The 112,717-nt window shown below is 56.7% G+C and carries 121 protein-coding genes and 1 tRNA gene (2 of these 122 cut by a window edge); 68 read left to right on the top strand and 54 right to left on the bottom strand.

The window, feature by feature from the left end; translation table 11 throughout:
* On the bottom strand, positions 1-700 hold the 5' portion of the coding sequence (locus KO486_RS01485) for an IclR family transcriptional regulator (RefSeq protein ID WP_216035456.1). The gene continues 68 nt to the left of window position 1, outside the view; only the first 700 of its 768 coding nucleotides appear in the window; the start codon lies at positions 698-700; its stop codon lies off the left edge, out of view.
* A 143-nt stretch (positions 701-843) separates the two neighbouring features.
* Here KO486_RS01485 and KO486_RS01480 point away from each other — a divergent pair, with 143 nt between their 5' ends.
* Together KO486_RS01480 and KO486_RS01475 are read left to right on the top strand one after the other, a co-directional pair.
* On the top strand, positions 844-1,839 hold the full coding sequence (locus tag KO486_RS01480) for a dihydroxyacetone kinase subunit DhaK (RefSeq protein ID WP_216035455.1): 996 nt from the start codon (positions 844-846) through the stop codon (positions 1,837-1,839).
* A gap of 3 nt (positions 1,840-1,842) precedes the next feature.
* Positions 1,843-2,442, top strand: a complete 600-nt coding sequence (locus KO486_RS01475; protein ID WP_216035454.1) for a dihydroxyacetone kinase subunit L — start codon at positions 1,843-1,845, stop codon at positions 2,440-2,442.
* Positions 2,443-2,512: 70 nt separating this feature from the next.
* Here the strand turns inward: KO486_RS01475 and KO486_RS01470 are convergent, their stop codons facing one another.
* Both KO486_RS01470 and KO486_RS01465 read right to left on the bottom strand, forming a co-directional pair.
* Complete coding sequence (locus KO486_RS01470) at positions 2,513-3,664, bottom strand: amidohydrolase (RefSeq protein ID WP_216035636.1); 1,152 nt, start codon at positions 3,662-3,664, stop codon at positions 2,513-2,515.
* An 849-nt stretch (positions 3,665-4,513) separates the two neighbouring features.
* A complete protein-coding gene (locus KO486_RS01465) occupies positions 4,514-6,775 on the bottom strand; it encodes an adenosylcobalamin-dependent ribonucleoside-diphosphate reductase (RefSeq protein WP_216035453.1) in 2,262 nt (753 codons plus the stop codon).
* Positions 6,776-6,843: 68 nt separating this feature from the next.
* On the opposite strand from KO486_RS01465, the gene KO486_RS01460 reads away from it, so the two are divergent.
* Positions 6,844-7,275, top strand: coding sequence for a DUF1489 domain-containing protein (locus KO486_RS01460; protein WP_216035452.1), 432 nt, complete (start codon positions 6,844-6,846; stop codon positions 7,273-7,275).
* A 25-nt stretch (positions 7,276-7,300) separates the two neighbouring features.
* Here KO486_RS01460 and hisG read toward each other — a convergent pair whose 3' ends face one another.
* From hisG to hisS, 3 genes are read right to left on the bottom strand one after another with little or no spacing between them, the layout of a single operon-like run.
* Positions 7,301-7,993 carry an ATP phosphoribosyltransferase gene (gene hisG, locus KO486_RS01455; RefSeq protein WP_216035451.1) on the bottom strand — a complete coding sequence of 231 codons (693 nt, stop codon included), beginning with the start codon at positions 7,991-7,993 and terminating at the stop codon, positions 7,301-7,303.
* Positions 7,990-9,078, bottom strand: a complete 1,089-nt coding sequence (locus KO486_RS01450; RefSeq protein ID WP_216035450.1) for an ATP phosphoribosyltransferase regulatory subunit — start codon at positions 9,076-9,078, stop codon at positions 7,990-7,992. Before KO486_RS01450 ends, hisG begins: the two co-directional genes overlap by 4 nt.
* On the bottom strand, positions 9,075-10,562 hold the full coding sequence (gene hisS / locus KO486_RS01445) for a histidine--tRNA ligase (protein ID WP_216035449.1): 1,488 nt from the start codon (positions 10,560-10,562) through the stop codon (positions 9,075-9,077). The genes KO486_RS01450 and hisS overlap by 4 nt, the downstream gene beginning before the upstream one ends.
* A gap of 117 nt (positions 10,563-10,679) precedes the next feature.
* Here hisS and KO486_RS01440 point away from each other — a divergent pair, with 117 nt between their 5' ends.
* Positions 10,680-10,883, top strand: a complete 204-nt coding sequence (locus KO486_RS01440) for a SlyX family protein (protein WP_216035448.1) — start codon at positions 10,680-10,682, stop codon at positions 10,881-10,883.
* Positions 10,884-10,889: 6 nt separating this feature from the next.
* Here the strand turns inward: KO486_RS01440 and KO486_RS01435 are convergent, their stop codons facing one another.
* Complete coding sequence (locus tag KO486_RS01435) at positions 10,890-11,771, bottom strand: hypothetical protein (RefSeq protein WP_216035447.1); 882 nt, start codon at positions 11,769-11,771, stop codon at positions 10,890-10,892.
* A 199-nt stretch (positions 11,772-11,970) separates the two neighbouring features.
* Between KO486_RS01435 and KO486_RS01430 the strand changes: the two genes are divergently transcribed.
* Complete coding sequence (locus tag KO486_RS01430) at positions 11,971-12,471, top strand: twin-arginine translocation pathway signal (protein ID WP_216035446.1); 501 nt, start codon at positions 11,971-11,973, stop codon at positions 12,469-12,471.
* A complete protein-coding gene (locus tag KO486_RS01425) occupies positions 12,468-13,061 on the top strand; it encodes a ferric reductase-like transmembrane domain-containing protein (RefSeq protein WP_216035445.1) in 594 nt (197 codons plus the stop codon). Before KO486_RS01430 ends, KO486_RS01425 begins: the two co-directional genes overlap by 4 nt.
* A 4-nt stretch (positions 13,062-13,065) precedes the next feature.
* Here KO486_RS01425 and dnaE read toward each other — a convergent pair whose 3' ends face one another.
* Positions 13,066-16,572, bottom strand: a complete 3,507-nt coding sequence (gene dnaE / locus KO486_RS01420) for a DNA polymerase III subunit alpha (protein WP_216035444.1) — start codon at positions 16,570-16,572, stop codon at positions 13,066-13,068.
* Between the two features lie 171 nt (positions 16,573-16,743).
* Between dnaE and KO486_RS01415 the strand changes: the two genes are divergently transcribed.
* The 10 genes from KO486_RS01415 (at position 16,744) to KO486_RS01370 (ending at position 27,240) form a co-directional block, all read left to right on the top strand.
* Positions 16,744-17,073, top strand: coding sequence for a metalloregulator ArsR/SmtB family transcription factor (locus tag KO486_RS01415; protein ID WP_216035443.1), 330 nt, complete (start codon positions 16,744-16,746; stop codon positions 17,071-17,073).
* Positions 17,070-17,528 carry an SRPBCC domain-containing protein gene (locus tag KO486_RS01410; protein WP_216035442.1) on the top strand — a complete coding sequence of 153 codons (459 nt, stop codon included), beginning with the start codon at positions 17,070-17,072 and terminating at the stop codon, positions 17,526-17,528. The genes KO486_RS01415 and KO486_RS01410 overlap by 4 nt, the downstream gene beginning before the upstream one ends.
* Before the next feature lie 123 nt (positions 17,529-17,651).
* Complete coding sequence (xdhA, locus tag KO486_RS01405) at positions 17,652-19,025, top strand: xanthine dehydrogenase small subunit (protein ID WP_216035441.1); 1,374 nt, start codon at positions 17,652-17,654, stop codon at positions 19,023-19,025.
* The gene (xdhB, locus tag KO486_RS01400; RefSeq protein ID WP_216035440.1) at positions 19,022-21,376 is read left to right on the top strand and encodes a xanthine dehydrogenase molybdopterin binding subunit; all 2,355 of its coding nucleotides are present in this window, start codon (positions 19,022-19,024) and stop codon (positions 21,374-21,376) included. The genes xdhA and xdhB overlap by 4 nt, the downstream gene beginning before the upstream one ends.
* Positions 21,373-22,125: a xanthine dehydrogenase accessory protein XdhC gene (xdhC, locus tag KO486_RS01395; protein WP_216035439.1), complete on the top strand. Its 753-nt coding sequence runs from the start codon at positions 21,373-21,375 to the stop codon at positions 22,123-22,125. The genes xdhB and xdhC overlap by 4 nt, the downstream gene beginning before the upstream one ends.
* Positions 22,122-23,645 carry an ABC transporter ATP-binding protein gene (locus KO486_RS01390; protein ID WP_216035438.1) on the top strand — a complete coding sequence of 508 codons (1,524 nt, stop codon included), beginning with the start codon at positions 22,122-22,124 and terminating at the stop codon, positions 23,643-23,645. Before xdhC ends, KO486_RS01390 begins: the two co-directional genes overlap by 4 nt.
* A complete protein-coding gene (locus tag KO486_RS01385; RefSeq protein WP_216035437.1) occupies positions 23,632-24,714 on the top strand; it encodes an ABC transporter permease in 1,083 nt (360 codons plus the stop codon). The genes KO486_RS01390 and KO486_RS01385 overlap by 14 nt, the downstream gene beginning before the upstream one ends.
* Positions 24,711-25,028, top strand: a complete 318-nt coding sequence (locus tag KO486_RS01380) for a hypothetical protein (RefSeq protein WP_216035436.1) — start codon at positions 24,711-24,713, stop codon at positions 25,026-25,028. The genes KO486_RS01385 and KO486_RS01380 overlap by 4 nt, the downstream gene beginning before the upstream one ends.
* Positions 25,028-26,104, top strand: a complete 1,077-nt coding sequence (locus tag KO486_RS01375; protein ID WP_216035435.1) for an ABC transporter permease — start codon at positions 25,028-25,030, stop codon at positions 26,102-26,104. Before KO486_RS01380 ends, KO486_RS01375 begins: the two co-directional genes overlap by 1 nt.
* A 44-nt stretch (positions 26,105-26,148) precedes the next feature.
* Positions 26,149-27,240: a BMP family ABC transporter substrate-binding protein gene (locus KO486_RS01370; RefSeq protein ID WP_216035434.1), complete on the top strand. Its 1,092-nt coding sequence runs from the start codon at positions 26,149-26,151 to the stop codon at positions 27,238-27,240.
* Positions 27,241-27,329: 89 nt separating this feature from the next.
* On the opposite strand, the gene KO486_RS01365 is transcribed toward KO486_RS01370, so the two are convergent.
* Positions 27,330-28,445 (bottom strand): YHYH protein, encoded by a 1,116-nt coding sequence (locus KO486_RS01365; RefSeq protein WP_216035433.1) that lies wholly within the window; start codon positions 28,443-28,445, stop codon positions 27,330-27,332.
* Positions 28,446-28,640: 195 nt separating this feature from the next.
* Here KO486_RS01365 and KO486_RS01360 point away from each other — a divergent pair, with 195 nt between their 5' ends.
* The 3 genes from KO486_RS01360 to KO486_RS01350 are packed head-to-tail and all read left to right on the top strand — an operon-like array spanning position 28,641 to position 30,432.
* Positions 28,641-28,973: a hypothetical protein gene (locus tag KO486_RS01360; RefSeq protein WP_252734448.1), complete on the top strand. Its 333-nt coding sequence runs from the start codon at positions 28,641-28,643 to the stop codon at positions 28,971-28,973.
* Between the two features lie 2 nt (positions 28,974-28,975).
* Positions 28,976-30,052 carry an FAD-dependent oxidoreductase gene (locus KO486_RS01355; RefSeq protein WP_216035431.1) on the top strand — a complete coding sequence of 359 codons (1,077 nt, stop codon included), beginning with the start codon at positions 28,976-28,978 and terminating at the stop codon, positions 30,050-30,052.
* Between the two features lie 2 nt (positions 30,053-30,054).
* Positions 30,055-30,432, top strand: a complete 378-nt coding sequence (locus tag KO486_RS01350; RefSeq protein WP_216035430.1) for a hypothetical protein — start codon at positions 30,055-30,057, stop codon at positions 30,430-30,432.
* 9 nt (positions 30,433-30,441) lie between these two features.
* Here the strand turns inward: KO486_RS01350 and KO486_RS01345 are convergent, their stop codons facing one another.
* Positions 30,442-30,984: a Hint domain-containing protein gene (locus KO486_RS01345; protein ID WP_216035429.1), complete on the bottom strand. Its 543-nt coding sequence runs from the start codon at positions 30,982-30,984 to the stop codon at positions 30,442-30,444.
* A 187-nt stretch (positions 30,985-31,171) separates the two neighbouring features.
* On the opposite strand from KO486_RS01345, the gene KO486_RS01340 reads away from it, so the two are divergent.
* Together KO486_RS01340 and KO486_RS01335 are read left to right on the top strand one after the other, a co-directional pair.
* Positions 31,172-32,140 (top strand): phosphotransferase, encoded by a 969-nt coding sequence (locus KO486_RS01340; protein ID WP_216035428.1) that lies wholly within the window; start codon positions 31,172-31,174, stop codon positions 32,138-32,140.
* A gap of 88 nt (positions 32,141-32,228) precedes the next feature.
* On the top strand, positions 32,229-32,666 hold the full coding sequence (locus KO486_RS01335; protein ID WP_216035427.1) for an EF-hand domain-containing protein: 438 nt from the start codon (positions 32,229-32,231) through the stop codon (positions 32,664-32,666).
* Positions 32,667-32,707: 41 nt separating this feature from the next.
* Here KO486_RS01335 and KO486_RS01330 read toward each other — a convergent pair whose 3' ends face one another.
* Both KO486_RS01330 and KO486_RS01325 read right to left on the bottom strand, forming a co-directional pair.
* On the bottom strand, positions 32,708-33,169 hold the full coding sequence (locus tag KO486_RS01330) for a DUF6636 domain-containing protein (protein WP_216035426.1): 462 nt from the start codon (positions 33,167-33,169) through the stop codon (positions 32,708-32,710).
* A complete protein-coding gene (locus tag KO486_RS01325; RefSeq protein ID WP_216035425.1) occupies positions 33,123-35,633 on the bottom strand; it encodes an FAD-dependent oxidoreductase in 2,511 nt (836 codons plus the stop codon). The genes KO486_RS01330 and KO486_RS01325 overlap by 47 nt, the downstream gene beginning before the upstream one ends.
* Before the next feature lie 359 nt (positions 35,634-35,992).
* Between KO486_RS01325 and KO486_RS01320 the strand changes: the two genes are divergently transcribed.
* Complete coding sequence (locus tag KO486_RS01320; protein ID WP_216035424.1) at positions 35,993-36,193, top strand: hypothetical protein; 201 nt, start codon at positions 35,993-35,995, stop codon at positions 36,191-36,193.
* Positions 36,194-36,357: 164 nt separating this feature from the next.
* Entirely contained in the window at positions 36,358-36,993 is a 636-nt protein-coding gene (locus KO486_RS01315) for a hypothetical protein (protein WP_216035423.1), read from the top strand.
* A gap of 20 nt (positions 36,994-37,013) precedes the next feature.
* On the opposite strand, the gene KO486_RS01310 is transcribed toward KO486_RS01315, so the two are convergent.
* Complete coding sequence (locus KO486_RS01310) at positions 37,014-38,000, bottom strand: D-glycerate dehydrogenase (RefSeq protein ID WP_216035422.1); 987 nt, start codon at positions 37,998-38,000, stop codon at positions 37,014-37,016.
* 108 nt (positions 38,001-38,108) lie between these two features.
* On the opposite strand from KO486_RS01310, the gene KO486_RS01305 reads away from it, so the two are divergent.
* On the top strand, positions 38,109-38,648 hold the full coding sequence (locus KO486_RS01305; RefSeq protein WP_216035421.1) for an SH3 domain-containing protein: 540 nt from the start codon (positions 38,109-38,111) through the stop codon (positions 38,646-38,648).
* On the opposite strand, the gene KO486_RS01300 is transcribed toward KO486_RS01305, so the two are convergent.
* The 5 genes from KO486_RS01300 to coaBC form a co-directional block, all read right to left on the bottom strand.
* Entirely contained in the window at positions 38,645-40,657 is a 2,013-nt protein-coding gene (locus KO486_RS01300; RefSeq protein WP_216035420.1) for a M3 family metallopeptidase, read from the bottom strand. The genes KO486_RS01305 and KO486_RS01300 overlap by 4 nt on opposite strands.
* 87 nt (positions 40,658-40,744) lie before the next feature.
* Positions 40,745-41,506 (bottom strand): hypothetical protein, encoded by a 762-nt coding sequence (locus KO486_RS01295; protein ID WP_303435612.1) that lies wholly within the window; start codon positions 41,504-41,506, stop codon positions 40,745-40,747.
* Positions 41,485-42,531, bottom strand: a complete 1,047-nt coding sequence (gene moeB, locus KO486_RS01290) for a molybdopterin-synthase adenylyltransferase MoeB (protein ID WP_216035418.1) — start codon at positions 42,529-42,531, stop codon at positions 41,485-41,487. Before moeB ends, KO486_RS01295 begins: the two co-directional genes overlap by 22 nt.
* Before the next feature lie 4 nt (positions 42,532-42,535).
* Positions 42,536-42,988, bottom strand: a complete 453-nt coding sequence (gene dut / locus KO486_RS01285) for a dUTP diphosphatase (protein ID WP_216035417.1) — start codon at positions 42,986-42,988, stop codon at positions 42,536-42,538.
* Entirely contained in the window at positions 42,988-44,184 is a 1,197-nt protein-coding gene (gene coaBC, locus KO486_RS01280; RefSeq protein WP_216035416.1) for a bifunctional phosphopantothenoylcysteine decarboxylase/phosphopantothenate--cysteine ligase CoaBC, read from the bottom strand. Before coaBC ends, dut begins: the two co-directional genes overlap by 1 nt.
* A gap of 158 nt (positions 44,185-44,342) precedes the next feature.
* On the opposite strand from coaBC, the gene cobU reads away from it, so the two are divergent.
* The 4 genes from cobU to KO486_RS01260 all read left to right on the top strand — a co-directional run bounded on the left by cobU (position 44,343) and on the right by KO486_RS01260 (position 47,772).
* Positions 44,343-44,882 (top strand): bifunctional adenosylcobinamide kinase/adenosylcobinamide-phosphate guanylyltransferase, encoded by a 540-nt coding sequence (gene cobU, locus KO486_RS01275; RefSeq protein WP_216035415.1) that lies wholly within the window; start codon positions 44,343-44,345, stop codon positions 44,880-44,882.
* Positions 44,879-45,454: a histidine phosphatase family protein gene (locus KO486_RS01270; protein WP_216035414.1), complete on the top strand. Its 576-nt coding sequence runs from the start codon at positions 44,879-44,881 to the stop codon at positions 45,452-45,454. The genes cobU and KO486_RS01270 overlap by 4 nt, the downstream gene beginning before the upstream one ends.
* Positions 45,455-45,512: 58 nt before the next feature.
* Positions 45,513-46,190 carry a glutathione S-transferase gene (locus KO486_RS01265; protein ID WP_216035413.1) on the top strand — a complete coding sequence of 226 codons (678 nt, stop codon included), beginning with the start codon at positions 45,513-45,515 and terminating at the stop codon, positions 46,188-46,190.
* Positions 46,191-46,260: 70 nt separating this feature from the next.
* Positions 46,261-47,772, top strand: coding sequence for a YifB family Mg chelatase-like AAA ATPase (locus KO486_RS01260; RefSeq protein WP_216035412.1), 1,512 nt, complete (start codon positions 46,261-46,263; stop codon positions 47,770-47,772).
* Here KO486_RS01260 and KO486_RS01255 read toward each other — a convergent pair.
* From KO486_RS01255 to rsmI, 4 genes are all read right to left on the bottom strand, one after another.
* Complete coding sequence (locus KO486_RS01255; RefSeq protein WP_216035411.1) at positions 47,742-48,590, bottom strand: alpha/beta hydrolase; 849 nt, start codon at positions 48,588-48,590, stop codon at positions 47,742-47,744. The two genes, KO486_RS01260 and KO486_RS01255, sit on opposite strands and share 31 nt — an antisense overlap.
* Positions 48,591-48,625: 35 nt before the next feature.
* Positions 48,626-49,570 carry a glutathione synthase gene (gene gshB, locus KO486_RS01250; protein WP_216035410.1) on the bottom strand — a complete coding sequence of 315 codons (945 nt, stop codon included), beginning with the start codon at positions 49,568-49,570 and terminating at the stop codon, positions 48,626-48,628.
* Positions 49,571-49,631: 61 nt separating this feature from the next.
* The gene (locus KO486_RS01245; protein WP_216035635.1) at positions 49,632-50,003 is read right to left on the bottom strand and encodes a YraN family protein; all 372 of its coding nucleotides are present in this window, start codon (positions 50,001-50,003) and stop codon (positions 49,632-49,634) included.
* Positions 50,003-50,866, bottom strand: a complete 864-nt coding sequence (gene rsmI / locus KO486_RS01240) for a 16S rRNA (cytidine(1402)-2'-O)-methyltransferase (protein WP_216035409.1) — start codon at positions 50,864-50,866, stop codon at positions 50,003-50,005. The genes KO486_RS01245 and rsmI overlap by 1 nt, the downstream gene beginning before the upstream one ends.
* Positions 50,867-50,993: 127 nt before the next feature.
* Between rsmI and KO486_RS01235 the strand changes: the two genes are divergently transcribed.
* From KO486_RS01235 to murJ, 3 genes are all read left to right on the top strand, one after another.
* Positions 50,994-52,163, top strand: a complete 1,170-nt coding sequence (locus KO486_RS01235) for a penicillin-binding protein activator (RefSeq protein ID WP_252734446.1) — start codon at positions 50,994-50,996, stop codon at positions 52,161-52,163.
* A complete protein-coding gene (locus KO486_RS01230; RefSeq protein ID WP_303435611.1) occupies positions 52,150-54,960 on the top strand; it encodes a [protein-PII] uridylyltransferase in 2,811 nt (936 codons plus the stop codon). The genes KO486_RS01235 and KO486_RS01230 overlap by 14 nt, the downstream gene beginning before the upstream one ends.
* A 78-nt stretch (positions 54,961-55,038) precedes the next feature.
* On the top strand, positions 55,039-56,604 hold the full coding sequence (murJ, locus tag KO486_RS01225; protein WP_216035406.1) for a murein biosynthesis integral membrane protein MurJ: 1,566 nt from the start codon (positions 55,039-55,041) through the stop codon (positions 56,602-56,604).
* Here murJ and KO486_RS01220 read toward each other — a convergent pair.
* Together KO486_RS01220 and KO486_RS01215 are read right to left on the bottom strand one after the other, a co-directional pair.
* Positions 56,601-56,999, bottom strand: a complete 399-nt coding sequence (locus tag KO486_RS01220; RefSeq protein ID WP_216035405.1) for a VOC family protein — start codon at positions 56,997-56,999, stop codon at positions 56,601-56,603. The genes murJ and KO486_RS01220 overlap by 4 nt on opposite strands.
* A 5-nt stretch (positions 57,000-57,004) precedes the next feature.
* Positions 57,005-57,712 (bottom strand): rhomboid family intramembrane serine protease, encoded by a 708-nt coding sequence (locus KO486_RS01215; RefSeq protein WP_216035404.1) that lies wholly within the window; start codon positions 57,710-57,712, stop codon positions 57,005-57,007.
* An 81-nt stretch (positions 57,713-57,793) separates the two neighbouring features.
* Between KO486_RS01215 and trpS the strand changes: the two genes are divergently transcribed.
* The 19 genes from trpS to KO486_RS01120 all read left to right on the top strand — a co-directional run bounded on the left by trpS (position 57,794) and on the right by KO486_RS01120 (position 73,016).
* A complete protein-coding gene (gene trpS / locus KO486_RS01210) occupies positions 57,794-58,810 on the top strand; it encodes a tryptophan--tRNA ligase (protein WP_216035403.1) in 1,017 nt (338 codons plus the stop codon).
* Between the two features lie 122 nt (positions 58,811-58,932).
* Positions 58,933-59,439 (top strand): VOC family protein, encoded by a 507-nt coding sequence (locus KO486_RS01205; RefSeq protein ID WP_216035402.1) that lies wholly within the window; start codon positions 58,933-58,935, stop codon positions 59,437-59,439.
* Between the two features lie 281 nt (positions 59,440-59,720).
* Complete coding sequence (locus tag KO486_RS01200; protein ID WP_216035401.1) at positions 59,721-60,803, top strand: hypothetical protein; 1,083 nt, start codon at positions 59,721-59,723, stop codon at positions 60,801-60,803.
* Positions 60,804-60,867: 64 nt separating this feature from the next.
* Positions 60,868-61,323 carry a universal stress protein gene (locus KO486_RS01195; RefSeq protein WP_216035400.1) on the top strand — a complete coding sequence of 152 codons (456 nt, stop codon included), beginning with the start codon at positions 60,868-60,870 and terminating at the stop codon, positions 61,321-61,323.
* 454 nt (positions 61,324-61,777) lie between these two features.
* Positions 61,778-62,116, top strand: coding sequence for a hypothetical protein (locus KO486_RS01190; RefSeq protein ID WP_216035399.1), 339 nt, complete (start codon positions 61,778-61,780; stop codon positions 62,114-62,116).
* Between the two features lie 56 nt (positions 62,117-62,172).
* Complete coding sequence (locus KO486_RS01185; protein ID WP_216035398.1) at positions 62,173-62,511, top strand: hypothetical protein; 339 nt, start codon at positions 62,173-62,175, stop codon at positions 62,509-62,511.
* A 142-nt stretch (positions 62,512-62,653) separates the two neighbouring features.
* Positions 62,654-63,214 carry a NifU family protein gene (locus KO486_RS01180; protein ID WP_216035397.1) on the top strand — a complete coding sequence of 187 codons (561 nt, stop codon included), beginning with the start codon at positions 62,654-62,656 and terminating at the stop codon, positions 63,212-63,214.
* A gap of 73 nt (positions 63,215-63,287) precedes the next feature.
* The gene (locus KO486_RS01175; protein ID WP_289847953.1) at positions 63,288-63,647 is read left to right on the top strand and encodes a GFA family protein; all 360 of its coding nucleotides are present in this window, start codon (positions 63,288-63,290) and stop codon (positions 63,645-63,647) included.
* Positions 63,640-64,317, top strand: coding sequence for a tRNA (adenosine(37)-N6)-threonylcarbamoyltransferase complex dimerization subunit type 1 TsaB (gene tsaB / locus KO486_RS01170; protein ID WP_354667479.1), 678 nt, complete (start codon positions 63,640-63,642; stop codon positions 64,315-64,317). The genes KO486_RS01175 and tsaB overlap by 8 nt, the downstream gene beginning before the upstream one ends.
* Complete coding sequence (locus KO486_RS01165) at positions 64,314-64,727, top strand: GNAT family N-acetyltransferase (RefSeq protein WP_216035395.1); 414 nt, start codon at positions 64,314-64,316, stop codon at positions 64,725-64,727. Before tsaB ends, KO486_RS01165 begins: the two co-directional genes overlap by 4 nt.
* A gap of 173 nt (positions 64,728-64,900) precedes the next feature.
* Entirely contained in the window at positions 64,901-65,899 is a 999-nt protein-coding gene (locus tag KO486_RS01160) for a BMP family ABC transporter substrate-binding protein (protein WP_216035394.1), read from the top strand.
* 81 nt (positions 65,900-65,980) lie between these two features.
* Positions 65,981-66,349, top strand: a complete 369-nt coding sequence (locus KO486_RS01155; protein WP_216035393.1) for a nuclear transport factor 2 family protein — start codon at positions 65,981-65,983, stop codon at positions 66,347-66,349.
* A complete protein-coding gene (locus KO486_RS01150; protein ID WP_216035392.1) occupies positions 66,346-66,654 on the top strand; it encodes a hypothetical protein in 309 nt (102 codons plus the stop codon). The genes KO486_RS01155 and KO486_RS01150 overlap by 4 nt, the downstream gene beginning before the upstream one ends.
* 1 nt (position 66,655) lies before the next feature.
* Positions 66,656-68,197, top strand: a complete 1,542-nt coding sequence (locus KO486_RS01145; protein WP_216035391.1) for an ABC transporter ATP-binding protein — start codon at positions 66,656-66,658, stop codon at positions 68,195-68,197.
* Positions 68,197-69,303, top strand: coding sequence for an ABC transporter permease (locus tag KO486_RS01140; protein WP_216035390.1), 1,107 nt, complete (start codon positions 68,197-68,199; stop codon positions 69,301-69,303). The genes KO486_RS01145 and KO486_RS01140 overlap by 1 nt, the downstream gene beginning before the upstream one ends.
* 3 nt (positions 69,304-69,306) lie before the next feature.
* Complete coding sequence (locus KO486_RS01135; protein ID WP_216035389.1) at positions 69,307-70,467, top strand: ABC transporter permease; 1,161 nt, start codon at positions 69,307-69,309, stop codon at positions 70,465-70,467.
* Positions 70,451-71,254, top strand: a complete 804-nt coding sequence (locus tag KO486_RS01130) for a purine-nucleoside phosphorylase (RefSeq protein WP_216035388.1) — start codon at positions 70,451-70,453, stop codon at positions 71,252-71,254. Before KO486_RS01135 ends, KO486_RS01130 begins: the two co-directional genes overlap by 17 nt.
* A 74-nt stretch (positions 71,255-71,328) precedes the next feature.
* Positions 71,329-72,249: a sulfite exporter TauE/SafE family protein gene (locus tag KO486_RS01125; protein ID WP_216035387.1), complete on the top strand. Its 921-nt coding sequence runs from the start codon at positions 71,329-71,331 to the stop codon at positions 72,247-72,249.
* Positions 72,249-73,016 carry a TIGR02186 family protein gene (locus tag KO486_RS01120; protein WP_216035386.1) on the top strand — a complete coding sequence of 256 codons (768 nt, stop codon included), beginning with the start codon at positions 72,249-72,251 and terminating at the stop codon, positions 73,014-73,016. Before KO486_RS01125 ends, KO486_RS01120 begins: the two co-directional genes overlap by 1 nt.
* Here KO486_RS01120 and KO486_RS01115 read toward each other — a convergent pair whose 3' ends face one another.
* The 7 genes from KO486_RS01115 to KO486_RS01085 all read right to left on the bottom strand — a co-directional run bounded on the left by KO486_RS01115 (position 73,017) and on the right by KO486_RS01085 (position 79,966).
* Positions 73,017-73,745, bottom strand: coding sequence for an SDR family oxidoreductase (locus KO486_RS01115; RefSeq protein WP_216035385.1), 729 nt, complete (start codon positions 73,743-73,745; stop codon positions 73,017-73,019). It abuts the gene before it with no gap.
* Complete coding sequence (locus tag KO486_RS01110) at positions 73,742-75,286, bottom strand: AAA family ATPase (RefSeq protein ID WP_216035384.1); 1,545 nt, start codon at positions 75,284-75,286, stop codon at positions 73,742-73,744. Before KO486_RS01110 ends, KO486_RS01115 begins: the two co-directional genes overlap by 4 nt.
* Before the next feature lie 39 nt (positions 75,287-75,325).
* Positions 75,326-75,964, bottom strand: a complete 639-nt coding sequence (locus KO486_RS01105; protein ID WP_216035383.1) for an acyl-homoserine-lactone synthase — start codon at positions 75,962-75,964, stop codon at positions 75,326-75,328.
* 91 nt (positions 75,965-76,055) lie between these two features.
* Entirely contained in the window at positions 76,056-76,829 is a 774-nt protein-coding gene (locus KO486_RS01100) for a LuxR family transcriptional regulator (protein ID WP_216035382.1), read from the bottom strand.
* Positions 76,774-76,989, bottom strand: a complete 216-nt coding sequence (locus KO486_RS01095) for a hypothetical protein (protein WP_216035381.1) — start codon at positions 76,987-76,989, stop codon at positions 76,774-76,776. Before KO486_RS01095 ends, KO486_RS01100 begins: the two co-directional genes overlap by 56 nt.
* A gap of 194 nt (positions 76,990-77,183) precedes the next feature.
* Positions 77,184-78,467: a crotonyl-CoA carboxylase/reductase gene (ccrA, locus tag KO486_RS01090; RefSeq protein ID WP_216035380.1), complete on the bottom strand. Its 1,284-nt coding sequence runs from the start codon at positions 78,465-78,467 to the stop codon at positions 77,184-77,186.
* A gap of 140 nt (positions 78,468-78,607) precedes the next feature.
* Entirely contained in the window at positions 78,608-79,966 is a 1,359-nt protein-coding gene (locus KO486_RS01085) for a 1-acyl-sn-glycerol-3-phosphate acyltransferase (protein ID WP_216035379.1), read from the bottom strand.
* Between the two features lie 136 nt (positions 79,967-80,102).
* Here KO486_RS01085 and KO486_RS01080 point away from each other — a divergent pair, with 136 nt between their 5' ends.
* Together KO486_RS01080 and KO486_RS01075 are read left to right on the top strand one after the other, a co-directional pair.
* Positions 80,103-82,082, top strand: coding sequence for a protein meaA (locus KO486_RS01080; protein ID WP_216035378.1), 1,980 nt, complete (start codon positions 80,103-80,105; stop codon positions 82,080-82,082).
* A gap of 164 nt (positions 82,083-82,246) precedes the next feature.
* Positions 82,247-82,570 (top strand): H-NS histone family protein, encoded by a 324-nt coding sequence (locus KO486_RS01075; protein ID WP_216035377.1) that lies wholly within the window; start codon positions 82,247-82,249, stop codon positions 82,568-82,570.
* A 47-nt stretch (positions 82,571-82,617) separates the two neighbouring features.
* Here the strand turns inward: KO486_RS01075 and KO486_RS01070 are convergent, their stop codons facing one another.
* On the bottom strand, positions 82,618-82,974 hold the full coding sequence (locus KO486_RS01070) for a hypothetical protein (RefSeq protein ID WP_216035376.1): 357 nt from the start codon (positions 82,972-82,974) through the stop codon (positions 82,618-82,620).
* 145 nt (positions 82,975-83,119) lie between these two features.
* Here KO486_RS01070 and deoD point away from each other — a divergent pair, with 145 nt between their 5' ends.
* The gene (gene deoD, locus KO486_RS01065; RefSeq protein ID WP_216035375.1) at positions 83,120-83,824 is read left to right on the top strand and encodes a purine-nucleoside phosphorylase; all 705 of its coding nucleotides are present in this window, start codon (positions 83,120-83,122) and stop codon (positions 83,822-83,824) included.
* On the opposite strand, the gene KO486_RS01060 is transcribed toward deoD, so the two are convergent.
* The 13 genes from KO486_RS01060 to KO486_RS01000 form a co-directional block, all read right to left on the bottom strand.
* Positions 83,821-84,105, bottom strand: coding sequence for a hypothetical protein (locus tag KO486_RS01060; RefSeq protein ID WP_216035374.1), 285 nt, complete (start codon positions 84,103-84,105; stop codon positions 83,821-83,823). The genes deoD and KO486_RS01060 overlap by 4 nt on opposite strands.
* 72 nt (positions 84,106-84,177) lie before the next feature.
* On the bottom strand, positions 84,178-84,315 hold the full coding sequence (locus KO486_RS01055) for a hypothetical protein (RefSeq protein ID WP_216035373.1): 138 nt from the start codon (positions 84,313-84,315) through the stop codon (positions 84,178-84,180).
* A 194-nt stretch (positions 84,316-84,509) separates the two neighbouring features.
* Complete coding sequence (locus tag KO486_RS01050; RefSeq protein ID WP_216035372.1) at positions 84,510-85,289, bottom strand: succinate dehydrogenase iron-sulfur subunit; 780 nt, start codon at positions 85,287-85,289, stop codon at positions 84,510-84,512.
* A gap of 33 nt (positions 85,290-85,322) precedes the next feature.
* The gene (locus tag KO486_RS01045; RefSeq protein ID WP_216035371.1) at positions 85,323-85,619 is read right to left on the bottom strand and encodes a succinate dehydrogenase; all 297 of its coding nucleotides are present in this window, start codon (positions 85,617-85,619) and stop codon (positions 85,323-85,325) included.
* Between the two features lie 19 nt (positions 85,620-85,638).
* The gene (locus tag KO486_RS01040) at positions 85,639-85,929 is read right to left on the bottom strand and encodes a hypothetical protein (protein ID WP_216035370.1); all 291 of its coding nucleotides are present in this window, start codon (positions 85,927-85,929) and stop codon (positions 85,639-85,641) included.
* The gene (locus KO486_RS01035; protein WP_216035369.1) at positions 85,926-86,207 is read right to left on the bottom strand and encodes a hypothetical protein; all 282 of its coding nucleotides are present in this window, start codon (positions 86,205-86,207) and stop codon (positions 85,926-85,928) included. The genes KO486_RS01040 and KO486_RS01035 overlap by 4 nt, the downstream gene beginning before the upstream one ends.
* Positions 86,207-88,012, bottom strand: a complete 1,806-nt coding sequence (gene sdhA / locus KO486_RS01030; protein WP_216035368.1) for a succinate dehydrogenase flavoprotein subunit — start codon at positions 88,010-88,012, stop codon at positions 86,207-86,209. The genes KO486_RS01035 and sdhA overlap by 1 nt, the downstream gene beginning before the upstream one ends.
* A gap of 29 nt (positions 88,013-88,041) precedes the next feature.
* Positions 88,042-88,413 carry a succinate dehydrogenase, hydrophobic membrane anchor protein gene (gene sdhD / locus KO486_RS01025; RefSeq protein ID WP_216035367.1) on the bottom strand — a complete coding sequence of 124 codons (372 nt, stop codon included), beginning with the start codon at positions 88,411-88,413 and terminating at the stop codon, positions 88,042-88,044.
* 12 nt (positions 88,414-88,425) lie between these two features.
* Positions 88,426-88,809, bottom strand: a complete 384-nt coding sequence (gene sdhC, locus KO486_RS01020; RefSeq protein WP_216035366.1) for a succinate dehydrogenase, cytochrome b556 subunit — start codon at positions 88,807-88,809, stop codon at positions 88,426-88,428.
* A 244-nt stretch (positions 88,810-89,053) separates the two neighbouring features.
* Positions 89,054-90,085, bottom strand: a complete 1,032-nt coding sequence (locus KO486_RS01015) for a MaoC family dehydratase (protein WP_216035365.1) — start codon at positions 90,083-90,085, stop codon at positions 89,054-89,056.
* Positions 90,082-90,288 (bottom strand): DUF1737 domain-containing protein, encoded by a 207-nt coding sequence (locus KO486_RS01010; RefSeq protein WP_216035364.1) that lies wholly within the window; start codon positions 90,286-90,288, stop codon positions 90,082-90,084. The genes KO486_RS01015 and KO486_RS01010 overlap by 4 nt, the downstream gene beginning before the upstream one ends.
* A 3-nt stretch (positions 90,289-90,291) precedes the next feature.
* On the bottom strand, positions 90,292-90,837 hold the full coding sequence (locus tag KO486_RS01005) for an NnrU family protein (protein ID WP_216035363.1): 546 nt from the start codon (positions 90,835-90,837) through the stop codon (positions 90,292-90,294).
* Entirely contained in the window at positions 90,834-91,679 is an 846-nt protein-coding gene (locus tag KO486_RS01000) for a CoA ester lyase (RefSeq protein ID WP_216035362.1), read from the bottom strand. The genes KO486_RS01005 and KO486_RS01000 overlap by 4 nt, the downstream gene beginning before the upstream one ends.
* Positions 91,680-91,910: 231 nt before the next feature.
* Between KO486_RS01000 and KO486_RS00995 the strand changes: the two genes are divergently transcribed.
* Positions 91,911-92,213, top strand: a complete 303-nt coding sequence (locus tag KO486_RS00995) for a hypothetical protein (RefSeq protein WP_216035361.1) — start codon at positions 91,911-91,913, stop codon at positions 92,211-92,213.
* On the opposite strand, the gene KO486_RS00990 is transcribed toward KO486_RS00995, so the two are convergent.
* Positions 92,210-92,953: a sulfite exporter TauE/SafE family protein gene (locus KO486_RS00990; protein WP_216035360.1), complete on the bottom strand. Its 744-nt coding sequence runs from the start codon at positions 92,951-92,953 to the stop codon at positions 92,210-92,212. The two genes, KO486_RS00995 and KO486_RS00990, sit on opposite strands and share 4 nt — an antisense overlap.
* Positions 92,954-93,189: 236 nt before the next feature.
* On the opposite strand from KO486_RS00990, the gene mdh reads away from it, so the two are divergent.
* From mdh to KO486_RS00935, 11 genes are all read left to right on the top strand, one after another.
* Positions 93,190-94,152 carry a malate dehydrogenase gene (gene mdh, locus KO486_RS00985; protein ID WP_216035359.1) on the top strand — a complete coding sequence of 321 codons (963 nt, stop codon included), beginning with the start codon at positions 93,190-93,192 and terminating at the stop codon, positions 94,150-94,152.
* A 273-nt stretch (positions 94,153-94,425) separates the two neighbouring features.
* A complete protein-coding gene (gene sucC / locus KO486_RS00980) occupies positions 94,426-95,619 on the top strand; it encodes an ADP-forming succinate--CoA ligase subunit beta (protein ID WP_216035358.1) in 1,194 nt (397 codons plus the stop codon).
* A gap of 48 nt (positions 95,620-95,667) precedes the next feature.
* Entirely contained in the window at positions 95,668-96,549 is an 882-nt protein-coding gene (gene sucD / locus KO486_RS00975; RefSeq protein WP_216035357.1) for a succinate--CoA ligase subunit alpha, read from the top strand.
* Positions 96,550-96,605: 56 nt separating this feature from the next.
* Positions 96,606-97,187: a DUF805 domain-containing protein gene (locus KO486_RS00970; protein ID WP_216035356.1), complete on the top strand. Its 582-nt coding sequence runs from the start codon at positions 96,606-96,608 to the stop codon at positions 97,185-97,187.
* Positions 97,184-100,141 carry a 2-oxoglutarate dehydrogenase E1 component gene (locus tag KO486_RS00965; RefSeq protein WP_216035355.1) on the top strand — a complete coding sequence of 986 codons (2,958 nt, stop codon included), beginning with the start codon at positions 97,184-97,186 and terminating at the stop codon, positions 100,139-100,141. The genes KO486_RS00970 and KO486_RS00965 overlap by 4 nt, the downstream gene beginning before the upstream one ends.
* Positions 100,138-101,622 (top strand): 2-oxoglutarate dehydrogenase complex dihydrolipoyllysine-residue succinyltransferase, encoded by a 1,485-nt coding sequence (odhB, locus tag KO486_RS00960; protein ID WP_216035633.1) that lies wholly within the window; start codon positions 100,138-100,140, stop codon positions 101,620-101,622. Before KO486_RS00965 ends, odhB begins: the two co-directional genes overlap by 4 nt.
* Positions 101,623-102,143: 521 nt before the next feature.
* A complete protein-coding gene (locus KO486_RS00955) occupies positions 102,144-102,971 on the top strand; it encodes a hypothetical protein (RefSeq protein WP_216035354.1) in 828 nt (275 codons plus the stop codon).
* Complete coding sequence (locus KO486_RS00950; RefSeq protein WP_216035353.1) at positions 102,968-103,363, top strand: MAPEG family protein; 396 nt, start codon at positions 102,968-102,970, stop codon at positions 103,361-103,363. The genes KO486_RS00955 and KO486_RS00950 overlap by 4 nt, the downstream gene beginning before the upstream one ends.
* Positions 103,360-103,710: a hypothetical protein gene (locus KO486_RS00945; RefSeq protein WP_216035352.1), complete on the top strand. Its 351-nt coding sequence runs from the start codon at positions 103,360-103,362 to the stop codon at positions 103,708-103,710. Before KO486_RS00950 ends, KO486_RS00945 begins: the two co-directional genes overlap by 4 nt.
* Positions 103,711-103,773: 63 nt before the next feature.
* Positions 103,774-105,162: a dihydrolipoyl dehydrogenase gene (gene lpdA / locus KO486_RS00940; protein ID WP_216035351.1), complete on the top strand. Its 1,389-nt coding sequence runs from the start codon at positions 103,774-103,776 to the stop codon at positions 105,160-105,162.
* Between the two features lie 130 nt (positions 105,163-105,292).
* Complete coding sequence (locus KO486_RS00935; RefSeq protein WP_216035350.1) at positions 105,293-105,868, top strand: TerB family tellurite resistance protein; 576 nt, start codon at positions 105,293-105,295, stop codon at positions 105,866-105,868.
* A gap of 6 nt (positions 105,869-105,874) precedes the next feature.
* Here KO486_RS00935 and KO486_RS00930 read toward each other — a convergent pair whose 3' ends face one another.
* Positions 105,875-106,525, bottom strand: a complete 651-nt coding sequence (locus KO486_RS00930; protein ID WP_216035349.1) for a GntR family transcriptional regulator — start codon at positions 106,523-106,525, stop codon at positions 105,875-105,877.
* Between the two features lie 31 nt (positions 106,526-106,556).
* A complete protein-coding gene (locus tag KO486_RS00925) occupies positions 106,557-107,246 on the bottom strand; it encodes a SprT family zinc-dependent metalloprotease (protein WP_216035348.1) in 690 nt (229 codons plus the stop codon).
* Between the two features lie 115 nt (positions 107,247-107,361).
* Here KO486_RS00925 and KO486_RS00920 point away from each other — a divergent pair, with 115 nt between their 5' ends.
* Both KO486_RS00920 and KO486_RS00915 read left to right on the top strand, forming a co-directional pair.
* On the top strand, positions 107,362-107,688 hold the full coding sequence (locus KO486_RS00920) for a TIGR02300 family protein (protein ID WP_216035347.1): 327 nt from the start codon (positions 107,362-107,364) through the stop codon (positions 107,686-107,688).
* A gap of 171 nt (positions 107,689-107,859) precedes the next feature.
* Positions 107,860-107,935 (top strand) — tRNA-Ala (locus KO486_RS00915).
* A gap of 133 nt (positions 107,936-108,068) precedes the next feature.
* On the opposite strand, the gene KO486_RS00910 is transcribed toward KO486_RS00915, so the two are convergent.
* The 3 genes from KO486_RS00910 to KO486_RS00900 are packed head-to-tail and all read right to left on the bottom strand — an operon-like array spanning position 108,069 to position 110,160.
* Entirely contained in the window at positions 108,069-108,857 is a 789-nt protein-coding gene (locus KO486_RS00910; protein ID WP_216035346.1) for a metal ABC transporter permease, read from the bottom strand.
* Entirely contained in the window at positions 108,857-109,648 is a 792-nt protein-coding gene (locus tag KO486_RS00905) for a metal ABC transporter ATP-binding protein (protein ID WP_216035345.1), read from the bottom strand. The genes KO486_RS00910 and KO486_RS00905 overlap by 1 nt, the downstream gene beginning before the upstream one ends.
* Complete coding sequence (locus tag KO486_RS00900; protein WP_216035344.1) at positions 109,645-110,160, bottom strand: transcriptional repressor; 516 nt, start codon at positions 110,158-110,160, stop codon at positions 109,645-109,647. Before KO486_RS00900 ends, KO486_RS00905 begins: the two co-directional genes overlap by 4 nt.
* Before the next feature lie 56 nt (positions 110,161-110,216).
* Here KO486_RS00900 and KO486_RS00895 point away from each other — a divergent pair, with 56 nt between their 5' ends.
* On the top strand, positions 110,217-111,167 hold the full coding sequence (locus KO486_RS00895) for a zinc ABC transporter substrate-binding protein (protein ID WP_216035343.1): 951 nt from the start codon (positions 110,217-110,219) through the stop codon (positions 111,165-111,167).
* A 70-nt stretch (positions 111,168-111,237) separates the two neighbouring features.
* On the opposite strand, the gene yghU is transcribed toward KO486_RS00895, so the two are convergent.
* From yghU to KO486_RS00880, 3 genes are all read right to left on the bottom strand, one after another.
* Positions 111,238-112,074, bottom strand: coding sequence for a glutathione-dependent disulfide-bond oxidoreductase (gene yghU, locus KO486_RS00890; protein ID WP_216035342.1), 837 nt, complete (start codon positions 112,072-112,074; stop codon positions 111,238-111,240).
* Positions 112,075-112,197: 123 nt separating this feature from the next.
* Positions 112,198-112,575: a Na+/H+ antiporter subunit G gene (locus KO486_RS00885; protein WP_216035341.1), complete on the bottom strand. Its 378-nt coding sequence runs from the start codon at positions 112,573-112,575 to the stop codon at positions 112,198-112,200.
* Positions 112,572-112,717, bottom strand: partial view of a K+/H+ antiporter subunit F gene (locus KO486_RS00880; protein WP_216035340.1) — the 3' portion only. It continues 142 nt past the right edge of the window; 146 of the gene's 288 nt are visible here — the last part of the coding sequence; its start codon lies off the right edge, out of view; its stop codon occupies positions 112,572-112,574. Before KO486_RS00880 ends, KO486_RS00885 begins: the two co-directional genes overlap by 4 nt.

Raw genomic sequence — 112,717 nt, 5'->3', positions numbered from 1 at the left:
CTGCCCAACCAACCATTTCAGACATCGGGTGCTGGGCCTCTACGCACCAGATGTTGAGTACGGCAATCGGTTCTCCGAGATAGTTGAAAATCGGGGCCGAAATGCCCGCAAAGTAATCATACTCCTCGCGGTCATTCTGCGCGTAGCCTGCTTTGCGCACGTCTTGAAGTGCCTCTTTGAACGCGCCCGCATTTGTAAGTGTGCGTTCCGTGAAGCGCTTGAATTCATGCCCAGCCAATTTCGCATCCACCAATTTTTCCGGCAGGTAGGCAAAGATTGCCTTACCGGACGCTGAACAGTGGAACGGTTCGCGCATTCCAGGTTGCTGCACTGACCGCGTTGATGATCGTGCTTCAAGAACCCGCAGATAAACAATCTCCAAACCGCTCGGCACGCCGATCGTCACGTTGCCATCAAACAGGTCTTGCAGACGCAGCATTTCGTCCAAAGCAATCACTTGAATGTCGTAGCCGCTATAGGCATTTCGCACGAGGTCGAACATCTTGGAACCTAACAGGTAAGCTTTGCGCTGTTTATCAAACTGTACCATCTGTTCCTGTATGCAGATCCCCAAAAGACGGTGGATCGTGCTCTTGTTCATCTCGCTCGCGGCAACGATTTCCGAAAACGTCAGCGGTTTTGGTGCTTCACTGATGAGCGTTAGAAGTTTCAGGATTTTGGCGACAATTGAGCTTTGCATGCTCTGGTTCGTATTTTGTTTCGTCATTCGGAACAAGTGATTGCGAAAGAAACTTGGCCGCTGATGCAAAGGTGGGTTGCTCACAACTGAAATTCTGAATTAAGATACTTTTGTTTTATATTCCAGAACTGAAGGGCGCCCCCATGAAGAAGCTGATGAACGAAGCTGTTAACTACGTTGATGAAGTGCTGGATGGGTTGCAGTTGGCGCACCCAGACGTGTTCAAAGTGGACGGAGAGACCGGCCGCATGTTGCGCAAGACGACGCCCAGCACAGGGCGCGTCGCTGTGGTGTCGGGGGGTGGTTTCGGCCACCTGCCGATTTTTGCGGGCTACGTAGGCGATGGGCTATTGGATGCCTGCGCTGTTGGTGATGTCTTTGCCTCACCGGATATGAACCCGATGCTTGAAGCGATCACGCACGCCGATGATGGCAACGGCGTTGTTTGCGTTGTGGGCAACTACGGCGGCGACAAGATGAACTTTGCTATGGCCTGCGAAATGGCGGAAATGGAAGATATCACCGCGCAGCAGGTCATTGTGTCCGATGACGTCGCGAGTGCGTCAGCAGACAAAGCTGAAAAACGACGCGGAGTCGCGGGGCTGGTTTATGTGGTCAAGATCGCCGGGGCCGCCGCAGCCGAAGGCCGCGATCTTGCCGCTGTGGTGGCGGCGACGCAAAAGGCCGCTGACAGCTGTCGTTCTATCGGTGTTGCGCTTGGGTCCTGTGTTGTACCGCAAGCGGGCAAGCCGACGTTTGAAATCGCCGACGACGAGATGGAAATCGGTATGGGGATTCACGGAGAACCGGGTGTGTCGCGCACCAAATTGATGCCTGCGGATGCCCTTGTGGCGGAATTGATGGATCATGTCTTGCCCGAGCTTGAACTCAAAACGGGGGACAAGGTTTCGATGCTGGTCAATGGCCTTGGGGCCACGCCGAACGAGGAACTGTATATCTTGTTTCGCGCGGCCCAGTCGATCCTGAAGGGAAAAGGCATTGATCTGGTCCAGCCCTTGGTCGGCAACTACGCCACGTCCATGGAAATGGCTGGCGCGTCGATCACGGTGATGAAGCTGGATGATGACCTGCAAAAACTACTTGCCGCGCCTGCAACCAATCCGTTCTGGAAAGGGTAAATCATGGGTCTGACAAGCAACCACCTGCGCCACGCGATCCGCGCCATCCAAAAAGACGTGGACGCTATGGGCGACTTACTGAACGAACTGGACGCCAAACTTGGCGACGGTGACCTCGGCGTCACAATGGTCAACGGTTTTAACAACATGGCCGCAATCGCAGATGACCTTCCGGATGATTTTGGTCGCGCTTGTATGGAAGCCGCTAAAGCCATGACAAAGGTGTCAGGGTCCTCGTTCGGCACGTTGATGGGCATTTCCCTCATGGCTGTTGCGAAACAAACCAAGGGTGAAGACACCATCCCGTGGTCTCGGCTTAGTGATCTTATAGGCACTGCAATCGATGCAATGATGGAAAGAGGCGGGGCAAGTCTGGGTGACAAAACGATACTCGATTCCCTTGAGGCCATCCGTCGGGCCTGTACCGAACTGGACAGGCCCGACACTGTTCTCAGTGCATCCGTGGAGGCCGCAACAGATGCGTTGTACTCGTTCCGGGACAAGCCCAACAGAATCGGCCGCGCGCGCATTTTTGGGGATAAAACTATCGGCATGGATGACCCTGGAATGGTCGCAATCCAGAAAATGCTTCAGGCGCTTTGAACCAATGTTGATCATCGACGTGAGGGGGTAGTCCCGTAGGGCTTATGGGTCAGCTTAACTTGAAACAGGGCTAAGCTGTTCCCAGCAAATCCCGCGCGATACGTTCAAAGATGGCGCTTCCGATGGGGATCAAATCATCGGGGAAATCGTAGTCCGGATTGTGCAGCGCAGCATAATCTTCGCCTGGTCCCAAGCATAGCATTGCGGCCTTGGCGTTCCATCCAAACACGCCAAAGTCTTCTGAGGCGCGCATGGGAACACCCGCGTCACCATAAGCGATATCGATTGCATCCATGGCCTTTGTCGCCACGGCGTAAGCCTCTGGATCATTGATTGAAGCTGCGAAATTATCGCACACCTCAAAATCCACAATCAGTCCGAATTTTTCTGCAACCGAAATAGCAAGAGTGCGCGCCATCGTTTCGAGACGGTCCATGCCGTCGTCGCCCGCTGTGCGCAACGTGGCGAAAACCTCTGCTTCACCCGGTGCAACGCCAAATGATGGTTCGCCTATTTTCACGTGGGCAATCGTCACCAGTTTAAATTTTTCATCCAACGATCCGCCTTGCCCCATAGCATCCAGCGCAGGGATCAACTCGGCAACAGCCTGTGCCGGAGAAACGCCATCTTCGGGGTCGGCTGCATGGGCGGTTTTGCCGCTAAGCTTGATCTTAAGACCCAATGAAGCGCAGTTAATCAGTCCAGCACAGGTCGAGACGTATCCAAACGGCCGTCCGGGCTCGATGTGAATGGCAATCGCCCAGTCTGCCTGAATGTCTTGATAGGCCGGATCGGCGACAACAGCTTTTGCGCCGCTGCCGTCCTCTTCTGCGAGCTGGAACATGAGAACGACACGCCCATGCGCAACGGGTCGGCGCGAAATCATGCGCCCCAAGGCGAGCAGCATCGTCATGTGGCCGTCATGGCCGCAAACGTGGCTCTTTCCACTTATCTGCGACGACCATTGGATGTTGTTACATTCCTGAATTGGTAACGCGTCAAGCTCAGCCCGAAAAAGGACCGTTGGCCCATCTTTGCCGCTGTCAAAAACCGCGGCCACACCGTGCCCACCTAAACCAGTTAGGACGCGCGTTGGTGACATTGGTATCAACGCATCTGCGATTTTACGGGCGGTTTCTACTTCTTCCCCAGACAATTCCGGATAGCGGTGAAGCTCTCGGCGAAATTCAGTGAGTTCCATCAAATCAAGATTTGTTAGCATGTGGTGCGCCCAATGGCTTTTGCCGATCCCAGGGGAACCGACCAAAACGAGCGGAGAAAAACGAAACCCCGGCAGCCCCTCGCGCGCCGATGCACGAAGCCCGTGCCACACCGCTTCAGTTGCGGGTGACATCCACGGCATCTCGGCGTGCAACGCCGCCGCGATCTCGTCGGCTTCGTGCTCTGTGGCGACGCGGGCGACCGGCAACCCGCCTCTGAGGGATGTAAGCCTGACACGGTTCTCATCGCTAAGGTGATGCATGCCAGTTGAAAGCTGCTTGCGTTCGAGGAACCACACTGCACGACGCTTGATGCGCCCCATGTCCACATCATCGACCAAGCCATACGGATACACCCGGTCTTCCTCCGCCAAACGACCCGCCTCAATCTCAATCCGCTGCGCCCTTTTGCGTGTCGTCTCGAGGAACGTCTTTAACCGAGCCTCCACATCAAGCATTTTGGGCAGGTCGTCGTAGAAGGTCAGATTATGAAACGGGATTTTGGATTGAGATTGGGTCATGTCGGTTGCCTTTCATAACGCGGGGAATACCCAGCGTTGCCGCCCGACGATCAATGACTGTCGGGCTGTGTGATATGAAAGGTTCCGGAATCTGTGAGAACATTTAGGGAACAAAGCGGCGCGTATGACAAGCCCAAGATCATTCAGGCTATTTGGGATATCGAACCCCAACAACCAAACACCCAATATCTTATAAGCCGTTGAAATTAATGACAAACCACCAACCTTGCAAAGGTCAGTGGTCATTTGGTCTGTGCGGAGTGGTCAAAAAACACCCCATAATGGCCAAGTTATGGGGTGTCCCACATTCAACATTTCTAAACGTCTAGCCTAGCCACACTTTGAATGGCCGCAGTCCGAGCACGTCATACAGCCCTCGACCATGCGTAGTGTGTATTGACCGCAGCTCGGGCAAGCGTTGCCTTTTGGTGTCATTGGAACGACGTCCGCATGTGGGTCTGACTTCAGCCCCATCCCTTCGCCCGCCAAAAAGCCCGTCGAAACCATGTGCTTTTCAATGACCCCGCCGATCGCCGCGAGAATGGACGGCACATATTTACCCTGCATCCATGCGCCACCACGCGGATCGAACACGGCCTTCAATTCTTCAACAACAAAGCTCACGTCGCCACCGCGGCGGAACACGGCAGAAATCATCCGCGTCAATGCGACAGTCCAAGCAAAGTGTTCCATGTTCTTGGAATTGATGAACACCTCAAACGGGCGACTTTGGCCCTGATGCTGGATGTCGTTTACTGTGATGTAAATCGCGTGTTCGCTGTCTGGCCATTTGAGCTTATAGGTCTGCCCCGTCAGCTCACCTGGACGATCAAGCGGCTCTGTCATGTAGATTACATCGCCCGCATTTTGATCAGCGATCACTTCCGGTTTTGGGTCCTCAGCGACCGACAGAACCGACCCTGTCACATCATTCGGACGGTAGGTTGTGCAGCCCTTACAGCCGCTGTCCCATGCTTCCATGTAGACGTCTTTGAAAGACTGGAAATCAATGTCTTCGGGCACGTTGATGGTCTTGGAGATCGAGCTATCGACCCACTTCTGGGCCGCCGCCTGCATGCGGACATGCTCTAGTGCCGGCAAAGTCTGCGCGTTGACGAAATAGTCGGGCAATTCAACATCGCCGTGCAGGTCGCGCCACATCTTAACGGCGTAATCCACGACTTCTTCTTCGGTGCGACTACCATCCTTTTGCAAGACCTTGCGCGTGTAGGCATAGGCAAACACAGGCTCGATCCCGCTGGACACATTCCCCGCATAGAGCGAAATCGTCCCTGTCGGCGCAACAGAGGTCAGCAAGGCATTGCGAATGCCATGTTCGCGAATGGCGTCGCGCACGTCGTCATCCATCTGCAACATATTGCCGGACGCCAAATATTGGTCCGCATCAAACAACGGGAACGCGCCTTTTTCCTTAGCCAAGTCAACCGACGCCAGATACGCGGCGCGTGCGATCGCTTTCATCCAGACTTCCGTCTGACGCGCCGCTTCTTCCGACCCATAGCGCAAACCAACCATAAGCAGAGCATCCGCAAGACCTGTCACGCCAAGCCCGATCCGCCGCTTTGCTGCGGCCTCTTTGGCCTGCGCCTCGAGCGGGAACTTTGACGCATCAACTACGTTGTCCATCATGCGAACGGCGGTGGCGACCAGCTCTGTGAGCTCATCTTCTTTGACCTGCGCGGCGTCCTCGAACGGGAAATGCACCAGTCTTGCAAGGTTAATCGAACCAAGCAGACACGCGCCATAGGGCGGCAAAGGCTGTTCCCCACAAGGGTTCGTCGCGGCAATGGTTTCCACATAGTTGAGGTTGTTCATCTCGTTGATACGGTCGATGAAAATTACACCCGGTTCGGCGTGGCTGTAGGTGGACGACATGATGCTGTCCCACAATTCACGGGCCTGCACCGTACGCACGGTCGCACCGTCCCAGACCAAATCCCAAGGCTGGTCGGCCTTTACGGCCTCCATGAACGGGTCCGTTACAAGGACGGACATATTGAACATCCGCAGACGTGCAGCGTCCGATTTGGCGGTAATGAAATCTTCTACATCAGGGTGGTCACAGCGCATCGTTGCCATCATAGCGCCACGACGTGACCCAGCGGACATGATCGTACGGCACATCGCGTCCCACACATCCATGAAAGACAGCGGGCCAGACGCATCCGCGGCCACACCTTTAACGACAGCACCTTTGGGGCGAATGGTCGAGAAATCATACCCGATCCCGCCGCCCTGCTGCATCGTCAAAGCCGCCTCGCGCAGGTTGTCGAAAATACCCGACATCGTGTCGGGGATTGTACCCATGACAAAACAGTTGAACAGCGTCACTGCACGGTCCGTCCCTGCCCCGGCCGTGATACGACCAGCCGGCAGATAGCGGAAATCCTCAAGCGCTTTGTAGAACTTCGGTTCCCATTCGCTCGGCTTTTTTTCAACGCTGGCCAAGGATTTCGCGACACGTGTCCAAGTGTCTTCGACGGTGGCATCAATCGGTGTGCCATCACCCTCTTTCAGGCGGTATTTCATGTCCCAGATTTGTTCGGCAATAGGGGCAGCAAAGCGGGTCATGGCGGGTCCTTTGGGATGGTAGCAGAATCATTAAGAAGGTCTTACCCTACCATATGTAGGGGGAACTTTTGAAGAACATACTTCATTTACAGAAGCTGTCCGTTGGCACGGAAAATGTCTCAGATCTCACTCTGTGGCAAGACGAGAAACGTGCCCAAACGACAGATGGGCTTCCACGTCACGTAACCCGTATGTGGCCCAAACGCGAGGCAGAAATCCTTGGTGGTGGGTCAATTTATTGGGTCATTAAGGGGCAACTTGCCTGCCGACAAAAAGTGCTGCGTCTTGATGAAGTTATTGGCGCGGACGGCATCCGGCGTTGTGCAATTGTGCTGGACCCTGAACTCATTCGCGTTGTGCCAACACTCAAGCGCCCGTTCCAAGGTTGGCGGTATCTTAAGCCCGAAGACGCCCCGATGGATTTACCGCAAGGTCGCGAAGCTGAAGAGGCTTTGCCCGAGACTCTGAGCGCCGCTCTCGCTGAAATCGGCGTTCTTTGATCTCTCTGACCCAGCCACCCTGTGTTTAGTCGGACAGCTTTTCGTCCAACGCCTTAAGCGTATTGCGTTGCTCTTGCGTCCATCCCCGACGGCGCCCCCGAAACAACGTCGCTTGGCTTGAATGGATCATCCCATCGCTGAGAATTTTCAACCCATTCGCACGCAGAGTCTCTCCGGTTGATGTAATGTCAGCCACGGCTTCGGCGGTTTCGTTGCGAATGGTTCCCTCGGTCGCGCCTTGGCTGTCGATCAGCTGGTAATCGGCCACCCCGTTTTCGCGCAGAAAATCCCGCACCAGACGGTGGTATTTCGTGGCAATCCGCAGGCGGAACCCGTGGTTGGCGCGAAACGCGGCTGCAACGGCGTCTAGATCATCCAAGGTATCCACATCGATCCAAGCGTTCGGCACAGCGATAATCAAATCCGCCCCACCAAATCCCATCTTCGCAATCTCAACCACACGTTGGTCCCAAGACGACAGTTTTTCGCGCACAAGGTCCGATCCCGTCACGCCAAGATGAATGCGCCCTGCATCCAGCTCGCGCGGGATTTCACCCGCCGACAGCAACACCAGTTCGATCCCGTCGATGCCATCGACAGCACCCGCATATTCGCGATCTGATCCGGACTTGCGAAGGGTGACACCCCGCGCTGCGAACCAATCAAAGGTTTTGTCCATTAGCCGCCCCTTAGACGGCACACCCAATTTCAACGTCATTGCGCGCCCTCCGCGATGGCCACGAGATCAGGACGGATCACGCCGCCCACGGCTGGCACGCCTGTTCCGCCCCCAAGCACAGTGGTCAGCGCATCATAGCGCCCCCCTGTTGCGACAGGCGGCAAGTTCAGCTCGGCATCCGCGGCAAACCCGAATACGAACCCATCGTAGTATTCCATCGACGTGCGGCCATAAGAGGCCTCAAACGGCAAGGCATCCACATCGATGCCACGCGCGGACAATGCGTCCAGCCGTGCGGCCAGACGATCAACTGCAACGCCAATCGACGGCAGATCAACAGAAATATCGCGCAAGGCGGTCAAGGCATTTGGCGCAGTTTCACGCACTTTCAGCAAAGCATCCATCAAATCGCGTTCGACGTTTGAAATGGGGTCAGAGGACGCATCATCACGCAAAGCGTCAATCCGCAGCGCGATTTCAGATTCCGTCCGCAATCCCAGCAATGGCGGCAAGTCCGCCATCGGGTCCGCCTGTTCCAAAAGTGCGGCGCGGCTTGCGGGCATCGGCGTGCGCCCGCCAAAACGATCCAACAAAGCCTTGAAGCGACGCGGCCGCCAAAGATGGCGCATCAACGCCGCACGACGGCGGTCCGTTGTTGCAAGCCCCTGAACAGCAGCCCGCAAAATACCAATATCGCCCGTGGACGCGGTAACCGGAAGATCGTTCAACAACTCGGCCATGGCAGCAAACACTTCGGCATCTGCAGCGGCGGGGTTAGACCCGTCAAAAACCTCATAACCGACCTGCACATACTCGGTCCGGCGGCTTTCATCTTGTTCCTGTTGACGGAACACTTTGCCAACGTAGGTATATCGTGCAGGTTCCGCGCCAATGGCCATATGTTGCTGCACGATTGGCACCGTGAAATCGGGCCGCATCATCAGCTCGCCGCGCAATGCGTCATGGGTGGTAAAGGCCCGCGCGCGGATGTCTTCGCCGTAAAGGTCTAGCAAAGTGCCGGCAGGCTGCAGAACATCGGCGTCCGTTACCACAGCCCCAAGGGCTGCGAACTTATCTTGAAAGACCCGCGCACGGGTCCATAGGGCTTGGCTGTCTGTGCTCACTGGTTCTGCTCGTCCAAGAGCGCCTTGATCCGTTCAACAAGCTCGGCGCGTGGGATTTCAAACTGTTGCGGACGTTCGCTCCATTCTTCCTGCGACGCCGTTTCAGCGATCTTCGCGCCAAGGATCAGGTCTTTGACTTGCAACGTGCCTGCCTCCAGCTCATCGCCGCCTTGGATGATGGCGATTGGGCTGTTGCGTTGGTCCGCGTATTTCAACTGATTGCCAAAGCTTTTTGGATTGCCAAGGTAAACCTCAGCCCGAATGCCCGCATTGCGCAGCTCGGACACGATCGCCTGATAATCTGCCATGCGGTGCTTATCCATGACCGTGACCACAACAGGCCCCGTGGTGTCCGTGTCTAAGCGACCCTTCATGTGCAAGGCCGCCAGCAAACGGTCTACACCGATGGAAATGCCCGTCGCCGGAACCTCTTGGCCCGTGAAGCGTTTCACCAAGTCATCATAACGTCCGCCACCAGCAACGGACCCGAAAGACCGTGGACGGCCTTTGTCGTCTTTGATTTCGAACGTCAGCTCGGCCTCGAACACAGGGCCCGTGTAATAACCGAGACCGCGCACAACGGATGGGTCGATGACGATGCGATCAGGGCCGTAGCCACCTGCGGCGAGAAGGTCGGCCATGCTCTGGAGTTCTTCGACACCCTTTGCGCCCACTTCACTGTCGCCAATCGCGGCGCGAAGGTTCGCCAAAGTGCCCGCCGTATTGTCCGCTTTAGATGTCAGAAACGCGACAACAGGTTCGGCCTGTGCATCGCTCAGACCGACACCGTCAATGTAAGCGCCAGACGCATCCAAGCGCCCTTTGCCCAGCAATTCACGCACGCCGCTTTCGCCGACCTTGTCGAACTTGTCGATGGTGCGCAGAACGTTGGCTTTTTGGTCGTCATCAGACAGGCCCATGACCTCTAATACGCCGTTCAGAACCTTACGGTTGTTGATCCGCACAACGTAATCACCGCGATCAATACCAACGGCCTCAAGCGTATCCGCCAGCATCGCACAAATCTCGGCATCTGCGGCAACGTTACCGCTGCCGACCGTATCCGCATCACACTGATAGAATTGACGGAACCGCCCCGGTCCCGGCTTTTCGTTGCGCCAAACCGGACCCATCGCAAAGCGGCGATAGGGGGTCGGCAAATCATTGCGGTGCTGCGCGAAAACACGGGCTAAAGGCGCCGTCAGATCATACCGCAGGGCCAGCCAATCGCCGTTGTCGTTTTCATCTTCTTCTTGCCATGCGAACACGCCCTCATTGGGACGATCTACATCCGGCAGGAACTTGCCCAGCGCCTCGACGGTTTCAACAGCCGCCGACTCAAGCGCCTCAAACCCGTAACGATGATAAACCCCAGCAATCACACGCAACATTTCTGTGCGCTGTGCGACCTCTGCTCCGAAATAATCGCGGAAACCCTTTGGGGTTTGCGCCTTTGGACGTTGGGTTTTTTTCTGCTTGGCCATGAGAGGCTCCGCTCGTTGGATAATATCCCCCGCGCTTTACCCCGCCCGCTGCCCCCACGCAACAGCGGGGCCAAGAAAGCGGTTGGCAAATTGCCCTAACGCCCCTTAATGAGCAGTATGAGCAATCAAACACACCTAGAAGAACAACTGGCCCACCTGAACCGCACTGTCGACGATCTGTCAGATATTGTGGCGCGGCAGGAAACGGAAATCAGCAAACTGACCCACCGCGTCAAAATGTTGATGGAACGCGAAGCCAGCCGCGAGATGGACACGGGCAGTTCCGTGCCCTTGGCCGACCAACGGCCACCACACTACTAAACGACGTTATTCACCGCTCTTGATCGACATAGCGAGCACTTCGCCGTCATGGACCAAGATTTGCGCCCATTGCGTCGGGACAGCACTGAACGTGCCCCCAAAGAAATTATAGACGGTGATGAACTGCGTGTTGCGGTCCAGTCGCGTGCGGCGTTCACCGCAAGGCTGACCACGACCGACACGGCATTCGCTGGCCTTTAGAGCCTCATAGGCGTTGTCGGTTGTTGTATAGGCGATCCGCTCGTTGCTGGGGCGATAGCGGACGAATTCATGGGTTTCGACATCGCCCGTGACGACCACAGCACCGGTGAACGTGCGAACGCAGTCGTCTTTAAATCCGGTGATGTAAAACGGACGCAACCCCGTTGACCCCGGAGACGTGTCGTAGATGCGATACCCTGCTTCGGCGTCGACCTGACCGCCCAACTCACGGGGCGGAATACCGCAAACGCGGGCGATCTGCCCAAATGGAAGGACCGTGCCAGCCTCCACGTCAGACGCATCAGGACCAGTACGCGGGGCCGCGCGATCAGGTGATCGGCGGAACAGCCCGCCAAGGCCACGGCGCGGTTGTTCAAGTTCGGGTTCAGGCGCAACGGAGGCCTCAATGACCTCAGCGTCTTGGCTCTCTGCTCCGGCGAGCGAAGACACGGCATCTGCGTCTTGCAACGCAGCCTCGACGGCTGCATTCGTCGGATCATCAGGTTGGCGGTTCAACAAACGACCAAACAAACCGCCGCCTGTGTTGTTTGCCTCAGCGGGCGTTTGTGCGACGGACGCTGATGTTTCAGAAACAGCCACATCATCTAGCCGCGCAATATCGCGCAGTGGATCACCACACCCCGCCAGCATGACGGAAACCCCAAAACCCAATAAAATACGGCGCATTCAGCGTCCTTTAACCTGTTATTAAGGCGTTATTAACGGATCGCCCTACATGCGTCTAGGTAACCCTTAAGGCAGGCAAGGTTTCGCCACCGCGCCCGTCATCGGCCACACGTCGCGATCACATTTACGCGCAGTGGGTTCCTTTGGCGGCCCAACGCCCTAATCTGAGGTCAATCGCCGTGCAACCCGTGAGAGAGCCATGACACATCCAAAACAGACCCGCCGACGTTTCATCGCAAGCGGCGCCAGCCTGACAGGTGCTGCCGCCCTAACCGGAACCTCTGGCCTGATAACACCAGCCTATGCACAGACCCTTGCCCCCACACCATCGATGCGTGGCGGGTCCAACAACTATCGCCCCGATGCCCCCATCGTTGAGAAAATCGGCGGCGGCGGGTTTTGGATGACCGGCAGCGTGCGCCGTGCAGGTGATGGCGCGCCACTGGACGGCATTCGTATTCAGGTCTGGGCCCACACCACCGAAGGCCATGAACGCGACCCCCACAGCCACGGCGCGACATTGACGCAGGCCGACGGGACATTTCGCCTTGAGATGCCACAGATCGTCCCTGCCTTCGGACAGGCCCATGGCCATCTTGCCTATGACAGCGACGATTTCGAAACCGTATTCCTGCGCCCCATTCTCGAGAGCTCCTCTGACACATCCCTGAACGTGGATTTCGTTCTCACCCCTGCATGACGGAGCGCAATTCTGCCCGTGTCTGGATTTGGATCGCCCTGATTGCGGTATCGGCTTGGTCCCTCACTGTCGCGGCCTCCAGCCCGCTGCTGGCCTACCGCAATCCGGTCTACATCGCTGCGGGGATCGCAGGGGTTGTCGCTATGATCCTTTTGCTGGTTCAGCCGCTGCTCGTCGGGGAGGCTTTGGCGGGGATTAATGGGAGACCCGCGCGCGGCCTGCACCGCGTCTGCGGCGGTGCTTTGATTGCTGCGGTCGTCTTGCACATCGTCGCGCTTTGGGTCACCAGCCCGCCCGATGTGATCGACGCGCTCTCCTTTAACTCACCCACTCCGTTTTCGCTTTGGGGCGTTCTCGCGATGTGGCTACTGATCGCAACGGGGGTCTTTGCGCTTCTGCGTCTTTGGTTGCGTATCCCGCCTCGTCTGTGGCGGCGGGTACATGGGGCGATGGGGCTTTTGATCGTCGCCTTTAGCGTGGCCCATGCCGTCATGATCGACGGAACCATGGGCACGGCATCCAAGATCACCTTGTGCGCTTTTGCTCTGCTTGCCGCAGTGATCACTCTGCGCAAACGGCGGATTTTCTAAGCGGCTAGATTTCAAGAACCTCAATCACCCCTCCAAGGCTGCGCAAGGCCCCCTTGATCTGCGGGTTCACTGGGAAATCAGTGTCGAGTTCGACATCGATTTCGCCCAATTCGGCATCATCAATGGTAAAGGTAATCGGGCCACGCCCGCCTTTGACACCATCACGGATCGCGTTTTGCAAGATACCGTTCACGGTCTCAATGGCACCCACATCGCCAACAAAAACCCGCAAACCTGACGACCCAGCGTTCGCCACGGCCATGTCGGCAGGCGTGACTGAGCGGCCCAACAGTTTTAGCTGTTCGGATTCCATCGTGGCCTCAACGCCGATGACGACCTGATTGCCGGTCTCAAGATGTTCGCGTGCCACTTCCAATGTATCGCTAAACATCGTGACTTCGTATTGGCCGGTCGGGTCCGAAAGCTGCACAAAGGCAAATCGGTTGCCCCGCGCAGATTTACGTTCTTGTCGTCCCGCCACGGTTCCGGCCATCTTGGCGACGAATGCACCGCCCGCTGCCTTCGCAGTGACCTCATCCAAGGTCAGCACTTTTTCGGATCGTTTCAACGCTGCCATGTAATCATCCAGCGGGTGACCGGACAGGTAGAACCCGACAGCTTTGAATTCTTCAGCCAAACGATGCGCTGGCAACCAGTCCTCAACCGGAGACAATCGCGGTTCTGGCAGATCATCCCCAGCTTCGCCAAACAGGCTGACTTGATTGGAATTTTTCTGGTCGTGGATTGCGGCGGAATAGCCCACCAAGGCATCCAAGCTGTCAAACACACGGCGGCGGTTCGGGTCGAGAACATCAAACGCCCCTGCCCGTGTCAGCATCTCCATTGGGCGTTTACCCACACGCTTGAGGTCTACGCGGCGGGCCAGATCGAACAACGTCGCAAACGGTTTGCCCCCGTCCGCCGTGCGCCCATCAACGATCAGCCCCATGGCATCCACGCCAACGTTCTTAAGCGCGCCAAGCCCGTAAACCAACGTGCCGTCCTGCACATCAAACGTCGCCAGTGACGTGTTCACACAAGGCGGCGACCACGGCAGTTCAAGGCCCTTCTTCACCTCTTGGAAATAAACAGCGAGCTTATCTGTCAAATGGATATCGCAGTTCATCACACCGGCCATAAATTCGACCGGATGGTTCGCCTTTAGCCACGCCGTTTGATAGCTGACCACCGCATAGGCCGCAGCGTGGGATTTGTTGAAACCGTAGTTGGCGAACTTATCGAGCAGGTCCCAGACCTCTTGCGCCTTTTTCTTGTCGACGCCGTTTTCAGCGGACCCAGCAATGAATTTCGGCTTTTCGGCATCCATCGCTTCTTGCAGCTTTTTACCCATCGCACGGCGCAACAGGTCAGCGCCACCAAGGCTGTAGCCCGCCATCTCTTGGGCGATCTGCATAACCTGTTCTTGGTAAACAATGATGCCCTGCGTCTCGTCCAAGATGTGGTCGATAGACGGGTGCAACGTGTCGCGATCCGAGGTGCCGTTTTTCACTTCGCAGAACTTCGGAATGTTCTCCATCGGGCCGGGGCGATACAGCGCCACGAGCGCGATGATGTCCTCGATACAGTCGGGCTTCATACGCCGCAGCGCATCCATCATGCCGCTGGATTCCACTTGGAACACGGCGACGGTCTTGGCCGCCGCATAGAGTTTGTAACTCGCCTCATCATCCAGCGGGATCGCGTTGATCTCGTTCACCGCGCCCTCGGCGGGTTCGTACAGCTCGGTTCCGTCCGCTGACACGTGAATATCACGCCCCGTCTTACGGATTAGATCAATAGCGTTCTGGATGACGGTCAGGGTTTTCAGGCCCAAGAAGTCAAACTTTACCAGCCCCGCTTGCTCCACCCATTTCATATTGAACTGGGTTGCCGGCATGTCAGATCGTGGATCTTGATAGAGCGGTACCAGTTCATCGAGCGAACGGTCCCCGATCACAACACCCGCCGCGTGGGTCGATGCATTGCGCAACAACCCTTCGATTTGTTGGCCGTAGGTCAGCAGTCGATCCACGACTTCTTCGGCATTCGCCGCCTCGCGAAGGCGCGGTTCGTCCGCCAATGCTTTGACAATGCTGACGGGTTTCACGCCTTCAACAGGGATCATCTTGGACAGCTTGTCCACCTGCCCATAGGGCAACTGCAAAACACGACCAACATCGCGCACAGCGGCCTTGGACAACAGCGCACCAAAGGTAATGATCTGACCTACCTTATCACGGCCATATTTTTCCTGAACGTAGCGAATAACTTCTTCGCGGCGGTCCATGCAAAAGTCGATATCGAAATCGGGCATGGACACACGTTCGGGGTTCAAGAACCGCTCAAACAGCAGCGAATAACGCAGCGGGTCCAAGTCGGTGATCAACAGCGCATAAGCCACCAAAGACCCCGCACCAGACCCACGGCCCGGCCCCACGGGAATGTTGTGATCCTTGGACCACTTGATGAAGTCCGCAACGATCAGAAAGTAACCGGGGAACCCCATGCCCTCGATGATGCCCAGCTCGAATTCTAACCGCGCTTCGTATTCCGCCACATCCGCCGCATGGGGAATGATCGCCAAACGATCCTTCAACCCTTGTTCGGCCTGACGGCGCAATTCCGCGACCTCATCATCGGCAAATTTCGGTAGAATCGGATCGCGCTTATAAACCTTGAAGGCGCAGCGTTTGGCGATCTCAACAGTGTTCGCAATCGCTTCGGGAAGGTCCGCGAACAGCGTGACCATCTCTTCTTGTGACTTAAAATAGTGCTGCGGTGTCAGACGGCGGCGCGGTTCGTTCTGATCGACGTAGGCCCCCTCTGAAATACAGATCAACGCATCATGGGCCTCGTAAATCGCGGCCTTCGGGAAATAAACGTCATTGGTGGCGACCAGCGGTAGGTCCATTGAATAGGCCATCTCGACATGGCCCTGTTCAGACAGCGCCTCGGCCTCGGGCAATCCGCCATCCACAGGATGACGCTGCAGTTCCACATATAAGCGATCGGGAAACGACGACGCCAATTTCATCATCATCGCTTCGGCTGCGGGGCGTTGCCCAGCGCGCAGCAGACGGCCAATCGGGCCGTCAGGGCCACCAGAGAGGCAGATCAACCCGTCAGCATGACGCTCCAGATCCTCCAATGAAACCTGCGGCAGCTCCCCGTTCGCGTCGATATACGCGCAGGAGTTCAGCTTCATCAGGTTCATGTAGCCCGCTTCGGTCTGGGCCAGCAAAACGATTGGCGCGGGCGGGGTGGGGCGGCCTCTTGGGTCGCCGCCTTCCATGGTCACATCGACCTGACACCCGATGATCGGCTGCACGCCCGCCTTGGCGGCGTATTCGGAAAACTCCAACGCGCAGAACATGTTATTGGTATCAGTTACAGCAACCGCTGGCATGCCCGCGCCCTCGGTCAAGCCGCTAAGTTTCTTAACCGGAACTGCCCCCTCAAGAAGCGAATATTCCGTGTGCGTGCGCAGGTGAATGAATTTTGGATCAGCCATAAAGACCAGTCTACCTGCCCGCGCCAATAGCCAAAAGACCCGATTGTAACGACTGCCGATACGCGACTGTAACCCCCTGTAAACCCGCGTGATTAACTTCTGATCGCTCAATACTTAGCTATTTAGCTAAGTATCTTGACAGCCATGATTTTGCCCCCAATACTGCACCCCATGCAAAGCCAACTCGACTCATCCTTTTCTGCCCTCTCGGATCCAACCCGCCGCGCTGTGATCGAACGGTTGGTCAATGGTCCGGCCTCAGTGTCTGACCTTGCCAGCCCGCATGACATGGCCCTGCCAACCTTCATGCGCCACCTAAAAGTGCTCGAAGACAGCGGCCTCGTACGGAGCGTCAAAAAGGGCCGCGTGCGGACCTGCCACATAGAAGCCGCGCCGCTGATGGAGCTGCAAGGCTGGCTCGAATGGCAACGCCGCGTCTGGGACCAGCGCCTTGATCGCCTGACCACCCTTGCCGAACACATCAACAGGAACACATCATGACCAACAACAGCACCGACACGTTCACGTTCACCCGTGACCTCGCCCTGAACCCGACACGTATGTGGCCCCTGCTCACGCAGCCTGACATGCGCGCGACATGGGGGGCGCCAGGCGAAGGCATGGTTCTCGAAACCCTGTCCTCGGACGTTCGGGTCGGCGGCACTGACCACCAAAGATGCGGCCCTGCCGATGCCCCTGAGTTTGAATCATACACACGTTGGTATCACCTCGAAGACGCCACCCGCGCCGTCTACACAGAAGTGATCGAAGCAGGTGGCATGGCCCTTGGCGCAAGTCTGGTAACATTGGAACTGGTCGCAAAAGGCGCAGGTTCATCCCTGTCCGTCACCGTCGCCGTTTCCTCATTCGTCGGTCCCGAAATGATCGCCGAATTCCAAGGCGGCTGGACGGGTAGCATGGAAAATCTCGACCGTTTGGTTGCGGCCCAAGACTGATTGATCCGGCCAAAGGGCTTGCCAATCCCAGCCTGAACGGCTTTGATCCGTTCCAGCGCTGGGGTCTACGCCGCATCGACCTTGCGCCCATACGGCACATTAGTACCGCGGCAGAGCATTCATATGATCGTGACGTTTCTTCTCAACGGGGAAATCGTGGAGGTGGACACCCCACCGACGCAAACGCTGCTGGATTACCTACGCGAGGCCCGCGACCTTAAAGGCACCAAAGAAGGCTGCAATGAAGGCGACTGCGGGGCCTGTTCGATCATGGTCACAGACGCGACCGGTGCCCGCAGCCTTAACGCGTGCATCCTGTTCTTACCGCAACTGCACGGCAAGGCGGTGCGCACCGTAGAAGGGCTTGCCGCGCCAGACGGCAGCCTGCACCCCGTGCAACAAGCGATGATTGATCACCACGGCAGCCAATGCGGTTTCTGCACACCCGGCTTTGTGATGTCGATGGCGACGGCCCACCTGAATGGCCGCACAGATCACAACGACGCGCTGGCGGGCAATCTGTGCCGCTGCACAGGCTACGCCCCAATTATCCGCGCCGCCAAATCGGCTGAGGACGCGCCCATCCCAGATCACGTGCGCGACACGCCTTTGGATCTGCCCAAAGAAACGCAAATCCCTGCACCCGAAACCAGCGATGCCCTCGCTCAGTGGTGCCTAGCGCACCCCAAAGGCACGCTTATCGCGGGCGCCACGGATGTCGGCCTATGGGTGACGAAACACTTTGCCGACCGTGATGGGAAACTCGACGATGTCGCGTTCTTGAACCGCTGCACCGACCTGCAACAAATCGATGATGAAGGCGATGCCCTGCGCATCGGCGCTGGCGTGACCATGACCGATGTACTGGCCGCAGTGCGCGACCTGCATCCGTCCTATGCTGAAATGATCCGCCGCTATGGATCCCTTCAAGTTCGCAACGCTGCGACCATCGGCGGCAACATTGCCAACGGATCGCCCATTGGGGACAACCCGCCGGCCTTGATCGCCCTCGGGGCAACCTTGCACCTGCGCCACGGCGACACCCGCCGTGACCTCCCGATTGAAGATTTCTTCATCGACTACGGCAAACAAGACCGCAAACCAGGTGAATTCGTCGAAGCCGTTACCATCCCGAAATCGGCCCCCGCACTGCGGTGCTACAAACTGTCCAAACGGTTTGACCAAGACATTTCGGCTGTTTGTGGCGCATTCAACATCACCGCCCAAGACGGTCAGATCACGGACGCCCGCATCGCATTTGGCGGCATGGCAGGCACGCCAAAACGCGCAGCCACAACAGAGGCCGCCCTGATCGGGAAACCTTGGTCGCTCGAAACCATCACAAACGCAGCGGCGCAGTTGCGCGAAGACTTCCAACCTATGTCAGACATGCGCGCCTCAGCCGACTACCGCATGGAGGCCGCCATCGGCCAGCTGCACCGCTATTTCGATGACCTAAACGGTAACCAGACCGACGTGTTGGAGGTCCGCGCATGAGCGTTTCAAAACCCCTCCCCCATGACGCCGCCCGCCTCCACGTGACGGGCACCGCGCGTTATGTTGACGATGTGCCCCTGCCCAGCGGCACACTGCACCTCGCCTTTGGGACCAGCACCATTGCGCGTGGCACCATCACGTCGATGACCCTTGATCGCGTGCGCAATGCGGCGGGTGTGATCCATGTCCTAACGGCGGATAACTTGCCGTTTGAAAACGATGTCTCACCGTCGATCCACGACGAACCCATGCTTTCAGACGGCAGCGTGCACTACATCGGTCAACCGTTGTTCTTGGTCGTGGCCGACAGCCATCTCAACGCCCGCAATGCGGCACGGCTGGGCGATATCACTTACTCCGAAGACACGCCGATCCTATCCATAAAAGACGCGCTCGCTGCGAATTCACGCTTTGAAGACGGCCCGCGCATTTATACCAAAGGCGACGTCGATACAGCCCTCGCCACTGCGCCCAACCGCCTGACTGGGTCCTTTGACATGGGTGGACAGGAACACTTCTACCTCGAAGGACAAGCTGCCCTCGCCCTGCCGCAAGAAGGCGGCGACATGGTTGTGCAGTCTTCCACCCAGCACCCGACCGAAATCCAGCATAAGGTCGCGGATGCCTTGGGCGTTCCGATGCACAGCGTACGGGTTGAAATCCGTCGCATGGGTGGCGGATTTGGTGGCAAAGAAAGCCAAGGCAACGCTTTGGCCGTGAGTTGTGCCATCGCGGCGTCTCTCACGGGCAAGCCCTGCAAGATGCGCTATGATCGTGACGACGATATGATGATCACAGGCAAGCGCCATGATTTCCGCATTGATTACGACGTGGGCTTTGACGCGACGGGCCGCATCCACGGGATTGACTTCACGCAATTTACCCGCTGCGGCTGGGCGCAGGATCTTTCCCTGCCAGTTGCCGACCGCGCGATGCTGCATGCGGACAACGCCTACCTTCTGCCCGCAGCGCGCATCACGTCACACCGCCTCAAGACCAACATGCAAAGCGCCACCGCCTATCGCGGCTTTGGCGGGCCACAGGGGATGATCGGAATCGAACGAGTGATGGATCATATTGCCCACACCTTGAACCTTGACCCAGCCGACGTGCGCCGCACCAATTACTATGCAGCCGCGGATGACACGCCGGCAGGTCAGGCTGGCGCCGGTACAGGAAAACGGTTCGGCGGCGCGCATTCCCCGAACGCCAAACCCAAAGACAACACCACGCCCTACGCGATGGAAGTCACGGATTTCATCTTGCACGAGATGACCGACACTTTGCTGAATGGTGCAGACTATCACGCCCGAAAGGCCGCCGTTGCAGATTGGAACGCCAGCCATGCAACGCTCAAGAAAGGCCTCGCATTTAACCCCGTAAAATTCGGTATTTCCTTTACGCTCACCCATCTGAACCAAGCGGGGGCCTTGGTGCATGTCTATCAGGATGGATCGATCCACCTGAACCACGGCGGCACCGAAATGGGCCAAGGTCTGTTCCAGAAAGTGGCGCAAGTCGCGGCAACACGGTTCGGCGTGGACATTAGTGCTGTCAAAATCACCGCGACCGACACAGGCAAAGTGCCCAACACATCCGCAACGGCGGCCTCTTCAGGAACCGACCTCAACGGAATGGCCGTACAAAACGCCTGCGACACGATCCGCGACCGGATCGCGGTTTGTATAGCAAAGCTTCACGACGTCTCACCGGAAACCGTCACTTTCCACGACGGGCAGGTTCTTGTTGCGGACAAAACGCTGTCCTTTGCAGACGCCGCAAAGCTCTCTTACGAAAACCGCGTCTCGCTCAGCGCGACGGGGTTTTACAGAACACCTGACGTGGCGTGGGATCGTATAGCAGGCAAAGGCCGCCCGTTCTTTTACTTCGCGTACGGCGCGGCCCTGACTGAAGTCGTGATCGACACCAACACCGGCGAAAACCGTATCCTTCGCACCGACATCCTGCACGATGCGGGTGCATCGCTGAACCCTGCACTTGATATCGGCCAGATCGAGGGTGGCTACGTTCAGGGCGCCGGCTGGCTCACCACAGAAGAGCTCGTCTGGGATGACGATGGCCGACTGCGCACCCATGCGCCCAGCACCTACAAAATCCCCGCCTGTAGCGACCGCCCCGAAGTCTTCAACGTCACCCTGTGGGACGGTGAAAACCGCGCCGAAACGGTTTACCGTTCCAAAGCTGTGGGTGAGCCTCCGTTTATGCTCGGCATATCGGCGCATCTGGCCTTGGCCGACGCCTGCGCCGCCTGCGGGCCGACCTACCCCGACCTACAGGCGCCCGCGACGTCCGAGGAAGTATTGCAGGCGGTGAAACGGGCGCGCGGATGAACGATTTTATCACCGTTACAGTACAAGGCACCAAAGGATCAGCCCCGCGTGACGCAAGCACCTTCATGCGCGTTTGGGCGGATCGTCAAAGCGGCACTATTGGGGGCGGCGCGTTGGAATGGGACGCCGCCCGCATTGCGCGCGAGATGCTGACGTCAGGCGGTCAGAACACAACACGCACGATTCCCCTTGGCCCTGATCTGGGGCAATGCTGCGGCGGGACTGTCACCCTCGCGTTCAACCGCACAGCGCCCAAGCAGACCTTTACGGAACCGCCGCTTTGGATTTGGGGCGCGGGCCATGTCGGACGGGCCATCGCAAACGTTATCGCCCCGCTCGAAGACCGTGACATCACGCTGATCGACACTACACCCGAACGGATGCCCGACATCCTTGCGCCGACTGTTTCACCACTCGTCGCTGCCAATCCCGTTCTTGCGGTGCCACATGGCCCGATAAACGCGGACCATCTGATCCTCACCTATTCCCACGACATCGACCTCGCCCTGTGCGACGCCCTTCTGCGCCACGACTTCGCCAGTGTCGGATTGATCGGCTCTGCAACCAAATGGGCACGCTTCCGGTCTCGGCTCGCGTCTATGGGGCATGAGGCTGCACAAATTTCGCGCATTGCCTGTCCAATAGGCGATCCGGCCCTCGGAAAGCACCCGCAGGCCATTGCGGTTGGCGTTGCGGCAGCGTTAATCTCTACGTCGGCACGAATGGCCGCAAAGGACCGAACTGGATGAACGACCCTCTCCTGAAACTATCAGGCCTCACCAAGGCGTATCCCGGAGTCGTTGCCAACAACGATGTGTCTTTTGATATCCGCGCCGGTGAAGTGCACGCGTTGTTGGGTGAAAACGGGGCCGGAAAATCCACCTTGGTCAAAACCATTTACGGGTTGGTTAAACCCGACAGCGGCACCATGACCCTTGAAGGCGCGCCCTTTATCCCCGCCGAACCCCGCGCTGCCCGTGCCGCTGGTATCGCCATGGTCTTTCAGCACTTTTCCTTATTCGAAGCCTTAGACGTCGCGGAAAACGTCGCCCTCGGCATGGAAAACCCACCGCCCATGCGCGATCTTGCAGCGCGCATCAAAGAGGTATCGGAAACCTACGGGTTGCCGCTTGATCCATCGCGCATCGTCGGCGACCTTAGCGCGGGTGAACGCCAACGGGTCGAGATTATTCGTTGCCTGTTGCAAGACCCCAAAGTGCTGATCATGGATGAACCGACCTCGGTTCTGACCCCGCAAGAGGTCGAAATCCTATTTGAAACCCTGCGCAAACTGCAGTCCGAAGGCACCGCAATATTATACATTTCACACAAGCTCGAAGAAATTCGCGCGCTGTGTGACGAAGCCACCGTTTTGCGCCTTGGCGAAGTCGTAGGAACCTGTGATCCGCGCGAAACCAGTGCCCGTGAAATGGCGGAACTGATGGTCGGCGGCACACTGCACGTGCCCGAACGTGAAATCGGCAAGTCCGGCGAAACGCTTATGCAGATCAGAGACTTGTCCGTGGCCTCCCCCGCTGAATTTGGCACGTCGTTGAAAGGCATAAATCTGGACATCCGCGCGGGCGACGTCATTGGCATTGGCGGTGTTGCGGGCAATGGTCAGGATGAACTTCTGGCGGCGCTGTCTGGTGAAATTCGAACCCAAGCGGGCAACATCTTCTTTCAAGATCAAGATATCGGCCACCACGCGCCCGATGCGCGCCGCAGCCTTGGCATCTGCGCCGCCCCGGAAGAACGCATGGGCCATGCCGCAGCGCCGGATATGTCCCTAACCGAGAATGCTGCCCTTACAGCTCGCAAGCGCAAGAACCTCACAAAGAACGGCTTTATCGACTGGGGCAGCGCGCGCAGCTTCGCCGAAGAGATCATCGAACGCTTTGATGTTCGCACGCCAGGAACCGCCAACGCTGCGCGGTCTCTGTCTGGCGGGAACCTGCAAAAATTCGTTATCGGACGGGAAATCCTGCAAGACCCGCAGGTCTTGATCGTGAACCAGCCAACATGGGGCGTAGATGCCTCTGCCGCTGCCGCGATCCGGCAAGCGTTGCTTGACTTGGCGGCCAAGGGGGCGGCGGTGATCGTGATCAGCCAAGACCTTGATGAACTCATGGAAATCTCGGACTATTTTGCCGCGCTGAACGAAGGTCGGCTCTCTCCCCTTCGCCCCGCGCAAGGACTGACAGTCGAGGAAGTCGGGCTCATGCTTGGTGGTGCCCACGATATGGAGGTCGCCCATGTTGACGCTTGAAAAACGCCCCCAACCCTCGCAATTCTGGTCCTATGCGGCGCCATTGGTGGCCGTTGTCCTGACAATGATCGCAGGTGCGGCGCTGTTTGCGACCCTCGGCACCCCGCCCATCGAAGCGCTCTCGAAAATCTTTTGGGAACCGTTGTTCGGCAAATTCAACTTTTTCTACCTGCCGCAATTGCTGGTGAAAGGTGCGCCTTTGGTCGCCATCGCTTTGGGCCTGTCGCTTGGGTTTAAAGCCGGCATTTGGAACATTGGCGCTGAAGGGCAATACATCATCGGTGCACTTTGCGGTGCGGCGGTCGGCCTCGCGTTCTACCCCATGGAGGCCAGATGGCTGATCTTTCCACTCATGCTGATCGCTGGGGCCTTTGGCGGCTTCGCGTGGGCTATGATCCCCGGTATTTTGCGGGTTAAATTCAACACCAATGAAATCCTTGTGTCGCTGATGCTGGTCTATGTGGCCGAGCAATTGCTGGCCTCAATGGCACTGGGGCTGATGAAAAACCCAGAAGGTATGGGCTTTCCGGGGTCGCGCAACCTGTCGCAATACGCCTCCTCCAGCAGTTGGATCGACCAAGGCTACGGCATGCACTGGGGCGTCGTCATCGCCCTGATCGCAGTGATCTTTGCCTATATCCTGTTTTCAAAACACATCCTCGGCTTCCAAATCAAACTGGCAGGCCAAGCGCCGCGCGCCGCGGCGTTTTCGGGCGTTAATCCCACGCGATTGGTGCTCTTTTGTCTTGGCACATCGGGCGCATTGGCGGGCCTTGCGGGACTTACCGAAGTTTCAGGTCCCTCCGGATTGGTCAGCATCGATTTCAATGTGGGCTACGGGTTCACCGCGATCATCGTCGCCTTCTTGGGCCGGTTGAACCCTATCGGCATCCTGTTGGCAGGCGGCCTCATGGCGCTGACCTACATTGGCGGCGACGTGGCACAATCGTCCCTCGGCCTTCCGGGTGCGGCGATCCAAGTTTTCCAAGGCATGTTGTTGTTTTTCCTTTTGGCTGTCGACGTGCTGACGAATTACCGCGTGCGGATGGCCCGAGGAGCGACGGCATGATTGTGAAAAGAAACCTGATGCCTGCGGTAATGGGCGGCCTGATGGGGCTAATGATGATGTGGATGCTGCACGGTGCTTTGACAGGTGAAGGCACCGTGGGCCGTGGTGCCCTGATCGCTTTTGTCGCTGCCCATATTATCCTGGTCGCCGCGATTGTCAGCGCGGCGGTATTTGCGGCACGACTGTCGCCCCGCGCGCACGCATGGATTGAACGGCTGCATCGCCCAAGTCTGCGCCATATCGGAATGATGCTGGCGGGCGCTATTGCAGTTGCAGGCTCCGTTCATCTGATCGCGCACGGGGGGATCGTCTAATGTTTGGTTCAATCGACCCGATCCTTTTGCTGGCGTCGCTGATGGTGGCTGCAACGCCGATCCTACTTGCCGCCATTGGTGAATTGGTTGTGGAACGCGCTGGCGTGCTAAACCTTGGCGTTGAAGGGATGATGATTTCCGGTTCCGTGCTCGGTTTTGTTGCGGCCATCTCGACGGGCAACCCGTGGATCGGGTTTCTTGCAGCCGCGGTTGGGGGGGCTGGCATGGCGCTTGTCTTTGGCATCCTGACGCAGTTCCTTCTATCCAATCAGGTGGCCACTGGTCTGGCGCTGACGCTGTTCGGCCTCGGGCTCGCGTCCTTGATCGGGCAAGGCTATCTGGGCGTAAGAGCACCCGCCTTCCCCGATTGGCACATTCCCCTTCTCGGCGACATTCCCGTGATTGGCCCTATTGTGTTTCAGCATGATCCCATGGTCTACGTCGGCCTTACCATTGTTGCAGGGGTCTGGTGGTTCCTACAAAAATCCCGTGCAGGGTTGGTTTTGCGCGCCGTGGGTGAAAACCACGAAGCGGCCCACGCCTTGGGTTATCATGTTGTGCGCACACGCCTTCTGGCGATCATGTTTGGCGGGGCCTGCGCAGGGCTTGGCGGCGCGTATTTGTCTATCGTGCGCGTGCCGACTTATGCCGATGGTCTGACAGCCGGTGCCGGCTGGATCGCGCTGGCCATCGTCGTCTTTGCTAGCTGGAAACCGCTGCGGCTTTTGCTTGGGGCGTATTTGTTCGGGGGCGTGACCGTTTTGCAATTAAACCTACAGGCGGCGGGACTGCCGTTACTGTCGGTGCTGCCGTGGATCCTTGTCGCGACGGGGGTCATAATGGCCCTATACAAAATCGCGCTTCATCGCAGCATTTCAAAATCATCGGCGAAAGCGATCGGCGTGACGTTTGGCATTGCTGCACTTGTGTATTTTTATGGCTGGATGGGGTGGTCGTTCAACGACGCACTTTGGCTTTCTGCCTCGCCCTATATTGCCACCATCGTTGTTCTGGTCATTATGTCCGCTGGCGGAGCGCCAGGGTCACTTGGCAAGACATTCCATGCTTCCCGCTAGGGAAGCGCAAACCAAACCTAAATGAATCCACAGGGGGATTTCACATGTTGAGAAGAACACTTTTGGCCAGCGCTGCGGCAACAGCCATGTTGGGCGGTATGGCATCTGCTGACGGCCACGAGCCACTGAAAGTCGGCTTTGTTTACGTCGGTTCCATCGGCGATGGCGGCTGGACATATGAGCACAACGAAAGCCGTCTGGCCGTAGAAGAGCATTTTGGCGACGCGGTCGAGACTGTCTTCGTTGAAAACGTCCCAGAAGGCCCAGACGCTGAACGCGTGATGCAGCAGATGGCGCTTGAAGGCGCAGACCTGATTTTCACAACATCCTTTGGCTACATGGACCCGACAATCAACGTCGCGGCACAATTCCCAGACGTGATGTTTGAACATGCGACAGGCTACAAACAGGCCGACAACGTGTCCGTTTATTCCGCACGCTTCTACGAAGGTCGCGCCGTTCAGGGCCACATCGCAGGCCAAATCACTGAATCCAACGTCATCGGTTACATCGCATCTGTGCCAATTCCGGAAGTTATCCGTGGCATCAACTCCGCGTACCTTCACGCGCAAGCGGTAAATCCTGACGTCGAGTTCAAGATCATCTGGCTCTACACATGGTTTGACCCAGCAAAAGAGGCCGACGCAGCGAACACGCTGATCGAACAAGGCGCCGACGTGATCTTGCAGCACACTGATTCCACCGCTCCACAAGCGGCGGCAGCAGCAGCAAACGAAGCAGGCGCTACGGTTTACACCTTTGGCCAAGCATCCGACATGATCGAATTCGCACCAATGCCGCGCGTGTCTTCTATCATCGACAACTGGGCACCATATTACATTGAACGCACTCAGGCTGTCATGGATGGCACATGGGAAAGCGTGAACACATGGGACGGTATGGACACTGGCATGGTCGGCATTGGTGAAATCACCGATGCGGTTCCTGCCGAAGTTAAGGCCTCCGCTGAGGCCCTGATGGCGTCCATCACAGCAGGCGACTACCAACCGTTCACTGGCCCGATCAACAAACAGGACGGCTCTGCTTGGTTGGCAGAAGGCGAAACTGCTGATCTGGGTGAACTGGCTGGCATGGGCTTTTATGTCGAAGGCATCACCGGCGACGTCCCACAATAAGTCGCAAGACCTATAAAGTAAGATAGAAAGGCCCGCCAATCTGGCGGGCCTTTCTCGTTCTTGGGGAGTGGTGGTCTTGGTCGTTCGTATTAGGGGCGTTGTGGCAATGCGGCGCGCAAGTCGGCTTCATCCACGCCAAGGTTGGCGGCAACTGCGGCCAAATCTGCATTTGGGCCGCCTGCATCTTGCATGGTTTGCATCAACAGCTGCGCATCAATGCCAAGGTCAGAGGCGATGGCCTCAAAATCAGGACGGCCTCCACCTTGGCCGCCGCCGGGACCACCCGCGGCACCAATGCCAGCCGCTGCCGTGGTGTTGAAATTATCCTCCGCCTGAAGCCCGACAAGGCACGTCGGCAGATTCGGGAATTCCCCGGTTGAGTGGTAGTGATAGGTGTCGCCATCCATATGGCCGCCGCATTCATCTAGGTCGCGCGGCACACTGCCATCATGTTCAAGGCTGCCCATGATTGCGAAACCGTCAAAGGCATAGCCGAATTGCGCTTTGGCATCTTGGACCGCATTGGCACAGGACCCTTCGACATTATTGTGCTCATAAACGGTGTCCAGATCGCTCGCCGTGCCGTGGTAGTGATACCACCCACCCGGATCGACGTGACCCGCGCAAACATCCAGTGCGGGCATGTGGCCTGTGTCCAGAACGCTCGGCGCATCTGCGAAAATCGGCACACCGCTGAGCGACATGCCAATCTTTGCCACGGTCCCCAAGGATACAGGCGCATCGGCCATCTGCGGCGTCGTCGGGATCAACATGGTCATTTCAACGGCCTCATCGACGGACCCGCTGATACATTCGTTGGCCTCGGTCGGCCCTTCCACGCGGATATCAAACACATGGACCGTGCCGTCTTCGTCGTAGAAATGGTACCCCATCTCATCGAGCATCTTAAGGAACTCACCGTCCACACGATACAGACCGGCCTCATCGCCGTCCCAGTCCCAAATGCCGCCTTCGTCCTCAAGGGTTGCCGGGCAAAACGGCCCGATTTCAAGGTCATCAGGCTGGTACTTAACTGTGATCTCTAGGCAGGAGGCAGCACTCCCGTCTGTCAAAGTGCATTCCACCACCGTTGGCTCAGACACAAGCGCGTCTGAAGAAATCTGTGCCCCCTCTATCTGGGCCTGCACTGCAAACGGCGCGAGAGCTATGAGGGCCGCAGCCGAGGAGAACCGAAATTGGGTCATGTGATGTGCCTTTAGCAGTTGATATAAGTCTTCTACGCAGCGGCTTCGAAGATTTGTCGCTGCCTGACGAATTTTCTAGAATTTTCTGCAACAGGCCTTCAATGTGCCCGCAACAACAAGCGGAGTATTAGGATGCCATATCGGGGCGCGGGCGGAACAAGGGGCGGCGAAGGGTCGTTTCTTTTGGGGATTATCATGATGATTGCCGGGGGCTATCTTCTCTTGCGGGGGATCATGGTGCGGCCCCAGTTTGGGCTGGGCAATCAGATGTATTCGATTGGCGGCTTTCCGGTCACGACGGGTCTGGTTCTTGTGCCCTTCGCCTTTGGCGTCGGCATGATCTTTTACAACAGCCGCAACTGGTTGGGCTGGCTGCTGTCAGGCGGATCAATCATCGCGCTGGTTGTTGGTGTGATCGCCAGCATCAACTTCACCCTCGTGCGGATGAGCGCCTTTGACCTGCTCATGATCCTTATACTATTGGTCGGGGGGATCGGGTTGTTCTTGCGCTCCCTCTGGGCACGCTAGCGATGATCGATTTCCTCGTTATCGGTGGCGGTATTGCCGGGGTGTCTGTGGGCGCACGGCTGTCGCTGCTTGGGTCAGTCACGGTGCTTGAGCGTGAAAGCGCGCTGGCCTATCACGCCTCAGGCCGCTCGGCTGCGATGTTCGAAGAATGCTACGGATCACCCTCAACCGTCGCGCTGAATACCGCCAGCAAACAACACCACTTCGAAGCCCACGGCGGCGTCACCAGCCCGCGTGGCATCCTGTTGATCGGCACCAAAGACGATGGCGCGGATTTCGAGGCTGACTTGAAAGCCATGAACCTGCACGACATCTCCTTGTCTGACGCCCGCGCGATGCTGCCGATCCTCAACGACACCGTGACGCGGGCCGGATATCACGCCGAAGCATGGGATTTAGACACCGACCGCATGGTGCAGAACTTTGCCAGCGACATCCGCGCGACTGGCGGAACGGTGCGCACTTCTGCCGAAGTCACTGGCATAACCCGCACGGGGAACGGTTGGGAGGTCACGGTCGGTGATGACGTCTTGAGCGCCAAGAACCTTGTGAACGCCGCGGGTGCGTGGGTTGACGTTGTGGCCCAAATGGCAGGGATCGCACCGATAGGCATCACGCCACTGCGCCGTTCTATGGCGCGCATCCCTGCGCCGGGCGGTCTAGACGTGTCCAGCTGGCCGATGATGTTTGGAACCGGCGAAAACTGGTATTGCAAACCCGACGCAGGCGCCCTGATCGTCTCTCCCGCCGAAGAAGCACCAATGCCGCCTATGGATGCATGGGCCGATGATATGGTGCTCGCCGAGGGCCTTGCGCGATACGAAGCCCATGTCACCGAACCCGTCACCCGACTTTTATCCAATTGGGCTGGCTTGCGCAGCTTCTCACCGGATCGCAACCTCGTGCTTGGGCCAGACGCGCGCGATGCGTCGTTCATCTGGATGGCGGGGCAAGGCGGCTACGGGTTCCAAACCGCCCCCGCAGCAAGCCAGTTGGTTGCCGATCTGGTCGCTGATCGCCAGCCGGATATACCAGCGGGAATCATTGCCAAGCTTTCGCCAGAACGTTACCTAACGTAGCCATGAAAGCTCTTTGTTTTGGATTCGTAATTACTCTTTTCGCCAGCACCGCGCAGGCGGATATGTTGTCGCGTTGGGAAATCTCCGAAGAAGCGATCCGCGAACAGGTTTTGGTCCTCCACGGCAGCGGGTCGCGCTATCGGGATTGGACCGCCGCCGATCGCAACGGCAAGGCCTGCCTTTTGTCTGCAATGGTCCAAGAGTTTGGCTCACCCGCCGTCGAAAATTTCATTCAACAACTTGAAAGCACCGCCGCACGCCGGATGTCCTATTCGGATCCGTTTGCGCTGAGTGTTGATTGGGCGCGCGCAGCCCCTCTTAACCGCATTCAATATGATGATGTCGCCCCTTTGGCGCAGGCCTGCAATTCAACCTTCTAAGGGTCGCCCTTAGGCCACGGCCGCCATCAGCTCCCATGACCGCAATGTCATATAGCCCAAATCACAGCCGCCATCATGGATGATCGTTTCCACGGGAACGCCTTGCGCAAAGATGATACCTTGCTTGGCAATGGATATCTGAATGAAACTTACGGGGCATGGGCTGTTCTGCACGCTCACGCGATCATGGCTCACGGCGAGGGATTTAGCTCGCACAAATACGGCATCATCGCCAAACATGAGAGGCACACGAATGTGTTCAAACAACACGCGATGTTGCGGTCCGACCGTCAAGTCGGCATGCGGCAAGCCAAACCCAAGCGCACCCTGAGAGATGCGCACGGGGAAATGGTTGCGTTCGGATGGAGCGGCAAGGGCCTCACGCAGGTCCGTAATCGGCTGGGGGCCGTAATCGCGCGTCGTAACAAGATCACCCACTGCAAGATCAGCGGCCGCGCGTTCACCCAGCGGCGTCGAAATACGTGTCTCTGGCGTGACGCCAAAGGCGGACACCCATGGGGACAGGGCCTGTAATTCCGGTTGATATCTCATGTGTGGCCTCCTTGTTTGGCTAACACGACCGACGATCTAGCGGCGCAAACCGCCCAAGTGTTGGCCCAATTGTGGCAAAAGCGGACAAATTTACCTGTATTTTAGGTCAGGTCTTAGCGTTTCGATGAACAATCCACTGGATTAACAAGCGTTTGACCCTAGCGCCGCAACACGCAACACTAGGCACATGACAATCAGCTCGCCCCTTATAGACTCTCGCGTAAATGCAATGATCCGCGAGTTTGCCGCCCATAAAGGGTTCACTGGCATGCCCGATCACCGGCTGATCTATAAGGCCCTCTCCTATCCAAACACGCGCCAAGTCTGGCGGGTCGAACTTGGGTCTGACGTCTATGCGCTGAAACTGGACTACGAAGCCGACAGCGATGGCCGCTTGGCAAAGGAATTTGCCGAGTTGCAGACCCTCAGCTCGCATTTCGCCAAATATGAGAAACTCGGCATTGCGACCCCTGTCTATTTGTCCCCGTCAGGGCAGTTCTGTGTGACGGAATTTCTGGACTATAAGACCGCTGGGGAACGCCTGCAGTCTGTCGAGAATGAACAAACGCGTCGTCAGGTGTTTCGTCGTGCGGGGCTATGGCTGCATGCGATGCACGAATATAAGCCGATCAAAAAGAACAAGTTCTGGGGCAACTGGATGACCAAGGAATTGGACGTCCTGCTTGAAACGAACGAGATGCAGGCGCCCCGCGCCGAGGTGGAATTGATGCGCGCCATGCTGCGTGAACAGCTCAAGAAAGTGAACGACGTCAGCGACCTACACGCAACGTCCCACGGCGATTTTCACAGCGAAAACATGATGCTTGGGCCGGGGATGACCTACGGCTTTGATTTCACCGAGGCGCGGCGCAAAATGGCTGTCTATGACATCGTTGATTTCCTGAAATGTGACATCCATCGCGAAACCCCGCTGGAAGGCGTCGACAGCGCGGGCATCACCAAAACGCACCGCGAGATGTTTTTCAAAGGTTACAAACACAAGGTGAACCAAGACGTTCTTGACGTCGCCATCCGCGGTCGTCTGTTGATCGATTGGGCTGGCATTACCCGAAAAGGGCATACCGTTCACCCCGTCCAGCGGATCGAGTATCGCAAGTTAAAGCCACGTTTGGATATCGCGTTCCAAAAGGCGTAAATCCGCCCCAAATCGCACTGCGACAGTTTGGCCCGATCAAAAGGCGGCCGATGTGCGTATTAAACATATAAACACAATGGAGCTTTATATGTTACGCACTCTCACAATCGTCCTGACCCTCGCCGCCCCAGCCGCCTTTGCACAGGGCACCCCGGGTGGACACTTTGTCGAAAACTGGGATCTGGACGGCGACGCGACGGTCACGCTTGAAGAAATCACGGAGCGGCGCGACATGGTTTTCAACATGTTTGACAACGATGAAAACGACCTGCTGAACGCCGAAGAATACGCCCAATTCGATGAAACCCGCGCAGCCGACATGGAAGCCAATGCAGGCGGTCACGGCAACGGCAATGGCGGTGGTCGTATGATGGAAGGCATGACGCTGACCTTCAATGACACAGATGGCGACGGCAACGTCACACGCGAAGAATTCGTTGCAGGCAGCACAGGCTGGTTCGCCATGCTGGACAAAAACGAAGACGGCAGCGTCACATCCGCCGACTTCGGCCCTGGCAGCCACTAAGCAGGCAGCCCTTCATCACTCGAACACGGGCCGTATGTTGATCAGTTCAACGTGCGGCCCGCGCGATTAACGGAAAACCCGTTGCCATTGCGGTTCTCGCAACTCACTCCGCTGGCAGCCATGGCGCAGGTATAGCTATAAAATGACCATTCGGATCCGTAACTGATCGTTGCTAGCGGCGCCGGCCAAAACACGTCCCCGTGGCATGTCCAACGTTCCTCAGGCTGCCCAGACGTCGGCAGGACCAGCGTCCGTGTTTCATCCAAATCGCACGTAGGATCGCCATCACCATAGTCAGGCGGTAAGTCCCAAGCAGCGTCGAAAATCAGACAAACGAGGTCCGCTTCAATGATCGAATCCTCGCCGTAGGTCTCCACGTAACATTTGATATTGCCGCTGGGGCTAGCAAACCCCAACGCCCAGACCGGGCTGACAAGCAACATCAGTGCAACGGTGCTAAGCGCCCTCAGCGTTCTTGCGAATGGTTTCGTTTTTCGGGTCATAGGGGCTGTCCTGTACAACTTCAGCGTCCCACAACTCACGGAACATGCGCACCTTAACTTTGGTTCCGACGGCACACAACTCAGGCGGGAGATATCCCATGCCGATGGATTTGCCAAAGGCCACAGAATAGCCGCCCGAGGTCAGGCGCCCGACCTTTTGCCCGCCATGGATCAACGCTTCACGACCCCATGGGTCCGCGTCCTCAGGCCCGTCGATCAGCAAGGTCACACACTTGGATCGAATACCGATCTTCTCCATCGCTTCTTTGCCTTGGAAGTCCTTTTCCAAATCCACAAAGCGCGGTAAATCAGCCTCAAGAGGGGTCGCGTCGCGGCCAAGTTCCGTGCCGAACGCGCGATAGGATTTTTCCTGACGCAGCCAGTTCTGCGCCCGCGCGCCGACCAGTTTCATTCCGTGTGGTTCGCCTGCTTTTTCGAGCAAATCAAACAGGTAGTTCTGCATCTCCATCGGGTGGTGCAATTCCCAGCCCAACTCACCGGTATAGGCAACGCGGATCGCATTCACGGGACACATGCCCAACTCGATCTGTTTTGCTGACAACCACGGGAACCGCTTGTTGGTCAGCGCAGTCTCTGGATCGGCATCATTGATAACCGCGTTCAACACATCACGAGATTTTGGCCCAGCAATCGCGAAGACACCCCACTGGGTCGTCACGTTCTGGCATTCGATACGGCCATACTCCGGCTCTTTGTCCTCAATCGCCTTGCGCAAGAAATCAGCGTCATAATCTGTCCACGCGCCAGCACTCACCAAATAGAACTCGTCTTCGGACAAACGCACAATCGTGTATTCCGTGCGCGTCGTCCCGTGAGATGTCAGCGCATAGGTCAGGTTGATGCGGCCGACGCGGGGCAGTTTATTGGTCGTGAACCAATCCAGAAACGCCGCAGCGCCCGCGCCTTTGACGATATGTTTGGTAAAGGCTGTAGCGTCGATCAGGCCAACCCCTTCACGGATCGCCTTTGCCTCATCCACAGCGTGTTGCCACCATTCGCCACGGCGGAAGGATCGCGCGTCGTGATCGAAGCTGTCAGGCGCATCTAACGGCCCGAAATAATTCGGGCGTTCCCAACCGTTCACAAACCCAAACTGGGCGCCGCGCGCTTTTTGGCGGTCATAGGCGGGTGCCGTGCGAAGCGGACGGCAGGCTGGGCGTTCTTCATCTGGGTGGTGCAGAATATAGACGTGGTCGTAGCATTCCTCATTCTTACGCGCCGCGAACTCGGTCGTCATCCAGTCGCCGTAACGTTTTGGATCAAGGCTCGCCATGTCGATCTCGGCCTCACCATCGACCATCATCTGCGCAAGGTAATACCCCGTGCCCCCAGCGGCAGTGATCCCGAATGAGAACCCTTCGGCCAGCCACATGTTACGCAAACCCGGTGCGGGACCAACCAACGGATTTCCATCCGGCGTGTAACAAATCGGACCGTTGAAATCATCCTTCAACCCGCTGTCTTCGCAGGATGGAACACGGTGGATCATCGCCATGTATTGCTCTTCGATACGCTCCAGATCAAGCTGGAACAGGTCGGCACGGAAACTGTCTGGCACGCCGTGTTCAAACACAGCAGGCGCGCCTTTTTCATAGACACCCAAGATCCAACCACCACGTTCTTCGCGCACGTAAGACTGCGCATCCGCATCGCGTACAACAGGGTGTTCTGCATTGCCCTCAGCACGGTATTTCACAAGATCCGCGTCCTGATCCATCACGATGAACTGGTGTTCAACGGGGATGGCAGGCATCTTGATTCCCAGCATCTTGGCCGTACGCTGCGCGTGGTTGCCGCTTGCCGTCACGACATGTTCTGCCGTAATCACAATCTGCTCATCGCTGGGCACGAGGTTGCCGCCCTTTTCGACCATCTTGGTGCAGGTCACGTCCCATGCATCGCCGTTCCAATTGAACGCATCCGCCTGCCATTTGCGTTCGATCATCACGCCACGTTGGCGCGCGCCCTTGGCCATCGCCATCGTCACGTCGGCTGGGTTAATGTAGCCGTCCTCGGTGTGATAAATCGCGCCCTCAAGGTCCTCGCAATTGATCAGTGGCCAGCGTTCCTTAATCTCATCCGCTGTGAGCCATTCAAACGGCACATCACAAGTTTCCGCCGTGGACGCATAAAGCATGTATTCTTCCATGCGTTCCTTGGTCTGGGCCATGCGCAGATTGCCCACCACCGCAAAGCCCGCGTTTAGCCCTGTTTCTTCTTCCAACGTTTTGTAGAAATCGACCGAGTATTTGTGAATGTGGGTCGTGGCATAAGACATGTTAAACAAAGGCAGCAGCCCCGCCGCGTGCCATGTGGACCCAGACGTCAGCTCATCGCGTTCCAGCAGCATGACGTCATCCCATCCCGCCTTTGCAAGATGATAGGCAATTGATGTTCCGACGGCACCGCCACCGACGACCAAAGCTTTGACAGTTGTTTTCATTTCACCGATTCCCTGACGTGTTCCTGCGTAATTTGCCCTAATCATACGCGCCACGCCAAACCGACCCGACGCGAAACGCACCAAAACCGACCCACACTTCCAATTATTTATGATTGCGCCGCGCGCCCCAAGCTGTCCGCCCAATCAATATGGGTAAGGCATCCAAAGGTATCCTTACGTCACCCAAAACAATCAGAGCGTGAAAATCATTTTTTACCAAAGGATTAGTCATGGTGCACAATTGATACAGGCCGACCCTCCGGCGCAGTTTCCATTGGCAAAATGACCGAAACTCACTAAGTTGACGTCAGAGTAACGTGAGAGAGCTGTATATAAGCAGCCCCACGAGGAGAGCAGGTATGACACGTAATTGTTTAACAGCGCTTTGCGCTGCTTTGTTGTTGGGCGCATGCACGCCGCCCGAAATCACGTCCCGTCTGGATACAAATGATGCGCTGTATTCCGGGTTTGAACCGGCGGACAGCTATACGCCCACCCCTGTCGGTGTGCGCGCTGAAAACGACTTCATGCGTTTCTCAACGATGTCGATGTCGCAATAAGCGCATCCCGTTGGGTCCGTTCACGCGGGCCATTACCGAATGATCCGGCCTGCCAACTGGACGGCCTCTTGATCAACGTCTCTTAATGCTTTGGGTGCGGGAAACCCCACTCGACATGTGCTTCCTTTCGGTTGACCCTAAGGCAACCGATGGGGAGCAATGACATGCGAAAAATGGATTTGATGACCGCCGCGCGTTTGGTCGACAACAGTTATAAGGGGCGTTCGCATTTGCCCCCTATCCGCCTCACGGTGAACGAAGGCCACGTCCAAGCCTATTTGCTGGCCGACAACACGCTGGTCATTCCAGGCAGCAATGAGCTGATCGATTACACGAAATCCAATCTGGTAACGGGCAAAGCCAAAATCGGTTGGGACAAGATGGGCAAGGCCGCAGGCAATGCGATCTGGCACAAGGGATTTGCCAATCATGCCTCAGTAATCGCCAATAAGGTCGGGTCGGGCAAACCGTCATTCATCGTCGGCCACAGCCTCGGCGCGGCAGCGGCACAGATCTTGGGCTGCATCTACGGCGTTCCCGCGATTGGCTTTGCGTCCCCCATGCCCCGTCGCGGACGCGCGCGCCTGACCCACGAAGGTCTTGTCCTGAATGTCGTGCGCAACGACGACACCGTGTGCCACATGCCGCCCAAACATTTCGGGTTTCGCCGTGTTGGCAATACCGAAGTCATGCACCCGCCCGCCAACAACCCCGGCGAGGATCACTCCATGCAAAATTATATCAGCTTGATGGAGGTCGAACGCCGACAGGGCAAAATCGTCAAAAGCTGGCCGCGCTGACTTCAGACCTAAGCGGGCGATCACATCATCGCTGGAACGACCAAGTCCGGCGGGCGGTGACCGTCATCGAAGGTCTTGATATTCAACAAAACCTTCTCGCCCATTTCGACGCGACCTTCGACAGTTGCCGACCCCATATGGGGCAAAAGCACGACGTTCTTTAGTTCGCGCATGCGTGGATTAATGTCGGTGCCGTTCTCATAGACATCCAGTCCGGCCCCCGCGATTTCGCCAGCCCGCAGCATGCGCGTCAGGGCATTTTCGTCGATCACCTCACCGCGGGCGGTGTTCACGATCACCGCATCCGGTTTCATCAGCTTCAGCCGCCGCGCATTCATCAAATGGAACGTCGCAGGCGTATGTGGGCAATTGATCGAGATGATATCCATCCGCGCCACCATCTGATCCAGGCTGTCCCACCATGTGGCATCTAGCTGGTCTTCCACCTCGGGGCGCAGGCGACGGCGGTTGTTGTAGTGAATTTGCATCCCAAAGGCGCGGGCGCGTTTGGCGACAGCTTGGCCAATACGGCCCATCCCCAAAATGCCCAAACGACGCCCCGCAATACGGCCACCCATCAGCGCCGTCGGTGCCCATCCGTCCCAATCACCTGACTGCATCAGCGCCAGTCCTTCAGGGATGCGCCGCGTCACCGCCAAAATCAGCGCCATTGTCATATCCGCTGTATCGTCAGTCACAACACCTGGCGTGTTGGACACCAAAACGCCACGCTGGCGCGCCGTCTGAACGTCAATATGATCAACCCCAGCGCCGTAATTCGCGATGAGTTTCAACCGCTCACCGGCTTGGCCGATCACCTTGGCGTTGATCTCGTCTGTTACGGTCGGGACCAGCACATCACAGGTTTGCATGGCCGCAACCAATTCGGCGGGCGTCATCGGAGTATCGTCCTCACGCAGGGTGACATCGAACAATTCCCGCATCCGCGTTTCGACTGCGTCTGGCAACCGTCGCGTGACGGTAACACTTAGGCGTTTGCTTGGCATGAATTGTTCTCCTTGCTTGCCCGAACGGGCCACTCCTGACAAATTGCCTGCAAAGGTCCGGTGGCACAAGAACCACCATAATAATTCAGACCGACCGAGGGCAGTAAAATGAAGTTAGCACGCATCTTGTGGGTCGCTTTGGCCGTGGCAATCGCCGCACCCGTCGCCGCGCAACAAACTCAAGAGGCCGTCATCACGCCGATCACCGCCGTCCAAGGTGACCGTGGCCCCGTGACCAATTTGCCAATGCCGCGCTATGTTTCCTTGAAAGCCAATGAGGCGAATATTCGACGCGGCCCGTCTCTGTCCCATCGTATCGACTGGGTTTTTCAACGTCGTGACATGCCGCTGCGTGTGGTCGGTGAATATGGCCACTGGCGCCGCGTCGTTGATCGCGAAGGCATGGGCGGCTGGGTTCACTATTCCCTGATCTCCGGCAATCGCACTGTAATCATCGACAGCGACCTGTTGGTGCTGCGCAATCAACCCCTGCCTGATGCGACCGAAGTTGCCATGCTCGAACTCGGCGTAATTGCCGACCTTGGCGAATGCGGCGCCGAATGGTGCCGCCTCAGCGCGGGCGGCTATCGTGGCTGGGCCCCGAAAGCCGCTTTATTTGGTGTCGGCGCGGACGAGCTGCGCGACTAAACCGCCAGCCCCCGTCCTTTCAGCAAAGCCGTTGCATCCGGCATTGAGCCACGGAACTTTTTGTACAGAACCGCCGCGTCTTCCGATCCGCCAGCGGATAGGATGAATTTCTCCAGCTTTTTCGCCATCTTTGGGTCAAACGGGCCGCCATTGTCTTCAAACGCTTGGAACGCATCCGCATCCATCACTTCGGACCACATGTAGCTGTAATAGCCCGATGAATATCCGTCGCCCGCAAATACATGGGCAAAGTGTGGGGTCGCGTGGCGCATGCGGATTGCGCTTGGCATGCCCAAACCCTCAAGAACTTCGGCCTGTTTCTGCATCGGATCGGCAGGGGGCGGACCGTCGTGGAACGCCAGATCAACCATCGCGCTTGCCACATATTCAACCGTGCTAAAGCCCATGTCATAGGTCGCAGCACCGAGCATCCGGTCCAGCAAGTCACGCGGCATCGCTTCACCGGTTTCGGCATGGGTTGCGAATTCTTCCAACACTTCAGGCACTTCAAGCCAGTGTTCATAAAGCTGGCTGGGAAGTTCAACGAAATCACGCGCTACGGACGTGCCCGAAATGCTTTCATAGCTTACGTCAGACAACATCTGATGCAGCGCATGGCCGAATTCATGGAACAACGTGCGCGCATCGTCATAAGACAACAGCGCTGGTTCGCCCGCTGGCGGCTTGGCAAAATTACAGACGTTGATCACATGCGGACGGATATCCCCCGCCAGTTTCTGTTGGCTACGCATGGCAGAACACCACGCCCCTGATCGTTTGGACCCACGGGCAAAGTAATCGCCAATAAATACGGCCATATGTTTGCCGTCGCGGGTTACCTCCCACGCTCGGCAATCCTCATGGTAAAGCGGCGCATCGATGGGCGAGAACTCCAGCCCGAACAAGCGGTTCGAACAGTCGAACGCCGCCTCGATCATGCGATCCAGCTGCAAATAGGGCTTCAGCTCTGCTTCGTTCAAATCATGCTCGGCGGCGCGGCGTTTTTCACTGTAATAACGCCAGTCCCAAGGCTGAAAAGGTGCAGGCTGGCCATCAGCGACCAGCATCTCTTCCAAGATTTTCGCGTCCGCTTCGGCACTTGCCTTTGCTGGCGTCCAAACCTGCATCAACAGATCACGTACCGCATCCGGCGTGCCCGCCATTTCGGTTTCCAGTTTGTAGGTTGCGAAATTCTCATAGCCGAGCAAGTGCGCCCTTTCATGGCGCAGCGCCAAAATCTCGGCGGCAATGGCGCGGTTGTCTGTATCGCCCCCATTCGCGCCGCGTGCTGTCCACGCCTCATAGGCCTTTTCTCGCAAGTCACGACGGTCAGAAAACTGCAAGAACGGCACGATCAAGGACCGCGACAGTGTCACAACAGGCCCGCCCGCATCCTTTTCTTCGCCCGCGGATTTAGCCGCTGCAATCACGAAATCCGGCAGACCGGACGTGTCACCAAGCGCCATGAACCAGCTGCGTTCATCGGCCAAAAGGTTCTGGGTAAACTCGGTACCCAACACGCTAAGCCGTTGATTTACGGCGGCCAATCGATCCGCTTCAGCGCCCTTCAACTGCGCCCCAGAGCGCACAAACCCACGGTGCAACAACATCAACACCCGCTGCTGCTCATCCGTGAGGTCCAGCGTATCGCGCGTGTCCCAGACGGCCTCAATCCGCGCGAACAATTCCGCGTTGGCCGTAATCTCGCTCGAATAAGCAGACAAAAGCGGAGAGAAATCCCGCATCAAAGCTTCGCGCGCGTCATTGCTGTCGGCACCCGCCATTGCAAAGAACGGAGCGAGCGCCTTTTCCAGCGGCGCATCCGCCAGCGCCAAGGCCTCAACCGTGTTTTCAAACGTCGGCTCGGAGCCATCACAAATCGCTGCAATCGAGGCACGTGCCTCAACCAGTGCCTCATCCAAAGCAGGCGCAAAATGCGCATCCTCAATCAGGGCAAACGGGGGCAATTCGAACGGGGTGTCCCACGGGGCACGCAACGGGTTTGTCATGGAAATTCTCCTTTGGACTTAACCTAAGTAGCCAAGCCCTGACCTTCCACCGACAAGTTGATAATTCGCGAAATTTATCCCGACGGCCTAAAGTTGCAGATGTATGTGATCATCGTGACGCGCCGCGCGGCAGCCCTGAAACCGCAGCTTCGGGTCAGCCAGCCCCATTGATTGCCCTAAAGGCGGTTCAACAAATATCTTTGCAACACGCTGATCCGCAGCAAGCAGCCGGATCAACGCTGCGGTGCGTGTCTGGTCAAGGTCATGATCCGCCCAAATCCCCTGCAACCAGCGTAGATCCCAGCGCATGGTGGCCCACGTCGCGGGGCAAGTGTCGTCCACGGCCCCATCGCGCAATGCCTCAAATGCGAAATACCCCAGCGGGCTTCGGGTCGCGGCGGGCAAGTACCCTTTTTCATCCTGATAATAGAACGCCAGATCCAGCTTCTCTCCGTCGTCGTGAGACAGATGCGGCAGCAGTGGAAATCCATCAAAGAACGGAAAACTTCCATCCAGCGCCAAAGTCACCGTGCCTGAATACCCCTCAGCCATGTTCTGCGCCACATCCTGCGCCACATCGGCGAGCTCCGCCGTCACGAAATTGCGCATTAATCCGCAATAAAGCGGCGATTGCATCCGCAGTGGTTCCCCAAAGCAAGGCAACGCGACCCGTCCGACCAACGGAGCCGCGATCTGAACGCCGCCCCAGACCGCAGCGTAGGCCAGAACGAACACCAATAGCTTTCGCCGCGTCGCAAGCGCGACCAAATATGCCAGCCCCCCAACTTGCGTCAGGACCGTCAAAAGCACGAAAACAAAACCGCGTCCTAGCCAGCGCAAATCGGGCACCCTTCTCGTGGCTTCACAGTAATGATGCGGGTCTCGGCGTAGAGCGCGTCATAAATCAGCAACCGCCCGCGCAGCCCCTCGCCTGCGCCCGTGATCGCCTTAACGGCTTCAACCGCCATCATCGCCCCGACAACACCAGGAAGCGGGCCCAACACACCACCTTCGGCACAACTTGGCACTAACGATGGGTCAGGTCGTTCTGGGAAAACACATTGATAACAGGGTGTTCCGTTTTTTGGGTCGTAAAGGCTGATCTGGCCTTCCCACTGGGTCAGCGCCGCCGCGATCAACGGAACACCGGCCTTTGTGCAGACCTCATTCACCAAATACCGCGTGTCAAAGTTGTCTGTTCCGTCCAGCACCAGATCATAGTCGGACACTAAGTCGGTCGCGATATCCTGCGTTAAACGGCGCTGATACGGCTGCACAGTGATGTCTGGGTTAAGCGCCTCAAGCGCACGCTGCGCTGACTGCACCTTGGGCATCCCGATGCGCTCAAATGTATGGATCACTTGGCGTTGCAGGTTGGAATTATCGACCTCATCGTCGTCAATCACACCGATTGTACCAACGCCAGCCGCCGCCAAATACTGCAAAGCGGGCGCGCCCAAACCACCTGCACCAACCACCAAGACACGCGCGTCTTTTAGCGCCTTCTGCCCAGCACCACCGATTTCGCGCAACACGATATGTCGCGCATACCGCTGAAGTTCAGCATCACTAAATGGCCCGACCTGAGGCTCAACCTCGACCGCTTTACCCTCAGACCGCAGCGCCTTACGGCGCAGCCGTGACAGCAAAAAACCATATCCATACACGACAAAAAAGCCAATAATAAGAGAAATCCACAGCGCAGCGCCGCCGCCCGTCGCCTCCCTTATCGGGTGGCCGTCCGGCAAAGTCAGCTGCATCACGATCACCGCCGCCAACAGCACCCCGACCAACGCAGCCCGCACGACGCGTGGCACGTTCAGCGCCCAACCACCGGCCCAGATCACCGCCGCCAAGGCCAACACAAGCATCATCGCGTCAACCCGTCCCCGTCGATCCGAACCCGCCAGATCCACGAACTGTATCGTCCAAACTGGCGACCTCAAAACGGGCCTGCACCACAGGCGCGACCACCAGCTGAGCGATTCGCATTCCATGGGTGACCTCAAACGGCTCCGATCCGCCATTCTGCACGATGACCCCCAATGGCCCGCGATAGTCACTGTCGATCGTTCCTGGGCTGTTTGGCAATGTAATCCCGTGCTTCAGAGCAAGCCCAGACCGTGGCCGAACCTGCACTTCAAACCCGCTTGGAATTGCGATGCGCAGCCCGGTCGGGATCAATAGCCGTGCGCCCGCATCTAGCGTAACCCCTTGGCCACCCTCAAAATTTGCTCGCACGTCTGCCCCTGCCGCGCCTGCAGTCGCATAGACAGGCAAGCCAAGGCTCTGGTCCGCGCCCTCCAGCCATTCAATCCGGATCGCGACCATCAGCTCAAAGCCTCGGCAATCTTTTCCGCCAGCTTTTGAGACACTTGATCCTTGCCCATTCGCGGCCAATCTTCGGCTCCGTCTGCGGTAATCAGGGTCACGTCGTTTTCTGATCCGCCCATGATACCCGTCACGGGGGAAACGTCATTGGCAACGATCCAATCGCACCCTTTCCGCTTACGTTTGGCGGTCGCGTTCTCGATCACATTTTGTGTTTCGGCAGCAAAACCGACAACCAATTTCGGGCGCGTCGCCGAAGCACAAAACTGAGCCAGAATGTCTGGGTTTTCCGCAAACTCCAGCACAGGCAGCCCGTTGCCGTCTTTCTTAATCTTTTCGTCTGACGCGCTGGCCACCCGCCAATCCGCAACGGCAGCGGCAAAAATGCCTGCATCAACGTCCTTCGCGCTTTCAACTGCGGCCAGCATCTCAGCCGCCGTTTCGACCGCGACCAAATCCACCCCCATCGGAGCCGGCACATCCGCTGGTCCGCTGACAAACGTCACCCGCGCCCCAAGCGCCAAAAGTGCGCGTGCAATCGCAGCCCCCTGCGCCCCCGAAGACCTGTTTGCGATGTAGCGCACGGGGTCAATCGGCTCATGGGTCGGGCCAGACGTCACCAGAATATGCTTGCCTTTAAGCGGGCCATCATTCACCGCCGCTTCGATCGCGCCAACAATCTCCATCGGTTCGGCCATGCGGCCAAAACCAAATTCACCACAGGCCATATCGCCCTCATTGGGTCCTGACGTCAAAATACCATCCCCCAGCAAAGTCGACAAATTGCGCTGCGTCGCAGGATGATCCCACATCCGAACGTTCATCGAGGGCGCAATCAACACTCGTTTGTCCGTCGCCATCAGCAACGTCGACGCCAGATCATTGGCCAACCCAGCCGCCATCTTGCCCATCAGGTCCGCCGTCGCAGGGGCAACCACAACCAGATCGGCAGCGCGACTTAGCTCGATATGGCCCATCTCGGCCTCATCGTTGAGATCGAACAAATCCTGATAGACTTTCTCACCCGCCAGCGCTGACACGCTAAGCGGAGTCACAAATTCTGCCGCTGCCTTCGTCAAAACAGGAGTCACCACATGGCCGCGTTCACGCAGACGACGGATCAAATCCAGTGATTTGAACGCCGCAATCCCGCCGCCAATGATAAGCAATATTTTCTTGCCGTGCGTGTCAGCCATATGCCTGCCCTTCAATTTACGGGCAAAGATTAGGCTCTGGGTCTCAAAAGAACCAGCAGAAACGAAGGGTTAGACGTGCGGCTTGCAACGCTCTCCTAACCGGACAACACTTTGCTTTTTCGCCTGTTCTGGTTAGCTGTGTCCAAAGCTGAGACCGAATGAAAGCATTGCCTGTGTCCTTACCCGATATCACACTTGTCCTAGGGGGTGCCGCGTCTGGTAAATCAGGCTTTGCGGAAAGCCTGTGTTTTCAAGCGGGTAAGCCGAAAACCTACATCGCCACGGCACAGGCTTTTGACGATGAAATGCGGGACAAGATTAAGACCCACCGCCTGCAACGGGGGGAAAATTGGTTAACAATCGAGGCCCACCTCGATTTAGGGCCTGCGCTTTCCGAACGGACGCCAGACGAAATCGTGCTCCTAGATTGTGCCACCCTTTGGCTGTCGAATGTCCTCTTGGCCGATCAAGATCTCGACACTGCCATGACGGCGCTGATGACAGCCCTCACCGCCTGCCACGCCCAAATCGTCGTGGTCTCAAACGAGGTCGGTAACGGCATCGTGCCAGACAACGCGCTCTCGCGGCAGTTCCGAAATGCGCAAGGGCGGCTCAACCAACGGCTCGCCGCACAAGCGGGGTTGGTGGTGCAGGTGATCGCCGGGCTGCCTCAAGTTCTGAAGGGAACATTACCGTGACGGTCATCTTTTGGGTTCGCCACGCGCCCACCCATGCGCGTAGTTTTGTCGGCCATCGTGACATACCCGCCGACCTGAGCGACACCGCCCAAATCAAGCGACTGACCGCTGCCCTGCCTCAGAATGCCTTACTCGTGTCCTCCGACCTGAGCCGCTCAATCGACACCGCGACCGCACTTGAAAACGGGCGCACCCGATTGCCCCACCGCGCTGGATTGCGCGAATTCGATTTCGGAGATTGGGACGGAATGCACTTTAGTGACGTTGCCGAAAAATGGCCTGACCTGTCGCGCGCCTATTGGGAAACACCTGGTGATATTGCTCCGCCGAATGGTGAAAGCTGGAATGCTGCGGCCGATCGCGTCACCCAAGACATACACTCCGTCATTGCAGAGCACCCGCGCCGCGACATCATCGCCGTCGCCCATTTCGGGGCCATCTTATCCCAAGTACAACGCGCCGCCGGCATCACACCTTTTCGCACCCTGTCTCACCGGATCGACAACTATTCGATCACCGAAATACAGATGCGCCCGACGGCTGGCGTTGCCCGCATAAATCACGTCCCGTGACGCCAAAGCACACAAATTGCAATTTGATCGGTCATTGCAAATCTGACAGACTACCATCATGACCTATAACCTTTTGATCGGACAACGTTTATATTCAAGTTGGTCGCTGCGCGGCTGGCTTCCATTTGCGGTCCACGATATTCCTGTCACCGTGCACGACACGTTACTTTATGGCGATTCCTTCTATGATGATGTCGCAAAATTCGGCGGCAACCGGACCGTTCCAACGGTCAGGACACCGGAAGGCGGCATCTGGGCAGATAGTCTATCGATCTGCTGGGGTTTGGCAGATGCCTTCCCTGACCGCGGACTTTTGCCAACCGATCCAATTGCTCGCGCACAAGCCCAGAGTTTGATCGCGGAAATGCACAGCGGGTTTACGGCCCTACGCGGAGATTGCCCGATGAATCTCGCAACGGGGTGGCTTGGCTTCGTCCCCAGCGAGGCTGTCAAAGCAGACCTTTCGCGGATCGATGCGGTCTGGAGCTCGGCACTCAACGCGTCCAGCGGTCCATTTCTATTTGGCGAATACGGACTCGTGGATGCCTTTTTTGCTCCTGTTGCGATCCGCATCGCCGGCTATGATCTGCCCGTCTCGGAAACTGCCAAGGCCTATGTCACGGCCCAACTGTCCCACCCTGCTGTGCAGCAATGGCGCAAAGATGGACTTATGTTGGATACCGAGCTGCCCCAATACGATATGGCACTGGAACGCTGCGCTTTTCCGTTTCCCTAATTCGCGACGTTAACCATTCTTAAACGCCTCACCTGTCAAACCGTTAACCAAGGTTAAGGAGACGGTAAACATGGTGGCACGTGCCTATACGGTCGCGTTTGAAGGCGTGGATGCGCGGCTGGTCGAAGTGCAATGCGCTACGTCCCCCGGCATGCCCGCATTTTCTATCGTCGGACTGCCCGACAAAGCCGTGAGCGAGGCCCGCGACCGCGTACGCGCGGCCCTTTCGGCCCTGTCGATCGCCCTGCCGAGCAAGAAAATCACCATCAACCTGTCGCCCGCCGACCTGCCCAAAGAAGGCTCCCATTTCGATCTGCCCATCGCACTGGCCCTGCTCGCCGCCTTGGATGTCATCCCCCACGACAAAGTATCCGAAACCGTCGCCTTAGGAGAGCTGTCGCTCGACGGAACCTTGGTCCCCGTATTGGGCGCCTTGCCCGCCGCGATGACAGCCGCAACCGAAGACAAAGCTCTATTTTGCCCCCGCAGCTGCGGCCCCGAAGCCGCTTGGGTGGACGCCGCCGCCGTCTACGCGCCGCGTTCTTTGGCCGAAGCAGTGCGACATTTCACAGGACAATCCCCCCTCTCCCCAGCAGAACCGGGCGAAGTTTTGCCAAACTCTGGCCCGCGTAATTTCACTGACGTTAAGGGACAAGAAAAAGCCAAACGCGCCTTGGAAATCGCAGCGACTGGCCGTCATCATGTGTTGATGGTCGGCACGCCAGGGTCGGGAAAATCCATGCTCGCCGCGCGGCTGGCCAGTATTTTGCCCCCCCTCAGCCCTGCCGAGGCATTGGAAACCTCAATGGTGCATTCTCTTGCAGGGTTGCTGAGTGAAGGCGGCATCAACCGCGCGCGTCCGTTTCGCGAACCCCATCATACGGCCTCAATGGCGGCGATTGTTGGCGGTGGGCGCGGCGCCAAGCCGGGGGAAATCTCGTTGGCGCACAACGGCGTGTTGTTCATGGACGAGTTTCCAGAATACCCCCGCGCCGTTCTCGAGACCCTGCGCCAACCCATCGAATCCGGCGAAGTCGTCGTCGCGCGTGCGAATGCCCACGTCAAATACCCCTGTCGCTTCATGCTGATCGCTGCCGCAAACCCCTGTAAATGCGGGTATTTACCGGACCCGAACCGCGCCTGCGCCCGCGTCCCGATTTGCGGCGAAGAATACATGTCGCGCATTTCCGGCCCCCTGATGGACCGTTTCGATCTGCGGATAGAAGTGCCGCCCGTGGCGCTCTCGGACCTCGACCTGGCCCAAACAGGCGATCCGTCCGAGGTCATCGCGGCGCGCGTCTCCGCCGGTCGCTCCGTGCAGACTGCGCGGTTCGCGGGGACGGCCATGCGGGTCAATGCCGACCTCGAAGGCAGTGCATTAGAAGAGGTCGCGACGCCTGACGCCGAAGGCAAAGACCTGCTTTTGAAAGTCGCCGACCGCTTTGGCCTTAGCGCGCGCGGCTACCACCGCGTTTTGCGCGTGGCGCGTACGATTGCTGATCTGGACGGAGCCGCAGACGTGCGAAAACCCCATGTAGCCGAAGCTGTAGGCTATCGTTTGGCGCTCTCAAAAGAGGTCTGAATGAACGCCGCCGCCTTGCGCATCGCCGCATTGGCTTCGGGTAGGCGGCCGTCAAATATCTGCCAGACATGGGGCACACTTGGCCAGACCTCCAGGGTTGCGCCCGTTAACGCTGCTAACCTTTCTGAATCGCTCAGTAATACCTCTTCCGCACCCACTTGAATCAAGACAGGGGGCGGGTTCGGATAATCGGCAAACACCGGACTTGCACGGATATCGCGGGGATTCTCTCCATCAAGATAGAGATCGACAGCCTCTTGAATTCGGCCAACCGGAATCAACGGATCGACCTTGGCATTCGTGGTGATCGTCTCGCCCGACAGCGTCAGATCGCCCCAAGGTGAAAACGCCGCGACACCAGCGGGGCGCTGTCCGCGAGCCAAAAGCCGCGCCAACAAGCCAAATACCAGATTGCCGCCCGCACTATCCCCTGCGATGACGATTTGATGCGGTTGCCACTCCTGCTCTATCAAATAGTCCCACGCCGCCAGAACCGCCTCGGGCGCCGCTGGAAAAGGCGCCTTCTGCAATTTTGGATAATCCGCCAGATACACCACTGCTCTTGTGCGTTTCGCCAAACGGCCTGCAAGTGCCAGGTAACTGCGCCGCGATCCGGTCACAAATGCACCGCCATGAAGGTAAAGAATGGCGCGATCTTGTTCGGGTTCTCCGACTGTTACCTTCAAACAAGGACCAACATCCTGCGAGGCCAACCCTTTAGGTTTACGAAACAAAAAGGGCGCCGCACGCTCGAAGTCTCGGTTCGCCCGTTCCGGCGTTCCAGTTCGACGCAACTTCGGCTTGACCAGCCAGCGCATCCCGAACTTCAGCACGCGCAGGCGCCGCGACGGGGTCATGGGAGTTTGGCCTCAATCGCCTCCCAGATCTTTTCCGCAATGTTTACGCCGTCAAATCGTTCAAGTTCTTGAATGCCGGTTGGCGAGGTTACGTTGATCTCGGTCAGGTAGTCGCCAATCACGTCGATCCCGACAAAGACTTGGCCCTTTTCGCGCAACAACGGCCCGATGCGAGCACAAATCTCAAGGTCACGCTCCGTCAGCCCAACCTTCTCGGGGCGTCCACCAACATGCATATTGGATCGCGTCTCACCCTTGGCTGGAACACGGTTAATCGCACCAACGGGTTCCCCATCTACAAGGATCACCCGCTTGTCACCCGCGCTTACGTCAGGCAAAAACTTCTGCATAATCAAGGGTTCGCGGTTAATACCACTGAACAGCTCATGCAGCGACGCGAGGTTGCTATCCTGTTCAGTCAACTTGAACACACCCGCACCGCCATTGCCGTAAAGCGGCTTTAGGATCACCTCTTTGTGGCGAGCGCGAAAGGCTTTGAGCGTATCAAGATCACGCGCAATCGCGGTTGGCGGGGTCAAATCAGGAAAATCCAACACAAGCAGCTTTTCCGGGTAATTGCGGACCCAAAACGGGTCATTCACCACCAAAGTATCAGGATGTACGCGATCCAGAATATGCGTCGTTGTGATATAGCCCATGTCGAACGGCGGATCTTGGCGCAACCATATTACATCAAGTTCGGACAAGTCCTGTTCGCGCATCTCGCCCACGTCAAAATGATTGCCCACCTCACGGCGCACGACCAAGTCCTGCCCCCGCGCCATGACGCGACCTTCTTGGTAACTAAGTTGATCAGGCGTATAGTAAAATAAAGAATGCCCACGAGCTTGGGCTTCTTCAGCCAAACGAAACGAGCTGTCCGCGTTGATATCGATCGCATCGATCGGATCCATCTGAAAGGCAATTTTGAGGGGGGGCATAAGGCGTTCTCCGTAAAGTTACCCTAACACATGAACGTCGCCTTTCGGAATCGCAATGGGATCATGCATCCATGAACGCATTTTCGATCACATCTACATGACCCTGCCCATCGACCAACGCCACATCAAAGCGCACGTCGGTCAATTGCCCGCGCGGTTGCGTTGCAAGAAATTCAGACCCCGCTCCAAAAATCCGGTCCATTTGGCGGCGCGTCAAACGAGCCGCGGCCTGTGCGTGACTGCGGCTTTTCTTTACTTCGATAAAGATAATGCCGTCATCGTCTTGCACAACCAAATCAATCTCACCGGCTGACCCACGCCAACGTTTTGCCAGAACCGGATAACCCGCGCGCGTATACCGTTGTGCAACAATATCTTCGGCAGCGAGGCCCGCATGATAGGATGTCGCGCCGCGCTGCTGGTTTGCCTGCATCATGTTTCGTCATCTTTCATCGACAATGCCAATTGATAAACATCTCGCCGCGCCATTCCTGTGGCCCCTGCCACAGCAGTGGCAGCATCTTTGATTCTCATCGTCTTCAGCGCCGTTTTAAGGGCTTCCGCCACATCATCTTCACTTAGTTGCGCGGTACCGCCGCGTTCAATCAAAACGACGACTTCACCCTTCAGATTGCGACCTTCAAGTTCACCAATCAGGTCCTCCGCTGATCCGCGCAGCACTTCCTCAAACTTTTTCGTCAACTCCCGACAGATCACCACCTGCCGTTCGCCTCCTAGGGTTTGAACCAAATCACCTAATAAACCACTAACGCGGCGCGGTGATTCATACAGCACCAACGTAGCCTGGACATCACGCAGCTTTTCCAAAGCAGTGCAGCGCGCTGTGGTTGTGTTTGGTAAAAAGCCGACAAAGTAAAAGGCGTCGCTCGGTAATCCGGACACCGTAAGCGCTGTCAAAACAGCCGATGCGCCGGGTGCAGCGGTCAATGGTAGGTCTGCGTCGCGGAATGCGGCGGTCAATTTGTAGCCCGGATCGGCAACCAATGGCGTACCGGCTTCTGAAACATAGGCAACAGATTTACCGTCCTTCACGGCCCCCATAATCCGGTCGCGAACCTTTTGATCAGAGTGATCATGATAGGCCACCATCGGCCGATCACCGATACTAATCCCGTGAATTTCCATCAACTTACGCGCTGTCCGCGTATCCTCTGCGGCGATAACATCAGCGCTGGCGAGGATATCCAAAGTGCGCAGGGTGACGTCCCTCGCATTGCCGATCGGAACTGCACACAGGTAAAGACCTGCCGACAGGGGAATAATGCGATGATTCATACCTAGACCCTCCGCGAGAGGGCCTTATGATGTGCCCCAAGATGTCGCAGGACACACCTGCAACCAGAAAGAAGTGAGATAATCCATGTTTGCCCGTTTGCCCAGCCTACCCACACCTTTGCGCGCCATGGACCCCCGCAAAATTGCCGCGCGAGTCTTTGCGCTGACGTCACTGGCGTTTTTGGCGGCGTGTGATCTCGCTCTTCCAAGTGCTGGTGGCAACTCTGGCCAGCAGATCGACCCAAACGCCCCCGTTCAAGTCGCACTTCTGGTGCCAGGCGGCACCGGCTCTGCCGAAGCCAGCGCAATTGCGGCCAGCCTTGAAAACGCGGCGCGCATGGCGATTGCCGACCTCAACGGGGTCGCGATTGATCTGCGCGTCTACAACACCGCACGCGATCCAGGCCAAGCCAGCCAAATGGCGGCGACTGCTGTTGCTGATGGTGCAAAAATCATCCTCGGCCCGCTTGATGCGACCAGCGCCAATGCAGTGGGCGTCACCGTAGGCCCTGCCAACGTTAATGTTTTGGCATTTTCCAACAACTCAGCCATCGCCGGCGGCAACGTCTTTGTTTTGGGCAACACATTCGGCAATATCTCTGACCGTTTGGTCAGCTACGCCGGAAGCCAAGGCATGAACCAATTCATGATCGTTCACCAAGATGACCTTGCGGGCGCAGTTGGCCGCGATGCAATTGCGACTTCTATCAACAGTGCAGGCGCAAACTTGGTCGCAGTCGAATCCTACCCGTTTAGCCAAGAAGGCATCTTTGCCCGTGCGCCTTCCATTGCGAGTGCAGCCAACAGCAACGGCACACAAGCTATTTTTGTCACCGACAATGTTGCAGGTGGTCTGCCGATCCTTGCGACATCGCTTGATGATCAAGGCCTGACACCGACATCCACACCTTTGGTCGGCATCACACGTTGGGACGCTGCCCCCCAAAGCGCAACACTTCCGGGTTTGCAGGGCGGTATCTTTGCGATGGCCGACGCTGGCCGCGAAGCCGCCTTCCGCAACCGTTATGAAAGCACATACGGCGCAGCCCCGCACCCACTGGCGAGCATTGCATATGATGGCATCGCAGCCATCGGTGCGTTGGCAGCGACTGGCGACCGTGATGCTTTGACCGTCGGTTCACTGACCCGTTCGTCCGGTTTTGCGGGTGCGACTGGCGCTTTCCGTCTACGTCCTGACGGCAGCAACCAGCGTGCATTGGCTGTGGCGCGCATCTTGAACAACCAAGTGTCTATCGTTGATCCTGCCCCATTGGCGTTCGGCCGTGGTGGATCTTGATTTAACGGGCGCCGTTGCACACGACACTGCGGCGCCTTACGACCTTATCTGTCCTGCTGTTGAAATTCTTGACCGCGCAATTTTGTATCGCGACCTTGTGGCAGCACTTGATGCGGCCGGATCTGAGGGCGCACAGAAACGGGCCGCCATCGTTCCGGTCCTGAAAGACGCGCTTGCGGCTGGACAGGACACCATTGCAGACGCTTTTTCTAAGTCACCTTTTACCGCGGGCCCGACCACGCGAGCCTATGCGTGGCTGACAGATTGTATCGTCATCGAAGTGTTCACGCTCGCCAAATCACACCTGCACCCCAACCCCATCCCAACCGACGGCGAGCGTCTGGCGTTGATTGCAGTTGGCGGGTCTGGTCGTGGCGAAATGGCTCCGCATTCTGACGTGGATTTGCTGTTTCTTGCGCCGTACAAACTGACCCCATGGGCCGAAAGCCTGATCGAAAGCATGCTCTACGTGCTGTGGGATTTGCGCCTGAAAGTTGGCCACGCCAGCCGCACCGTCAAAGACTGCCTGCGCCTTGCACGCGAAGATTACACCATCCGCACCAGCCTCGTGGAAGAGCGGTATTTGGCTGGTGACGAAAGCTTGGCCCAAGAGCTGACGGAACGACTGCGCAACGAGCTGTTCTCCCAGACGATCCCTGATTTCATCGAAGCCAAACTCGAAGAACGCGAAGAGCGGCACCGCAAGCAAGGCGGCCAGCGTTACATGGTCGAGCCCAATGTCAAAGAGGGCAAAGGCGGGCTGCGTGATCTGCAGTCGCTGTATTGGATCGGCAAGTACATCTATGGCGCCAAGAACGCTTCCGAGCTGGTTGAGCACAAGGTCTTTACGCAAGATGAATATGAAGAGTTCAAAGCCGCCCATGAGTTTTTGTGGGCCGTGCGTTGTCATCTCCATTTGATCTCAGGCCGCGCCGCCGACCAGCTGACATTTGACATGCAAGTCGAGGTCGCCGAGCGCATGGGATACACCGACAAAGGTGGACGCCGTGCGGTGGAACACTTCATGCAAGACTACTTTCGCCACGCGACCAACGTTGGTGATTTGACGCGCATCTTCCTAACCGCCCAAGAAGCAGCCCACCTTAAAGCCGAACCGATGTTGCAGCGCCTGTTTGGCCGCAGCAAAAAGGCCAAAGCGCCTTATGCGATCAAACAGAACCGTCTGACCGTTGAAAAACCGAACGCCTTTCTGGAAGACCCGCTTAACCTGTTGCGGATCTTTGAAGAAGCCTTGCGCACAGGGACGTTGATCCACCCCGAAGCCATGCGTTTGATCAAGTCGAACCTGCATTTAATCGACGACACCATGCGCAACAACAAAGAAGCGCGTCGCATTTTCCTTGATCTGATGTTGAAACACGGCAATCCCGAACGGGCGCTGCGTCGCATGAACGAACTTGGCGTGCTGGGGGCGTTTATCCCTGAATTCGAAGCTATCGTCGCAATGATGCAGTTCAACATGTATCACCACTACACTGTGGACGAGCATACGATTCAAGTCATCAGCCATCTGGCGCAAATCGAACGCGCTGAACTTGACGAAGAACTGCCTGTGTCGGCTTCCATCATCAAAGACGGCATCAACCGCAAAGTTCTTTATGTAGCGTTGCTTCTGCATGACATCGGCAAAGGCCGTGATGAGGATCACTCGATCCTTGGTGCAAAGATTGTCCGCAAGGTTGCCCCACGGCTTGGTCTCTCCAAGAAGGAATGCGAAACCGTTGAATGGTTGGTGCGATATCACTTGCTGATGTCGGACATGGCGCAGAAACGCGACATCGCCGATCCGCGCACAGTGCGTGATTTTGCTAAGGCAGTAAAAACTGTTGAGCGGCTTGATCTGCTGTGTGTTCTGACGGTGTGTGACATTCGTGGCGTTGGCCCGAACACGTGGAACAATTGGAAAGCCGTTCTGATACGGGCGCTTTATCGCCAGACCCGTTATGCGCTCGAAAACGGTATGGAAGCCCTGAACCGCGAAGAGCGCGGCACCGAGGCCCGCAAGAACCTGCGCGCCGCCTTGCTTGAGCAAGACGGGTACGATTGGGATGACAAATCCATCCGCAAAGAGATTGCGCGCCACTACCCGCCGTATTGGCAGGGTTTGCATGTAACAGCGCACGTCGATTTCGCGGGGCTGCTGCGCGGGATTGGAAACGATGAGGTCCGCATCGACCTCACACCGGATGACGACCGTGATGCGACGCGTGTGTGTTTCGCCATGGCCGATCATCCGGGTATCTTTAGCCGTATGTGTGGCGCGTTGTCCCTTGTGGGGGCGAACGTGGTGGATGCACGGACGTTCACGTCCAAAGACGGCTTTGCAACGGCTGCGTTCTGGATTCAGGACAGCGATGGCCACCCCTATGAGGAATCCCGCCTGCCGCGTCTGCGCACCATGATCGAAAAGACCCTGCACGGGGATGTCATCGCGGGGACGGCCTTGGCCGATAAGGACAAGTTCAAAAAACGTGAGAAAGCGTTCCGTGTTCAGACCTCGATCACCTTCGACAACGATGGGTCCGAGATTTACACCATCATCGAAGTCGATACCCGCGATCGCCCCGGTCTGTTGTTTGACCTGACCCGCACGCTCGCGGCGGCCAACATTTATATCGCAAGCGCGGTCATCGCGACTTATGGCGAACAGGTGGTGGACACCTTCTATGTGAAGGACATGTTCGGACTAAAATTCAACGCCGAGCACAAGCAGCAGGCCTTGGAGCGCCGCCTCCGCGAGGCCATTGATCAGGGAACGAAACGGGCGCGGGCCTAGCTGCACAAGTTCTCCATAGAGTTCAGGGGCCCTTTTCATTAGAAGGACGGCAACAAGAATGAACCGAGCAGTGACCCCGTGAAACCTATCCGCCTTATCTCCGGCTTTTTGACCGTTGGTGTCTGGACGCTGCTGAGCCGCGTCTTGGGCTTTGTACGTGACATCCTGATTGCAGGTTTCTTGGGCGCAGGCCCCGTCGCAGAGGCATTCCTGATCGCCTTTGCGCTGCCCAATATGTTCCGCCGTTTCTTTGCCGAAGGCGCGTTCAACATGGCCTTTGTGCCTATGTTTTCAAAGAAGCTGGAAAAAGGCGAAGATGCCGCCAGTTTTGCGCGCGACGCTTTTGCGGGACTTGCGACGATTCTGATCGTACTGACTGTATTGGCCCATATCTTCATGCCCTATTTGGTCTTGATGATGGCCAGCGGGTTTGCCGTGGACGAACGGCTGGAACTGGCTGTCTATTTGGGGCGGATCACCTTTGTTTACATACTGTTCATTTCCTTGGCGGCACTGACGTCAGGCGTGTTGAACGCGTCGGGTAGGTTTGCAGCCGCGGCCGCTGCGCCAGTGTTGCTGAATATCATCTTGATTGGCGCCGTGTGGATCGGCGCTCAAGGGTGCAAATGTACACCCGGCGAGGAACAATTCTGGATTGGTATTCACCTTGCATGGGGCGTGGCGGTTGCTGGTGTCGCGCAATTGGCGCTGGTCTGGTGGGCTGCGCATCGCGCTGGGTTCACGCTAACACCGCGCCTGCCCCGCCTGACACCCGAAATCAAACAGCTGGCGATCATCGCGGCCCCTGCCATGCTTGCGGGCGGCGTGGTGCAGATTAACCTGCTGGTCGGCCGCCAAGTGGCGAGTTTTTATGACGGTGCAATCGCGTGGCTGTCCTATGCGGACCGTTTGTATCAACTGCCGTTGGGCGTGGTCGCGATCGCGCTGGGCGTTGTGCTGTTGCCGGACCTCAGCCGACGCCTTGCTGCTGGCGACGAGGCCGGAGGGCGCGATGCGTTTAACCGTGCGTCTGAACTGGCGCTGGCCCTGACAATCCCTGCTGCCATCGCCTTGATCGTCATCCCGCTGCCGCTGGTCAGCGTGCTGTTTGAACGCGGCGCTTTTGACAGTGACGATGCAGCCGCCACTGCCCTTGCGGTGTCTGTGTATGGCGCGGGCCTTCCGGCGTTTGTATTGCAGAAATCCTTGCAGCCGTTGTTCTTTGCGCGCGAAGACACCAAACGCCCGTTCTATTTTGCTGCCGTTGCGATGGTTGTGAATGCAGTCGTCGCAATCGGGCTGTCGTTCTACATCGGATTTATCGCGGCAGCGGTCGCGACAACTTTGGCCGGTTGGGTCATGGTTTGGCTACTGTGGCGTGGCAGCCGCGATATGGGCGACGCTGCGCGGTTTGATCGTCGCTTCAAGACTCGCATCTGGCGGATCGTTCTTGCGTCCGTCTTGATGGGGGCTGTGCTGATTGTTACCGTTCTACTGGTCGGACCCGCACTGGGCATGCCCGGCGTGCGCTACGCAGCACTCGCGTTTGTGGTGATCTTAGGTATCGTCAGCTATTTCGGGTTTGGCCAACTTCTAGGCGCGTTCCGGATGGCAGAGTTCAAGGCCGCAATGCGACGCGGCTAAACGCCCGCCCAAAGCAGCTCAATCCGCAATCCACCCGGTTCTGCGAACATCATATGTTGGCGCGGGCCTGCGCCCATGGGTTCGGGCATGAATTCGACCACCACATCAGGATGGGCTGACAACGTCGCGGCGAGCGTCGTGAGCGTGGCCTGATCCGCTACTTCGAGTGCGAGGTGATGCAGCCCAAGGGCCGTCTTGCGATCAAACGGAACAGGATCGTCGATTTGCACCTGCCAGAGGGTCAATCGCAAATTGCCGTCTGTCACGGTCGTGCGCGGGTAGCTGTCATCGCGGGCGGTGACCTCCCATCCGAGCACATCGGCAAAGAAATCCGTCGTCGCGTTGAGATCGCGCACGGTTAGGCCGAGGTGATTAAGTCCTGAAGTGAAAGCCATATCAGTTACCTTTTGCGCATACGATTGACGAAGGCCCGCCAGCCCCCCGGGGCAAGAACAGGCGCCACAAAAAGCCCTACAATAAAGCCAGCAACTTCGGCGATCCATGTCGGTGATGATCCAAAGATCATGGAATAGACCAGCAAAAGGCCCAGCAGGACAGCGATCAGTTGGAACGCCTTCAGTTGGTTTTCGCCCATCTGTCCAAGGGTCAGCCACATCAAATAGGTATAAGCACCGATCAGCCCGTAGACGCCCGGATAGGCACCGATGAGTTGCGTGTTTTCCCATGCCAAGACCCCGTAGGCCGCCGCGCCAAAGATGGTGCTGACGAAAAACAGGATCAGGAAAGCTAGGGGGCGGAACACCTCGCCCACAAATTTGCCCAGCGCCAAAAGCAGAACGCAAGCCCACAGCGCGTGGGTAAAGCCGCCATGCACAAACGGGTAGGTCACGAAGCGTTTGAAATAATCGAACGATCCACGCCCGCGTTCAAAGATTTGCGTCATCAGCTCTGGATAGAATTGCAACTCACCGAAAACGGCTGCGCGCCAACCCACCCCTTGTGCGCCGCCGACCAATCCGTTTGCGGCGGCGGTCAACGTCAGTTCGACACCCGCGATCACCAAGACCAACAGCAACGGAACCCACGGCACCGAATTGAACGGGTTTTCTTCGCGGTACTCGGATTCTGAGTGGTCTGTGTCGTGCATCTGGTCGCTCACTCCGGTTGACGATGTTCAGGGGCATGGGTAAGCGAGGGGAACTGATAAATCTAGGCTTAGGATCGATCCATGACCGATAGCACATTCACCCCGCGCGTCTTTTCCGGCATCAAACCGTCTGGCGGCTTGACGCTTGGCAACTATCTGGGCGCGATCAAACGCTGGGTCGATATGCAAGATGGCGAGACCGAGACGATCTATTGCGCCGTTGATCTGCATGCGATCACTGTTTGGCAGGATCCGGCGGGCCTAAAGGCTGGCACACGCGAAATCGCGGCCGGTATGTTGGCCAGTGGCATCGACCCTGAAAAGTCGATCCTATTCAATCAATCCCAAGTGCCAGAGCACACGCAGCTTGCGTGGATTTTCAACTGCGTTGCGCGTCTGGGTTGGATGAACCGGATGACCCAGTTCAAAGACAAAGCTGGCAAGAACGCCGAGAAAGCGTCGCTTGGTTTATATGCTTACCCGTCACTCATGGCGGCTGACATTCTATTGTATCACGCGACTCATGTGCCTGTTGGCGAAGACCAAAAGCAGCATGTCGAACTAACGCGCGACATCGCCAACAAATTCAACAATGATTTCGGCGTGGATTTCTTTCCGGTGACGGAACCTGTGATCGAAGGCCCCGGAACGCGCGTGATGAACCTGCGCGACGGCACCAAGAAGATGTCCAAGTCTGGCGAAAGCGACATGGAACGCATCAATATGCTCGATGATGCCGACACCATCGCTAAAAAATTCAAGAAGGCGAAGACGGACCCTGACGGTATTCCTGAAACGTTTGACGGCCTGAACGGACGCCCCGAGGCGAAGAACCTTGTCGATATTTACTCTGGGTTGGCGGACATTTCGGCAGAAGCTGTTGTTGCTGAGTACGCTGGCGCGGGCTGGGGTAAATTCAAGCCGGCATTGGCCGATTTGGCTGTGGCAAAACTGGCCCCGATTTCAGACGAGATGAAACGCTTGATGGATGATCCAGCCGAGATTGATCGCAAGCTGGCGCGCGGTGCAGAGCGCGCGCGCGAAATTGCGACACCGATCTTGGACAAGACCTACGATATTGTCGGGTTGCTCCGCTAAACGTTTGATCCGGCTTGGGCCCGCTTTAATGTAGCTGTGCAAATCTGCAGAGCTTCTGCGCGGAAACGGGACTACTGTTAACTTGCACACGCAACTAGCTTGGATGGTGAAAGGACTTCACCATGACCATACCTTTACCCAATCAAACCCCGCTCGTCGGGCACATCCACTTGAAAGTTGCTGACCTTGAACGTTCGATCGCGTTCTATGCGGGCTTGTTGGGGTTTGAAGTGACGCAGCGCTATGGCGACGGGGCTGCGTTTCTTGGTGCGGGCGGCTATCACCACCATATCGGGCTGAACACATGGGAAAGCGCGGGGGCTACGCCTCCGCCCGCAGGGCATACCGGCCTGTACCACAGCGCATTTCTTTACCCGTCCCGCGCGCGCCTAGGCCAAGCCATTGACCGCATCATGGACGCTGGCGTTTCTTTAGAAGGTGCTGCTGACCACGGAGTAAGCGAAGCTGTCTATCTCCGTGACCCCGATGGAAATGGTGTTGAACTTTATGTAGACCGTGACGCCGCCGATTACCCCCGCGATGAAGACGGCACACTCGCGATGAATAATAGCCGTCTGGATGTGGCGGCGTTGATCGCCGAGGGCAAGACCGCAAGCGAGCTGTCATGAAACTGATTCAGAATCGCCCCAAAGATTGATCTGTGCGGTGCAGCTTGGTCCGCCTGACAACTTCACTGCCGCCCTGCCCCTCAGGGCCCATTATGTCGGCGTGTCCCTGCTGACATTTCCATCTTCGCCCGATCCGCCCCCAGCGGTTCGGGCGTTTTTCGCTGTGAGGTGTTGGAGCGTGTTTGGCGCGGTGCTAGGTTCGCCGTCTGAGGTGAGCGCGAAATGACGACAATCAAACACCCTGATACAACAGATCAGTTTGCACAGGCGCGAGGTGGGCTGTGATCCAGCGCGTACTGACCTTTCTAAGCCTTGGGCTTCGGCTGTTGCCTTTCGGGCTGACGCTGGTCTGCGTGCTTTGGATGGTGAAGCAATCTCCGTTTGCCGCGCCGCTGGTGGAGCGCACTTCAGACCAGATCGAAGCCCGCCTCACCCGCGCGATGGCGCGTGATGTGGATTTGGCGTGGCTTTTGCCGCGGGTGCAGGACGCGATCATCCAAGAAGACCTGATCCAGATGGATGTGTTGGTCGGCTTGGCAAATGACCACGGCGTCGTACTGCCGAGAACGATGGTCGAAGACATGATCGGGATCGACGCAGCAACACACGGGCTGTTTGCACGCGGAATTCGATGTGGTGCCTGCGCTGTTGATATCACGGGTTGCGATAGTTTGGCGCAGATCGGGGCCTGTGCCTTGCCGTTTGAATTGACGCCGGCGGGGGATGTAAACGCCTTGCGCCGTGCGGGTGTGGACTATGTGGCCGGTGAAACCATTGACCGGCTCGATGTTGGGCTTGCGCTGGTTGGGCTTGGCGCGACGGGGGCAGTGATTGCAACGGGCGGCAGCAGTTACACAATTAAAGCAGGCACATCGGTTTTGCGCATGGCGCGGCGGTTGGGCACGTTAAGCCCCGCGTTGAGTGCGCGGCTGACAGGATTGATGGGCGACGCTGTGAAATGGGATCGACTGGGTGATTTGGCAGCCTTGCGCATTGGCCCTGCGGATATGGTGAACAGTGCCAAACTGGGTGAGCTGACTGAAATCGGCGGATCACTGCGCCGTGTCGCTGATAATACATCCGTCGCAGAAGCCGTTTCGTTGGTCCGACATGTCGATAACGCACAAGAGGCCGCCCAGTTGGCACGCGTCACGGACGCGTTAGGGCCAAAGACCCGCGGCGCATTTGAGGTTTTGGGCAAGTCTCGCGTCCTGCGGGCGACTGCGCGGCTTAGCGATCTGGCGCTTGGTGCTGGCGTGGCAATCTATGCTTTAGTGATGCAGATCTTGGTATTTGGCGCACAACAATGTGGCAATATTTGCCTGCGCAGTGTCGGGCGGGCAGCGGGCGGACGGCGCGCCTAAGTCACATAGAGATTGCACGACGCCCATTCGTCCTGCAAAGTTAGCGGACTTTAGGGAGTCTCACATGCGCAAGTTCCTCGTGATCTTAGATGACAGCCGTGAATGTTTGAACGCCATGCGGTTTGCCGCAATGCGTGCGGCAAAAACAGGCGGTGGTGTCGAAGTGCTGTCGATCATTCCACCAGATGAGTTCAATCACTGGATTGGCGTGGGCGAAGTGATGCGTGCGGAAACTCGCGAACGCATTGAGGTTCATTTCGAAGTCTTCGCCAAATGGATGCGCGACAAACAGGGTGTCGACCCTGAATTGGTCATCCGCGAAGGCGTCCCCGTCAAAGAAATCATGGCGCAGATCGCCGAAGACCCCGAAGTCGGTGTTTTGGTCCTTGGGGCTGCGACTGGTAAGAAGGGCCCGGGCCCTCTGATCTCTGCTTTGACGAAACAGGCGGGCGAATTGCCGATCCCGATGACCATTGTCCCCGGCGAGATGTCAAAAGAGCGGCTTCAGGCGATTACCTGAGTCGCGACTCGACGCACAACCAGACACCACATTCAGATTTAGTCCGTATTTCACCCGTCTGTCGGGCCCTATTCTGTTGTTTTATCGTTAGATTTCTCACCGCAGCGCGAGATGTGTGAAATATTTCCACCTCACGTTTTTGCGTTACCCTAGTCACCGTGAACGTTTGAAAGAAACAACTGTGCGTTCCTGCACAGTCATCTCAGGCGCTCTGTGCGCCCACGGCCTTTGGGCCCCTATTGCGGTCATTTTCTGGATTACAAGGGGCGAGACACCACACGAAATGCTCAGTTTTTCGTGAACAGTGGCGGGGTTTTCGAACGCCGTTTTTGGCCCCAGTTTCATCTCATCGAAACGCAGAACAACACTGCAACGACAGAAATCAAACCGCCGAACGTACAACATATACGAACGGCAAATCACTCAGCCCAAACGGGCACAGAAAGGAAACAAAATGTTCAAATCCGTATCCCTCGCTCTCGCAGCAATCGCAGCTTCCGCAACTATCGCTTCCGCTGACGGTAACTACCTGACCAACTTCGCGCCATCCACGGACCGCGACACTGAAATCCAGCTTGGCTTGGTTGTTGCTGAAGCCCCCGGCGTTGTTGAAATCTACTCCTACACAAACGGCCAGACTGGCGCATTGCTCGGCATGGAAGCTGTACACGCTGGCGGCAACGCTGACGTAGAAGTCGAAGTGACACCGGCTTATGGCGACGCGATCGCTGTTCTGAAAGTTGGTGGTCAGGTTGTGGACTCCGAAGTTCTGAACTTCGACATGTTCAACTAAGCCCTTATCCACACACACAAATATAGAATCTTCTCCCTCCCAAAAAGGAAAATACCATGTTCAAATCCGTATCCCTCGCTCTCGCAGCAATCGCAGCTTCCGCAACTATCGCTTCCGCTGACGGCAACTACCTGACCAACTTCGCGCCATCCACGGACCGCGATACTGAAATCCAGCTTGGCTTGGTTGTTGCTGAAGCCCCCGGCGTTGTTGAAATCTACTCCTACACAAACGGCCAAACTGGCGCATTGCTCGGCACGGAAGCTGTTCACGCTGGTGGTAACGCCGACGTAGAAGTCGAAGTGACACCTGCATACGGCGACGCAATCGCTTTACTGAAAGTTGGCGGCCAGGTTGTGGACTCCGAAGTTCTGAACTTCGATATGTTCAATTAAGTCTACAAAACCTTCTCCCTTCTCCCTCCCCGCTGCGGGCCGCCCATTCGGGCGGTCCGTTTGCGTTTTAGAACCGTTCCAAACCTTGACACTTTCAGGTCGCAGGCGCATATATAAATCCTGACAAAAAAGGTTTATTCCGATGTTTATCCAGACCGAAACCACACCGAACCCAGCGACGCTGAAATTCCTGCCGGGACAAACCGTGCTTGAGATGGGGACTGCTGATTTTCCAAGCGCCGACGCAGCAGGCAAGAGCCCACTGGCCGCGCGCGTGTTCGCTGTTGAGGGCGTGGCAGGCGTGTTTTTCGGCACGGATTTCGTGACCGTTACAAAAGCGGAAACGGTGGAATGGGATCACATCAAGCCTGCAATTCTTGGCGCGATCATGGAGCATTATCAATCCGGCGCGGCCGTGATTGAAGGCGAACAAGAGGCGTCCGGCCACGCAGAGCACACAGGTGAAGACGGTGAAATCGTCAACCAGATTAAAGAATTGCTGGATACGCGCGTTCGCCCGGCTGTTGCACAAGATGGCGGTGACATCACGTTCCACGGCTTTGATCGCGGTGTAGTCTACCTGCATATGCAGGGCGCTTGTGCGGGCTGCCCGAGTTCTACATTGACGTTGAAAATGGGCATCGAAAACCTGCTGCGCCACTACATCCCTGAAGTGGTCGAAGTTCGGCCCGTCGCGGCGTAGTCGCATGACCGAACAACGGAATATCGGGCGCTGCTATTGCGGCGCCTGTTCCATTTCTACCACGGCTGATCCCTTGACGGTCCTTTACTGCCATTGCTCAGACTGCAGACGATGGACTGGAGCGGCGTTGCCTGCTTTTGTGGCGTTCACAACGGGTGATGTGGCGGTGACCCCAGATGTGCCCAGCGCGCGCTATGAAAGCGGTGCCGTGCGCCAAAACTGTCCTGATTGTGGATCGCCGCTGACGGCAGCATTCCCTTATTTGCCAGATCAGATCTATGTGCCTGTGGGGGTGCTGAATAATCCGGATCGCTATCCGCCACAGTTACATTGTCATGTGGCATCCAAACCCAAATGGCTCCATATCGAGGATGACTTAGCCCGAGAAACAGCATCGGGGCGGGATACCTTGAATGAGGCCTTTGATGACTGATCCTGTAACGCTCGCGTTTGATACATCCGGCCCTTTTTGCGCCGCAGCCTTGCTGAGGGCGGACGGGCATCTTGTGACCCGCCAAGAAGATATGACACGCGGTCAGGGCGAACGCCTGATGGTATTGTTGGAAGAATTACTTGAGTCAGAAGGCGTGACATGGGCTGATCTGGATGCGATTGCCGTCGGCACGGGCCCGGGTAATTTTACGGGTATTCGCATCGCCGTCAGCGCCGCGCGCGGGTTGGCGTTGGGGTTGAATGTACCAGCCATTGGGGTCAGTGGATTTCAATCAGCGGCTTTCGGGATGGATAATGTGATCGCCTGCATACCTGCCCCGCGCGATCAGGCGTATGTACAGGTGTTGGTTTCGGGCGCCGACCCGTCACCAGCCTTGATTGACTTGAACGACATTAGAGCATTCCCCGACGTACCTGTGCAGACTAAGCCACGGTTTTGTGGGCCCGCAGCGCTGGATGTTGCGACCGCTTATCTGGGCCGCACCCTGTCAGAAGATGAAATTGCGCCTCAGTCTGTATCCCCAATCGAGGCAATCGTTCGGATCGGCGCGGCGCAAAGCCATGCAACGACCACACGCCCTGCCCCTCTTTATGTGCGGCCTGCAGATGCGGCCCCGTCGCGCGAAGCGCCGCCCGTGATCCTGCCGTGACCCCCGAGGGATTAGCACAAACCCATGATGCTGCTTTTGTCGGCAAAGGTTGGCCCATCGCGGATTTCGCTACTTATCTGAACGATCCGAAAATTTTGGTCAGCGGCGACGACATCTGTTTCGCGGTTTTCAGGCTTGCCGGGCCGGAGGCCGAGGTTCTGACGCTCGCCACTCATCCGGACGAACAGGGCAAGGGGCGCGCGGGTGTTATGTTGCAAAAAGCCTTGGTGACGTTGACTGATATGCAGGTCGAGGAGGTGTTCTTGGACGTTGCAGAGGACAACCAAGCAGCCTGCGCATTGTACGACCACACGGGCTTTGCGCCGTTTGCGCGACGGGATGCCTATTATGCGAGCGGCGCCGCCGCGATCTGTATGAAAGTCGCACTTTACCCAACGTCTCGCGGTTAAATATCGGGTTCCGTTCACGTTTTTTCAAGAATCGGTTGAACTTTCTCCCGTGCCATTGCCTACTTTGCGCCATGCACGACAGCCCTGCCCGTTTCGGGGAGCAGTTGTTGGATGGCCGCGGACCATTGTGGCCAGCAAAAAGAATACGACAACAGAACATGGGAGTTCTCATCATGAGCCTTACAAAAACATTCCTGAGCGCCACTGCGGCCTTGGCACTGACAGCTGGTTCAGCTTTGGCTGACGGCCCTGCAATCATCTACGATCTGGGTGGTAAATTCGATAAATCCTTCAACGAATCCGCATTCGGTGGCGCCACACGTTGGGCTGAAGAAGCCGGTGAAGAATTCGCTGAGTTCGAAATCACATCCGACGCGCAGCGCGAACAAGCGATCCGTCGTTTTGCCGAAGCTGGCAACAACCCGATCGTTATGGCTGGTTTTTCTTGGGCGACACCTTTGTCCGAAGCAGCGGGCGACTACCCTGACACGAAATTCGTGATCATCGACATGGTCGTAGACGCGCCAAACGTGCGTTCTGTTGTCTTCAACGAGCACGAAGGGTCTTACCTTGTTGGCATGTTGGCTGCTGAAGCCTCCGAAACAGACGTTGTGTCCTTTGTGGGCGGCATGGACATCCCACTGATCCGCAAGTTCGCTTGTGGCTACGCGCAAGGTGTTCTGGCTGTGAACCCTGATGCGACTGTGATTTCCAACATGACAGGCACAACGCCTGCGGCTTGGAATGACCCGGTAAAAGGCTCCGAGCTGACATTGAGCCAGATTGGCCAAGGGTCTGACGTTGTGTTTGCGGCTGCTGGCGGCACAGGCATCGGCGTTTTGGGCACGGCTGCTGACGAGGGCATCTTGTCCATTGGCGTTGATGCGAACCAAAACTATCTCTACCCGGGTCAGGTTCTGACTTCGATGCTCAAGCGCGTTGATAACGCTGTCTACGAAGCATTCGCGGCAGGTGCCGATGTTGAAGTTGGCTTCAACGTCATGGGCGTTGCCAACGAAGGTGTTGGTTACGCATTGGACGAGTTCAACGCTGAGCTGATCACTGCTGAAATGCAGGCCATGGTTGACGAAGCTGCGGCTGCGATCACATCCGGCGAACTGATGGTCCACGATTATATGTCAGATGAAACTTGCCCAGTGCTTGAATTCTAAGCTGGCCTGACAGACAGTTAAGGGGGCCGCGCTGATCAGATCGGTGCGGCCCTTTTCGATAAGCCAAAGGGGGACGGCAAGATGAGCGATGCACTGACCACATTCTTTGACGCTTGGGGAACGGAAGATGCCGATGCTCGGCTGGCGATGTTAAAATACGCCTGTTCTTCAACGGTTACTTATTCCGATCCTCGAAGCGGAGAGCGCCTTTCGGGAATCCAAGCAGTTGCGGACTATGTCGGCATGTTCAGCGCCAACGCGCCCGGATGGACCGCGAAAGTGACCTCTTGTGACGAAGTGAACGGATACTCCCGCGCGATTGTAGCCTTTGGTGGCATGGGCCCAGATGGAACAGAAATGGTGCAACACGGCACCTATTTTTGCGAGGCGGGCGCGGATGGAAAACTGACAATGCTTGCGGGGTTTGTCGGCGTAGGGGCCGTTGAGTGAAATCCGACCTTGGAAATATAGCGGCCCCAGTTCTTGCCGCCCTTGCCCTGACACCCGCCTTGGCCGCCCACCCGATGGACGAAGGGTCCGACCCTGACGTCACCATTGGCCGCATATACAGCCAAAACGACAGAGCTGTTGTTGAATTTAGCGGACAACGTGGCACAATGTATCACTGTGTAATCAGGAACCACCTCAACACTGCGATTGCGACGGCCAACTCAATGGGTGATCGTGGGATAATCGTGGTTGATGGCATAACTGCCGCCGACATTGCCGCCGTATTCTGCCGAAAGATGTATTGAAATGAATGACATAGCACCAGCCATCGAACTCAAAGGTATTTCCAAGGCCTTTGGCCCTGTGCAAGCCAACAAAGACATTTCGATCCGCGTGATGCCGGGCACGATCCACGGCATTATTGGTGAGAACGGTGCAGGAAAATCCACGCTGATGTCGATCCTGTATGGCTTCTATAAGGCCGACGCCGGTGAGGTGTTTATCTCGGGTGTGAAAACCGAAATTCCAGACAGTCAGGCGGCGATTTCTGCTGGTATTGGCATGGTTTTTCAGCACTTCAAACTGGTGAAAAACTTTAGCGTGTTGGAAAACGTGGTGCTTGGGGCCGAAGACGGTGCTCTCCTGAAGCCGAGCCTGCGCAAGGCCCGCAAACAGCTGACCGCGCTGTCCGAAGAATATGAACTTAACGTCGACCCCGATGCGGTCATCGAAGATATCGGCGTCGGCATGCAGCAGCGTGTGGAAATCCTTAAGGCGCTGTATCGCCAAGCGGACATTCTAATCTTGGATGAACCCACGGGCGTATTGACCCCTGCTGAGGCCGACCAGTTGTTCCGCATTTTGGGGCGCCTCAAAGAAGAGGGTAAAACCATCATCCTGATCACCCACAAGCTGCGTGAAATTATGGATATCACCGACACGGTAAGTGTGATGCGCCGTGGTGAGATGACCTCGACCGTTAAGACGTCCGAGACGAATCCCGCCGACCTTGCGGAACGCATGGTGGGGCGTAAAGTCTTGTTGCGGGTCGACAAAGTGCCAGCACAGCCCAAAGACGTCGTGTTGGATGTTCGCAATCTGAACGTCACCGACGACAAGGGCGTGCACCGTGTCAAAGACGTGTCATTCAACATTCGCGCCGGAGAGATTTTGGGCATCGCGGGCGTGTCCGGCAACGGGCAGTCAGAGCTGTTAGAAGTGCTGGGCGGCTATGAAAAAGCCACTGGCGAAATCTATCTTAACGGCGACCAGTTGGATCTGACGGGGGATAAATCCGACGGCCAGAGCCGCCGCGCACGTGGCATCGCCCATGTGCCGGAAGACCGTCAGCAAGAAGGGCTGATCATGGATTTTGCCGCATGGGAAAACACCGCCTTCGGCTATCATCATGACCCACGCTATCAGCGCAATCGGTTCATTATGGACAATGCCGCCATCCTGAAAGACACGCAGGAAAAGATGGATCGTTTCGATGTACGACCGCCCAATCCGATGCTTGCGGCTAAGAATTTTTCCGGTGGGAACCAACAGAAAATCGTCGTCGCCCGTGAAATTGAGCGCAACCCTGATGTGTTGCTTGTCGGGCAGCCGACGCGCGGCGTGGATATCGGCGCGATTGAATTTATTCACCAACAGATTGTGGCCCTGCGCGATGCGGGCAAGGCGATTTTGTTGGTCTCTGTAGAACTGGAAGAGATCATGGGCCTAAGCGACCGGATCGCCGTCATGTTTGACGGGCAGATCATGGGCGAACGGATGCCCGATGAGACGGATGAAAAAGAACTAGGCCTGCTGATGGCAGGCATGACTAACGGGGAGGCTGCGTAATGGATGGCATGCCAAAGTGGGCCGATGTGGTGCTCGTTCCGGTGATCTCGCTGTTGTTGGCAGCGATCATTTCGGTGATTGTGTTTATGGCGATCGGTCAGAACCCGTGGGAAGCAATTAAGCTGATGGCGTACGGCGCGGTCGGAACGTCTGATTTCCTTGGGTATACGTTGTTTTATGCCACCAACTTTATCTTCACGGGCCTTTGTGTTGCCGTGGCGTTTCATGCGTCTTTGTTCAACATTGGGGGTGAAGGTCAGGTGCTGTTGGGCGGTCTTGGTGCAGCGATCGTCTGCATTTTCATTCCGTGGCCCCATTGGACATTGGCTTTGGTCGCAGGCTCGGCCGCTGCGGCGTTGTTCGGCGCGCTGTGGGTCGTGATCCCTGCTTATCTGCAAGCGCGGCGCGGCTCGCACATCGTTATCACGACGATTATGTTTAATTTCATGGCATCGGGTTTGTTGATTTTCATGCTCGCTGGGCCGCTAAAACCAGCGGGAACCATGCAGGTGGCTACGGGGATTTTCCCTGAAGCGACGCATTTGCCATCGCTGCATGATCTGGCGGGCGTCTTTGGGCTTGATCTGTTCGGTCGCTCCCCTGTGAACATCTCAATCTTCCTTGCCTTGGCGGCCTGCGTTGGTGTTTGGGCGTTGATCTGGCACACGCGGTTGGGGTTTGAGATCCGAGCGCTCGGGCGGTCGGAAAGTGCCGCGAAATATGCGGGGATTTCTGCCGTGAACATCACCATGATTGCGTTGCTGATATCTGGGGGGCTCGCTGGGATGATGGCCGTGAATAACACGATGGGTATCAATTCGCCGCAGTTGGTGGACAACGCCGCAGGCGGCGCTGGGTTCATCGGGATCGCCGTGGCGTTGATGGGGCGCAACCACCCTGTCGGCATCGTGATTGCGGCGCTGTTGTTTGGTGCGCTGTATCAAGGGGGTGCAGAACTGTCGGCTGCAACGTCGGTACAGGTGCAGATTGTTGTCGTCATTCAGGCCTTGGTGATCATGTTCACAGGCGCATTGGATGAAATGGTGCGCAGCCCGATCCGCAAGATTTTCTTGCGCATGGATCGCAGTTCAGCGGCGGGGGAATAAGACATGGATTTCTTTACATTCGTTCAACTTGGCGATGCTTCCGTGCGCATGGCGATCCCGTTGTTGCTCGCCTGTTTGGCAGGTCTGTTTTCGGAACGCGCCGGTATTTTCGACATCGGCCTTGAGGGCAAGATGCTCGCGGCGGCTTTTCTGGCGGCGGCTGTGTCGTTCACCACGGGGTCAGTTTGGGTTGGCCTGTTGGCGGGCATCGCGATCTCGGTGACCTTGTCATTGATCCACGGGATCGCATCGATCACGTTTCGCGGGAACCAGTTGATTTCGGGCGTCGCTATTAACTTTTTCGCCGCCGGATTAACGGTCGTCATCGCACAAGGCTGGTTCGCCCAAGGCGGGCGCACACCGTCCCTGCCACGTGATGCACGGTTTGGCAGCGTTGATTTCCCAGGGGCGTTGACGCGGGTCCGCGACAAGATGCAAGCGAGCCCCGGCATGCAGTTTTACTCCGAATTCATCTCGGGCCACTCGATCCTTGTTTATCTGGGCTTGCTGACTGTGCCTTTGTCATGGTGGATTTTGTATCGGACACGTTTTGGCCTGCGCCTGCGTGCGGTCGGCGAAGCGCCAGAAGCCGTAGATACAGCAGGTATTTCAGTCGTGCGGTTGCGGTTTAGTGCCGTGATCATCGCCGGTATTTTGTGCGGCATTGCGGGCGCGTATCTGTCGACCGCAGTTCAGGCCGGGTTCACCAAAGACATGACAGCCAACCGAGGCTTCATCGCGCTGGCAGCGTTGATCTTTGCCAAGTGGCGACCATGGTATGCGCTTGGCGCGTGTTTGTTGTTCGGCTTGTTCTTTGCGATCGATAACCGGTTCCAGAACATCCAATTACAGGTCATCTGGATCATGGTTCTGTTGATCGGCGTTTCCGTCCTGATGACGTCATGGGCGGCGCGTAAAGAAAAGATCGACCTTTGGGTTTTGGGTGGGTTGTCGGCTGTGTTGACGCTTGTTGCGCTCTTGGCGTGGCGTGGCGCGGTTACCGATGAAATCGGCGCGATGGCGGCCCTGTTTGAAACCGTTAAGGTTCCGAGCCAGTTGATCCAGTCCCTGCCCTATCTCTTTGTGGTAATTGTGTTGGCGGGCTTTGTCGGCAAGGCCATTCCACCACGTGCTGGGGGGCAGCCTTATGTCAAGGAACGCTGAAGAACTCGCGGATAAGATCCGCGAAATTGCAGGCGATGCACCGGTCAAAGTTGGTTTGATCCTCGGGTCGGGGCTTGGGCATCTGGCGGGCGCTGTTGAGGGGGTCGCCATTCCCTACGACGAGCTTGAAGGGTTCCCGCACGCTGGGGTCAGCGGGCACAACCCGAACCTTGTGATTGGTCAGCTTGAGGGGGTGCGGGTGGCTGTGTTTGGTGGCCGCGCGCATTATTACGAAAGCGGACGTGGCGACGCGATGCGTTTGCCGCTTGAGGTGCTCAAGGCGCTGGGTGGCGAAGTGATGATCGCAACCAATGCGGCTGGATCGATGGTGCCTGAGATGCCCACCGGGGCGATCATGAACCTCAGCGATCACATCAATTTCAGCGGGTTGAACCCGTTGATTGGCGAACAGTCCGACGCGCGGTTCGTGCCGATGAAAGACTGCTATGATCCGGAACTGCGCGATCTGCTGGAAAGTGCCGCCAAGACCGCAAAAGTCGATATGCACAGCGGGGTTTATGCGTGGTATTCTGGCCCGTCCTTTGAGACCGTTGCCGAGATCAAGGCGATACGCACGTTAGGTGCTGATGCCGTTGGTATGTCCACGGTCCCCGAGGTGATCCTTGGGCGGTTCTTGGGGCTGCGCTGCGCTGCGATTTCTACGATCACCAACATGGCGGCGGGCATGTCCAACGAATCCATCAGCCATGAACATACAAAAGCAATGGCACCACTCGGGGCCGCAAAACTTGAACTGGTCTTACGCGCCGCATTGCCCCATATTTAAGTATAACATCTGGCCATAACACTGGCTTGTATTTGGCCGTAGCGCCATCCGCCAAGAGAGGCGTAAGAGACCCTATGCAAATCTACCTGCCCATTGCGGAAGTGTCGGTAAATGCCTTTCTGTTGCTCGGTCTGGGCGGCATTGTTGGTATACTCTCAGGCATGTTTGGCGTGGGCGGCGGGTTCTTGATGACGCCGCTGTTGTTCTTCATCGGCATTCCACCTGCCGTAGCGGTCGCGACAGAGGCCAATCAGATTGTGGCGTCTTCTTTTTCGGGTGTGCTAGCGCACCTCAGGCGGAAAACCGTCGATTTGAAAATGGGAACGGTTCTGCTGATCGGGGGCCTGATTGGGGCTGCCATTGGTGTGGTCTTGTTCAACTACCTCAAGGCGCAGGGCCAAGTCGATCTGCTGGTCAAACTTTGCTACGTGGTCTTTTTGGGCGTCGTCGGTGGGTTGATGTTTATCGAGAGCCTTCGTGCCATTCGCAGGTCGCGCAAACCCGGCGGCGGTGCACCTGTGCGGCGCAAACACGGGTTGGTCCATGCGCTTCCGTTCAAGATGAAGTTCCGAGTGTCGGGGCTTTATATTTCGGTTATTCCGCCACTTTTGGTGGGCTTGGCCGTGGGCATTCTGGCGGCAATCATGGGCGTAGGTGGTGGTTTCATCATGGTGCCTGCAATGATCTATCTGCTGGGCATGCCCACGAAAGTTGTGATCGGCACATCGCTGTTTCAGATCATTTTCGTGACCGCGTTCACAACGATGCTACACGCGACCACCAACTTTACCGTCGATATTGTTCTGGCCGTTTTGCTGCTGGTCGGCGGGGTGATCGGGGCACAGATCGGCACGCGGATCGGTGTAAAGATGAAAGCGGAATCGCTGCGCATCTTGTTGGCGATGATGGTTCTCGCGGTGTGCGGTAAGCTGGCGCTTGATCTGTTGCTCACGCCAAGCGAGCTTTATTCCCTTGGCGCAGCGGGGGGGCACTAATGATCCGCCTGTTCGCCCTGCTTTTCGTTACGCTGCTGCCGACGATAGCCGCCGCCCAGTCCGAAGAAATTGTGCTTGGGCTAAGCCGCGACGAGGTTGCAATTACGGCGACCTTTAACGGTTCCGACGTTCTTATCTTTGGTGCCGTAAAGCGGGACGCGCCATTGCCCGAGGGTGGCCCGTTGGAGGTCATCATCACACTGGCCGGACCATCCGAACCCGTCACGGTGCGCCGTAAAGAACGCATTCTGGGCATCTGGGCCAACCGTGACCAGATTGAGATCGACGCCGCGCCGTCGTTTTATGCGGTTGCCACATCTGCACCCATGGGTGATGCGCTAAGCGCAGTTGAAGACCTGCGCCATAACATCACCATTCCAAGAGCCGTCAACGCCTCGGGGGCGCCAAGCGAACTTATGGATGGTCTTGCCTTTAGCAACGCCTTGATCCGTATTCGCGCGGGCGAAGGCCTTTATCAGGTTCTCGACAGTACGATCGACTTCGAAGAAGAAACGCTGTTTCGTGGCCAGATCACGCTGCCTGCCGCGTTGACTGAGGGCGACTACGCCATCCGCATCTTTCTGACACGTGGCGGCATGATTGTGGACGACTACGAGACCACGATTGTTGTCTATAAAGCAGGGCTGGAACGCTGGCTTTATGAGACGTCGCGCAACCAACCGTTGTTTTACGGGCTGATGTCTTTGGCGATTGCGATCGCTGCTGGATGGCTGGCCTCCGCTGCGTTCCGGGTTTTCCAGCGCTGATCAGCCTCGCCCGACAAAGGGCATTTGGGTCGCCATCAATGTCTGAAACAACGTGTTGGCTGTCAGGGGCAAGTTCGCCATGGTCCAAATCGCATCCGCCACGAGGCTGGCTTCGATCATGGGTGGGGGCGACAATCCGGCGTCTGCGTTTCGTTCGGCGATGGCATTGATCATCGGGCTTTCGGCGTTTCCGATATCGATCTGGCCACATGCGATATCAAAGGGGCGACCATCCAGCGCTAGGGTTTTGGTCAACCCGCTGACGCCATGTTTGGTGGTCGTATAGGTCACAGACCCCTCGCGGGGGGTATGGGCGGAAACGGACCCGTTGTTGATGATCCGCCCACCTTGTGAGGATTGGTGCCGCATTGCACCAAAAGCCGCACGCGCGCACAGAAACATGCCGGTCAGATTCACATTCACCGCGTCCAACCAATCCTGCACCGGAATTTCGTCAATCGGCGCGGGATCGGTGAAGATGCCTGCGTTGTTGAACAAAACATCAAGTTGCGGGGAGGCCTTGGCAAAGGAGGCAAAGGCCTGTTCAACCGCATCCGCATCGGTCACGTCGCACGGCAACACATGGGCATTGGCATGATCGCCCGCCACATCGCGCAGCGCCTGTTCACGCCGCGCGATCAAGCCCACGGTCCATCCCTCGGCCAGAAACTTTTCAGCGACCGTCCGGCCAATGCCACTGCTGGCGCCGGTGATGATGATGCTTTTCAATGTATCTCTCCGTCGATTTGCGCTTCGAGTTCTAGCGGCGCTGGGGCGACGACCAAATCATCTGTTCGCAGGGTTCCCGAAGGCCGCGCAAGTCGGTTTCGAACCACCCAACACAGACGGTTTTCAGCACGGGTGATCGCCACATAGGCAAGGCGTTTCCACAGCGGTTGCCCCGCCTCGACCCGCCCCATGCGAGAGGCGGCGTAGATGTCGGGCGCAAAGACTTGCACGGTGTCCCACTGGCTGCCTTGGGCTTTGTGGATCGTGACGGCGGCCCCGTGCAGGAACGTCGCCCCCATACGCGCGGCAAAGGGGATGAAGGGTTCTTCGTCGCCTTCAAGTTCGATCTTCACGATGCTGGCGGCGCTGACTTGCGGGTCTTCGGCGCCCATCACATGAAGTCGCGAGAACCCCGGCTTTCGGCCTGGCCCGAGGTAGATGACTTGCGCCCCTTTGATGAGGCCGCGGGCTTCAAGGTCGAGACGTTTTTTGCGGTGTTTCATCGGAAGTTCGATGCCGTCACAGATCAGTGGTTCCCCTTCGAGGAGCTCATCGGATGGCGCGCCAAAGGCGTTGCGAAAGGCGTGGATCAGTTTGATGCGGGTCGCGTTGCGCCACACAAGGCACGGGCTGCGCGCCATAAGATCGCTTTCGACCCGCTGGGCCATGACGACGCGGTCGTCTTTGGCGGCGGCTTCGGCAACGAGTTGTTCGAACGCGTAGAAATCCACCTGCGGATCAGCCAGCGCATGGGCGAGATCGAGGATCGGGTTGTCGGCGGTCTGGCGGTGGACGCGGGACAGCACCAATTGGCGCGAGTCTGGCAATTGGTGAAACACCATTTGCCCGCCTTCGGCCTTAACGGGTGGGAGCTGGGCAGGATCGCCGAACAACACGAGCGTTGGAAAGATGTCTTTGAGGTCTTCAAACTGTTTGGCGTCGAGCATGGAGGATTCATCCACGAACCCGATGTCGAGAGGATCTTCACGACGCTTCCATCCTGTGATGAAATCGCTGCCACGCAGGCCTGCCGCCGCGAGGGCTGCAGGAACGGACGAATTGATTTGATAGGACGCGAACGCGCGATCCAGCGCGACCTCGGTGAGGCCCTCGATCTCGGGTTTGTCGCCCTGCCCCGCCAGCCATTCCGCGATCTTTTCATATTCGGGATCATACATCGGCGTGTAGAGAATACGGTGGATCGTCGTGGCGGGCACACCGCGGTTGCGCAACACGCTGGCGGCTTTGTTTGTGGGCGCAAGGATCGCAAGGGTGCGTCTGTCACGGCGTTTTTTGCCCTCGTAGTCGCCCGAGACGATATCAACGCCCGCCTCTTTCAAGGACTTGAACAGTTCAGCCAGCAGAAGCGTTTTACCGCTCCCCGCTTTGCCCAAAACCGCCACAACAGAACTGTCGGGGTTTTCTTTGGGGGCACGTGTTTCGCCGCTGAGGATATCCACCCCAGCCGCGCCCAAAAGGTCGGACACGGCGTCCCATGCTTCGGCTTGGTCGTCAGAGAGGGTCAGGGCAATATCGGTCATGGCGCGACCCTAACGGCGGGGCGCGGGCGGGGCCAGCGGTTAGGCCGCGCGGGGGCGGGAATTTTCGGGCTTTTGCCCAAAGGCGCGCGCATACCAGTGTTCGGAGACCGCTGATGACAGCCTAGCACGTGCCAAGACATTCAGGCGATCCGTTGGGTCATAGTCCCAAAGTCCAACGCTGATCTTATCGCGCCCTTGTCCGCTGCTGCCCAAGACGGTCGGGCTTGATCCGGTTCGGCGGTAAATACGCACCATACGCGCATCGAACACCCCGACGAATTGGCGAACACCAAAGCCACGCATCAATTCGCCTCCGCCCAGCATAAGGGCCGCAGCCACGCGGGCATTGGCATCCGGCGCTAAACAAAACCGAGTGGATTCCCAGATATGCGGGCTACAGATTTTGCGCCCGTCGATCAGGTCACTAAAGTGATCGTTCACCATGGTCGGCCCTGTGGTCGGCAAAAACCGCATGGACCCGCCGTGACGCCCATTGGGGGTTTGCCAGACCACGTAGAGAGGGTCTTGGTCATCATAGCCGTCACGTTCATGTCCGTTTTCATCAACAGTGACGTCCCATCCAAGACGGTCATGAAACTGCACAGCGCGGTGGCGAAACATCGAACCCGCCAAGGCTGGGTGTTGGTTCAGTTGCGATCCATAAAGATAACGTAGCATTTTCGAGCCTCCATCCGTTGGGATGGAACGCTATGCGATTGGGGTTAATTCAAGGTATGGAGAGCGTTCGTTCGGTGTTGCCTGCGCCCGTTTATTCCGCAGCGGCGCCGGTTCTGCCCGGCCAGTCACCACGCGCATTGCGGGCCGCACCGCCCATAACGATCAACCCTTCCGAGACAGCGCGGGCAACGGCATGCATCGTGTTCGAGGCCCCAAGCTTGAAACGCGCGCCTTCGACGTAGGCACGCAGGGTGTGTTCCGAGATCGCGAGCGTTTGCGCGACCTGACCGCGCGAATATCCCATGGCCAAAAGGGTCAAAACATCGACTTCGCGCCCCGACAGCGGTTTGACGGGATTGGGCAGGCGCCGTGTTTCAAGTTCCAGCGCCTTTTGGTTGAAAGAATGCGCACAAAGCAGCCAATCGCGACGGTTCTTTTCGATGATATTGGCCCAAGTGCTGTCATCGGTGTTGTCGGAAATCGAAAACATTGCGAACTGGCCGGATGGCCCGCGTATCGGGATGGAATAGCCCTGATTACCGACCCCCGCGCTGAGCGCTTCTAGCCGGAATGTAATGGCGGATTTACTTGTCCAATCCAGCGCCTTCCAATCGACGGGGTGAAACCGTTGGAAGCAGCCTATCACGACAGGATCAATGCGTAAGTACCCTTGGTCCAAGTAGTGTTGAACCCACGAGGCGGCATAGGTTCCGCAGCCGTATTGCTCCCCGTCCGCAGAGACCCAGTGATAGACCAGATGCGCGACGTCAAAGTGATCGCGCAGCGCGGTGATGCACTCTTGGAGATCGCTAAGATCTGTGGCCTGATCCAATTTCAGCAAGAACTGCCGCAGGTTGGCTTGCATTTACATTCGCCGCTTGGGGCGCCCCCTCTAGCATCGAGGTGATCTCTGACTCGGCAATGCTAGACGTGACGTCCAGTTGGGCAGCCAAAAGAGGCAACCCATTCTGGTCGGCGAAGGCACGCAGGTCGGAAATTACGTCGATGATCCATTTCTGTCCCATATTTACCCTCTGCGTGTTCCGTTAAAGAATGGTTAAGAATCGAGTATAGAACCGGAGTGATTAACAAATCACCCTACTGAAACGACCCCGCTAGAAATGAGGGGGCGGCAATTTCATAAGCGATTGAAAACGAAAAGGGCCGCGCAGCTTTTGCTGGCGGCCCTGTTTTTGGTTTGTCATGCGCGCAGTGGCCATTAGCCCTTGGCGTCGAGAACCTCTTCGAGGGTGCGTAGACCCGTCTTGGGCGCCTGAACAAGAACCGACATATTGCCCGGCTTATGCTCGTTGCGCAGCATCTTCATGTGCGCTGCTGGCAGCTCGTCCCATGGGAACACTTCGGACATGCACGGATCAAGGCGGCGCTCAACCATCAGGTTGTTAGCAGAGGACGCCTGTTTCAGGTGCGCAAAGTGGCTGCCCTGAACACGCTTTTGGTGCATCCAAAGGTAACGCACGTCAAACGTACAGTTGAAGCCTGTGGTACCCGCACAAATAACGACCATGCCGCCTTTTTTGCAGACCAAAGTGGATACTGGGAACGTCGCTTCGCCGGGGTGTTCAAACACCATGTCGACGTTGTTGCCCTTGCCTGTAATGGCCCAGATCGCCGCGCCAAACTTGCGCGCTTCTTTGAACCACGTGGCGTATTCAGGTGTGTTCACTGTCGGCAACTGGCCCCAGCAGTTGAAGTCCTTGCGGTTGATAACGCCTTTGGCACCAAGACCCATAACGAAGTCACGTTTGTCTTCGTCCGAGATCACGCCGATTGCGTTTGCGCCAGCCGTGTTGATCAGCTGGATCGCGTAGGACCCCAGACCACCGGATGCGCCCCAAACGAGCACGTTCTGACCTGGCTTAAGGTCATGTGGTTCGTGGCCGAACAACATGCGGTAGGCCGTGGCGAGCGTCAGCGTGTAGCACGCCGATTCTTCCCATGTCAGGTGCTGCGGGCGCGGCATCAATTGCTGCGCTTGCACGTTGGTGAACTGCGCGAAGGACCCATCAGGCGTCTCGTAGCCCCAGATGCGCTGAGACGTAGAGAACATCGGATCGCCACCGTTGCATTCTTCGTCATCACCGTCGTCTTGGTTGCAGTGCACAACAACTTCATCGCCGACCTTCCAGCGTTTCACTTTGTCGCCAACCGCCCAGACGATGCCAGAGGCATCAGAGCCTGCAATGTGGTATTCTGCACCGTGGCCATCAAACGGGCTGATGGGCTGGCCGAGACCGGCCCAAACGCCGTTATAGTTAACGCCTGCAGCCATAACGAGCACGAGAACTTCGTGGCTGTCGAGCTTGGGTGTGTCCACGACTTCGAGTTCGAACGCCTTATCAGGTTCGCCGTGACGTTCGCGACGGATCACCCAAGAATGCATTTGAGCGGGGACGTGACCCATGGGTGGAATTTCACCCATGTCATAGAGGTCTTTCTTCTCTGCTTCGTAAGTAAAGGTCGCGTTGTCATCGAGGGCCATGTGCATCTCCATCAGGTCCATAAACGTGATTGCTGCAGCGCGGAATCGCTGCGGCTTTGAGCAAGGATTAGAACCGTTAAAGAAAGATTGCAACTCTGTGGAGTGTTTTTTTGTAACTTTATGTCTGCTGCAACGCAGCGTTATGAGAAATGATGGGCAATCGAGTTGGCGTAGTACCGTAGAACCGTCCCATCATCTTCCGTGTAAGTAAACGACTCGGTGCCTGTCAGGATCTCACGACGGCGCAGATTTGCGATGCCATCCTTGGCAACGTCGCTTGCGCCACGGCGGGGTTTGGGCACGGAGGAGGGAAGGTTTTCTAAAGCTTCGGTAATATAGGTGGTCACTTCGGCTTCTGTTTTGGCACCCGCTAAGACGGCGTGCGCCACTAATGGCACAGGCAAGAGCGGCACCGCGCCGGCGATCCGCGTCATCAGGGAGCTGCCCACGGCTTCGGTCTCTCCTGAATGGCTTTGGACAAATTCTTTAAGAGAGAGTGGTTGACCGAAACTGACGTTCGCCGTGCCAAAGGTTGTCATTTTGCCCCTAAGCCGCGCCCAAAGATAGCCAGAGACACCGCCCAAGACCGTAAATAAGGGCGGACGGAATCGGCGTTTTCCGGATGTATAGGCCTGTATCAAGAACCGGTCTTCGAGGACGCGGTCATAGTTCAGTGCCACAGGCACAAAGATGACATCACGGCCATCTGCGTCATAGCCGTCAATGATGTAACTTAGGATACCCAAACGCGGATCACTGAGCGCCCCTGTGATGGACAAACCGCCTTCGGGAAAGACCGCTTGGGTCACCCCGCCCGCGGTCGCCATCTGCACGTAACGCGCTAAAACCCTGCGATATAAGGCGCGAGCGGGCGGTGTGCTGCGGGATTTGCGGCGAATAAAGTAACCACCCATCATCTTAATCATCGCCGACAGCGGCCAAACCCGCGCCCATTCACCGACCGCATAGGACATGGCCCCGGCGCGGCTGACCAGATGAGTGACCAGAACGTAGTCCATGTTGGAACGGTGGTTCATCACAAAGATAACGGTCGCGTCTTTGTCGATGGCTTCATATTCGGCGCGGTCAAATTGCCCAACGCGCAAACGATACAAGAAACGGGACAACCATTTCGCCAACCGCATCCCGAATGAGAAATAGGCCGTGGCTGAAAAGGACGGCACGATCTCGCGGGCGTAGTGGCGGGCCTTCTCAAAGGCCACGTCTTCGCGGACGTCTTCGGCTTTGGCGTACTCGTTGACGGCATTGATGACTTCTGGGTCAAACACCAGACGTTCAATGGTGTCGTAACGCCGCGCGAGCTTGAACGGTTCAATCGGTTTGGCCAGCCGTTTGTTGAGCCGCGCCACGACCTTTTCTGCACGGCGGCGAAAGAACCAGCGCACGGACGGAAAAAGAAAATGGGAGGCAAAGGTCACGGTGGCAAACAGTACCATCAAGACCAACAGCCAAAGGGGGATCGCAATTGGGGTCGTCATGGGGGGAAAGTGTCAGGCTTAGGCCCTAACGTAAATGGGGTCATGCCGCAGTGCAGCGCGTTGACAAAGGCATAATATGTCGGGTAGCAACACACATAAGCAATAAAATTGCGCAAACCGATTCACGAGGCCGCCCATGTCGCAGACGCAGAAAACCCTGACCAAAGACCGCCCTTGGCTGTTTCGCACCTATGCGGGCCACTCCACGGCAAAAGCGTCCAACGCGCTGTATCGGGGCAATCTGGCAAAGGGGCAGACGGGGCTTTCGGTTGCGTTCGATCTGCCAACGCAGACGGGCTATGACAGCGATCACGTGCTGGCACGGGGTGAAGTCGGTAAGGTTGGGGTTCCGGTTTGTCACTTGGGCGACATGCGTGCGTTGTTTGACGATATTCCGCTGGAAAAGATGAACACCTCAATGACGATCAACGCGACGGCCCCTTGGCTGTTGGCGCTGTATATCGCCGTTGCCGAAGAACAGGGTGCAGATGTGTCCGCCCTGCAGGGCACTGTGCAAAATGACATCATCAAAGAATACCTAAGCCGCGGGACATATATCTGTCCCCCAGCCCCGTCCCTACGAATGATTACAGATGTGGCCGCGTTTACCCGTGAACATCTTCCAAAATGGAACCCGATGAACGTCTGTTCCTACCACCTGCAAGAGGCCGGCGCGACACCCGAAGAAGAGCTGGCTTTCGCTTTGGCTACAGCAATTGCAGTTTTGGACGATCTTAAAGGCAAAGTTCCTGCCGAAAATTTCCCAGCCATGGTGGGGCGTATTTCGTTCTTTGTGAATGCGGGTATTCGGTTTGTCACCGAGATGTGCAAAATGCGCGCCTTTGTTGAACTTTGGGATGAGATTTGCGCCGAGCGCTATGGTGTTGAAGATCCGAAATTCCGCCGTTTCCGCTACGGCGTTCAGGTCAATTCATTGGGCCTGACCGAGCAGCAGCCAGAGAATAACGTTTACCGCATTCTAATCGAAATGCTGGCCGTGACATTGTCCAAAGATGCCCGCGCCCGCGCTGTGCAATTACCGGCATGGAACGAAGCCTTAGGTTTGCCGCGTCCTTGGGACCAGCAATGGTCCTTGCGGATGCAGCAGATTTTGGCGTTTGAAACTGACCTGCTGGAATACGACGATCTGTTTGAGGGCAATCCAGCGGTAGAACGCAAAGTGAATGCGCTCAAAGACGGCGCGCGTGCGGAATTGGCGCAGATTAATGCCATGGGCGATGCGCAAGAAAAGATCGAATATATGAAGGGGCGTTTGGTTGAATCCAACGCTGCCCGCATTGCTGGAATTGAAAGCGGCGAAACCACCGTTATTGGCGTGAACAAGTTCCAGAATGGTGAACCGTCGCCGCTGACGTCTGGTGAAGATGCGATTATGGTTAGTGATCCTGAAGCAGAGGCAGACCAACTTTCGCGCCTTGATGCGTGGAAAACCGAACGAGACAGTGACGCTGTTGCCAAAGCACTGGCCGACCTGAAGGCGGCGGCATTGGATGGCAGCAACATCATGATCCCATCCGTCGCGGCCGCAAAAGCAGGTGTTACAACAGGCGAATGGGCGGAAGTGATCCGTCAGGCATTCGGGCAATACCGTGGTCCGACCGGCGTGAGCCACAACCCATCCAACCGCACAGAGGGCCTCGACGAGATCCGCGAACGCGTTTCGGCGGTGAGCTCCAAACTTGGGCGTAAGTTGAAGTTCTTGATGGGCAAACCGGGCCTTGATGGTCACTCAAACGGAGCCGAACAAATCGCTGCCCGTGCGCGTGACTGCGGCATGGATATTACCTACGAAGGCATTCGTTTGACGCCTGACGAAATCCTTGAAGCAGCAGTTCGCGATGAGGCGCATGTCATTGGCCTGTCCATTCTATCGGGATCACATATTCCATTGATCACTGAATTGATGGAAAAAATGCGCACCCAAGGGCTAAATCATATTCCTGTCGTTGTCGGCGGGATTATTCCAGACGAAGACGCCGCGCATTTGGAGGCCATCGGCGTCGCGCGGGTCTACACACCCAAGGATTTCGAGTTGAATGTCATAATGAATGATATTGTGACCTTGGCTGACCCTGCGACAATTGCCGCCCAATAAAACGATTTATCAGTTCACCACACTAGAGTGAAGCCAACGTCCAATCGGCAGATTTTCGCAAATCGCGAGAAAGTTCATATCTTTTTGTCCAATTTAGGCGCATGCGTCCTTTTTTAACGCCTGCGCGTTTCTTAATGCCGATGGCATATAAAGGGGACAAACAAATGCAATTCGATCTTGAAACAATGACTCGAAAAGATCTCGAAGACCTGGGCCGTGACGTGACTATCGCTCTTGAGAACCTACGCAAACAGGATGTGAAAAAAGTTCGCGCGGAAATGGAAAAATTGGCCGCTGCCAATAATCTAACCTTGGAAGAAGTGTTGGGTGGCAAAGCGGCACGTAAGTCTGGCCCGAAAACCAAATCGGCTCCTAAATTTGCGAACCCAGCTAATGCGTCTCAAACTTGGACTGGTAAAGGTCGCCAGCCCGAATGGTTTAAATCTGCGGTTTCCGGCGGCACTGACCCGGACAGCATGGCAATCTAGACGGCCTACGGCCAGCGACACCCGAGCAGGAGTGCCGCTGGTTACCCTTAAATATTCAACGCGTTGCGCCCGAAGATAAACTGCCAGCGCGTGCCGTCTTGCATCACAATTTCACCGCCGCCCTGGACGGCCGTGTGATAGGTCGCGGTGCCGATCCCCGTCAGCCCATTTGTGCAAGACACGGGGAAGGTCACCGTCGAATTGGACGTGCCGGGCATGTACTGGCCGCGACATGTATTTCCTCCATTGGTGACCTGAAACCAGCCGCCTTCAAAAAGGGTCGCTGTCGCGGTGCCACGGTAAACGGTGTTGCTGGGGCCGACGACGGCAACCGGATGGGTAACAACATCGCAAGCAGCCAATCCACTGACGAGGGCAAGAATGCCAAGGCTTTTGTATAACATGGTAGGTCCTTTCTCTGGTTCCTCCGTCAATAATTGAACATTGTTCATGTTTGTGCGAGTCTGGAATCCCTGACCCTTGGTCGTGACTTGAACCCCTTCGCGACACGGCCTAGCATCGACGGGTCACAACAAAAGGACCGACGTCATGACCATCCATATCGGAGCCGAAAAAGACGATATCGCTGACGTGGTACTGATGCCCGGCGATCCATATCGCGCAAGATGGGCGGCCGAGACCTTCCTGACGGGGGCCAAACTGGTGCATGAAGTGCGCGGTATGTTCGGGTTCACGGGCGAATGGAACGGCCATCGCGTGACGATCCAAGGGTCCGGGATGGGGATGCCATCCATGTCGATCTACGCAAACGAACTAATACGGGATTTTGACGTTTCGACGCTTATTCGTATTGGTTCATGTGGGGGTATGCAGGAGCACGTAAAAGTGCGCGATGTGATCCTCGCACAAACGGCGACAACTGTGTCTACACCGTCTAGCACGATCTTTCGCGAGCTGAACTTTGCGCCGAGCGCGGATTTTGGGCTGTTGCACAAAGCCTATCACGCGGCTGAAAAGATCGACGTCGACGTGCATGTCGGCGGGATCTATTCCAGTGATACGTTTTATGATGAACGCCCCGACCTGAACAAAGAAATGCAGCGTCACGGGATTCTTGGTGTCGAGATGGAAGCGGCCGAGCTATACACCCTTGCTGCGCGCTATGGGCGCCGTGCGTTGGGTGTCATGACGGTATCCGACCATTTACTAACCGGAGAGGCCCTGCCGTCCGACCAACGTGAAAGCAGTTTCGCAGACATGGTCGAAATCGCCTTGAGCGCGGCCTTCGCTTAGTCCTCCAGGTAGAGCAACGCATAAAGTGCGGCGACGCGGTCCTCGCGCGGGATCGTTCCAGCACCATAACCACTGCCAAAGGCGGCTTGAGTTTCGTCGTCCTTGAGGTGTTCATCAAACACCCGACCCGCCTGCCCGATCAGATCTGACATGGCGCCGACGAAATAGCTTTCGCCGATCGCGACGCGGTTCAGATACCCCAAGCGCGCCGAGAGATAACGGCAGATGTCACGGAATTCTTCTTTGCTCTCAAATGCGAGCTTTAGGTCTGGTTCACTCATCGCAACCTCCAAATACAAAACGCCACCCAAGAGTAGGGCGGCGTTTTCATTAATCAAAGGCCAAACGACGGCTTATGCTGCGAACGGTAGGTCGTCGTAGTAAGGTTGATCGTTCTCTGGAAGGGCCTCTTGGGTGTAGTATTCATACGCCTGTTCAAGCGCATCGAGGGCTTCCTGGATTTCTTCTGGTGTTTTAGTCTGCTCTGTCATGGGTCTGACTTTCGTGGCTTTGTGGGCCTCCCGTGACTATAGGCTACACCCAGTTTCGGGGTCTTTCACGTGACAGTTCCGCATTCTCGCCATGCAAAAACTGCACATCGCACAGAATTTCCGCAGCAGTTCGAACAAAAAAGCGGCACCCCTTTACGAGGTGCCGCTTTGAAATTCACATCGGATATCGCCGATTAGACTGTGCGTTCGACCATCATTTTCTTGATGTGCGCGATGGCGGCCGCTGGGTTGAGACCCTTTGGGCACGTCTTTGCGCAGTTCATGATGGTGTGACAGCGGTAGAGCTTGAACGGATCCTCAAGGTCGTCCAGACGTTCGCCTGTGGCCTCATCACGGCTGTCGATGATCCAACGGTAGGCATGCAGCAGCGCTGCTGGCCCAAGGTAGCGATCACCGTTCCACCAATAGGATGGGCAGGAAGTAGAACAGGACGCACACATCACGCATTCATAAAGACCGTCGAGTTTCTTACGATCCTCAATGGACTGTTTCCATTCCTTGGCTGGACGGTTCGTTTTGGTTTCCAGCCACGGCATGACAGACGCGTGTTGCGCGTAGAAGTGCGTCAGGTCAGGGATCAAGTCTTTCACGACCGGCATGTGCGGCAGTGGATAGATTTTGATATCGCCCGCGATTTCATCCATGCCGTAGATACAGGCCAGCGTGTTGATACCATCGATGTTCATCGCGCAGGAACCACAGATACCTTCGCGGCAGGACCGACGGAAGGTCAGGGTCGGATCAATCTCGTTCTTGATCTTGATCAGGACATCCAGAACCATTGGTCCGCAGCTGTCCATGTCCACGAAATAGGTGTCCAAGCTCGGGTTCTTACCGTCGTCAGGGTTCCAGCGGTAGATCTGCACCTTGCGCAGATTGCTGGCGCCTTCAGGCTTGGGCCATGTTTTGCCCGTCGTCATGCGGGAATTCTTAGGCAGGGTCAGTTGAACCATTTTGGAAGGCTCCTATCAGATGTGGGCCGGAAATTAAGTGAGTGCTGAGGTTGCGCAGGTCACGGTTTCAGTGCGGGCAAGAATTTCGCCGACCAGCGCGACGTTTTCGGCGGACGTCCCACCCGCAGCCAGCGTCAGTAGTTCTTGGCCGGATGCGTTGTCGATGATGCAATCGGTGATCGCGACGCCTGCAGGACCTGGAACAGTGTCGGCAACAATTGGCGTGACAGCTGCTTTGGCGGCAGCGCGGCCCGTATCAACGGCGGCGGTTTCAACCACAGAACAGGCCGCCAGAGATGCAGCAGCAACAAGAGCAATAATCGGTTTCATAAGTCTCTCCATACTTAAGTTAACGCAATACGAGGGGGCGGATCGGGGCAGCGCCCGTTTGATCATAAATGCATTCGGCGTAGACGTCGTTTGGATCCCGCCCAGCGAGGTAATCCGACGTCAGGCTGATTTGCACATCGCTATAGGGTCCCGTGTTGCTATTAGCACCAACGCTAACAGATCCGGTTGGGCCTTGCGCGGCTCTTGCTTTCTCTTCGCAAATTTCCGCCGCCCGTTCGGGTGTTGCAGGCGCTGCCGCGCATGCGGCCACAGGTAAGAACACAGCCAAGATCGCAACAAGACGGTTCACGATGCGGCCTCCTGCATGCAGGTTGCCATACCGTTCAGGTCTTGGATGCCACCCAAAATGTCAGACTGCTCTGCTCCGGTTTGCGCCGCGAGAAAGGCATGAACCTGATTGTCCGCCATGCGATCCAGAATGCAATCTACAGCTGACGGTTCCGTCAGATCAGCGGGCGACAGCCCCATATAGACAGCCAGTTTCCCGCGCGCGGCGTTGCGGTCTGCAGCACTTGCCGTGCCGCATCCCATAACAGCCAAGATTGCGAGGAAACCAGCGAGGCGCATTAGAACGTCCGTTCTTTTGGCGCGATCTTCTTGAGGCTGATGCCGCCTTCTTTTTCCGTGCTCAGCGGTTCTGTGATCACTGGACGGTGAGACAGTTCGACCTTTGCGCCCTCGATGCGGCTGATTGTGTGAACGCGCCAGTTTTCATCGTCGCGCGTAGCATAATCTTCATGAGCGTGGGCGCCACGGGATTCTTTACGCGCTTCGGCACCGACGATTGTGGCCAATGCGTTTGGCATCAAGTTGTCGAGTTCCAGCGTTTCCATCAGGTCCGAGTTCCAAACGAGGCTGCGGTCGGTGACTTTGAGGTCGCCCATTTTGCCCGCGATGGCTGTCATCTTTTCGACGCCCTCTTTCAAGGTCTTGTCTGTACGGAACACAGCAGCATCTGCTTGCATCGCCTTTTGCATTTCAAGGCGCAGATCGGCGGTTGTTGTGCCACCGTCCGCGTTGCGCAGACCATCAAAGCGATCAAACGCTTTATCGACAGATGCGGTGTTCGTGGATGGGATCGCAGAAGAGCGGTCCACGACTTCGCCAGCGCGGATCGCCGCGGCACGACCAAAGACCACAAGGTCGATGAGGCTATTGGACCCAAGACGGTTCGCACCGTGAACGGACGCACAGCCCGCTTCGCCAACGGCCATCAGGCCCGGCACAACGGCGTTCGGGTCTTTTGCAGTCGGGTTCAGGACTTCGCCGAAGTAGTTCGTTGGAATGCCGCCCATGTTATAGTGCACGGTTGGCAATACAGGGATCGGTTCTTTGTTCACGTCCACACCCGCAAAGATTTTCGCGGATTCTGAGATACCTGGAAGGCGTTCAGCCAAGGCTTCTTTCGGAAGATGGTTGAGGTTCAGGTGGATGTGGTCGCCATTGGCGCCAACACCGCGGCCTTCGCGAATTTCCATCGTCATACAGCGGGACACGTAATCACGCGGCGCGAGGTCTTTGTAGTTCGGCGCGTAGCGTTCCATGAACCGTTCGCCCTCGGAGTTGGTCAGATAACCGCCTTCGCCGCGTGCACCCTCGGTGATCAAACAGCCGGAACCGTAGATGCCTGTCGGGTGGAACTGAACGAATTCCATATCCTGCAATGGCAGGCCCGCACGGGCCACCATGCCGCCACCGTCACCTGTACAGGTGTGCGCCGACGTGGCAGAGAAATATGCGCGCCCATAACCACCAGTCGCCAAAACGACCATCTTGGCGTTGAAGACGTGCATCGTGCCATCGTCTAGCTTCCAGCAGACAACGCCTGTGCAGACACCGTCATCGGACATGATCAAATCGATCGCAAAGTATTCGATGTAGAACTCAGCCTGCTGTTTCAGAGACTGACCATACAGCGTGTGAAGGATCGCGTGGCCTGTCCGGTCAGCGGCGGCACAGGTGCGCTGCACCGCGGGGCCTTCGCCGAATTCGGTTGTGTGACCACCGAAGGGACGCTGGTAGATCTTGCCTTCTTCCGTACGAGAGAATGGCACGCCATAGTGTTCAAGTTCATAAACCGCTTTGGGCGCTTCGCGAGCGAGGTATTCCATCGCATCCGTGTCACCCAACCAGTCAGACCCTTTTACGGTGTCATACATGTGCCACTGCCAGTGATCCGGCCCCATGTTGGACAGGGATGCCGCGATACCGCCTTGTGCCGCAACAGTGTGCGAGCGGGTCGGGAAAACCTTGGAAATACACGCGGTGCGCAGGCCTTGTTCAGCCATGCCGAGCGTGGCGCGCAAACCAGCGCCGCCTGCCCCAACCACAACAACATCATATTCGTGGGTTTCGTATTCGTATTCAGCCATGGGAAATGTCCAGTCTTATAGGGCCCGATTTACAGGGCAACTCGCACGATGGCGAAAACGCCAGCAGCAGCGGCGGCGTAGCTCAGGCAGATAGAGCCGATGATCAGTGCTTTGCGGGCAAAGCCGTGCACGTAATCTTCGATCAATGTCTGCACGCCACCTTTGAAATGGTAGAAACCGACCAGCAAGGTCAGAATGCCAACAATCGCGGGAAATGGGCGGGCGTAGTATGCGGCGGCGTCCTCATAGGACATGCCCAGCGCATACCCGAAAGTGAAGACAAACAGCGGCACAAGAACACACAGTCCAACAGCGGATACCATCATCTGCCAGTGGTGTTGAGTTCCGGATTTAGCGGAGCCCATGCCCACCGCGCGTTTACGATCAGTCAAAAAAGCCATGTTTCAGCCCCCTTACAATACGATGACGGTGAAGATGGTCAGCAAGACCGACACAATGATGATCGCCATGCCAGCGAGCTCGGAACGTTCAACGTCAAGCATATGCCCGCTATCCCACACGAGGTGACGGATGCCAGCAAGCATGTGATACCAAATACAGGCCACAGACCCGAACATGATCAAGTCGCCAAACCAGCTGGTGATGAACCCATTTGCGCGAGCGTAGGCAACAGGCCCAGCGGCGAGTGCTACGAACCACCAAACCGCCAACAACGCGCCTACAATCAGAGCGTTCCCTGTGAGACGTGTAAAGATAGACGTCATTGAGGTGAGTTGTGGTCGATAGATCGACAAATGCGGAGAAAGCGGGCGATTGCCCCTATTCACGTCGGCCATGTATTCAATCCCTTACGCTGGCTATTTGCCGCAGCTATGCCACGGCATATCTTGCCACCTTCTTAAAGGATATTCCGCGAGTGTCACGAAGCGTGGGCGCTAACATGGTGGAAAATTCACCGTCGGAGCCCACTTTTTTCGATTTGTGATCACAGCTTTGCGGCGAGTGATCACAAATTAGGCGGACACCATGGGGTTGAAAATCCCTACAGAAACAGTCGGAAATTATACCCTTCACCATCGTTCAGACGGGAATCAACGCCCAGTAATCCAGATCAAGCAGCACATGTGGCAGGTATTTTCCGTCCTCTCCCTTTAGCGCGCCGACGACCCCGCCTTTGGTCGCAACGAGCCGCAATCGGATCGCGCCGACACCCGGTGCAGAGGTTGGCGCGGTATCGAGAACCTCGGACCATGCGCGCACGGTGTCCCCCGAAAAACACGGGTTCGCATGGGCACCGCCATTGATAGCAACCATCGTTTGCGCATTGGCGAGGCCGTTGAACGTCAGCGCCCGCGCCATTGAGATCACGTGACCGCCATAGATCAAGCGATTGCCGTCTGGGCGAGACGTGACATCAAAGTGAACCTTGGCGGTATTCTGCCAAAGACGGGTCGCCATCATGTGTTCGGCTTCCTCAATTGTCACACCATCAACGTGGTCAATGATCTCGCCGACTTTGTAGTCCCCAAAACGGTGCGGCTCTCCGGCGAGCGTAAAGTCATAGTTCTCAAAATTCAGGCCCTTGGGGATCGTCAGATCAGCGACCTCAACGACTTTGGCGAGATCGGGAATGACCGTTTCTGGCGCAGGCGCATCCAGATTGCCTTTGCGCACCATAACCCAGCGCACGAATTGCATGACGGTTTCGCCGTTTTGGTTCGTGCCCGTGGTGCGCACATAAACAACGCCGGATTTGCCGTTAGAATTCTGCTTAAGGCCGATGACTTCGGATGTAGAACGGATCGTGTCACCCGGCCAGACAGGCAAAAGCCAGCGGCATTCCGCATAGCCAAGGTTCGCAACAGCGTTCAATGAAATGTCGGGCACGGACTTACCGAAAACGATATGAAACGCGATCAAGTCGTCCAGTGGGCTGTTTGGCAATCCGCAGTCTTGGGCGAAGGCATCCGAGGAGTGCAGCGCATGACGTGCCGGATAGAGCATGTGATACAGTGCGCGTTCTCCACCGGACACGGTCCGTGGCACGGCGTGGTCGATCACTTGCCCAACGGTGTAATCTTCGAAGAAGCGGCCGGAGTTTGTTTTGGTCATTGTTGGCCCAACTTCATGTCTGGAGTGTACTCTACATCGATGTCTTTGGTGACGGCTTGGCCGCAGCGCAGCACGCCGTTGGCCTGATCAAACGTGTATTGCGGGTCGCCATGGAGCGCCCACCCTTTGGAAAGGGCCTCACTGACTTTGTGACAGAATGCGGAGGTGTCGTCCTCGGTGAGGAAACGGTAAATAGTGGTCATAGATTATCCAAACGGGTTGTAGCCGAGCCAAAGGTGAATGCCTGCAACGATGCTGAACACCACAAGGGTGGCAACGGCGGCGATGACTTCGGATTTGATCGGTGGGGCGTGGTAGGCGCCGCGTGGACCTTGGGCGCGGTTGATCACGACCATTTCAGCGACAGCCCAGATACCAAGACCACCAAACAGGACGAAAGACGTCGTATCCCCGTTCACCAAGAGGTGCGCGATGGACCAAACAACCATCGCCGTCAGTTGCGGATGGCGGATGATGCGAGTGATGCGCGTGCCCTTACCGGACGCGGCAAACAGGTAAAACGCAAACAACATCAAAATGTTGTTTATGCCTGTCATGGCAGAAGAGCGGCCCCAGAAGCCTGCGCCGTCGGCCATGCGGTAGCCAATCACCATAAGAACAATGGCGATAACGCTACCGATGGCAACGATGCCTTTGCCCTTTTCGCCAAACGCGGCGCGGTGATCTGGTGCGACCCGTTTCCAGAAATGGACACCCGCCCAAAGGGCGAGACCGAGGATGATAAGTGTCATTGGCTTTCAAGCTCCGCGATGGCTGCTGCTTTGGCCAAGGTCGCGCGGGCGGTGACGATATGCAAGTTCTCGACGATCTTGCCGTCAACAACGGCGACACCCTGCCCCGCAGCCTCTGCCTCCGCGAAAGCGGCGATCTGGCGCTCGGCGAGGTCGATTTCATCCGCTGTGGGGGCAAAAGCAGCATTCGCAGCGTCGACCTGTGCAGGGTGGATCAGGGTTTTGCCGTCAAAGCCCATGTCGCGGCCTTGTTCGCATTCCACTTTGAACCCTTCTTCGTCTTTGAAGGCGTTATAGACGCCGTCCACGGCAACAACGCCGTGCGCGCGGGCAGCCAAAAGGCACAATTGCAAAGACGTGAGCAGCGGTTCACGATCGGCACGGTTGCGGGTGTTCAAATCTTTGGCGAGGTCGTTTGTCCCCAGCACAAAGCCTTTGATCTTTGGGTGCGCCGCAATTTCGAGCGCGTTCAGGATACCGAGCGGCGTTTCCATCATCGCCCAGATCGGCTTGTCCGTGAGAGCCGCCAGTGCATCTACGTCTGCGGCGCTGTTTACTTTGGGCAACAGCACTGCATCGCACTCCATCTTATCGGCGGCGGCGGCGTCTTCTTTGCCCCACTGCGTGTCCAACCCGTTAATGCGCACGACGCGCAGGCGGGTCCCGTAGCCGCCCTTACCAAGCTCTTCGGCCAAGGTTGTGCGAGCGACGATCTTTTCTGCCGGTGTGACCGCGTCTTCGAGATCAAACAGGATCACATCGACGGGCAAGCCGCGGGCTTTATCCAGTGCGCGGGGCTTGGAGCCAGGAATATAAAGGGCGGAACGGTGTGGTCGTGACATGGCGAACTCTCGATTTTGGGCCCGCACGGGCCTTGAAATTATGTTGCGCCAAAAGGGCCAGATTTTTTGTGATGTTGCAAGGGCGAAAATGCCGCATCGCAGCGCAACGGCACCGTTCCAGTCCGTTAACCAATTATCAAAGGTTAACGGCGCAGACTGATTGCAGGTTTTAAGCTGAAATTCACCACGTCCGGCGGACCTGTTTGCCGCCGCTGTAAGGAGACGAATGCAATGTCCAAGATCATGAGCCTCGCCTGTGCCACGACTTTTCTAGCCTCGGCTGCCGCCGCGCAGTCCAACAATTGCGCCCAACATGCGCTTGTCGTTGAACGACTTGCCACCGGTTATGGTGAATCGCGCCAGTCAATCGGGGTGGGATCTGACAACACCGTGGTTGAAGTGTTTGCTTCGCTCGAAACCGGAACTTGGACAATCACCGTCACAATGCCCGGTGGGCCGACGTGCCTTGTCGCAAGCGGCGAAGCCTTTCAGGTCTTGGCTGAGGGTCTGCCGAACATGGATAGTGGGGCTTAACCAGTCAGTCCGTCCCAGATCAATTTGATCGACACGGCCAACAGCATCCAAGTTACGATCGCATAGAATACCCGCACTGGAATCACTCGAACCAGCTGATAAGCCACCATTACGCCAAGAAAGGCAGGCACGAACAACACTAACGTCACCTTGAGGCTTTCGAATTGGAGCTGCCCCAACATGTAGTAAGGTATGACCTTCAACATGTTCATAATCGCAAATGCAACCGCCGTCGTGCCTGCAAAAATCATTTTTGGCAGGCCCAGCGGTAGCACCCAAACCTGCCAAGGTGGTGCTCCGGCGTGGCTTACAAAGCTGGTAAAACCTGCGATCGATGCCCAGATCCAACCAGCCTTTTTGTTAATCGGTTTTGGATCAACTTCGCCTTTACGACTGGTCAACAAATAAAGCGCAAATACAAGCCCGATAAGCCCAATCAGGACCCGGACAAGCCGTTCAGGGACGACATGCGCTGTTGCCCAACCAACGGCCGTCCCGACAAGCAGCCCAACGAACGCGATCCTGACGACCCCCCAGTGGATGTGATTTCGGTAGGCCCAGACCCCGAAGACATCCGAGAAGAGGAAGACCGGGAGCAAGAGCCCTGCAGCCGCGACTGGCGAGATCGATAGGGCCATAATTGGTACGGCCAACGTCCCGAATGCGGGTGCCCCACCTTTCGACAAGCCAATGCAAAACGCCGCGAGAAGCGCCAGCGCCCAGAATGTCGTGCCTTCCATGAATTGGCCTTTCGCAGACGGGAATCACCAAGCGGGTTCGGCATGCAATTGTATACCGGTGACCTGTGCTTTGTTTACGCTAACGCAATGTTTCGTCCATAAACAATGACCAATAAATAAGGGCTTGCGTGATGCGGCGGTGCGGCGGGCTTGCACGATGGTGCGCAAAGGACTAGGCAACCTTCGGAAATACACCACTACGATCAACCTGAACGTACACGAAGGATCCATTCAAAATGGCCAGACCTAAAATTGCCCTGATCGGCGCCGGCAACATCGGCGGCACCCTTGCCCACCTCGCAGCTGTGAAAGAACTCGGTGACGTTGTCATGTTCGACATCGCTGACGGCTTGCCACAGGGTAAAGCCCTCGACATCGCAGAATCCGGCCCGTCCGAAGGCTTTGACGCTGCAATGTCCGGCACTTCCGATTACGCTGATATCGCGGGCGCAGACGTATGTATCGTGACAGCCGGTGTCGCACGTAAGCCGGGCATGTCCCGTGATGACCTGTTGGGCATCAACCTCAAGGTTATGAAATCTGTTGGCGAAGGTATCGCCAAGCACGCACCAAACGCGTTCGTTATCTGTATCACAAACCCGCTGGACGCGATGGTTTGGGCACTGCGCGAATTCAGTGGCCTGCCACACAACATGGTTTGCGGCATGGCGGGTGTTCTTGACTCCGCACGCTTCCGTCACTTCCTTGCTGAAGAGTTCGAAGTTTCCATGCGCGACGTGACTGCGTTTGTTTTGGGCGGCCACGGCGACACGATGGTGCCATCTGTGCGTTACTCCACGGTTGCCGGCATTCCATTGCCTGACCTGATCGAAATGGGTTGGACAACACAGGACAAGATGGACGCAATCGTTCAGCGGACACGTGATGGCGGCGCAGAAATCGTTGGCCTGTTGAAAACAGGGTCTGCGTTCTACGCTCCTGCAACATCCGCAATTGAAATGGCAGAAGCCTTCTTGAAAGACCAAAAACGCGTTCTGCCATGTGCAGCATACGTTGACGGCGCGCTTGGCCTGAACGGCATGTATGTTGGCGTTCCAACAGTGATCGGCGCCGGCGGTGTTGAGCGTGTTGTGAACATCAAGCTGAACAAAGAAGAGCAAGAGATGTTCGACACATCCGTTGCTGCGGTTCAGGGTCTTGTTAAGGCATGTCAGGATATTGACGGCTCTTTGGCGTAAGCCAAACGACCCAGACGATCTTAAACGGGCGCTCACTAGGGCGCCCGTTTTCTTTTGGGCCTCGCCCAAGCTAGGTTTTGGCTTATGTGATTCCCCGTAAAGCAGGAATAAACACTGTTTGCGCTCCCACATTGGAGATTTGTGATCACACCCTAAAACACTGTGATCACAAATGTCGCTTTTTCGGGTAAAGTTGAAAAAATCCGTTCTGAACCTGCGATTAACCTGTCTATAGCTATGAGAACGCTAATTCATAGACGAAGGACGGCTTCCATGAACATTCACGAATATCAGGCCAAGGCGCTATTGGCATCATACGGTGCACCAGTCAGCGACGGCCGCGCCGTCCTGAAGGCAGAAGATGCAAAAACCGCCGCAGGCGAAATGGACGGCCCATTGTGGGTTGTTAAGGCGCAGATCCACGCAGGTGGTCGCGGCAAAGGTAAATTCAAAGAAGCAGACGCTGGCGATGCTGGCGGTGTGCGTCTGACAAAATCTGTCGCCGAAGCGGCAGAAGAAGCCAAGAAGATGTTGGGCCGCACGTTGGTCACGCACCAGACTGGCCCAGTCGGCAAGCAAGTGAACCGCGTCTACATCGAAGACGGTTCCGGCATTGAAACAGAAATGTACCTCGCCCTGCTGGTTGATCGTCAGACATCCCGCATCGGTTTCGTTGTCTCCACCGAAGGCGGCATGGACATCGAAGAAGTGGCTGAGAACACCCCTGAGAAAATCCTGAACTTCACAGTTGATCCTGCGACTGGCTACCAAGCCTACCACGGGCGTCGCGTTGCATTCGCTTTGGGCCTTAAGGGCGCACAGGTTAAGCAGTGCGTTCAGCTGATGGGTCAGCTTTACAAAGCGTTTACCGAAAAAGACATGGAAATGCTGGAAATCAACCCGCTGATCATCACTGACGAAGGCAGCCTCAAGGTTCTCGACGCGAAAGTCGCATTCGACGGCAACGCGGTTTACCGCCACGCTGACATTGCGGCCCTGCGTGACGAAACAGAAGAAGACCCCAAAGAGCTCGCGGCGTCCAAGTTCGACCTGAACTACATCGCGCTTGACGGTGAAATCGGCTGCATGGTGAACGGTGCTGGTCTGGCGATGGCCACAATGGACATCATCAAACTTTACGGTGCTGAACCTGCAAACTTCCTCGACGTTGGTGGCGGTGCGACCAAAGAGAAAGTCACAGAAGCGTTTAAGATCATCACGTCTGACCCGAACGTCAAAGGCATCCTTGTGAACATCTTCGGCGGTATCATGCGCTGTGATGTAATCGCTGAGGGCGTTGTTTCTGCGGTGAAAGAAGTTGGTCTTCAGGTTCCGCTGGTTGTGCGTCTCGAAGGCACAAACGTCGAAGAAGGTAAGGCTATCATCAACAACTCAGACGTTGACGTGATCGCAGCTGACGACCTTAGCGACGGTGCTGAAAAGATTGTGAAAGCCGTCAAAGGTTAACCCATTTCGGCGGCTGCGGCCGCCCCCGAATTTCAAGGAGCCAACACCATGGCAATTCTCATCGACGAAAACACCAAAGTCATCTGTCAGGGCCTTACAGGTTCGCAGGGTACTTTCCACTCTGAACAGGCAATCGCGTACGGCACCAAAATGGTTGGCGGCGTAACACCTGGTAAGGGCGGTCAAACGCACCTTGACCTGCCGATCTTCAACTCCGTGCACGAAGCCAAGCACGTCACCGAAGCGAATGCTTCTGTGATCTATGTGCCTCCGCCCTTCGCGGCTGACTCGATCCTCGAAGCGATTGATGCTGAAATGGAACTGATCATTTGTATCACCGAAGGCATCCCAGTGCTGGACATGATGAAAGTTAAGCGCGCTTTGGAAGGCTCTGCCTCCCGTCTTGTCGGGCCAAACTGCCCGGGTGTTATCACACCAGACGCTTGCAAAATCGGCATCATGCCGGGCCACATCCACAAACGTGGGTCCGTTGGCGTTGTGTCCCGTTCCGGTACACTGACATACGAAGCCGTGAAGCAGACATCAGACGCAGGCCTCGGCCAGTCCACGGCTGTTGGTATTGGCGGCGACCCTATTAAGGGCACTGAGCACATCGACGTTTTGGACATGTTCTTGGACGACGACGAAACACAGTCCATGATCATGATCGGTGAAATTGGTGGTTCCGCAGAAGAAGAAGCTGCTGAATTCCTCGCCGAGCAGAAGAAGAAAGGCCGCTGGAAGCCAGTCGCTGGTTTCATCGCTGGCCGCACGGCGCCTCCGGGCCGCCGCATGGGCCACGCTGGCGCGATTGTTGCTGGTGGTAAAGGCGACGCTGAATCCAAGATCGAAGCGATGAAATCCGCTGGCATCGTGGTTGCAGACAGCCCTGCGACTCTGGGCGAAGCTGTGCTCAAGGCGATCGGCTAAATTACATTGGGGCAGGTTTCGCGACCTGCCCTGCACCTTCTTAAATGGTATTGAACGTGACACTCAAAGACGCCGTAACAATTTGCTTTCAAAAATTCGTAACCTTCTCTGGAAGGGCGGGTCGGCAAGAATTCTGGAAATTCGTTTTGTTTCTCTTGCTCGTGCACATTGTCCTGCTGGTTATCAATTCATTAATTTTCGGGCCTTCAATCGACGAAGGACTTAAATTCAGCATTGCTTCCGACGGCACTCAAACCACAACAGCTTATCGCAACGTATCTTACACCGGTGGGTGGCTCGGCAACGCCTTCTCCTTGATTACTCTGCTTCCATTCACTGCTGTGACTTGGCGCCGCCTCCATGACCGCAACCGATCAGGTTGGTGGACGTTGGTTCCCTATGGTCTTCTTATGGCGATGGGCGCAATCTGGTTCCTTACCAGTGAAGCAGTCGCTGTCGGGGCGAACCCGCAAACCGGCGATCCCATCACCGTTTTGGTCCCACAGTCTATCGCACCTATACTTATTTTAGGGCTCCTAGCACTCGCCGCTGGCCTGTCCGTCCTCATTTCTACCTGCCGCGCACCAATCCCCGGAGCCAACCGTTTCGGCCCCAATCCCAACGAGGTCCCTTCATGACTGATCAATCCCCCAACGACATCTTCCACGCCTCCTCGTTTATGCAGGGGCACAATGCGGAATATATTGAGCAGCTTTATGCCCGTTACGCGGACAACCCCAACGCGGTTGACGAAAGCTGGCAAGAGTTCTTCAAGTCTTTGGGTGATGCACCTTCCGACGCCAAGGCAGAAGCCGCTGGCCCGTCTTGGGGTCGTGGTGATTGGCCTCCGATCCCGAATGACGATCTGACGGCGGCTTTGGATGGCCAATGGGCCGCCGAGCCTGAGGCGGCTGGCAAAAAGATCAAAGACAAGGCAGCGTCCAAAGGCGTGAACATCAGTGAAGAGCAAGTGCGCCACGCTGTTCTGGACTCGGTTCGCGCGTTGATGATCATCCGCGCTTATCGTATTCGCGGCCACTTGGTTGCGGACCTCGACCCGCTGGGTATGCGCGATCAGACACCGCATCCTGAACTGGACCCCGCGTCTTACGGCTTTAAGCCCGAAGACATGGATCGCCCGATCTTTATCGACAATGTGCTCGGCCTTGAAGTTGCAACGATGAACGAGATTATCGCAATCGTGCGCCGCACGTATTGCGGCACGTTTGCGCTGCAATATATGCACATCTCCAACCCCGAAGAAGCGGGCTGGCTGAAAGAGCGTATCGAAGGATATGGCAAGGAAATCGCGTTTACCCAGAACGGTCGTAAGGCCATCCTGAACAGCCTCGTTCAGGCCGAAGGGTTCGAGAAATACCTGCACGTCAAGTACATGGGCACCAAGCGGTTCGGCCTTGATGGTGGCGAAAGCCTGATCCCCGCTATGGAGCAGATCATTAAGCGTGGCGGCCAGTTGGGCTTGAAAGACATCGTTGTCGGCATGCCGCACCGTGGTCGTTTGAGCGTTCTTGCGAACGTGATGAAGAAGCCATACCGCGCGATCTTTAACGAATTCCAAGGTGGGTCGTTCAAACCTGAAGATGTTGATGGGTCCGGCGATGTGAAATATCACCTCGGCGCATCCAGCGACCGTGAATTCGACGGCAATTCCGTTCACCTATCCCTAACAGCGAACCCCTCCCACCTTGAGGCTGTGAACCCCGTTGTTTTGGGTAAGGTCCGCGCCAAGCAAGACCAGACAAACGATGTGGATCGGACACAGTCCCTCGCCATCCTGCTGCACGGTGATGCGGCCTTTGCCGGCCAAGGCGTTGTCGCCGAGGGCTTTGGCCTGTCGGGTCTGCGTGGTCACCGCACAGGCGGCACCATGCATATCGTTGTGAACAACCAGATCGGCTTTACGACTGCGCCGCACTTCTCGCGCAGCTCACCTTACCCGACCGATATTGCATTGATGGTTGAAGCGCCGATTTTCCACGTGAACGGTGACGACCCAGAGGCCGTGGTTCACGCCGCGCGCGTTGCGACTGAATTCCGCCAAAAGTTCCACAAAGACGTGGTGCTGGATATCATCTGCTACCGCCGCTTTGGTCACAACGAAGGCGATGAGCCGATGTTCACCAACCCGGTCATGTATAAGAAGATCAAACAGCAGAAGACGACGCTGACCCTTTACACTGAACGTCTCGTCAAAGACGGCCTTATGCCTGAGGGCGAAATTGAGGACATGAAGGAAAACTTCCAGAAACATCTGGGCGCCGAGTTTGAAGCTGGCATTGACTACAAGCCCAACAAAGCCGACTGGCTCGACGGGAAGTGGTCGCATCTGGACAGCCAGAAAGACAACTACCAGCGCGGTAAAACCGGCATAAAGAAGGACACCTTCGACGAAATTGGTCGTGCATTGTCCACGGCGCCCGAAGGGTTCCCGATCCACAAGACTGTGGGTCGTATTCTTGGCGCCAAAGCCAAGATGTTCGAAACTGGCGAAGGGTTTGACTGGGCAACGGGTGAGGCTTTGGCCTTTGGTTCGTTGCAAACAGAGGGCTACCCTGTCCGCCTGTCCGGTCAGGACTGTACACGCGGGACGTTCTCCCAGCGTCACTCTGGCTTGATCAATCAGGACACCGAAGAGCGCTACTACCCGCTGAACAACATCCGCAAAGGTCAGGCAGAGTACGAAGTAATCGACTCGATGTTGTCGGAATACGCGGTGCTTGGGTTTGAATACGGCTACTCTTTGGCCGAACCAAACGCGCTGACATTGTGGGAAGCCCAGTTTGGCGATTTCGCCAACGGTGCCCAGATCATGTTTGACCAATTCATCAGTTCCGGTGAATCCAAATGGCTGCGGATGTCGGGCCTCGTTTGCCTGTTACCGCACGGCTATGAAGGCCAAGGGCCCGAGCATTCCAGCGCACGTCTGGAACGGTTCCTGACAATGTGTGGCGGGGACAACTGGATCGTGGCGAACTGTACTACACCTGCGAACTACTTCCACATTCTGCGCCGCCAGCTGCACCGCAGCTACCGCAAGCCGCTGATCATGATGACGCCAAAGTCTTTGCTGCGTCACAAGATGGCCGTATCCAAAGCGGAAGAGTTCCAAGATGGCTCAAGCTTCCACCGTGTCTTGTGGGATGATGCCCAGCACGGGAACTCAGACACCAAATTGGTTGCGGACAAAAAGATCAAACGCGTCGTGATGTGTTCGGGTAAGGTCTACTATGATCTACTGGAAGAACGCGACGAACGAGGTCTTGATGACGTCTACATCATGCGTTTTGAACAGTTCTACCCATTCCCAGCCCAGTCTGCCGTTCAAGAGCTCGAGCGGTTCAAGAACGCTGAAATGGTCTGGTGTCAGGAAGAACCCAAAAACCAAGGTGCTTGGTCCTTTATGGAACCAAATATCGAATGGGTCCTCACCCGTATCAAAGCCAAAAACACACGGCCTATTTACGCAGGCCGCGCCGCTTCTGCATCGCCTGCTACAGGTCTTGCCAGCCAGCACAAAGCACAACAAGCCGCACTCGTTGATGATGCGCTCACTGTTAAAGGATCGAAATAATGACCGAAGTCCGCGTCCCCACTCTTGGCGAAAGCGTCACAGAAGCAACCGTTGCCACATGGTTCAAGAAACCAGGCGATACAGTCGCACAGGATGAAATGCTGTGTGAGTTGGAAACCGATAAGGTAACCGTCGAAGTGCCCGCACCTGCGGCTGGCACATTGTCCGAAATCGTTGCCAACGAAGGCGACACTGTCGGCGTTGACGCCCTGCTCGCGCAGATCAGTGCCGGCGGCGAAGCTGCGGCACCTGCCCCAGCGGCAAAAGCAGCTCCTGCGGCCGCTGCACCAGCTGCAGCTGGCGGCGAGACCATGGACATCATGGTGCCAACCCTTGGCGAATCCGTGACAGAAGCAACCGTTTCCACATGGTTCAAGAAAACCGGCGAAGCCTTTGCCGCCGACGAAATGCTGTGTGAACTTGAGACCGACAAAGTCTCCGTCGAAGTGCCTGCCCCTGCGGCTGGTGTGATGACTGAACTGTTGGCGCAAGAAGGCGACACAGTTGAGGCTGGCGGCAAACTGGCGATCATGTCCACCGATGCCTCTGCGGCTCCATCTGCTGCACCCGCGGCGGCTGCAGCCCCTGCGGCAGCGTCCACTGGCAAAGACGTCGAAGACGCGCCAAGCGCCAAGAAACTGATGGCAGAAAACAACCTGTCCGGCGTTGCTGGCACAGGCAAAGATGGCCGTGTCATGAAAGAAGACGTGCTCAAGGCGATGGCAGCCCCTGCGCCCGCACCAGCCACTGCACCGCGCGCGCCTGTCCCAGCTGATCAGGCATCCCGCGAAGAACGTGTGAAGATGACACGTCTGCGCCAGACCATCGCGCGCCGTCTGAAAGACAGCCAAAACACAGCCGCCATGCTGACCACCTACAACGAGGTCGACATGACCGAGGTCATGGCCCTGCGTAACGAATACAAAGACCTGTTCCTGAAGAAACACGGCGTAAAGCTCGGCTTTATGTCCTTCTTCACCAAGGCTTGTATCCACGCTCTGAACGAAGTGCCTGAAGTGAACGCCGAGATTGATGGCACAGACGTAGTTTACAAAAACTACGTCAACATGGGCATCGCGGCGGGTACGCCAACAGGTCTGGTCGTTCCAGTTCTGCGCGACACCGACCAGATGTCTTTTGCGGGTATCGAAAAGGCGATTGCCGAAATGGGTGCCAAGGCACGTGACGGCAAACTGTCCATGGCAGAAATGCAGGGCGGCACGTTCACCATCTCTAACGGTGGTGTCTACGGCTCCCTGATGTCCTCCCCGATCCTGAACCCGCCACAGTCCGGCATCCTTGGCATGCACAAAATCCAAGACCGCCCAATGGCGATCAACGGTCAGGTTGTGATCCGTCCAATGATGTATCTGGCCCTGTCCTACGATCACCGCATCGTCGACGGCAAAGGCGCTGTGACGTTCCTTGTTCGGGTTAAAGAGGCGCTGGAAGATCCGCGTCGTTTGTTGATGGATCTCTAATGTCTGCACGCAACATAGGGCAGCCCGCGACCCAGGGTGGGGGTGAAGCCCCCTCCCGTGGGGAGGGTCGGGGACTGCCCCTGCAAGCACAGGCTGATTGATCGCCATGGAAAGCGTTTTGCCACTCATCACGGCTTTTGGACTGGGTTCCCTTATCTCTGTCGCTGTCCAAATCTACTTTTCTGAACGTGCCGAACGGGCTCGAGTCATTTTCGCCGAACGGAAAGAGGCATACATTGGCCTCCTCGAAGCATGGCGAGACCAAGATATCGAAGGAGTGAACATAGCCAACCGACATGACGTCGGCCATTGGTTACTCAGAGCTGAACTTGTGGCATCAAGTCAGCTCAAATCTGAATTTGAGCGATGGGCAGATACAGAAGCTGGATCGCCCGAAAGGATAAAGTCCACACAATCCATAAAGGCCTACATGCGCCGCGACCTCCAGAAAGGTGGCCGTTGATTATGCCCCCCAACCCCACCATCCTCGCCCTCGCAGGCAATCAGGTGGAGCACTAACCATGCCCACTAAGCAACGCATCGACACGATCTACAAACGCAAGATTGCCCAGCGCCTCGAGAACGAGAAGCCGAGCGAGGTTCTTTTGCGCGACCAGCATAAGCTGCGGCTGGACATTCAAATTGCGTTGATTGGGCAGGTTGGTCCAATCCTCGACGTCGCTGATGAGAACGCGCAATATGCGCCGTGCGAGGCGAGCATCCGCGATGATGCACAAGGCACTGTGTTTGCTTTTGGTGGCATGGCCGAGGGGTTCGCCATGCCCGTGAAAGAATTCTTTGGCCAAATCCAAAGCCAGCCGTTCAACGTCATCTACTTCAAAGACTTCTTGCAGGCGTGGTATCAAGGCGGGTTGCTTGGCACGACGACAGATCGGGCCAGCACGGTTGCGTTCATCGAAGAAAATTTCTCGCACCTACCGCGACCGTGGATTTTCACCGGAAACTCGGCAGGTGGTCATGCCGCGCTTTATTTCGGCAATCAACTGGGCGCCGACAAGATTTGCGCCTTCGGGCCGCAAACCTACGTAGACCGCCCTGTCTTTGATTATTACCGAAGCGCCGCCAATGCCAAGTTCGACTATAGCTTCAACCCGTCCGACAATGATCTGGTTGATCTGTTGGACGATCAAAAAACGCCGAGCGCGGCGCATGTCTATTACGGCGGCAAGAACAAGCTGGATACCTATCACGCTCAACGCATTGCGGATGTGGCGGGTGTCACATTGTTTTGCGAGGACGCGGCCAGCCACGCTGTCGCACGGCGGCTGAAAAAAGAAGACCGACTCATCAGTGCAATTCTTGATCCGGTCGGGGGAACGCTATCATGACCCCCGAACTCACCGCACTCGCCCTCGCTGGCGTGCTTCAAGCGATACAGTTCTTGCTCTATTCCGTGCGCGCAAATTTGGACGTGGGTTCCGGCTACGCCATGTCCGCGCGCGACCGTGCCCCATCGCGACCGCTGTCTGATCTTGGCGGGCGGCTGCAACGCGCCATGTCCAACCACTTCGAAGGGTTGATCCTGTTCAGCCTCGCCGTGGTTGTCGTCACTCTGTCGGGCCAAACAAGCAAGTTTACAGCCACCTGCGCCTACATCTACGTGATCGCGCGTGTGGCTTATGTTCCCGCATATGCCTTTGACCTGCGGCCTTGGCGCTCGCTCGTCTGGTTCGTCGGGTTCCTCGCGACTGTGCTCATGATCCTCGCGGCGCTGCTATGACCAGAACCCGCGCCAGTACACTCATCTATTGGGTTCTTGCCGTCGTCTTTGCTTGGGGGTTGGTCATCACCACGCTCAACGTCTTTGGTGACTCTCACCCGCCCCATTGGCGCTACATCCCGTGGTGGGCGAGCCTTCTTGGCGCGCACATCGCCCGCACAGCCCTTGTTGTGCTTATCTGGTTTGCCTTCCTCTTTGACGCAATTGCCCCCCTCATGCGGGCGCTTTACGGCGCTCAAGGCGGCGCGTTTATCTTCCTTGGCATGCCAATCGTTATCCTCGGCCTCCTGATTTACCTGTGGCGCCGCGGCCAATACACTCGGTTCAGCAAAGTCCCCCAGAGCTGAGCCATCCCAGACCCAAACCGGACCAGCATATGATTTATCCGGAAAACTGAAGGAATACACAAAATGGCAAACTATGACGTCATCATCATCGGCTCCGGCCCCGGCGGCTATGTCTGCGCGATCCGCTGCGCGCAATTGGGCCTGAAAACGGCCATCGTTGAAGGGCGCGAGACGCTGGGCGGGACCTGCCTGAACGTTGGCTGCATTCCGTCCAAGGCGCTGCTGCATGCCACACATATGTTGCACGAAGCCGAGCATAATTTCGCGACCATGGGCCTGAAGGGTAAAACCCAGTCTGTCGATTGGAAGCAGATGCAAGCCTATAAGGACGACGTAATCGGCCAGAACACCAAGGGCGTTGAGTTCTTGATGAAAAAGAACAAGGTCGATTGGCTGAAAGGCTGGGGATCAATTCCTGAAGCTGGCAAAGTAAAGGTCGGCGACGACGTGCACGGTGCCAAGAAAATCATCATCGCGTCTGGTTCTGAGGTGTCATCTCTCCCGGGTGTGGAGATTGACGAACGGACTGTTGTGTCTTCAACCGGTGCGCTTGAGCTTGGCAAAATTCCTAAGAAACTGGTCGTCATCGGCGCGGGCGTGATCGGGCTGGAGCTTGGCTCAGTCTATAGCCGCCTTGGTGCTGAGGTGACGGTCATCGAATTCCTCGACTCGGTCACACCCGGCATGGACAGCGAAATCCAGCGTCAGTTCCAGAAGATGCTAGGCAAACAGGGAATGACATTTGTCATGGGGGCCGCTGTTCAAGGTGTTGAAACCAAGAACAACAAAGCCACAGTGACCTACAAACTGCGCAAGGACGACAGCGAGGCAACAATTGATGCCGATACGGTTCTGGTTGCAACCGGTCGCCGTCCTTATGTGGACGGTTTGGGTCTGGATGCTTTGGGTGTTGAGATGTCCGAGCGCGGCCAAATCAAGACGGATGGCAACTACAAGACCAACGTGGACGGTATTTATGCGATCGGTGACTGCATCGCAGGGCCGATGCTTGCCCATAAAGCCGAAGACGAAGGCATGGCCTGTGCCGAAGGTCTTGCTGGCCAGCAGCCGCATGTGAACTACGATGTAATCCCAGGTGTGATCTACACGCACCCTGAGGTCGCCAATGTGGGCGCAACCGAAGAAGCGCTGAAAGAAGCAGGACGCGACTATAAGGTTGGTAAGTTCAGCTTTATGGGCAATGGCCGCGCCAAGGCCAACTTTGCGGGTGACGGGTTCGTTAAGATCCTTGCCGACAAAGCGACTGATCGTATTTTGGGTGCTCATATCATTGGTCCGATGGCCGGTGATCTGATCCACGAAATCTGCGTTGCGATGGAATTTGGCGCTGCGGCAGAAGATTTGGCCCGCACATGCCACGCTCACCCGACCTATTCAGAGGCTGTGCGCGAAGCGGCACTCGCCTGTGGTGACGGCGCAATTCACGCCTAAAATCTTAACCTTTGGTTAACTAAAACGACGGGCGGTGCCAGAAATGGCCCGCCCGTTGCCAATTCTATGCCTTATACTTGCCTAAACTTGCGGACAACTTAGACTCCAAGTCACGTAAAAGGTGTTTCGAATGCAAAAAACAATTCCTACGATTGCCCTGACGGTTAGTCTTTGCGGTATTGCTGCACCAAGTTGGGCCGCAAACGGTATTGTTCCCGCCATCCAGAGCAACATCTGGTTGATCGCAGGGGTCTTGGGCCTTTTGATCTGCGTGATCGTACTAAAGAAACTGATTGGCGGACGTGCCGAGAAAGCCCCCGATGCCTTGGCGATCCATTCCCTTGTGGCCATGTCACAGGTTGCGATTGCCGACGGCCGCATCGACGACGCCGAAGTCCGTCAAATCGCCCAGATACTGACACGTTTGACCGGAACGTCATATGGCCCTGACCAGGTCATGGAGATGTTGCAGCGGCTAAATCCATCAGCCGCCGATCTAGAGCAAGTCGGCCAAGACCTGTCGAAAAAGGATCGTGAAATCGTGCTGGAAGCCGCTTTAAACATTGCTGTCGCGGATGGCGAAATCCATGCGAATGAGTATGCCGTTGTGTCCGAATTGGCGCAGCGGATGCGTATTGGGGCAGATCAGTTCCGCAGCGCAATGGCCCGTATCTCTGCACACTTGCAGACCGTTCAGCCGACATAAACAGCCCTAAACTTTTAGCATCCGCAATCCTTGGGTAGCGTCCGAACGTACGGCGAGCTTGAGGCTCGCTTCATCGCCTGCTTTGAGGGCTGCCAAGATTAACTTATGATTCCGTGGTGTTTCTGTGCGTTTCAGCCGCCCGTAAAGCTTTGACATTGTTGGGCCAAGTTGCAGCCAAACCGTCTCGGCCAGTGCTAGCATCGCAGGTGCTTGGGCCCGCAGATAAAGCGTGCGATGAAATTCTAGATTGCGACGGATATACGCAGAGGCGTCTTGGCGGGCGATAACCGGAGCGATCCGGTCGTTGATTTCCTCAAGGCGTTCGATCAGCGCCATATGTGCACGCGGCAAGGCCCGCGCTGCCAATTCCGGCTCGAGCAACGCACGGATCGCGGCGAGCTCTTCTATTCTTTCGTTGGACAGTTCTGGCGTCGCCACGCGTCCCGATGACGACAAGGACAACGCGCCTTCGGCGACCAATCGGCGGACGGCTTCGCGAGCTGGTGTCATGGAGACCCCGAATTCCTTACCGATACCACGCAGCGTCAGCGCATGGCCTGGATGGATTTCCCCATGCAAAATGCGACTGCGGAGCGTACGATAGACGTGGTCATGAGCGGCCCCTGTGGGGCCAGATGATTTGGACTGGATCAACATGGTTCATTTGTGATCACAAATCCACGCAAGGTCAATCAAAACGAACGCGATGAAGTGCCCCACCGTGGCGACGCAACCAAGCGCGGCAAGCTTTGTGATCGGGAAAGAGGCGATCAACGACCCCCCAGAACCGATCCGAGTGATCCATGTGTTGAAGATGTGCGACCTCATGGGCTGCGACGTAGTCCAACACCTGTGGGGGCGCCATAATCAGCCGCCACGAATACATGAGATCACCAGCCGACGAACATGATCCCCACCGGGACCGTGTGTCCCGCAAGGATATACGCCCATAAGGCCTGCCCAAAGCGGCGGCGTATCGATCCGACGCGTCGGCCAAAGCATCCCGCGCGCGAAGTTTCATAAAGGCAGCCACACGTTTGCCCGCCATTTCCGGCGAATCTGGTAGCATCAATGCGCCATCTGACAGTTTGGCGCGTTTCACATCTCCTGCGATCAAAGGCAGCTCTTGCCCAAGATAAGGAACAGTCCCGCCGATCTGGATAAGCTGTTCTGGCTCGATCGCATCCAGATGTTTACGCAGCCAGTCTTCGCGTTCGCGCAGGAATGCCATGCCTTCTCTTTCGGGCACTCGATTAGGCAAAGTGAGCGTCGCTCGGCCATCCAGCCGCGAAATACGCAGCGATAACCGACGTGCCCGCGCAGAACGGCGCAAAACCACTTCAACTGGGGGGTTGCCATCAAGGATTAGAACACTCATGTGTGCCTTTCGCGCAATGCTACACCAATTGTCTTTGACACGCCTTAGGGGGTATGGCAATTGACCCCGATCCAGCAAGTGAGACTCACTGCTGACAGTTTAGAAGGATGAACAGATGCCAAAGGAAGAGTGGGGCACAAAGCGCCTCTGCCCAACCACCGGAAAGCGGTTCTATGACTTGAACGCCTCCCCAATCATCAGCCCGTACACGGGCGAAGAAGTTGTGGTTGAGACCGGCAAGACCCGCACCATGCAAGCGGACGCCGCTGATGCACAGAACAAAGCCAAAGCTGAAGAGGCTGAGGAAGACGATCTCGTGCTTGACGACGATGATGACGCGGATGCGGATCTCGGCGATGACGTTTTGGATGACGACGATGACGACGCAGATGTGTCGCTCGACGAAATCGCCGACGTTGCAGCACCGGACGACGATTCCTAAGATTTCGGGTTTTCAGGGCGAGAATCCCTCTTGATCTCGCCCGCCCCGCTGCGTAAGCAGCAAAACGAGAAATGTTGCGTAAGCAGCAAAAACGAAAGATGCAGCGTTAGCTGCACCCGTTACGACCGCTGCCGCCAACAGCCTTCGATTGGTCGTAACACCCTTTGGTAAGGGGCATTAGCTCAGCTGGGAGAGCGCCTGCATGGCATGCAGGAGGTCAGCGGTTCGATCCCGCTATGCTCCACCAACCACCCCTTTGACACTGTTGAAACCCACTGTCCGCGGAATGCGCGGTTCATGCTGTCGGTAACCGGCTTTACGAGAGGCTGGAAGAATGCGCGAGTTCCGCGAGTTAGGTTATCCCGAAAAGCCCGGCCTCTCTAGGCCCTGACGTTTCGGAAAACGCTGGTCAGCAAGAAGGTCAACGCAGCCACACAGACGATGGAAGGCCCCGCAGGGGTGTCAAACTCATAGGCGGCCCGCAGCCCCGCGATGACAGAAAAGATGCCGATTGCACCCGCCGCAATGGCCATTCCTTCTGGTGTTCGCGACAAAGGTCGGCCCGCAGCGGCGGGAATGATCAGCATGGCTGCGATCAGCAAAACCCCTACGACCTTAATCGCAACAGCCACCGTGATGGCCAGCGCGAACGTCAGCACCAATTGTTCGCGTTTGGGGTTGATGCCGCTGGCATAGGCAAGGTCTTCGTTCAGGGTCGCTGTCAGTAAGGCCGACCAGCGCCAGCCAATCAATGCAACAACAATAGCCGCGCCGCCCCAGATCACCGCCAAATCCCCACGGGTCACCGCAAGGATATCGCCAAACAGATAGGCCATCAGGTCAATCCGCACGCCAGTGATGAACGACACCGCGACAAGTCCAAATGCAAGCGCCGAGTGCGCCAAGACGCCCAGCAATGTGTCCATCGCGTAGCCACGCCCTGACAACACGCTGACAGTCAGGGCCATCATAAGAGCCACAGTCATAGACCCGATAAAGATCGACATTGAAAAAGCTAGCGACATTGCAACGCCCAAGATAGCCGCATGTGCGGTCGCGTCGCCAAAGTAGGCCATACGGCGCCAGACCACGAAACACCCCAACGGAGCAGCCGCAATCGCGACACCAGCCCCAGCCAGGGCCGCGCGTACCATGAAATCATCAAGCACTAGTCTGAACCCTCCGAACAGTCATGGTTATGGTCGCCGTGGTCATGTGTTTGGCCATGAGTGTGATCGTGGTCATGTCCGTGGTCATGGCCGTGATCATGTTCGTGACGATAAAGCGCCAAAGCACCCCCCGTCCCTGTTCCAAACAAGGCGCGGTATTCGGGCGCGGATGCGACAACAGCTGGCGTGCCTTCACAACACACATGACCATTGAGACAGATAACGCGATCCGAGGCGCTCATCACGACGTGGAGTTCGTGGCTGATCATAAGAACTGCGCATCCTGTCTCCTGACGCACGGATTCGATCTGTTGGTAAAACGACGCCGAACCGCGTTGATCCAACCCTTGCGTGGCTTCGTCGAGCAACAACAGGTCCGGCTTCTTGATTAAGGCGCGCGCCAACAAGACGCGCTGAAACTGACCGCCCGAGAGTTGCGAAAGCTGCGCGTTGACCAGATCAGGCACGCCGGCTTGCGCGAGCGCGTGTTCAATATCGAGTGCCGCAGCGCCGCTCGGCAACTTGAGGAACCGCGAAACGGTGATCGGCAGCGTCTCGTCGATATGCAGCTTTTGTGGCACGTATCCGATTGTGACATCGCGCCCTTGGGTAACACGGCCACGGTAAGGTTTTACTGCACCGATAATCGCCCGCAGCATGCTGGTTTTCCCAGACCCGTTCGGGCCGACAATAGTGACGATCTCACCCGGCTCAATACGAAGAGACACGTTCGACAACACCGTACGTGCGCCGTAGCGGACGCTAAGGCCTTCTACGTCTACTAGGCTCATGCGTCGGCCTTCTCGACACAAGATGGACAAACGCCTTCGGCCTCGATGACGGTGCGTTCAATCTTGAAACCGGTCGCGCGGGCCGCCTCGCCTAACCCACCACGTGCCGACGTCGATTCGGCTTCTGCAACTGCGTCGCACAAACGGCAGATCATGAAGGCCGGCGAGTGGGCGTGGCTGGGATGAGCGCAGGCAATAAAGGAGTTCAGCCGTTCAATTTTATGGGCCAGTCCATTTGCCACCAGAAAATCCAGTGCGCGGTAGGCAACGGGCGGCTGAGAACCGTATCCGTCTTCGCGCAACTGTTCCAAAATGGCATAAGCCCCAAGTGCGCGATGTTCTTGCAGCAGGATTTCCAAGACCTTGCGGCGCACGGGCGTAAAGCGAAGCCCCTCAGCCGCGCACCGCTTTTCAGCGGCCGCAAGCGTATCACTTACGCAGGCGCCGTGGTCGTGGTGAGCGAACCCAACAGGATCGTCGCCAGCATCATTGTTGCTCGGAGCACTTGTCATGTTATTACATTTCGTCTAATCGATCGTTAATGTTATAAAATCACATGGAGTATCCAATGTCCAGAAAGCTTCTTTCCCTCTCAGTCACCGCCTCTTTGATGGCTGGTTCGGTCCTTGCGGACGTTCCTAATGTTGCCGTCGATATCGCTCCTGTGCACTCCCTTGTGGCGCGCGTCATGGAGGGCGTTGGGACGCCTGCCCTGATTATGCAACAGGGTGCTAGCCCGCATGAATACAGCCTGCGCCCATCCGAAGCCCAGTCATTGCAAGACGCGGACTTGGTGTTTTGGGTCAGTGCTGATTTGTCGCCATGGTTGGGCGAAGCGATCGAAGCGTTGGCCCCAGATGCTGCGTCAACCGAGTTGATGGAAGCTAACGGCACCATTGAACTGGAAACCCGTAGCGACGCATTGTTCGAAAAGCACGTTCACGGAGACGAAGAAGGCCACGACGACGATCATGATGATCACGACGAGGATGACCATGATGACCATGGCAAGCACGATCCGCATTCTTGGTTGTCCCCACAAAACGCAATGACTTGGATGAACGTGATTGCTGGTGAAATTTCCGCTGCTGATCCAGAAAACGCTGGTGCTTATTTCGCAAACGCAGCGGCAGGTCGCGGTGAAATCGAGGCGGCGATGGCCGAAGCGAACGCCACACTAGAGCCTGTGCGTGGCGGCAACTTCGTCGTGTTCCACGATGCCTATCAGTACTTTGAGAACGATTTTGATTTCCCAGCGGCAGGCGCGATTTCCATCAGTGACGCGTCTGACCCAAGCCCTGCACGTATCGCGGAAATTCAGGCCCGCATCGCTGACGAAGGCATCGATTGCGTTTTTGCTGAACCACAATTCAACCCGGACCTTATTGCAACGGTCCTAAACGGCGCCGAAGCAGAAACGGGTGTTCTTGATCCACTCGGGTCCCACTTGGACGCAGGCCCTGCGATGTATCCGCAGCTTATCTTGGATCTGTCCGCTGCTCTCGCGGAGTGCATGTAAGGACATCGATCCAGTAAGGATTGGGATAAAAATTGGTGGCGCGGATTATCGCGCCGCCAACATTTAAGTATTAGCCCTTTGGCACAGCGTCAAAATCGCTGGCGTCGTGGCGTTCACGGAGTTGTTCGCTGTCTTCGCCCCACGCACGGTTGACCATACGGCCCCGCTCATAAGCAGGTCGAGACATCACATCATCCGCCCAACGGGTCACGTTTTCATAGCTTTCCACGTCCAAAAATTCGGCCGCGTCATAGACGGTGCCTTTGACTAACGAACCGTACCATGGGGCCGTTGCCATATCGGCAATCGTATATTCATTCCCCGCGATGTAACGGTTCTCTTCGAGCTGTTGATCCAGCACATCGAGTTGACGCTTTGCTTCCATCGCAAAACGGTTGATCGGGTATTCGAACTTTTCCGGCGCATATTTGTAGAAATGCCCAAAACCGCCACCCAGATAAGGCGCCGAACCCTGAAGCCAAAACAGCCAGTTCAGGGTTTCTGTGCGGCCTTCAATGTCACGCGGCAGGAACGCCCGAAACTTCTCGGCCAGATACAGCAGGATCGCACCGCTTTCGAACACACGAACGCCCGTGGATTTATCGAACAGTGCTGGAATTTTTGAATTCGGATTGAGATCCACAAACCCGCTGGAGAATTGATCGCCTTCACCGATGTCGATGAACCAAGCATCGTAATCCGCAGCGTAGCCTTTGGCCAACAGCTCTTCCAACATCACGGTGACTTTAACGCCGTTCGGCGTGGCCATGGAATGCAATTGCAGGGGGTGTTTGCCGCTTGGCAGGTCCTTGTCGTGGGTTGGGCCCGCCGTTGGGCGGTTGGTGCTGGCGAATTGCCCGCCATTCTCAGAATCCCAAGTCCAGACTTTCGGGGGCGTATAGGTCATGTGCGCGTCCTTGAATGAGTGCGGCCAAGCTACGAGTCTTGGCGGAAGGTGCAATGGGTCAGCATGCAAATTGCACAAAAACGTTTGATCGTTTGGATGGTCGGGCCGTGATGCTCGCGCATTCTATTGGATCAGGTCGCCATTCTCATCGCGTTTCACAAGCGTCGACCAGACTTCGGCCTCGGGGGCTTTGGGCGGGGGCGTGCAGGTCTTGCGGTGAATGTTCACTTTGCTCATAAAGTTGGCCGAGATCGGCGCGGTCACAAAGAGAAAGGCCATGATCAACAACTCATGCACCGAACCGTCGTGGAACACCCATGAGTTCGTAATGGAGGCCAAGAGCAAAGCGCCAATCCCCATCGTGCCAACTTTGGTTGGCGCGTGAAGGCGGGTCATGGAATCGGGAAGTTTTACAAGGCCGATCGCGCCGACCAACATGAAGAAGGCCCCGATCAACAGGCAGAAGGCGACGGCGTAGGTTCCAATAACTTGCATGGTCATTCGATGATATCCCCCCTTAGCACAAACCGCGCATAGGCCACGGTTGATACAAATCCAAGCATTGCGATAATTAGGGCGGCTTCGAAATACAGGCGCGTCCCTTGGAACATGCCCACAAGGACGATTAGGCCAATCGCATTCA

Origin of the sequence: Octadecabacter sp. B2R22 (assembly GCF_018861045.1) — a bacterium.
GTDB lineage: Bacteria > Pseudomonadota > Alphaproteobacteria > Rhodobacterales > Rhodobacteraceae > Octadecabacter.
Note: the sequence above shows the minus strand (reverse complement) of the source record. Positions and strands in the feature narration are given on the sequence as shown.

Excerpts from the sequence above, each read along its gene's own strand:
- trpS (WP_216035403.1), top strand. The coding sequence starts at position 57,794 with ATGACCGATAGCACATTCACCCCGCGCGTCTTTTCCGGCATCAAACCG.
- KO486_RS01180 (WP_216035397.1), top strand. The coding sequence starts at position 62,654 with ATGTTTATCCAGACCGAAACCACACCGAACCCAGCGACGCTGAAATTC.
- KO486_RS01000 (WP_216035362.1), bottom strand. The coding sequence starts at position 91,679 with ATGTCACGACCACACCGTTCCGCCCTTTATATTCCTGGCTCCAAGCCC.
- dut (WP_216035417.1), bottom strand. The coding sequence starts at position 42,988 with ATGGTCGCGATCCGGATTGAATGGCTGGAGGGCGCGGACCAGAGCCTT.
- rsmI (WP_216035409.1), bottom strand. The coding sequence starts at position 50,866 with ATGAATCATCGCATTATTCCCCTGTCGGCAGGTCTTTACCTGTGTGCA.
- sucC (WP_216035358.1), top strand. The coding sequence starts at position 94,426 with ATGAACATTCACGAATATCAGGCCAAGGCGCTATTGGCATCATACGGT.
- xdhA (WP_216035441.1), top strand. The coding sequence starts at position 17,652 with ATGATCGTGACGTTTCTTCTCAACGGGGAAATCGTGGAGGTGGACACC.
- tsaB (WP_354667479.1), top strand. The coding sequence starts at position 63,640 with ATGACTGATCCTGTAACGCTCGCGTTTGATACATCCGGCCCTTTTTGC.
- KO486_RS01255 (WP_216035411.1), bottom strand. The coding sequence starts at position 48,590 with ATGCGCTGGCTGGTCAAGCCGAAGTTGCGTCGAACTGGAACGCCGGAA.
- KO486_RS00900 (WP_216035344.1), bottom strand. The coding sequence starts at position 110,160 with ATGACAAGTGCTCCGAGCAACAATGATGCTGGCGACGATCCTGTTGGG.
- KO486_RS00995 (WP_216035361.1), top strand. The coding sequence starts at position 91,911 with ATGTCCAAGATCATGAGCCTCGCCTGTGCCACGACTTTTCTAGCCTCG.
- KO486_RS01310 (WP_216035422.1), bottom strand. The coding sequence starts at position 38,000 with ATGCCAAGCAAACGCCTAAGTGTTACCGTCACGCGACGGTTGCCAGAC.
- moeB (WP_216035418.1), bottom strand. The coding sequence starts at position 42,531 with ATGATGCTTGTGTTGGCCTTGGCGGCGGTGATCTGGGCCGGTGGTTGG.
- KO486_RS01050 (WP_216035372.1), bottom strand. The coding sequence starts at position 85,289 with ATGGTTCAACTGACCCTGCCTAAGAATTCCCGCATGACGACGGGCAAA.
- gshB (WP_216035410.1), bottom strand. The coding sequence starts at position 49,570 with ATGCCCCCCCTCAAAATTGCCTTTCAGATGGATCCGATCGATGCGATC.
- KO486_RS01350 (WP_216035430.1), top strand. The coding sequence starts at position 30,055 with ATGAAAGCTCTTTGTTTTGGATTCGTAATTACTCTTTTCGCCAGCACC.
- KO486_RS01010 (WP_216035364.1), bottom strand. The coding sequence starts at position 90,288 with ATGACCACTATTTACCGTTTCCTCACCGAGGACGACACCTCCGCATTC.
- KO486_RS01125 (WP_216035387.1), top strand. The coding sequence starts at position 71,329 with ATGCAAATCTACCTGCCCATTGCGGAAGTGTCGGTAAATGCCTTTCTG.
- KO486_RS01215 (WP_216035404.1), bottom strand. The coding sequence starts at position 57,712 with ATGCACGACACAGACCACTCAGAATCCGAGTACCGCGAAGAAAACCCG.
- KO486_RS01305 (WP_216035421.1), top strand. The coding sequence starts at position 38,109 with ATGAAGTTAGCACGCATCTTGTGGGTCGCTTTGGCCGTGGCAATCGCC.
- KO486_RS00895 (WP_216035343.1), top strand. The coding sequence starts at position 110,217 with ATGTCCAGAAAGCTTCTTTCCCTCTCAGTCACCGCCTCTTTGATGGCT.
- KO486_RS01060 (WP_216035374.1), bottom strand. The coding sequence starts at position 84,105 with ATGAGTGAACCAGACCTAAAGCTCGCATTTGAGAGCAAAGAAGAATTC.
- ccrA (WP_216035380.1), bottom strand. The coding sequence starts at position 78,467 with ATGGCCCTCGATGACAACGCGACCTTTACTTACGAAGCAGAGAAGAAA.
- xdhC (WP_216035439.1), top strand. The coding sequence starts at position 21,373 with ATGAACGATTTTATCACCGTTACAGTACAAGGCACCAAAGGATCAGCC.
- KO486_RS01245 (WP_216035635.1), bottom strand. The coding sequence starts at position 50,003 with ATGCAGGCAAACCAGCAGCGCGGCGCGACATCCTATCATGCGGGCCTC.
- KO486_RS01055 (WP_216035373.1), bottom strand. The coding sequence starts at position 84,315 with ATGACAGAGCAGACTAAAACACCAGAAGAAATCCAGGAAGCCCTCGAT.
- KO486_RS01195 (WP_216035400.1), top strand. The coding sequence starts at position 60,868 with ATGCGCAAGTTCCTCGTGATCTTAGATGACAGCCGTGAATGTTTGAAC.
- KO486_RS01080 (WP_216035378.1), top strand. The coding sequence starts at position 80,103 with ATGTCGCAGACGCAGAAAACCCTGACCAAAGACCGCCCTTGGCTGTTT.
- sdhC (WP_216035366.1), bottom strand. The coding sequence starts at position 88,809 with ATGGCCGACGTGAATAGGGGCAATCGCCCGCTTTCTCCGCATTTGTCG.
- xdhB (WP_216035440.1), top strand. The coding sequence starts at position 19,022 with ATGAGCGTTTCAAAACCCCTCCCCCATGACGCCGCCCGCCTCCACGTG.
- coaBC (WP_216035416.1), bottom strand. The coding sequence starts at position 44,184 with ATGGCTGACACGCACGGCAAGAAAATATTGCTTATCATTGGCGGCGGG.
- KO486_RS01155 (WP_216035393.1), top strand. The coding sequence starts at position 65,981 with ATGAGCGATGCACTGACCACATTCTTTGACGCTTGGGGAACGGAAGAT.
- KO486_RS01015 (WP_216035365.1), bottom strand. The coding sequence starts at position 90,085 with ATGACCAAAACAAACTCCGGCCGCTTCTTCGAAGATTACACCGTTGGG.
- KO486_RS01095 (WP_216035381.1), bottom strand. The coding sequence starts at position 76,989 with ATGGGACAGAAATGGATCATCGACGTAATTTCCGACCTGCGTGCCTTC.
- KO486_RS01380 (WP_216035436.1), top strand. The coding sequence starts at position 24,711 with ATGATTGTGAAAAGAAACCTGATGCCTGCGGTAATGGGCGGCCTGATG.
- KO486_RS01325 (WP_216035425.1), bottom strand. The coding sequence starts at position 35,633 with ATGAAAACAACTGTCAAAGCTTTGGTCGTCGGTGGCGGTGCCGTCGGA.
- hisS (WP_216035449.1), bottom strand. The coding sequence starts at position 10,562 with ATGGCCAAGCAGAAAAAAACCCAACGTCCAAAGGCGCAAACCCCAAAG.
- KO486_RS00885 (WP_216035341.1), bottom strand. The coding sequence starts at position 112,575 with ATGACCATGCAAGTTATTGGAACCTACGCCGTCGCCTTCTGCCTGTTG.
- KO486_RS01375 (WP_216035435.1), top strand. The coding sequence starts at position 25,028 with ATGTTTGGTTCAATCGACCCGATCCTTTTGCTGGCGTCGCTGATGGTG.
- KO486_RS01045 (WP_216035371.1), bottom strand. The coding sequence starts at position 85,619 with ATGAAACCGATTATTGCTCTTGTTGCTGCTGCATCTCTGGCGGCCTGT.
- KO486_RS00905 (WP_216035345.1), bottom strand. The coding sequence starts at position 109,648 with ATGAGCCTAGTAGACGTAGAAGGCCTTAGCGTCCGCTACGGCGCACGT.
- sdhA (WP_216035368.1), bottom strand. The coding sequence starts at position 88,012 with ATGGCTGAATACGAATACGAAACCCACGAATATGATGTTGTTGTGGTT.
- KO486_RS01365 (WP_216035433.1), bottom strand. The coding sequence starts at position 28,445 with ATGACCCAATTTCGGTTCTCCTCGGCTGCGGCCCTCATAGCTCTCGCG.
- KO486_RS01320 (WP_216035424.1), top strand. The coding sequence starts at position 35,993 with ATGACACGTAATTGTTTAACAGCGCTTTGCGCTGCTTTGTTGTTGGGC.
- deoD (WP_216035375.1), top strand. The coding sequence starts at position 83,120 with ATGACCATCCATATCGGAGCCGAAAAAGACGATATCGCTGACGTGGTA.
- KO486_RS00930 (WP_216035349.1), bottom strand. The coding sequence starts at position 106,525 with ATGTTGATCCAGTCCAAATCATCTGGCCCCACAGGGGCCGCTCATGAC.
- KO486_RS01185 (WP_216035398.1), top strand. The coding sequence starts at position 62,173 with ATGTTCAAATCCGTATCCCTCGCTCTCGCAGCAATCGCAGCTTCCGCA.
- KO486_RS01435 (WP_216035447.1), bottom strand. The coding sequence starts at position 11,771 with ATGCGCCGTATTTTATTGGGTTTTGGGGTTTCCGTCATGCTGGCGGGG.
- hisG (WP_216035451.1), bottom strand. The coding sequence starts at position 7,993 with ATGACGTTGAAATTGGGTGTGCCGTCTAAGGGGCGGCTAATGGACAAA.
- KO486_RS01480 (WP_216035455.1), top strand. The coding sequence starts at position 844 with ATGAAGAAGCTGATGAACGAAGCTGTTAACTACGTTGATGAAGTGCTG.
- dnaE (WP_216035444.1), bottom strand. The coding sequence starts at position 16,572 with ATGGCTGATCCAAAATTCATTCACCTGCGCACGCACACGGAATATTCG.
- KO486_RS01430 (WP_216035446.1), top strand. The coding sequence starts at position 11,971 with ATGACACATCCAAAACAGACCCGCCGACGTTTCATCGCAAGCGGCGCC.
- KO486_RS01160 (WP_216035394.1), top strand. The coding sequence starts at position 64,901 with ATGAGCCTTACAAAAACATTCCTGAGCGCCACTGCGGCCTTGGCACTG.
- KO486_RS01190 (WP_216035399.1), top strand. The coding sequence starts at position 61,778 with ATGTTCAAATCCGTATCCCTCGCTCTCGCAGCAATCGCAGCTTCCGCA.
- KO486_RS01465 (WP_216035453.1), bottom strand. The coding sequence starts at position 6,775 with ATGACCCGCTTTGCTGCCCCTATTGCCGAACAAATCTGGGACATGAAA.
- KO486_RS01265 (WP_216035413.1), top strand. The coding sequence starts at position 45,513 with ATGACCTATAACCTTTTGATCGGACAACGTTTATATTCAAGTTGGTCG.
- KO486_RS01475 (WP_216035454.1), top strand. The coding sequence starts at position 1,843 with ATGGGTCTGACAAGCAACCACCTGCGCCACGCGATCCGCGCCATCCAA.
- sdhD (WP_216035367.1), bottom strand. The coding sequence starts at position 88,413 with ATGGCTTTTTTGACTGATCGTAAACGCGCGGTGGGCATGGGCTCCGCT.
- sucD (WP_216035357.1), top strand. The coding sequence starts at position 95,668 with ATGGCAATTCTCATCGACGAAAACACCAAAGTCATCTGTCAGGGCCTT.
- KO486_RS01315 (WP_216035423.1), top strand. The coding sequence starts at position 36,358 with ATGCGAAAAATGGATTTGATGACCGCCGCGCGTTTGGTCGACAACAGT.
- KO486_RS01110 (WP_216035384.1), bottom strand. The coding sequence starts at position 75,286 with ATGACCGATATTGCCCTGACCCTCTCTGACGACCAAGCCGAAGCATGG.
- KO486_RS00935 (WP_216035350.1), top strand. The coding sequence starts at position 105,293 with ATGCAAAAAACAATTCCTACGATTGCCCTGACGGTTAGTCTTTGCGGT.
- KO486_RS01070 (WP_216035376.1), bottom strand. The coding sequence starts at position 82,974 with ATGTTATACAAAAGCCTTGGCATTCTTGCCCTCGTCAGTGGATTGGCT.
- mdh (WP_216035359.1), top strand. The coding sequence starts at position 93,190 with ATGGCCAGACCTAAAATTGCCCTGATCGGCGCCGGCAACATCGGCGGC.
- KO486_RS01260 (WP_216035412.1), top strand. The coding sequence starts at position 46,261 with ATGGTGGCACGTGCCTATACGGTCGCGTTTGAAGGCGTGGATGCGCGG.
- KO486_RS01410 (WP_216035442.1), top strand. The coding sequence starts at position 17,070 with ATGACCAACAACAGCACCGACACGTTCACGTTCACCCGTGACCTCGCC.
- KO486_RS01385 (WP_216035437.1), top strand. The coding sequence starts at position 23,632 with ATGTTGACGCTTGAAAAACGCCCCCAACCCTCGCAATTCTGGTCCTAT.
- yghU (WP_216035342.1), bottom strand. The coding sequence starts at position 112,074 with ATGACCTATACGCCCCCGAAAGTCTGGACTTGGGATTCTGAGAATGGC.
- KO486_RS00990 (WP_216035360.1), bottom strand. The coding sequence starts at position 92,953 with ATGGAAGGCACGACATTCTGGGCGCTGGCGCTTCTCGCGGCGTTTTGC.
- KO486_RS01075 (WP_216035377.1), top strand. The coding sequence starts at position 82,247 with ATGCAATTCGATCTTGAAACAATGACTCGAAAAGATCTCGAAGACCTG.
- KO486_RS01470 (WP_216035636.1), bottom strand. The coding sequence starts at position 3,664 with ATGCTAACAAATCTTGATTTGATGGAACTCACTGAATTTCGCCGAGAG.
- KO486_RS01140 (WP_216035390.1), top strand. The coding sequence starts at position 68,197 with ATGGATGGCATGCCAAAGTGGGCCGATGTGGTGCTCGTTCCGGTGATC.
- KO486_RS00945 (WP_216035352.1), top strand. The coding sequence starts at position 103,360 with ATGACCAGAACCCGCGCCAGTACACTCATCTATTGGGTTCTTGCCGTC.
- KO486_RS01390 (WP_216035438.1), top strand. The coding sequence starts at position 22,122 with ATGAACGACCCTCTCCTGAAACTATCAGGCCTCACCAAGGCGTATCCC.
- KO486_RS01005 (WP_216035363.1), bottom strand. The coding sequence starts at position 90,837 with ATGACACTTATCATCCTCGGTCTCGCCCTTTGGGCGGGTGTCCATTTC.
- KO486_RS01205 (WP_216035402.1), top strand. The coding sequence starts at position 58,933 with ATGACCATACCTTTACCCAATCAAACCCCGCTCGTCGGGCACATCCAC.
- KO486_RS01300 (WP_216035420.1), bottom strand. The coding sequence starts at position 40,657 with ATGACAAACCCGTTGCGTGCCCCGTGGGACACCCCGTTCGAATTGCCC.
- KO486_RS01135 (WP_216035389.1), top strand. The coding sequence starts at position 69,307 with ATGGATTTCTTTACATTCGTTCAACTTGGCGATGCTTCCGTGCGCATG.
- KO486_RS01415 (WP_216035443.1), top strand. The coding sequence starts at position 16,744 with ATGCAAAGCCAACTCGACTCATCCTTTTCTGCCCTCTCGGATCCAACC.
- KO486_RS01120 (WP_216035386.1), top strand. The coding sequence starts at position 72,249 with ATGATCCGCCTGTTCGCCCTGCTTTTCGTTACGCTGCTGCCGACGATA.
- KO486_RS01340 (WP_216035428.1), top strand. The coding sequence starts at position 31,172 with ATGACAATCAGCTCGCCCCTTATAGACTCTCGCGTAAATGCAATGATC.
- KO486_RS01145 (WP_216035391.1), top strand. The coding sequence starts at position 66,656 with ATGAATGACATAGCACCAGCCATCGAACTCAAAGGTATTTCCAAGGCC.
- KO486_RS00925 (WP_216035348.1), bottom strand. The coding sequence starts at position 107,246 with ATGAGTGTTCTAATCCTTGATGGCAACCCCCCAGTTGAAGTGGTTTTG.
- KO486_RS01330 (WP_216035426.1), bottom strand. The coding sequence starts at position 33,169 with ATGACCCGAAAAACGAAACCATTCGCAAGAACGCTGAGGGCGCTTAGC.
- KO486_RS00955 (WP_216035354.1), top strand. The coding sequence starts at position 102,144 with ATGCCCACTAAGCAACGCATCGACACGATCTACAAACGCAAGATTGCC.
- KO486_RS01130 (WP_216035388.1), top strand. The coding sequence starts at position 70,451 with ATGTCAAGGAACGCTGAAGAACTCGCGGATAAGATCCGCGAAATTGCA.
- KO486_RS01105 (WP_216035383.1), bottom strand. The coding sequence starts at position 75,964 with ATGCTACGTTATCTTTATGGATCGCAACTGAACCAACACCCAGCCTTG.
- cobU (WP_216035415.1), top strand. The coding sequence starts at position 44,343 with ATGAAAGCATTGCCTGTGTCCTTACCCGATATCACACTTGTCCTAGGG.
- KO486_RS01235 (WP_252734446.1), top strand. The coding sequence starts at position 50,994 with ATGGACCCCCGCAAAATTGCCGCGCGAGTCTTTGCGCTGACGTCACTG.
- KO486_RS00965 (WP_216035355.1), top strand. The coding sequence starts at position 97,184 with ATGACTGATCAATCCCCCAACGACATCTTCCACGCCTCCTCGTTTATG.
- KO486_RS01345 (WP_216035429.1), bottom strand. The coding sequence starts at position 30,984 with ATGAGATATCAACCGGAATTACAGGCCCTGTCCCCATGGGTGTCCGCC.
- KO486_RS01085 (WP_216035379.1), bottom strand. The coding sequence starts at position 79,966 with ATGACGACCCCAATTGCGATCCCCCTTTGGCTGTTGGTCTTGATGGTA.
- lpdA (WP_216035351.1), top strand. The coding sequence starts at position 103,774 with ATGGCAAACTATGACGTCATCATCATCGGCTCCGGCCCCGGCGGCTAT.
- KO486_RS00920 (WP_216035347.1), top strand. The coding sequence starts at position 107,362 with ATGCCAAAGGAAGAGTGGGGCACAAAGCGCCTCTGCCCAACCACCGGA.
- KO486_RS01335 (WP_216035427.1), top strand. The coding sequence starts at position 32,229 with ATGTTACGCACTCTCACAATCGTCCTGACCCTCGCCGCCCCAGCCGCC.
- KO486_RS01360 (WP_252734448.1), top strand. The coding sequence starts at position 28,641 with ATGATGATTGCCGGGGGCTATCTTCTCTTGCGGGGGATCATGGTGCGG.
- KO486_RS00950 (WP_216035353.1), top strand. The coding sequence starts at position 102,968 with ATGACCCCCGAACTCACCGCACTCGCCCTCGCTGGCGTGCTTCAAGCG.
- KO486_RS01425 (WP_216035445.1), top strand. The coding sequence starts at position 12,468 with ATGACGGAGCGCAATTCTGCCCGTGTCTGGATTTGGATCGCCCTGATT.
- KO486_RS01355 (WP_216035431.1), top strand. The coding sequence starts at position 28,976 with ATGATCGATTTCCTCGTTATCGGTGGCGGTATTGCCGGGGTGTCTGTG.
- KO486_RS01440 (WP_216035448.1), top strand. The coding sequence starts at position 10,680 with ATGAGCAATCAAACACACCTAGAAGAACAACTGGCCCACCTGAACCGC.
- KO486_RS01220 (WP_216035405.1), bottom strand. The coding sequence starts at position 56,999 with ATGGCTTTCACTTCAGGACTTAATCACCTCGGCCTAACCGTGCGCGAT.
- KO486_RS01370 (WP_216035434.1), top strand. The coding sequence starts at position 26,149 with ATGTTGAGAAGAACACTTTTGGCCAGCGCTGCGGCAACAGCCATGTTG.
- KO486_RS01100 (WP_216035382.1), bottom strand. The coding sequence starts at position 76,829 with ATGCAAGCCAACCTGCGGCAGTTCTTGCTGAAATTGGATCAGGCCACA.
- KO486_RS01035 (WP_216035369.1), bottom strand. The coding sequence starts at position 86,207 with ATGCGCCTCGCTGGTTTCCTCGCAATCTTGGCTGTTATGGGATGCGGC.